This is a genomic window from Lentzea xerophila, from assembly GCF_051094245.1.
Classification (GTDB): domain Bacteria; phylum Actinomycetota; class Actinomycetes; order Mycobacteriales; family Pseudonocardiaceae; genus Lentzea; species Lentzea xerophila.
On the sequence record NZ_CP194934.1, the window covers coordinates 5,855,825 to 5,971,167 of the forward strand.

Sequence of the window (115,343 nt, forward strand, 5' to 3'; positions counted from 1 at the left end):
GTCGGCCGCGGCGGTCACCGCCGCGGTGAACTCCTTGCCCGCACCGACACCCGTCTCGACCGCGGCGGACGTCACCGCCTGCCGCCAGCCCTCGCCCAGCACCTCGACGTCGTGGGGCTGGAAGGAGACCTCGGCCGCCGCGAACCGCTTGACCCGGCGCCGCGCCCACTGCAGTCCGCGGACACCGGTGGTGCGGCTGAAGACGCGCTGGTCGGCCATGACCGCGTCGGGCGACAGCACGGTGTCGACCAGCACGCTGTTGTCCGACTCCGCGAAGGAGAAGGCCGGGTCTCCCGAGGCGCGGGTGAGGGCGTTCTTCACGGCGGCGCGCACGTGCGCCAGCCCCTCGAAGCTCAGCACCCTGATGCCGTCGAGGTCCCGGGAGAGACCGCGGCGCAACGGGTCGGCGGACACCGGGGCGTCCGGTTCCGGTCGCAACGTGATGTGCGGCTGGTCCCGGCGCCCGGCGGTGCGCTCCACGACGACCGGGTCGGGTCGCATGCGCGACACGTGCGCCTCGGGAACCCACACGTCGGCTTCGACCCGGAACGTCGTCTCCTCCGACGTGGCACCCGATTCCGGGTCGACCAGCGCGACCGGCTCCGTCCGCGGCACGTGCAGGCCGGGCCGGCCGATGCTCAGGCCGCGCACCATCGCGTTGTGGCGCTTGTAGGTCTGGCCGCTGAGCGTCCAGTCGACCGTGGCGGTGAAGCGGTGCTTCGGCTCGGCCACGACGGCACCGGTGTCGTCGAGCGCACCGCCCTCGCGCCGTTCCTCGCCCCGCTTCGCGGTGACGCCGGAGAGCCCGGACCTGGTCCAGGCGAAGGCGCTGTAGAGCGACGCCACCACGACGACGGCGCGTTCGGTGATGGTGGCGGTGACGCGGCCCGCCGCACCGACGCCGGTGGACCTGGTGCGGGACTTGGTGTGCTGGGTCGCCTGCGTGTCGGAGGTGGTGACGACGGCGGGTTCGGCGGCGGTGCGCACCTCCCCGGTGTCGCGCAGGTCCGCCAGCGACGCCTTGAGCGTGAACGACACGTGGTAGTCGTGGCCCCAGCCGTGCTTGGGCTGCACCGGGATGCGCAGACCGTCCGCGGACAGCGCCCGGTCCGCGAGCAGACCGAGCTCGCGGTCGGTGAGCAGACTGCGCAGGGCGTCCCTGCGGCCCAGCGCCTCCTGGAGCTTGCGGCCGATCTTCCCGCCCGCGGAGGGGTCGTCGAACTGGGACAGGAACCGGTCGCTGCTGAGGTACCACCGCTTGTGGCCGGGAACGGTGCGGACCGAGTTCTCGATCAGGTCGAGGACCTGGGACGCGACCTGCGACACCTCCAGCGACGCCCCCGCGAGCGCCCGGCCGGACTCCAGCGCCTCGGGCCCGTAGAGGCGGCGCGGCGGCACGACTTCCTCCTCCGGCGCGACCTCGGCCCTGACCTCACGCCACTCCACCGCGCGCACGTCGCCGGCGAAGGTCATAGCGGGCTTGCCCGGCACCCGCACCTGGAGGTCGAAGACGCGCTCGACCTGCTGCGCGCGCCCGCGGCGGGTGCTCGTCTGCTTGACCTCGCCAGAACGGCTGATGGACTGCTTGTGCGCGCTTTCCACCCCGCCCATGACCACCGGACCGGCGACCAGGCCTGCGACGCCGAGGTCGAACCCGGGGCCGGCCATCATCTTCGAGTTGGCGCCGTGGCTGGCGGTGCCCGAGTCGGAGACCTCCGCACCGATCGACTCGACGTCGGTGAACGTGACGTCGTCGAGCGTGCGGAGCACCACCGGTTCCTCGCGCTCGACCAGGCGCATCTCGACGGCACTGGGCGTGTGCAGCCACGCGACGAACGGGTGCTTGCCGGTGAACAGCATCTCGGACCGGACCCAGCCGTGCCCGCGTTCGGCCTGCTCGGCGGTCACGGCCATGTCCTGGTAGCGCTTCTTGAACGTGCTGTCGTCGAGGAACTCCCTCAGGTTGCTGCGTCCTGGCCGGCCCGGCTTCACCAGCGACCCCGGCAGCGCGGAGACGACCTTGTCGAACAGCCGGTGCTCGCCGTCCGCGTCCGGCGGCAGCGGCCTGCCCCGGTAGCTGCCCGGCGCATTCCGTCCGATGTGGACCGACTCGACGAAGACGGGCCCGTCAGCGAGAACGCCTCCCGGTTCCCCGCCCGGCAGGTCGGGCACCGAGAGGTCGGCGACGACGTCCCCGGCCTCCCCGACCTGGACGGGGTCGCCGACGACCCGGCCTCGGGCGTCGCGCAGGGTCAGCTCGATCCCCACCGGCACCGACACGTCCCGCGTCGGGAACGCCACGGCCACCTGCCGGCCACCGCTCGCTGTCGCACTGGCGCCCACCGCGACCGAGTTGCTGGCGTCGGTGGAGGCCCCGACGGTGCCGACCGCGGTGAAGCCCGGGGTCGCGGGGATGAGGACCAGCGCCAGCGCGGAGTTGGCCTGGGCCGCGCTCGACGCCGCCGAGAGCGTCGCGCTGCCGGTGGGACCGTCGAGTCCGACCGACCGCGATGCCGTTCCGCTCTCCGTCGCGCCGTCCCAGCGGTAGTGGGCCCTGGCGTGCAGCTCGTAGTGCTTGCCGCCGATCTCGACGTCCTCCGACCGCCCGTCGCCGAGGAACCCGCCGACACCGGTCTTCAACGCCGTCACGAAGTGCTCGACACCCGTGCGCTCGCCTTCGGGCAGCAGCGCGTCGATCGCGGCGTCCACCGCCGCGCCGCCCGTGAGCTCACCGCGCTGGGTGAAGAGCCCCGAGGACCGGTCGTCGGGGAGGTCGAGGCCTCCGGCGGTCGAGGACTCCTCGGTGGAGGGTGTGCCGTCCTCGACCGCAGCAACGTCCACTTCGGACCTCACCAGGGTGACGAGCGGGATCTCCTCGACCGCGGGGTCCGGCAGGAGGGAGGCCGCGTCCTCCCGCGTGCCGCTCAGGTCCGGCTCGGGCCCGCGACCGTGCACCGCGTCGGCCACCACGTCGCCGGTGAAGGGTTTCGGCGGCATCGGCACGAAGGACGTCGCCGGCGTGGCCTCGTCCGGGTCCACCAGCGGCGAGGTCCGGTCGGGCCGCACGGGGTTCCAGCCCTCGACGGGCCCGAGCTGGCTGACCATCGTCCGCTCGATCGTCCAGGCGTGCCGCGGCTTGAGCGCCGACAGTCCATCGTGGACAGCCGGTCCCATCGGGCCGTCGTCGGCCACGACACGGCTGCGCGAGTCGTCGGCGAGGAACACCCGGCGCGGGTCGACGTGCTCGTCCACCAGCCCGACGAAGTGCAGGACCTCGTGGGCGAGCGCCTCGCGGTCGTCGGAACGCCACCGCGTCTGGCGGCTGGCGTCGTCGTCCCCACGCGGCCGGATGTCGACGTCGGAGTGCGCGAGCTCGTGCGGCCCCGCGAACTCGACCCGCACGTGCAGCTGGTCGCCGCCGGGAAGCCGGTACCCCGCGTTCGCGATGGCGTCGAGGCCGCGCTGGACGTCGGCCTCCACCTCCAGCCGGAGGTCCGGGGCGATGTCGCCGACCGGCCGCAGCCGGACCGTGAGCTCGCGGACGTGCCGGTCGCCCACCTCGATCCGGCGCACGTCGTACCGCACGCGCTGGACGTACCCCGCCGGTCCGGAGTGAGACCGCTCGGGATCGAGCAGCTCGGTGTCGACGGTGCGGACTTCGGCATCCGCACGCAGGTGCTCCCAGTCCGCGGGGCGCAGTGGCACGTCCTGGGGATCGAACCACGGCGCGCGGGTGGCAGCGGAATGCCGCCAGCGCTCGTCCTCGACCACCGGACGCGAGCGGGCGGGTTCGACGTCGGACGGGTTCTCGTCCACCGCCGGACCGCGCCCGACGGGCTGCGACTGAGCACCGGAGTCGAGCTCGACCGGCTGGGGAGACTGCACGGTCGCCGAACCGCGGCGGGCGAGCGGCGCGAACGCCTCGTTCATGTCGTGGATCGCCCGCAGGAAGCCGGGTCTCGCCTCCACGGCTGCCAACTGCCGCGCGCCGAGAATTGCAGGTGGGAGGGTCACGACGACGCGGGCGGGCGGCGGCGGGCCGGGCGCTGCGACGTCGACGGTCACGCTGATCCTGATGAGGCCGGGATCCACGCCCAGGCCGAGCCTGTCGAGCCGCAGGCTCTCCGCCGCCACCTCCGCGCGGAACCTCCGCTCGATGCCCTGGGCACGCTCTTCCGCCACTGCGCGGTCCGCACCGGCGAGGGGCGTTTCGTGCACGATGATCTTCACCTCGGGGAGACCAGCCTGCTTGCGTTCCCTCCACGCGGCCGCGCGCGTCACCAGGCGTGCCGTCTCCCGCACGTCCCGGTCCTGCAGGTACGACAGGTACCTCTGGCCAGGGGCGAACTGCACGGTGGTGTCGTCGATCTCGTCCGCCACGAGATCGGACAGCGGTACCTCGGGGATCGGCGCCAGCGGGTCGGCCGCGGTGAAGCCCCCTTCATCTTCGACGCCCCTGACCGCGTTGGCCCTGTACGCACGGACGACGTCCGTGGCGGCGAAGACCTGGGCCGTGGTCCCGTGGTTGCGCTCCAGCTCCCACTGGAACTGCTCCGCGACAGTGGAGGTCGCGGTCGTGGCGGAGGAGTTGAGGGAGCACTGCACCAGCGCGATCGGTGTGCCCGAATCCGGAGCCGCCGTCGCGAAGAGCGTGGTTCCCGCCACCACATTGGCGCTGTCGACGCCGTTCAGCGTCTGCGAATCGCCGAAGACGAAAGGACGATCGGTCTTGAGACCGAACAGGAACCCATCCGGCTCGCCGTGCCCGTCGATGAGCCACGGGACACGACGGGAGCCTGCCCACGGTGCGACGTAGGCCTTTCTCGCGGTGGTGCCGTCCAGTCCCTCGCGGAAGTAGTACTGCAGCTCCACCTCATCGCTGTGCAGGGCCGGGGAGGACATGAGGTGGTCATCGACCAGGGTGAGCGGGAAGTACTGGCCGTGCTTGCCCAGCCGGTCGCTCACCAGGAGACGGGTGATCACGTCGGCGGAGGACGCTTTCACCGGCGGAGAGGAGAGGAACTCCCCGCTCTGCAGGGAGATCGTCCCGTCCTGGTGCAACGTGGTGACACCGCTGGGCGAGTACGTCCACCTGGAGTACCCGCCGGCCGCGAAGACGCTGGAGAACGCGTCGAAGTCACCGGCCACGCCGTTCAGCGCGATCAGCACGACGCCGCGGTGGTTCGGCTGTCCGGTCTCGGTGTTCAGGGCGGCGCGCAGCTCGTCGTCCGCGCGCATGACCTTGGCCAGAGCCGCGGGGGTCAGGTCCACAGCCACGTTGTCACGGCGCACCGCCTGGACCCCGCGCCTGCCGGAGCTCGCGATCAGGAAGACCGGGAGCCGGTCCCACGGTGACCGCTCGCCGCCCTGGACCCCGAGGAACGACCGCACGGTGTCCGCGGTGACGTTCTTCGCCCACTGGCTCGCCCGTTCGAACTCGGCCTCGTCTCCGGGAGCTCTGAGGAAGACGGCCACAGCGACCTTGTCGCGGTTGCGCAACACCACCGATTGGAGATCACCGGCGCGCAGGGGGGACACGGGGACGAAGTCGGTGGCGGAGTCGTGGGTGAGCGAGTCCCCCTCGATCTCGACCGCGCCGTCGGGGGCGTAGACGTCGTTGAAGAAGCCCTCCCTGTGCAACGCTCCGGCGAAGTCGAACCCCAGCCAGCCGAAGTTCGCCTCGGTGCCGGCGAATCTCGCGAGCACCACCACTGGACGGCTCGGATCGGCCTCCAGCGCGGCCCGGAAACCCAGGTCGGACAGCAGCATCCGTGCCAGATCATCGCCTCCGAGCTCCAGCACTGCCCCGGTCCGCGACTCGATCCGCGCGAACGTGCCATCGAGAGAGTCCGCCACGACGACCAGGGGTGAATCGGGTGCCCACGGACCCGTCGGCCCTTCCGTGCGGCCCGTCCGCACGGCGTCGGCGAAGTTCTGGATCGTCGCGGCGTCCAGGTCCGGCACGGGGAACCCGGTCACCGGGCCGCTTGCGACACTCACCACGTCGCCGGCGGTCGGCGTCCCGCTCTCCTCGACCCGTGCGTCACGGGGGATCACCAGCGCGCCCTTGTCGGAGAACCTGAGCCTGCCCCCGAAGTCGTAGCTCTGCGTGGGTCCGGTGAGGTCGCGGAGCGTGGCCAGCAGTTTTGCGTTCGCTCCGCTCACCGCGCCGACCGGCAGTGATTCGTCGTGGGTGAACAGCAGCAACTGCGGACGCACCGGACCCGCCGTCGCTTGGCGGTACAACCTCGAACCCGCCAACATGTGTGCCGCCAACTCAGCGTCCACCGGCAGAACGGAACCGTCCACCAAGGGCAGGGGGTATCCGTTCTGGCCGTGTTCACCTATCAGGGTCATCGGACGGGTTCGAGCACCCGTCGTCGCGGGAGCCCACTTCCCGGCGCGGTAGTGGTGCACCACGTGACCGTCCGCGTCCTCGAACTCCTCGGCCACCAGGCGCTGGGACTGGTCGGTGGACAAGGTCAGCGACTGCCGCATGCCCTCGTCGAGAACCTCGGGAGAAGCGAACCCGATGCCCACCAGGCTGCCGTCGTTCCTCTTGAACGAAACCCAGCCGACATCGCCCGGCCGGACCCGGGAGACGGGCTCGTAGTAGCCGTCGTTGAGCACCACGGTGCTGTTCGACGGGCCGAGACCGAGCGGATCGGTGGCCGCGCTCACGAGGTGGCGCGATCCGGCGTGCCACAACGCTTCCGCGAACTCCTGCGCCGCGCGCCGGGACGCCTCGGGACGGTCCGGGTCGGCGCCGACGAGCCGGATCGGCGTGGCGGGGGTGACCCAGCGCCGGTAGGCGGGCGAGTTCCGGACGCGGGACGCGAGGGTCGCCGGCGTGACCGGCACGCCCCGGACGAGGAACCGGTCCCCCACGAGCGTCGCGTAGACGTAGAACGACTTGCGCGCTCGCGGGTTCACCGGCTGCCGCGCGTGCAGGAACACCCAGGGCGGCTCGTCCGGCAAGCCGGAGTCAAAGCTCAGGCCTCCTGCCGCGGCACTGGTCGGTGCGTGCTCGTGGCCCAGGGGCCAGTCCGGCAGGTCCACGACGACGCTGACCGCGTTCGACGGCACCGCGAGTTGCAGCACGTCCGGCGCCGGCTGGGAGGGGTCCACCGCCTGGCCGTCCCGCAGCATGGCCGCGACGACCGCCGTCTGCTCGGACCGGCCGGAGATCAGGACGACCGGCATGGCCAGACCGGAGTCCTGCTGGAGCGTCACGGCGGTGGCCAGCCTGGACCTGAGCACCGCCAGGTCCACCTGTTCGGCGGGGTCGGAGAGCTGGTTCGACACCGGGTCGACGTGGAAGACGGTCGCCTGCGCCAGCTGCTCTTCGACGACGTCGCGCGGCGCGGGCGTGACCGGTGGCTGCACCAGTTCGAACCCGGCCGGGATGGAGCCCGCTTCGCTCACGGTGTCCGAACCGGAGTCGTCGCTCTCCGCGCCGGGGATCGGCGTGGCGGGCCGGGGCAGGAGGGCGACCGGCGGTGCGGTGTCACCTCCACGCGTCGTGCGGACACCGTCCGAACGGTCCACCGTCCTCGACGGACCGTCGAACGCCGCGCGCGAGACCGCGACGGTGGCCCGCCCGCTACCGGAGTTGCTCATCGCGGGGAAGGCCGCGCCGACCGCGGTACCCCGCCGGTCGCGGAACAGCTCCCGGATGCTCTTCTGGTTCCCGGTGCTGACGACGTCCGAGTCGGGTCGTGCCTCCAGCGCCACCTCGATCCTGACCTCGTGCGGCCCGACGCCGTGGTCGCCCTGCGGCCCCCTGGTCGTGATCCGGACGTGGTCGACGTCCACGGGCATACCGCGGTCGGCCATGTCCTGCGCCTCGTCGGCCAGTGCCGCGCGGAACCGGCGCTCGACCTCGACCACCCGCGCGGACGAGAGCAGCCCACCGGTCTGCGGGTGCACCGGACCGCGGTTCGTCCCGCCGCCCACGATGGTCACGGCCGGCATCGCCGTGACCCAGTGCTCCTGCGCAAGCCTCAGCTGCCGCCACGCGGCGGCCCGCACCACGGCACGAGCGGTCGTCTCGATCTCGGCGTCCGAACCGGCGAGGACGTCCGTTCCGGCCGGGTCGAACGCGGCGGTGACCGCCGGAACGTCGTTGGCCGCCAGTTCCCGCAGTTCGACGGGCGGGCGTGCGCGGCCGCCGGGAGGGACGACCTCGACGATGTCGCCGCCGTCCTCGACCTCGTAGTTGGTGCCACCGCCGAGCAGCAAGTCCTCGGTGGCCGCGAACATCCTCGGGACAGCTCGCTGCGGCGCGACCGACCGCCACGCCCGCTGGATCGCGTTGGCCGTGCTCTCGCCTTGACCAGGTTGAACCCCACCCACTGAGCACATATCGAGCATCAGGGCCGGAGTGGTGTTCGGATGCGCCTGTGCGAACAGGTGGTGGCCGCTGATGACGGCAGCCGCCTCTCGCGGGCCCAGCATGAGCCTGTCACCCAGCAGGTAGGGCCGGTTTCCGCGCAGCGCCACGAACACGCCCGACTTGTTCCCGTGTGCCCCGGCGTACCACATGTCAAGCCCGAAGAAGGGACTGAGCTTTGGCACCGAGGTCTTCGTCCCGGCGCCGGACGAATCCGGGAGCACGCGGCTGGAGAGGTAGAAGTCGCGGTAGCCGGTGCTCGCCCTGATCGCGTCGATCCCCTCCTTGACCAGGTCGAAGTCCGCTGACGGGAACAGCACACCGCGGAGGTCGCTCATCAGGGGGTGGGACACGAGGTCGGAGGCCGCCGGCGGTGGCGTGACCGCACTGCCGAACCCCGACACGTCCACGACGATCGAACCGTCGGGCGAGAACCGCATCCGTCCCTCGGGCCAGTGGATCCTGCGCGAGTAGCCGCCTCCGGCGAGACCCGCCGCCAGCTCGTCCTGCCCCACCACGGGGCCGTCGACCGAGGCGAAGACCACCGACGGTTCCACCAGACCCGTTTCGACGATGGCGTTCGTCCCCCTGCCCAGGACGAACCGCAGCCTCAGGTCTGCCCGCAGCACCCTCATCAGCACCTGCGGGGTGACGTTGACATCGCGCAGCCCATGTGAGGACGCGCGGTAACCGGCAGGACCGGTCCGCAGGAGGACGAACACCGGCGTGCTGTCGTCGTCCTCCCAGCTCGCCGTGACCGGGGTGCCGTCCGGAAGTTCCGGGAACCACAGCGAGTCGTCCTCCGCCGCGGCGGCCGACGCCTGGACCTCGGCGAAGTAGTCGTCGTCGCCCAGGGTGCGCACGACCAGGACCCTGGGGTTGCCCTCCTTGTCCAGCACCGGCGTCACGTCGAGGTCACCGGCCCGCGGCTCCGACACGTCCGCGTAGCCGGTTCCCGGATCATCGATCGTCGTGAGGTCGCCGCCGCCCTGCAACGCGTACACCGTCGGGAACAAGCCGGCCTCGTGCAGCCGTGTGACGACGTCGAACGCGAAGGTGCCGAAGTCCTGCTCACCGGACGGGTGCGGTTTGACGATCACCAAGGGACGAGGGGGATCGGCCGTCATCGCCGAGAAGAAGCCCGGATCGGACAACAACGCCGTTCCGCCCCAGGGACCGTCCACGTCGATCTGCCCGCCATCGGTGAGAGTCGCGCGGGCGCCACCCGCGGCATCACCGGGAGCGACCATGAAGAACGGCCGTGCGGCGCCCCACGGCCCCGGAACCACGAAACGACCGCTTTCCACGGCGTCGGAGAACGCCTGCAACGTGGCATGCGACCACGGGCCCGTCTCCTCCGCGCCGGGAAGCCCGAACACCGAACCGGAACGGAACACCGACGTCGCGTCGACCGGCACCGGGTGGTGGGCGAGGTGAGCGTCCGTCGCCACGATCAGGACGCCGTTCGCCCTCCTCTGGAGCTTCCCGGCGACGCTGTGGGTCTCGAACGTCTTCCCCGTGGCACTGGAGAGCTCCGCCGCCAGTTCAGCGTTGAGGCCGAGCGCCTGTTGCTCGTTCTTCCAGTAACTCCGGTTCAGCAGCACCAGGGCCGGTTGTTCGGGTCCCTTGACCGCCGCGAGGACGTCCGGCCTGCTCACCAGGAACCCGGCGGTCTCCCGCGGGGTGAGCCGGAGCTCCCTGCCGCCCGAGCCCGGGCTGAGCTCGAAGTGCCTCCCGTCCTCCGTCGACGACAGTGCCAGGACCAGGGGGCGCACCCGCCCCGGTTCGGTGAGCGCGGCCCACGGAAGCGGCAGCACACGTCCGTCCGCATCGGGCTGTTGCGGAGAACGCACGTCCGAGATCCGTTCCGCCTGCACCGTCCGGACGCTTCCCGGTGGAGGGGTGTACCAGCGTGTGCTGGAGAGGTCGAACCCGATCAGACCGCCGGAGGAGTTCGTGATGGCACCGGACACCACGCTCCCGGGGGTGATCGGGTACCACTTGTCGAACAGCAGTTCGCCCGGCGTCAGCACGGAGACGAGCTCTCCCGGCTCCTCCACCTCGACCCTGGTCAACACCTGCCGATTCGGCGCGTCCGCCCGCACCACCTCGGCGAACCGGTGGACGAAGCCCTCAGCGGCAGTCACCTCATCGGCCGGATCTTTGGTCGATGCGTCGGGCGAGCTGAACAGGAGGATGACGCGAAGGGGCAGATCCCGGTCGAGCGACCGGAAGGTGTCCGACTCACGCACCACGCGGGCGGCGGTGTCCGCGTCGAGCAGGTAGTCACCTGCGACAGCGTGACCGTCCTCGAACTCCAGCAGGACGAACGCCGACGAGGTCGCGGTCCAGTCGCCCTCCCCGAGCCACTTGTGCACCCGCTGCGGCCACCCGTCCGATTCCGACTCGTCGGACACCAGGGCGATCGCTTCGCGTGCGTTTTTCGTCGGTGGGTAGGTGACAACGGCGTACGGGGGTGTCGAGGGGCTCCCGGCGGTACCGGCCGGACCGGCGGGAGGGGCGCCGCCGGGCAGTCCCTCGCGCTCGCGCTCGACCACCTGGGTCCCGGTCTCGACGGCCAGGTGCGCCGCCAGGTCCGCCGGCCTGTCCCCGTCGCCGACCAGGCCGCGGAGCTCCTGGTACCTGCGGTAGGCCACCAGCGTGACGATGGCGTCGTGGTCGAGGTTGTCCTGCGTGGGGACCTCGATGAACAGCGGAGGCCTGCGCACGTGCCGGTCGACGATCCGGCGCGCCTCCTGCAGCAGCGCGTCCACCTCGCGTTGCGGCGCCTTGCCCCAGCGGCGGTCGACCTCGTCCACCTGGTCCAGGCGCGAGAGCAGGTCCGGAAGCGCGGTGCGGGGAGCCTCCTGCTCCTCGACCTCCGGTGCCGGGTCGGTGGTGACCTCCTCCTCGGCGATCTCCTCGTCAGAGACCTCCTCCTCGGCGATCTCCTCGTCGGCTTCCCGGCGTTGCTCGGCGGCGATCTCGCGGTCGTGCTCGGCCTTGGCGGCCCACCACTCCTGCTTCGCCTTCTCCTCCGCGCGCACGGCCGCGCGTTCCGCCTCGACGGTGGCGGCGTGGGCGGCGGTGACCGCGCCGGACTGCGCGATGACGCGGGTGAGTCGCGTTTCCCGGTCGACGAGCCTGCGCAGAGCCGCGTCGGCGGCCGCCCACTCGCCGCGCCGCCGCTTCACCTCCTCACGGCGGTGCTCCCTGGACTCGGCGGGTGCGTTCTTCCACTCCTCGCGCGCCCGCGTGAACTCGTCGCGGCGCTCGCGCACCAGTTCCCGCTGGGCGTGGACAAGGGGCCGGATCTCCTGCCGGTCCACGATCGCGGTGGAGCGCCGCTGGTCGGCGGCCTCCAGCGGCCGGGCGGCGATCTCCACCCGGTCGGACGCGGCGATCCGGGCCCGCTCGGCCTTCAGCCAGGCCTCGGCCTTCTCCGCGAGCACCGTCGTGGAGCCCACCAGCTGGTCGGGCAGCTCCCTGCCCGTCAGTTGCGCGGCGTTCGTGTCGTACATCCGCACGGCGAACGCGTCGTGCACGCGGCGGTCCTTGTAGGCGACCACTTCCGTCTCGCCGTGCTGCGTGCGGGGACGGGCGACGACACGGGTGTCCACGCTGGTGACCAGTGCCCGGGTGAGCTTCTCGTCCGTCCTGGTCTCGGAGCTCATCGGCTCGGCGCTCCTGGACTCGTCCGTCCGGGAGAGCTCGCTCTCCTCCAGCTCGGGACCGAGCGCGGTGTGCGTGGTCCTCGTCGTGGAGGCGCCCTTCGCGTCGAACGGGCTGCGGAACGGCTTCGTCCCGGACTCGGTGCCCTTGCCGGAGCCGGTCGAGGTCGCCTGGCCCAGCGCGCCGAACGGGGCCGTGTTGAGCAGCTCCGCCTCGTTGCCGCTGGTGAAGCCGACCTCGGTCTCCTCGGACCGCACGCGCTGGGCGTCGATCCGCACGCCCGCGCTCGTGCTGGCGAACCTCGGCGTGCGCGACGGCCGGAAGTGGATCTCCACGTCGTGGTCGAGGCCGTCGCGCAGGGAGAGCACGAACCGGCCGTCCAGCGCGGCCTGGAACGCGGCGCGCACGCTCGTGGGGGTGATAGCGGTCCGGAGCACGCGCAGGACCTTCGGGGTGATGTCTACGTCCGCGGCGCGCAGCACGTCCACCACGTCGCGGCGCAGGACCTTGATGTCGCCGAAGTAGTGCTCCGCCCAGTGGGCGCCGAGGTCCTTCATCGGCGGAACGGGCGTGCCGTCGGGCAGCGTCGTCCGCCACGCCGCCATGTCCTCGTCGCTCAGCGGGCCGGTGCGGACACCGCTGTCCGCCTCGGCCGAGCCGAACCGCCCTCCCCGCACCGGCGGGGGGAACGCCTCCTCCGCGAGCTTGGTGACCTCGGCCTCCTCGGTCACCTCGACCGAGCCGTAGTCACGTCCGTGGCGCTGGATCCGCAGCGTGACGTCCAGGCGTCCGGTGTGGACGGCGACAGGGCCCTCGACGGTGGCCGACTGGCTGTACTTGGTCCGCTCGTCCGTGGTCTTCTTCAGCTCCCTGCGGCCGAAGATCCCTTCGAGACCGGGCCCCGCGCCCGCCTGGCCCTCGGTCCGCCGGGGCTTGGCGTTCTCGTCCTGCCCACTGCTCGGGTCGGTCGTGCCGGGGTTGCGCACGACGACGGCCGCGCGGGACGACGCGATGGCCGTGAACAGGGTCCTCACCCGGCTCGTGACGCCCTTCGCGCCGAGCTCCGCGCTCACCCCGGCCTTGAGCTTCGCGACGTTCCGCACCGCGCCCTGGGAGGGTTCCTCGGTGAACGACGCGTCGATCACGAGCTCGTAGGTCTCGCCGTGGAAGCGGTCCTCCAGCCTGTTCGGGGCCACCTGTCCGCCGTTGATCAGGCTGTTGACCATGCGGTTGGCGTCCGACAGGAAATTCTTGACGCTCGCGATGTTGACGTTGTTCGGGTCGAGGGTGGAGTCCGGCAGCAGCCTGCTGGCCTTGTCCGCGCCGATGGCGGGGTGGCGTGCCAGCTCGTCGCGCAGGGTATCGACGTGCTGCCGGAGGTCGATCGGCCGGCTGATGCCGCCGAGGCCGACCGACTGGCCCTCGGTCCGTCCTGGGCTGAGCCCCGGCGGCACGGCGAGCGTCCCGTCGGGGCGGGACGCGGCAGGAGGGGTGCCGGTCGCGAGCTCCGCGAGCTGGTCCGCCGTCACCCAGGCGAGCACGGACTCCGGCAGGTGGACCACCTCACCGGCCCTGGTGAGCGGCTTCGGGTCGGTCAGGCCGAAGGTGAGGTTGTTCTTGTGGACGGCCTCCGCGACGACGGTCGCGTCGACGTCCAGGCGGACCAGGAACATCTTCTGCGGCAGCTCGCTGATCGAGAGCTTCTCCGTGGTCTCGACGTAGCCGGAGTCCGACCGGCTGTCGCGCCCGTTGTACGGCGATCCGAGGAGGACCAGGATGCCGCGGGGCATCGCGTGCGTGCCCTGCTCGCCGGCCGTCAGGGTCCTGTCGGTCAGCACCGGGACCCCGACCACGTAACCGCCGAAGGTGTCGGTGGGGCCGCCGACACCGGTGACCTTCGACGTGCCCTGGACCTCGCGCACGACCTGCTGGTACTCGTGCGCGGTCACGGGTGTCGCCGACAGGCGCGGTGCGAAGGTGACGCCCCAGCTGCCGAACAGGTCGTGCACCCGGCGGCCGTGCAGCTTCTTGGCGGAGTCGATCACCAAGGTGTCGCTGAACAGGCGCAGGTCCTGCGCCAGCTTCTCGGAGGCGAGCTCCGCGCTGACCGTCTGCGCGATGACGCCGGTGCGGCTGTGCACCACGGGGTCGTGACCGGAGGCGACGCTCATCACCTCCAGCGCGGCCTGCTGGAGCTTCTCCGCGCCGTGGAACGACACGATCTCGATGTCGTCGAAGCGGTGCGACATCGGCGGGCGCAACGCGTGCGGTGCGGGCGGGTCGGGCAGCGTTCGCGTGGGCGTGGGCACGACCGGCGCGTCGGGCTCGGCGTCGAACGGGTTTCCCGGTGCCAGCAGCGCTTCCGGGACCAGCGTGCGCATCTCGACCGAGATCTCGCCGGGCACGCGGGGCATCTCCGCGTGCGTGGGCAGCTGGCGACCGCTGCGGCCGGGGATGATCCTGCGCACGGCCTCGGCGTGGCGGCGCTCCGAGTCGACCCTGAAGTCGATCGTCAGCGTGGACCTGAACTGGCGGACCGCCCGGTCGCCGATCTTGCCCTCTTCGGTGAGCGAGTCGCCCTTGCGCCGTTCGACCCTGCGCTTGGCCTTCGAGCCGAAGGTCGTCTCCTCCGACCAGTTCCGCGCCCCGCGCACGCCGAACAGCAGGACGCCGAACGCGGTGGTCGAGGGCCCCGAGCCGGGGAGCAGGCCCATGAACCGCAGCTGGGGGCCGCCGCCGACCTCGGCCGACCTGGAACCACCGCTCTCGATGCCACCGGTGGCCTTGCCGACGTAGACCTCCGCGAGCTCGTCGGCGGTGAGCGGGTCCCCCTCCTCGATGTCGCCGACCCGTGCCGTCACGGTCACCGTCGTGCGGTAGTCGTGGAACCAGCCCTTGCGCCGCAATGGGATCAGCAGCCCGCCGTCGGTCAGGCGCCGGGTGAGGCGGGCGATCTCGTTCTCGTCCAGCGCTTCCGCGAGCGACCGGCCCCGCTGGATCGCCTCGACCGCCTTCGCGGTGAGCCGCCCGTCCTCGACGTCGCCGTCGGTGAACTGCCGGACGAACATCGAACTGCTGACGTACCAACGCCTTTGCAGCGGGACGTCGTGCAGCAGCGGTGCCAGCGCCTGTTCGAGCAGCCGGCCGCTGTCGACCTCCTCCACCACGCCGAGGATCGCCTTGCCGCGCTCGAACTCCGGCGGTCCCTGCACGGTCCGGTCGGCACCGCCGCGGAACCCGCCGTCCTCCTGGCTCGGCTCGACGAGCCCGGCTCGTTCCGCGTTGCGCCGGGAGGTCCAGTGCAGTGCGCTGACGTTGCCGTCCAGCTTCCAGGGCCGCTGCCCCTCCTTGCCGACCTGGCGGACCTCGATGTCGTAGACCATCTCGTAGCGGACGGCGTCGCCCGTGATCTTCAGCGCCTGCTTGGCCGCGGTCGAGCCGGAGACCTTCCCGGACGCGTTCCGCTCGACGCTCGCGCTGCCCGTGATGCCACCCGCCGCCATGACACCGGGGATCGGTTCGCCGCCACCCCCGATGAAGCCGGACAGCGCGAACTTCCGCTTCACGGCGTACTTGCCGGAGTGCTCGAAGTGCGCGTGCGTCCGCTCGGTGATCTTGACCTTGTCCCTGACCTGGTCGACGCGCACCCACCGGGCGACGGCGCGCATCTCCAGCTGCGTGCTGCGCGGGCGCCACTCGAACCCGCGCCCACGTCCCCTGAAGATCGGCGGTGAGGCGACCCACCCCGTCTCCGGGTCGGCTTCGCCGTCGTAGACGGCCATCTTCGGCAGGTTCTCCGCGATGGTGCTCTCGCTGAAGAACTCCTCGACGACCTCACGGCCGTCCGAACCGAGCGCGGTCGCCTTCGCGAAGCGCGGCTGCAGGCGGGACAGGACCTGGTCGGCGAAGGTGGCCACACCGGGGCTGTTGACCACGGCCGACTCGGTGGCGACGCCGCGCGGCAGGCCGGTCAGCTCCGGCAGGCGGGTGGTCTCGTCCCCCTGCTTCTCCTGCCACACCGGGTCGTCGGCGACGAGCCGGTCGCGGTCCGCCCTGGTGACCGGGGCGATGTCCGCTCCGACGATGTCGCCGATCCGCGACTCGGTTTCCTCGTGGAGCACCGCGCGGCCCGCGTCGTCCTTCGTCGGGAGGTCGGTCGGCACTGTCAGGGTCACCTGGCCGCCGACCTCGACCTCCTGCTCCCCCTCCGGTGACCGCACGCTGCGGCCGTCCTCGTCGAAGAGCCGGAACGACAGGGTGACCGGGACGTCGGCCTTCACCGCCGGGGTGTACTCGACCTTCGTCGACCTGCCCAGCTCCTTCTTCTGCTCGCTGCTCACCTGCTCGACGGGCGCGGCGGGGATCGTGGGCATGACCTGGACCACGACGCCGGGCAGACCGGTGAACTGCAGGGGCGGCGAGAGGTTGCTCTGCCGCGTGCCGTCCTCCTCGACAGAAGACGACGTCTTGGTCTTCGACGAGGCGACCTGCTTCTTCTCGGCCTCGCCGAGGACCACCACGCGGTCCCAGTGCGCCGTGGCCTTGATTTCCAAGCTGTAGAACCGGTCGTCACCCTTGACGGTGGGGCGGCTGCCGGTGTCCTGGAACGCGCCGGCGACCGCGTGCTCGATCGCCTCGGACAGCTCGGCGGCACCGTCCCACTGCTTCACGTCAGGTGCGAGGCGCCTCAGGGCCTGCTCGATCTCGATGCGCGCTCCGTCGTCCCCGCGGAGCACGTCGATCTGCTCGGCGGCACCGAGCGCGCGGCTGTCCCGGAGGTACTGCGGGAGGCTGTCGCGCAACCGTTGTTCCGCCGACTCGGCTGTCTGCTCCTCCGGTTCCGTGTCGGGTTCCTTGTCGGGTTCCTTGTCGGGTTCCTTGTCGGGCAGGGCGAACCGCACCCGGCGCCCGCCCGGCCCCTTCTCGTCCGTGCCCCGGTACAGCCGCGGCTCCACCGCACCCACGGGCAGATCGGCCGTGACCCGCCCGCGGGGGACGTCGGCGAGCAGCTCGACCGGCCCGATCACCCGCGACAGCACGGACAGGTACCGCGAGGGCACCTCGACCTTCGTAACCGCCCGCGGCACCCCGTCCGGCCCGGTCCGCTGGTGGCGCCCCATCAGCGTGCCCTCGACCGTCGGCCGGTTCGCGCCACCGGTCTCGTCCACGAGCCCGAACATGTGCCCGACCTCGTGCGCGGAGGCCAACGGCCCCTGCCCCGGCGTCCAGTGCGTCTGGTCCACGTCGTGCTCGGGGTCCAGGTGCACCACGTGGTGCACCACCGGGGAGCTCCCGTCGTGCGGAACGACCCGGAACCGCAGCAGGTCCCCGTTGTCCGTGCGCAGGTCCGGCCCGTTGAGGTACTGGTCCACCCCGGTCTGGGCGTCCCGCAACACCTCCCGCCGCACCTCCTCGCCGAAGCGGCCTTCGGGGTCGATGTCGACGACGACGGTCAGCTCCGTCGTCCACACACCGTCCTGCACCGCCCTGCGCACCTCGAACGCCGACCGTTGCACCTCCGGTTGGCCCGGCAGTACGCGGAGGGTTCCCCGCTGGTGGGCGGGCGCTTGTTCCAGTGCGTCACGGCGGTACTGCTGTGCGGGTGCGGCGGGGTTGGGCTGCGCTTCCAGGTCTGGCTCCGACTCCACGTCGGAGTCGTCCGTCAGCGTGTCGTCGAAGACGGATTCGGTGTCGGTCTCGCGGTCGGAGTCGTGATCGGAGTCGCGGTCGGAGACCGTGTCCACCTCGGCCGCGTGCGGCGTCGGGGTGTGGGAGACCTCCGGGTTCCGGATCTCCGTTGTCCCGCGGTCCACTCCGAGCTCGCTCGGCGCCTCGACCACCGGGACCACGTCCGGCCTCACCGGCACGTGCTGGGGTGCGGGTGTTTCGACCGACGAAGGCAGGGGCGGTGCCACGACATCGTCCCGGCCAGGTCGGCCCATGGGCTGCCCGGTCTGCGGCTGAGCTTGCTGGGGTTGCCCGGTCTGGGGTTGCCCGGTCTGGGGTTGCCCGGTCTGGGGCTGCCCGGTCTGGGGCTGCCCGGTCTGGGGTTGCCCGGTCTGCGGCTGCCCCGTCTGCGGCTGCCCCGTCTGCGGCTGCTCTTGCTGGCTCTGGGGCGTCTGGGACTGACCCGGCTGAGGCTGATCCGGCTGAGGCTGATCCGGCTGAGCCTGGTCCGGCGGAGGCTGTGACGTCTGGGACTGCGGTGTGTGGGGCTGCGACGCCTGGGGCTGCGGCGCGCTGGACTCACGCCGTTCTTCACCCACGACATCGACATCGGTGCGCGCTTCACCCGACACGGTCGGCGGCAGCTGCGACTGCACGGCCCCCGGCGGAGGAACCTCCGACCGAACCCCGCCCGAATCCTGCGGACTCAACGCCGGCGAGTCCAGACGCGGAGCGTCCACAACCGAAACGTCCCCACCCTGCGGCGAAGGCGAGAACCCACCCGGCTGCACCTCACTAGGCTGCGAGCCCGGCGACTGCGAGCCCGGCGACTGCGAGCCCGGCGACTGCGAGCCCGGCGACTGCGAGCCCGGCGACTGCGAGCCCGGCGACTGCGAGCCCGGCGACTGCGAGCCCGGCGACTGCGAGCCCGGCGACTGCGAGCCCGGCGACTGCGAGCCCGGCGACTGCGAGCCCGGCGACTGCGAGCCCGGCGACTGCGAGCCCGGCGACTGCGAGCCCGGCGACTGCGAGCCCGGCGACTGCGAGCCCGGCGACTGCGAGCCCGGCGACTGCGAGCCCGGCGACTGCGAGCCCGGCGACTGCGAGCCCGGCGACTGCGAGCCCGGCGACTGCGAGCCCGGCGACTGCGAGCCCGGCGACTGCGAGCCCGGCGACTGCGAGCCCGGCGACTGCGAGCCCGGCGACTGCGAGCCCGGCGACTGCGAGCCCGGCGACTGCGAGCCCGGCGACTGCGAGCCCGGCGACTGCGAGCCCGGCGACTGCGAGCCCGGCGACTGCGAGCCCGGCGACTGCGAGCCCGGCGACTGCGAGCCCGGCGACTGCGAGCCCGGCGACTGCGAGCCCGGCGACTGCGAGCCCGGCGACTGCGAGCCCGGCGACTGCGAGCCCGGCGACTGCGAGCCCGGCGACTGCGAGCCCGGCGACTGCGAGCCCGGCGACTGCGAGCCCGGCGACTGCGAGCCCGGCGACTGCGAGCCCGGCGACTGCGAGCCCGGCGACTGCGAGCCCGGCGACTGCGAGCCCGGCGACTGCGAGCCCGGCGACTGCGCACCCGGCGACTGCGCACCCGGCGACTGCGCACCCGGCGACTGCGCACCCGGCGACTGCGCACCCGAGTCAGGGTGCGTGGCCGCGCCCGTTGCGGGGGGTGCTTCCACTACAGGTGGCACGGAAGGCGTCGGCTGACCACCCGGAACCTGCTGACCACCCGGAACCTGCTGACCACCCGGAACCTGCTGGCCAGCCGACCCGCCGGCGTTCCCGGCCGGACCGCCACCCGGCACCGCGCCGGGAACGGCACCGCCGGGCACACCGGCGCCCGCTTCCGGCCGTCCGCCCGTGCCCTGACCGGAGTTCGCGCCCTGACCGGGATTCGAACCCTGACCGGGATTCGCGCCGCCGCCGACGACCCCCACACCCGACGGCGGACCAGCCGAGCCCTCGGCCTGCGGACCCACGCCGTCCTTCTGACCGCCGGAATCCGCACCCTCTCGACCGGCACCACCAGGCACCCCACCAGCGGGCACACCCCCAGGCACCCCACCGCCCCCAACGGCAGCGCCGGCCCCATCGCCCCCGGCCGAGCCCCCCTCGCCGCCCGCCGCCTCGGAACCGTTCCCCCCGGAACCATTCCCCGCAGAACCGCCCGCTCCACTACCAGGAACATCCGGTGCATCCGGCCGACCGATCTCCCCGATCGGAGGCGACTTGATGTAGCCGGTCTCCTTGAGGTGGTCCTCGATGGCATCGCCCGCGTCGTCGGCCTTCTTCTGCACGCTGCCGCTGAACATGCCGCCGACCGCGCCGGTCCACAGATCGTCCATGCTGCCGCCGAGGATTCCCGCGGTGGCGGCGCCGACCACGACGTCGGCAGTGGCCTCGCTGGTGCCGTGGAACAGCACATTGTCCTCGGCCTTGGGCTTCCACGCCCGCATGCCGGTGTGCATGCCGCCTGCGACGATGCCGGCACCGGCGCCGGCGAGGCCGCCGACGATGGTGCTCTGGACGTCCCACTCGAAGCGGTTGCCCTCCGCGAACTGGGCGATCTGGGCGATGGCGTCCTGGAAGATCTCGTCGACGCCCTCCTCGACGCCTTCCATGATCAGCCGGATCGCCCAGTGCAGCTGCGCGCTGATCTGCTGAATGGCGGTCCTGGCCGCGGTGATGAAGGCGGGCACCAGCGGTGCGGTGAACGGGCTCGCGAGCGCCCACAGAATCGAGGCCGCGAAGAACGCGATCTCGATGAGCATCGTGTAGACGGCCTGCTCGACGCTCAGCGCGAGCTTCAGCAGGCTGGACGACTGGTTGTTGGCGAGCTGGACGATGCTCGGGACCGAGTTGACGACGCGCGTCACGCGGTCGCGGAACGCGCGGCCCACGCGGCCGCCGATGGCGTTCTCGACGGTGCTGACGAGGTCGAGGACGCCGTTCGCCATCTCGCCCAGGGTGCGGCCGCTCTCGACCCAGTTCTGCGCGAGGGCGCGGGTGGCCGCCACGTCGACCCTCGGGGCCTTCTGGCCCGCCACCAGGATCCACAGCCAGTCGAACGTCGGATCGAACTTGATGTCCATTCAGTCCACTCCGAACTGCCGCTCAGCTCGCCCGCCGCGACGGCTCCTCCCTGGTCATCGAGTGCGCGAGACGAACTCGATCGGACCGCGATCGTTCCGCAATCCAGCCACTCCACCGGAGCAGGATCAACACGAACGGCCCAACCGGGAACCACAAAGGAAGTCTTTCCTGCCTCAACGCACCCCGAACCGGGTCAGCGCACCGGGGATGCGAGCCAGCTCGACCTCGACCTCGGCCCGCTGCTCCGGCAACGACAGCTCGTCGAAGGTGGCCAGCGCGCACCGAAATAGAGAATCCGCGACCTGGTGATCACCCGAGTCGAGGCGGCAGCGCCCCTCCCGGAACGCAGCCCGCGCCGCGTGCACGGAGGCACCCACCTTCTCGTAGAGTCCACGCGCCTCGGCGAACATCGACGCCGCCCGGCAGCACTGCCGCACCGCGTGCAGGCACCGGGCCACACCCTCGATGCACATCGCCAGCAACCTTGTGCGGGATAGCGCCAGCTCGCCGTTCTCGTTGTGGCGCAGCGCGTCCTGCAGCAGCTCTTCCAGCACCACGAGCGCTTCCTCTGGCCTGTTGTCGAGCAGCAGCAACACCCCGAACTGGTAGCGCACCGTCATCCGCACCGTCCAGAACCCGAACGGGGCGGACAGTTCGACGGCCTGCCGCGCGTGCTCCAGGCTGTTCTGGCGGTCGCCCAGCATGAACTCCTGCGCGGTGACGTGTGCCAGCGCCCACACCCGCTCCAACCGGTCACCGGCCTCGTCGGCGCAGCGCAGGGCGATCTTGTGCTGTTCCACCGCGCCCGCGCAGTCCTGTGCGGTCACCAGGGCCCACCCGAGCAGGTTGCGCTGCTGTGCCTCCGCAGTCACGTCGCGCAGCGTGCGCGCCGCGTTGACACCGGCGCCGAAGACCTCGACCCAGTCGACCCCGTGCCGGTCGTCGTCTGCGTACCAGTGCATCGCCCGCGCGAGCTCCACGACCTCGCGGTGCCGCTCGGTCCGCGCCGCCTCCCGGAACGCGGCCAGCCAGCTGGACCGCTCCTGCTCCAGCCACGACCGCGCCTCGTCCAGCGAACCGAACACCTCGTTCGCGGGCTCCTCCGGCGAGAACCTCTCCCCCGCCGCCGTCGCCATGCCCAGCAGGTGCTCCAGCACCGCCTCCGCCGCCGCCGACCGGTCGGCCTCGTCGTCCTCGGCTTCCCAGCGCTCACGCGCGAACAACCGCAACAGGTCGTGGAAGCGGAACCGGCCCTCCGCCGGACCCGCCTGCACCATGCTCGCGTCCACCAGCTCGTCGAGCTGACCGAACGCCTCCGACTCCGTCACACCCCCGGCCACCTGCGCCAGCTCCACACCGAAGTCCGCACCCGGCACCGCCGCCAGCCGCCGGAACAACATCCGGCCCTGCGGCGACAGACCCCGGTAGGACACCTCGAACGCCGACCGCACCTGCAGATCGCCCGCGGACAACGACGTCAGCCTTGTGCGCTCATCCCGCAGCTGGTTCACCAGGTACCGCAACGTCCAGTGCGGCCTGCTCGCCAGCCGGTTGCCCGCGATCCGCAACGCCAGCGGCAGGTTGCCGCACAGCTCGATCAGACCGGCCACCGCGTCCGGCTCGGCCCGCACCCGGCCCTCACCGACGACGGCCTGCAGCAACGCCTCCGCGTCCCCGTCGTCGAACGGGTCGAGGTGCAGCCAGCGCACCCCCTCCAGGCCGGCCAGCATGCGGCGGCACGTCACCAGCGTCCGGCAACCGGGAGAGGTCGTGAGGAACGGCCGAACCTGCGCCTCCGAGGCCGCGTTGTCCAGCAGCACCAGCACCTTCCGCTGCTGCAGCACCGCCCGGTACTGGCCCGACTGCTCGGTCACCGCCGTCGGCACGTCGCTCGGCGCCACGCCCAGCGCCCGCAACAACCGGTCGAACACGACCTGCACGGGAAGCGGCTGCTCGTCGACCCCCCGCAGGTCGACGGCCAAGCACCCGTCCGGGAAGTCGTCGCGCATCCGGTGTGCCGCCGACGCCGCCAGCACCGTCTTGCCCACGCCGGGCTGACCGACCATCGCCACCGACGGGCTCGTGCGGATGCACTCCTGCAACCGGGACAGCTCCCGCCCTCTCCCCACCCGGTCCACGGGCAGGGGCGGCAGCTCGGCGACACCCACGACCGACGTGGAAGACCGCCGCCTGCGCCCCTCTTCCGCGACCCGCAGGAACTCCTCCCGCTGCACGCCACCCAGCTCGAAAGCGTCCGCCAGCACCTCGGCCGACCGCCGCTGCGCCGCACGAGCCCGGCCCTGCTCCAACTCCCGCAACGCCCGCACGCTGATACCCGACCGCTCCGCCAGACCCAGCTGACTCAGCCCGGCGGCACGCCGGTACCCCAGCAGCAGCTCACCGAAAGTCGACCAGCACTCTGACTCGTCCACATAGACCAACGTAACTGCTAATACGTATTAGCAGGCGGGTCGTGAAAGAACAACGGAAAGCAGCCGTATCCGGTCCGGGATGCGCCAGTGCGAAAGAGCAGGATGCGCAGTGCGACAGGGCGGACTCCGTTGTCGCGCTTGCACCGCGACTCACCGGGCACTAGGCCGGAAAGCGCACGACCGCCCCGCCGAAGCCGAGAACGGGAAGAGCCAGTGACGAACACCGATGACCTCGTCGACGCACAGGACGCCGTGTGGGAGTGGCTGGCCGCCGACCTGAACTGCAGCCTGACCCGGTCCACGGTGCTCCGGCCCGATCCGGGCGCGTGCCGTGCGGCGCTGCGGCAGTTGCGGCTCAACGCGGAGTCGCGGCTGGGCGCGATCGTCCTCAACACCGCCGGCATCCTCCTGCACGAGAACTGGGTGCGGGTCTACGGCGGGTCGGGCGGAGGACCGGACGGCCTCCCCGGCATCGCCGAGGTGAACGGCTTTCACCGGCCGACCGGTGCGGACCGGCGGCCGTCGGGCGGACTGGTGGTCGCGCACGACGTGCTGGGGGGCGTGTTCGTGGTCAACGGTCCCGAGCCCCGGTCGCACGGCAGGCCGGGCCGTCCGGACGACGTGATCTACTTCTGCCCCTCCACCCTCGCGTGGCAGACCACGGGACTGGACCACGACCGCTGGCTGGACTGGCTCGTGAACGGCGGAGCGGCCGGGCACTACCGCGAGGTGCTGTGGCCGACGTGGCGCAGCGACACCGCCGGGCTGGGTCCGCGGCAGGGGATGTCCGTGCACCCGGCGCCCTGGTCGGCGGAGGCCGAGGACGGTTTCGCACTGCCGGTCCGCAGGCCGGCGCCCCTGCAGGAGGTCCTCGACGGGCACGTGGCGTCTTGCGTCCGGCTCGGCCGTCCCCACCCAGGCGCACTGGGGACCGTCGAAGCGGAAGCACCGCACCGGCGCCCCACTGTTCACTCCGGACGGTGCGGCGAGCGCACCCCCGGCGCCGCGGGCACGAAGTGCCGTGATCTCTCCCACTGAACACGTTATCGGTACAGACGGACACATCCCCCTGCCCCTTTGCACCTCGCGGACCGCGGGGTTGAATGATCCACATGACAGAGCTGCGCGATGAACCACCCGGTGCGTCCTGCGGCCACTGTCTGCTGAGGTACCGGACCTCGGCCGAACTGTCGCAGAGGGAGCTGGCCCTCGCCTCCGGGTTGAGCGTGCGCGCGCTGCGCGAGCTGGGGCACGGGCGGGCCGCGGCCGTTCAGGAGAAGTCCACCGAGCTGCTGGCGTCCGCGCTGGGGCTGACCGGCGACGAGTGCGAGTCGTTCCTCCTGCTGGCCAGGGAGGGCAGGCGCGGGTCCAGCACCTCCGGCACCAGGACGATGCTGTACGGCCTGCCGACCGTGCCCGCGCTGGTCGGCAGGGACGACGAGCTCGACCGGCTGTCCCGCGCCGCGCGAGCAGGGGGCACCACGGTCGTGGTCGGACCTCCTGGTGTCGGCAAGACCTCGCTCGCCGTGGCTGCCGCTGAGGGCCTGAAAGCGCACTTCCCGGACGGCTGCCTCGCGCTCGACCTGCGCGGTGTGGACGACCAGTCCGTCCAGCCCGGGGTCGCGCTGGAGCGGATGCTCACCGCCCTCGGCGTGCCCGCCGGCCGCATCCCGCCGGGCGAGGCCGCACGGAGCTCGCTCTTCCGCACGTTGATGCGGGACCGCCGCATCCTGGTCCTGCTTGACAACGCCGCGGACGAGGCGCAGGTGCTGCCGTTGTTGGCCGGCGCCGAGCACAGCTTCACGATCATCACGTGCCGGCGTTCGCTCCGGGACCTGGACCTCGCGGACCTGGAGCCGGTGCAGCGCCTGGTGCTCGACGTGCTGCCTGAGCAGGGCGCCGTCGACCTCCTGACCACGATCGTCGGCAAAGACGTCGTGCTGGCCGATCCCGGCGCCGCCAACGAGGTGGTGGACCTGTGCGGCAACCTTCCGCTGGCCGCGCGGATCGTCGGCGACCGCCTGGCGACCCGTCGGCACTGGTCGCTGTCCTACCTGGCGGGACAGCTCCGCGACGAACACCGGCGGCTCGACTCGCTCGCGGCGGGCGACCTGCGGCTCAGGCCCGCCTTCGAGCTGTCGCTGCGCAGGCTCAGCCCCACGGCGCAGGAGGTGTTCCGCAGGCTCGCCCTCGTCCCGGGGCCCACTTCAGCGAGGAGCTTGCGGCGATCGTCACCGGGATGCCCCCGGAGGAGGTCGAGGCACAGCTGGACGAGCTGGTCGAAGCATCCCGACGCCTCGAAGTTGTTCCTCGCCAAGGTTACCGGCGTGCCGCAGGACAGCCCGTTCAGCTCCCACGACGAGGCGAAGGAGTGGCTGGAGCAGGAGTCCACCAACTGGCTCCCGGTGGTGCGCCTGGCGACGGAGGCCGGCCGGTACCGCGAGGTGGTCGACTGCACCTGGGCGCTGTACAGCTACGCGCACGGGCGTGAGCCGATGTACTCCTGGACCGAGGTGTTCGGCTGCGGTGTGCACGCCGCGAGGGAGCTGGGAAACCGGGCGGCGGAGGCCAACCTGCTCTCCCAGTACGGAATGTCCTTCCACTGGAGCCTGGGCGACAGCGAACGGGCGCGGAGCGTCCTGCTGGGAGCGGTGACCCTCGCCGAGGAAATCGGCCACCACTGGGGCGCCATGATCGCGCACTCGTTCGGTGGGGTGGCCGCTGGTGTTCCTCGGCGAGCCCGAGGAGGCGCTGCGACACGCAGACCTCGCGTTCGAGATGTCGGAGCCGTACGACTTCTTCGAGACCAGGTTCTGGATGCACATCGGCAGCGGCGGCCTCCGGCTCGCGACGGGCCGCTTCGACGAGGCGCTCACCGTTCTCACCCCGCTGCTCGCGGAGGTCTCCGAACGGATCGGCGAGACGAACCCGGAGGTGGCCGGGAAGACGATGACGCTGGTGCGGACGAACATCGCCGACTGCCTCGCCGGCCTGGGCCACTGGCAGGAGGCCGCCGAGCAGTACCACGAGGTCATCAGACTGTTCGGGATGGATCGCCCGACCCACCGCAGCCGGGTGGAGCTGCTCGTGTGCGAAGGCACGGCGTGGCGTCAGGCTGGCGACTTCGAGCGCGCACGCGAGCGCCTCACGCTCGCGCTCGGCCTCTGCGACGACGCCGCCGACCCCGCCGACCCCGCGCCGGTGGAGGCGGAGCTGGCCCTGCTGCCGGCGGAGGAGATCACCACGACCGGATGACGTTCTCCCGAACGTCATCTCCGTTCCACATCGGTTCGCCTTCTAGGAAGAGAGATTGAGGGCATGAGCGCCACCTACACCTCGGCATCCGGATCGACGTTCGGCGAGGTCCTGCTGAGCCTTCGGACGGCGGCAGGGTTGTCGCAGGCAGGTCTGGCCCTCGCCTCCGGGATGAGCGTCCGGGCGTTGCGCGAGCTGGAACGCGGCCGGGCGAGTGCGCCGCAGGAGCGTTCGACGGAGCTGCTCGCCGACGCGCTGGGACTTGCGGGAGATGCCCGGGAGTCCTTCCTCTCCCTGGCGAGGCAGGGGCGTCGCCGCTCGACCGGGGCTGCGAAAGGCGCGGCGTTGCGCAGCTTGCCGGCTGTGTCCGGCCTCGTCGGACGGCAGCCGGAGCTCCTGCGGCTCTCCCGCGAGGCCGAAGCCGGTGGTGTCGTCGTGATCGCGGGACCACCGGGGGTCGGGAAGACTTCACTGGCGGTCGCGGCGGCGGAGGAGCTGCTCTCCTTCTTCCCGGACGGCTGCCTCGCGCTGGACCTGCGCGGCGTCGACGAACGGCCGCTCAGTTCCGCCGCCGCGCTGGAACAGGTGCTGACCTCGCTGGACGTGCCGCCGGGACGGATGCCCGCGACGGTCGACGAGCGCAGTTCGTTGTTCCGCAAGGGGTTGCGCGACCGCCGAGTGCTCGTGGTGCTCGACAACGCCTTCGACGAGGGTCAGATCAGGCCGTTGCTGGCGATGAGCGAGGGGTGCCTGACGATCGTGACCTGCCGGCGCGTGCTCGCGGGGCTGGAGTCGGCGCGCTGGGTGCTGCTGGACACGCTGCCGGAGAACAGCGCCGTGGAACTGGTCGCGGCCGTCGCCGGCGAGCACGTGGTGCGGGAAGAACCCCAGGCCGTGCGGGAACTGGTGGCGCTGTGCGGGAACCTGCCGCTGGCGGTGCGGATGGTGGGCAACCGCCTCGCTGCCGGGAGCAGCGGACGATCGGTCGCCGCGCTGGTGGGTGAGCTGAGGGACGAGCGGAGACGGCTGGACTCGCTCTCGATGGGCAATGAGGACCTGCGGACGGCGTTCTCGGCGTCATACCGGGTGTTGTCGCCACGGGCCCGGTCGGTGTTCCGCCGGTTGGCCCTCATTCCCGGGGTGCACTTCGACGACGACCTCGCCGCTGTGGCGACCGGTGTGCCGGTCGCCGAGGTCGGTCTGGTGCTGGACGAGCTCGTCGAGATGTCCCTGCTGACCATCACGACCGAGTTTGTCCGCTTCCAGTTCCACGACCTGGTCCGCATCTTCGCGCGCGAACGCTGGCTTGAGGAAGAGCCGCAGGACGTGCGCGACCAGCTGCGCGACGCCTTCGCCGCGCACGTGCTGGGGCTGGCGTCCGCCGCAGGCATGCTGTTCCTCCCGCACGTGCGGGAGGTGCCGCGGGGCTGTCCGTTCCGGTCACAGGAGGAGGCGGCCGAGTGGCTCGAGCAGGAAGCCTCGAACTGGTCGGCGGTGCATCGGGAGGCCGCGGCACTCGGCCGGCACCGCGCGGTGTTCGACTTCGCTGGCGCGATCCACCGCTACGCCTTCGGTCGTGAGCAGAAGCACCGCTGGGACGAGGTCTTCGAGCTCGCTCTGCAGGCCGCCAGGGCGTTCGGCGACCGGCGCGGTGAAGTCGAGATGCTGAGCCTGCTCGGCTGGACGCAGGACCGCTGCGCCGACGACCCCGAGCTCGCGCTCGCGACACTGCGAAAAGCGGTGTCGGTCGCGGAGGAGATCGGTCACCACCGGATAGTCATGTCCGCCAACGCGTCCATCGGACTGGCCCTCACGCGCCTCGGCAGGTTCGAGGAAGCGCTTGAGCACAACACGCTCGCCTGCGAGGGGTCCGGGGAGTTCGACTACTTCCAGCAACGGGTCTGGACGTTCCTCGCCCTGGGCACCTCCCTGCTGGGAGCCAGGAGGTTCTCCGACGCGTTGGAACTGTTCACGAGCACGCTCGACCAGGCGGAGCAGAACCGCGACCAGACCAATCCGGAGACGGCACGCAGGGTGACGGCGCTGCTGTTGACGCTCATGGGCGACTCCCTGTCGGCGTTGGGGCGCTGGGAGGAGGCGGCGGACAGCTACCACGGTGCGAGGACGACGATCGGCGCGCTCCAGATGAGCTACCGCACCGAAGCCGAGCTGGCGCTCAGCGAAGGCGTGGCGCGGCGGCGCACGGGTGAGGTCGAGCAAGCTCGGGCCTGCCTGATGTTCGCTCTCGGGAAGCTCGACGCCCTGGGCAACCGCGGGCAACGGGAAATGGCGGAAGCGGAGCTCGCGCTGCTACCCGGCTGATGTCAGGAGATTACCGGCGCACCAGCCAACCTCGACACCTGCACAAAAAAGTCTGCTTCACCTGGCAAACGAGCTGGCGACGCACACGCTCTGCGATCCGCTGATCCCGGTGCAGGCCGCACAACCGGATGACTACAGCCGTGCCTTTCTCGCACGCTTGCGGACATCGGCGGCAGCCTTGGAAGCACGTACGTCTGGTGCACTACTTGCGATCGTCGTGGACGCCGCAGACAACGCGGCTCTGGTCGCCGACGACATTGGTGACCGAACCTTCGTCTGAGACATCCTGCTCGAGGCGATGCCGGAGAACGTGCGGCTCGTCATGTTGTGCCGCACAGAGCGAATCGAGCTACTCAAACCGCCCGCCGGCACTCCCCGGCTTCAGCTGACCGGCTTCACCCTCGCTGAAACCCACCGCTACCTCGACACCGTGTTCGACTTCGTGTCCGAGCCTCAAGCCGACGAGTTCCACAGGCGCACAGGCGGCAACCCGCGGATTCAGGCCTTCGCGGTCGAGACCAGCCCCGCGAGCGAACCTCGAGACCCCAACAGCTGTTTGCTCGCACTTGGCGAGCCGCTTCCTGGTCTCACGGCGAACCTTGATGACTTGCTCCAGAACAGGCTCGACGATCGCAAGAACGCTCACCCTGGGTCAGGCGCCGAGATCGACAGGTTGTGCGAAGCGCTCTCCGCGCTGAGACCGCGCATCCCGGCTCGGGTACTGAGCGCTCTGTGCGGCATATCCGAAGACGCAGTTCACAGCTTCGTGCAGACCTCAGGCGACCTCTTCTCATCGATGGTGACGCCGTTCAGTTCCGCGATGAACCGATTGAGATTTGGTTTCGCACGAACTACCGGCCGACGGGGAACGCGCTTCAGGACTTCGTCGACCGCTTGATCCCATGGTCGTCAGCCGATGCTTACCTCGCGGTGTCGTTGCCAGAGCTTCTATGGAAGCAGAGCGTGTAGACACCCTTGTTGATCTAGCTCTGACGGATGGCGCCCTGCCTGGGGGAAACGACCTTGAGCGTAGAGAGATCGCGCAACAGCGACTGCAGTATGCGCTGAAGGCGGCAGCCGCTCATACAGCTGCTGCCAGCCGCCGGCCTTGTGCCGCTCGGTCAACCGCCGCCAGCAGGTCGAGACCGAGGCACCGAACAAGGCAGTGGGTAGCCGATTCCAGCCAATGCCCGGCCCACCGCGTAGAGAATGCCTTCCAGCGCGGCCCGGTCGTCCGCACGTCTACGACCTGGATAGCGGAAACGCCTCGGGGACCGGAATCAACGGTTCCAGCCGAGCCCACAGCTCGTCGGTCAGGACCTCCTCACGCACACCACGGTCTTGGAATGTCCTGTCCCGGAGGCAAAGCCGACACGCCAGCTCATTTTGAACTGATCACTTAAAGTTCCTAACAGAGGGATTTGACGTGGCGGCAGCAGATCACGCAGGTGGCCAGACCGAGGAACGTCTCGTGAATGTCGTCGCGGCGTTCCCACCGGATGCGAAGGCGCCGCATGCCGTGGTACACGCGATCGTGCGCTCCACGACCCACCTGATTGTGCCGCCCGGAACCGTGATCCTCTCCGCGCTGGACGATCTGCGGCTCGATCCCCATACCCTGCAACTCGTCGCGGTGTTTGGCGGAGTCGTAGGCGCGGTCGGCGTACAACGCGTCCGGTCGTCGGCGAGGACGTCCGCGCCGGCCGCGCACCGGCGGGATCGCCTCGACCAACGGAAGCAGCTGGGTGACGTCGTTGATGTTGCCAGCCGTCAGGCTGGCCGCGAGCGCGATGCCGCCACCTTCGGTGATCACGTGGTGCTTGGAGCCAGGCCGGGCGCGGTCGACCGGACTCGGACCGCTTTTGGGCCACGGCGTGCCGCACGTGCGCGTGAGCTGTCGATCACCGCCCGCGACCAGTCCAGCTTCCTCGCCGCGTTCAACTCGACCAAAAGCGCCTCGTGCAACCGTTGCCACACCCCGCCCTCGTTCCACTCGGCCAGACGCCGCCAGCACGTCATCCCGGATCCGAAACCTAAGCTCCTGGGGCAGGAACTCCCACTGGATACCGGTATACAGCACGAACAGGATGCCTTGCAGGACCTGCCGGTCCGGGATGCGCTTGCGTCCCAGCTCGGGTAGCGCGTACTCCCAGCGAGGCAGCAACGGCTCGATTCGTTCCCACAGATCGTCGGACACGATCCACAATGGCAGCTCACCCTTCCTCACCCCTTCATGATCAATGATCATAACGTTCAGTCACCACAGTTGATCAATCTGTTAGGAACTTTTAGCCGTGCCCGACACACATAAGCGACACGACGGACCTGCAGGTGCCGACAGCTTGTAGCGGGACTCGACTTGTTCAGGAAGGTGTTCCGAAAGTTGGGATGAGTTCTGGACATGTCTTAGGTTGCTTGGTTCACTGTCCGCGCCCAACAGGGCATCCCTGTTACCGCTGTGATTCCAGGAGGCGAATTACGCTCGTTGGACCGGTAAGCTCGCACGCAGGCCGACTCGGAAGTCGAACACATCGTGGCTGCCTACATCGGCCGAACAGTTCGCTGCAGTAGACGACACATCTTGGTCGACGAACTTGCTCTACCTGGCTTGCGCCCGCCTGCCACGGGAAGCGAACGTGCCTTCTACCGCTGGCTACCAGCCACCACATCGCGATCTGTTCATGGCGGTTGACTACGACTGCAACCCGCACTCTTTTCGTTCAGGAGGTTCCATGTCCAGACCGTCGCATGAGGCCGGAGAGCTCGATGCCGCCTCTTTGGAGCCTGACGAGATGGAACGCCTCTTCCGAGCGCCGATCATTGCAACGGTCAGCACCGTGAGTCCAGCCGGGTACCCGCAGTCCAGCCCGGTCTGGATCAAGTACGACGACGGTCGATTGCTGTTCTCCGCGGCCAGCAACCGAGTGAAGATCCGCTACCTGCGAGCGAACCCGAGGGTGAGTGTGATGGCGTTTGATCCCGAAAACCCACGTAGCTATGTTCACGTACAGGGCACGGTCACGATCACGCCCGACGGCGCGATGGAACTGATCGACGAACTGTCGCTCGCCTACTGCGGCAAGCCTTGGGTATCGCAGCGCGGCGAGGAACGGGTGGTGGTACGGGTGAAGCCCTCCAAGATATTTGTGCGGCGGTAAATCGCATGATCAAAGCCGTGTTGTTCGACGTAGACGACACCCTGATCGACTACGAGAAGGCCGAACGCGACGGAATTACCGCTTACCTGCAGTCTTTGGCCGTGGCCTGCGATCCCGCCGCCGCGGCGGCAAGGTTCGGTGAGTTGCAGGGCTACTACTTCGATCGCTATCTCGCTGGCCTGATCGACTACGTTGGGCAGGCGACCGCCCTTGCGGCCGCGATGATCGATTGGCTGGAACTGTCCCCGCTGGACGATCCGTACGACTGGTTTTTGGGCTATCGTCGGCACTACGAAGCGTCGCTGACCCTGTTTCCCGATGTGCTCGATGGATTAGCGTTACTTGGGGACATACCGTTGGGCATCGTAACCAATAGCGACTCCGTGTACACAAGAGTCAAACTTCGCCGCACCGGACTGCTTGCACGGTTTGATTGTATCGTCGGAGTGGACACTGCTGGCGTGTCAAAACCTCATCCTCTGATCTTTCACAGTGCATGCGCGGAGCTGGGATATCTACCTGCCGTCGTCGCCTATGTCGGCGACAAGAAGCTCAGCGATGCCCAGGCCGCGGACTCCGCAGGCCTGCACGGTGTGTGGCTGAACAGGTCCAATGACGGCGCCGGGGGCTTGACCGACCTCCGTCAACTCGCAACCGCTCTCGAGCTGTGCCCCGATCAGTCGTCACACCGCGCGACCGTGGCAGCAGTCCAATCCGGAGTGATCGGCGCCGAGGTGGCTACCTACGATGGATGACCCGTTCGACGCTCAGCAGGCTCAGACCGTGCTGAGGGCGGCTTGCTCGACAATCGGCCTCGACCCCAGCGACGCGGAGCTCATACGTCTCGGCGAGAACGCCGTGTTCTGGCTGCGATCACGTTCTGTCGTAGCACGGATCGGCCGCAGCGGTGCCCGCACAGCCCAGATGGACCGGGAAGTGCGATCGGCCCGGTGGCTCGCGCGGATGTCCGTTCCGGCTGTTCGCGCACTCGATGTTCACCAACCCCTTGTCTTGGACGGGCACGTCGTCACGTTCTGGGAATCGGTGAGTACGGGAATCGGCCATGGCAGCCCTGCTGATCTGGCCGGTTTGCTACGCGATCTCCACGCCCTGGAAACACCTTCCGAACTTGATCTTCCAATCGCCGACCCGTTTCGTCGTGCACGCACCTGCCTCGATCGCGCAAAAGCACTGAGCGAAGAGGACCTGTTGTTCGCCAATGGTCTCCTGAACGACCTGGCCGCCAGTTATGAGGACCTCTCGTTTGCCCTCGGTCAAGGCGTCGTGCACGGCGACGCGAACGTGTCGAACGTCTTCCTGGACCACCGTGGAGCAGCAGTCCTGGGAGATCTCGACACCTTGGCGGTAGGACCACGGGAGTTGGACCTCACGCCCGTGGCCTTGTACCACCACCGACTCGGTTGGCACACCGCAGCCGAATATCAAGGTTTCGTCGGCGGATACGGCTTCGACGTAAAGGACTGGGAGGGATACGACGTGCTGGCGGATGCGCTCGAGATCGAGCTGATCGCATGGCTTGCGCAGAATGCCCATCAGAGCCCCGCAACCTTGACCGAGGTCGTCAACCGCATCGAGACAATCCGCACCGGAGCTTCCAGGCTCGGGTGGACCCCATTCTCGTGAGCTCAAGAATCGCTTCGTGATCTTCCCCTGCCCGACCCAGTGGGTTGTCAAGGCGAGACGGAATCGGTAGCCGGGAGATGTGGGAGGCCCTTGGTGCTTCGTGGCTTGTCAAGGTGAACCGTGGAGGCGCCGGGCGTCTGGCGAACCAGCACGCCCGGCCGCAGGACGTCAGGCCGTGCAAAGGTTCGCCGCAAATTGGAGCTGTAGACGATGGGAGAACCAGCCATGGCCATCCGTCCCGAGCCGAGAAACGGCTCCAGGAGCTTTCGCGACTACCTGGAAGTGTTGGACGAACTCGGCGATCTGCGCGAGATCGACTGGAAGGTCGACACGGACCTGGAGATCGGCGCGATCATCCGGCACAGCAGTGAGACGTGTGCTCCGGCACCGTTGTTCACCAATATCCGGGGCCACGATAGGTACCGCGTGGCCGGCGCTCCTCTGGCCTACAGCTCTGATCCCGGTGCCAGGATGGCTAGAGTTGCGGTCGCGCTAGGGCTGGACCCGGCGACACCCGGTCCGCGTATCGTCGAAGAGCTCGCCGCCGCACTGCGCAACGATCCGATTGCCCCGGTTGTAGTGCAGGAGGCGCCCTGTCAAGAAAACGTTCTGCTCGGCGACGACGCGGACTTGACCGATCTGCCGGTTCCGCTGCTCCATGTCGGAGACGGTGGCCGATACATAAACACGCTGGGCATCTTCGTGCTGAACAGCCCTGACCGGAAGTGGACGAACTGGTCGGTCGCCCGTGCCATGCTGATCGACAGCCGGCGCATGACGGGTGTGGTCAGCGGGGACCAGCACAACAACGTCGTCCGCCGGATGTGGCAGGAGCGAGGCGAGCCGATGCCATTCGCACTTGTGCAGGGAGCACCGCCCGCGGCGTTGTTCATGGGCGGGATGCCACTGCCCGACGGCGTGAACGAGGCGGACTTCCTCGGTGGTTACTTCGGCGAGCCGATGAAGACCGTGCGGTGCAAGACGGTGGATATCGACGTTCCCGCTTCCTCGGAGCTTATCGTCGAGGGCTACCTGGACATGGACGAGAGCTGGCCGGAGGGACCGAGCGGTGAGTACCACGGCTATCTCGGCACAGGTACGAAGTCGCGCCCGGTCTACCACATCACCGCGATCACTCATCGAAACGATCCGATCCTGCCGGTCGTCTGCGGCGGCAAACCCGTGGACGAGGACCACACCATCTGCGGACCCGCCATCGCTGCCGTCCTCCTGAACGAGCTGCGGTCGGCCGAACTGCCGATCACGTCCGCCTGGGTCGTTCCAGAAAGCGCATGCACCATGCTCGCGGTATCGGTTGCACCGGACTGGCGGCAACGCACCAGGTCGACCTCGTCCGAGTTGGCGCGGCGCGTGCTGGAGGTGTGCAAAGCTCCCGGCGCCGTTCATGCGGGCTGGTGGATCAACAGGCTGATGGTGCTGGATCAGGACATCGAGCTGTCCGACCACCGCGATTTGATGTGGGCCTGGGCAACCCGGTGCCACCCTGCCACCGGACGTCAAGTCGTCACCGATCAGCGGATCCCGGCGGGGGTCGTGTCCTACGACGATGCGGAACGCAAGGCCGGTCGCGGCCCGGTCGAAGTGCTGGACTGTTTGCTCCCTGTTGGCCCACCTGCGCCGCAGAGCACCGCGTTCGCCGACAACTACCCGGTGGAGTTGCGTCAAAGGGTCCTCGTTGATCTGTACGGCGACCACCGAGCAGGCAACGGAGCTTCGCTCGCATGACCATTGGGGAGCCGAGTGCCAGCGGGCAACATCGTCGTCACCTGGACGAGCTTCATCGCGGCCGCAACCTGCCCGTGGTGGTCGGAATCAGCGGCGGCAGCGGGGTGATCTACGGAATCCGTCTACTCCAGGTTCTGCGAACATTGGAGATACAGCGTCGAACGCGTAACCCAGACGGTAGCGGCCAAACGAAAGTGTTCAACACCACCCGAACCAGCGTCCGATCCTGGAGCAAACTCGTGACCCTATTTCGCGGCGTGCGGGGCTTTGCTCCAGTTAGGCGCACAGTCGTCCACAATGGACGGAAAACGAAGATCGCCCGCTGACCTGTTTGCGCAGGTCAACGGGTGATTCGCATGCACTATCTGGTTGTGGAGCTGAGGGGACTCGATCCCCTGACCCTCACGCTGCCAGCCTGATTCACAAGGCTTCGACAGTGCACCACAGTGGACGTGGACACGTGTTATGGCCAAGAACCGAAGCCACAACCGCCAGCCCGACGCTGGATCGTCGGCGACCGAAGCTGCCTCAAAGCGGGCGCCACACGCGAACCAGGGAAGCCCAAGATCACCCCGAAGCCAACATCGGCATCGTGAACGTCAGGCAACTGACGTCAACTGCATGAAAGTCATACCAACAGGTCAGCGGGCTCGCCCGGTTAACGAACGATCACGCCAGTTCATCCCCCTTCAACACCGTTCAGTAAGTTCACCCGTTCGTGAGCGACCCCACTTGCCATTAGTCAAAACGAAAAAGTCAATGGCTCCTTGTTCACTCCTTCATCCGCCTGTTGATCATGGAAATGATGATCAGCCGAAGATCGTTTCAGAGACACGAAAAAGCCCGCTGACCTGGGCTTTCACCCAGAATCAGCGGGCTGATTCAGACCGTCGGGACGACAGGATTTGAACCTGCGACCCCTTGACCCCCAGGGCGGGTCGGATCACAGATTGACCTGCGAATACTTCGAACCGGCAGGTCACGACGGCGCAGTTGGACGCACTTGAGCGCAGCTCGATCCTGTTGTCACGCCTTGACTTCTCCCAATTTCCTCCCAACTCACTCCCACGGCAGATATGTGTCAGCTGCTGCATGCATCGAACGCCTGTGCATGAACCAAGTGACCAAAATCGTCTCCGCGCAACACGGCCGCAGCACTCGACACGCCGCGTCAGCAGATCGGGCCGACGCATGTCGGAGCGAACCACTCCGGAAGGTCTCCATCATCGACCGCGGTCGACGTTTGCCTGCGCGCAGCGGGTTATGCACTGAGACAGCGGGTACCTGCCGGTTTGGCGAGTGGCCCGCCGTTGCATCGGTCGGTGCCCACCGAAGTGATGGTCGAAGGAGACGCCGTGCGTGCGATGGTCTACCGAGGTCCCTACAAGGTCCGTGTGGAGGAGAAGGCCCCGCCGGTCGTCGAGCACCCGAACGACGCGATCGTGCGGGTCACGATGGCTGCGATCTGCGGCTCCGACCTGCACCTCTACCACGGCATGATGCCCGACACCCGCGTGGGCATGACGTTCGGGCACGAGTTCATCGGCGTGGTCGAGGAGGTCGGGCCTGCGGTGCGCAACCTCGTTCCCGGCGACCGCGTGATGGTGCCGTTCAACATCTTCTGCGGAACGTGCTGGTTCTGCGCACGTGGCCTGTACGCCAACTGCCACAACGTCAATCCCAACGCCACGGCCGTCGGCGGCATCTACGGCTACTCCCACACCTGCGGCGGCTACGACGGCGGCCAGGCCGAGTACGTCCGGGTGCCGTTCGCCGACGTGGGGCCAACCGTCATTCCGGAGTGGATGGACGACGAGGACGCCGTCCTGCTCACCGACGCGCTGGCCACCGGTTACTTCGGAGCGCAGCTCGGCGACATCGTCGAGGGTGATGTGGTGGTGGTCTTCGGCGCCGGGCCGGTCGGCCTGTTCGCGGCGAAGTCGGCCTGGCTGATGGGCGCCGGCCGCGTCGTCGTCGTCGACCACCTCGAGTACCGCCTGGCCAAGGCCCGCACGTTCGCCCACGCCGAGACCGTGAACTTCACCGAGTGCGACGACATCGTGGTGCACATGAAGAAGATCACCGACCATCTCGGCGCGGACGTCGCGATCGACGCCGTGGGCGCGGAGGCGGACGGCAACTTCACCCAGCACGTCACCGCGGCCAAGCTGAAGCTCCAGGGCGGCTCCCCGGTAGCGCTCAACTGGGCCATCGACTCGGTCCGCAAGGGCGGCACGATCTCGGTGATGGGCGCCTACGGCCCGATGTTCAGCGCGGTGAAGTTCGGCGACGCCATGAACAAGGGCTTGACGCTGCGGATGAACCAGTGCCACGTCAAGCGGCAGTGGCCGCGGCTGTTCGAGCACATCTGCAACGGCTACCTCAAGCCCAGCGACATCGTCACCCACCGCATCCCGCTGGAACACATCGCCGAGGGCTACCACATGTTCTCGGCCAAGTTGGACGGCTGTATCAAGCCGCTGATCGTGCCCAACGCCGTCTGAAGGAGACGACCGCCATGACCTACACGTCGGACAAGCCGGCGCTGCCCGAGTCCACCGACCAGCTGCGGGCCCGGATCCCGGGCTGGGGCGCGGACCTGGATCCGAAGGACCGCCCGTCGGTGCCGAAGCTGCGGTGGCAGGAGGACCGGACCGGCGCGCACTGGGACTTCCCGGACCGCCAGCCGGAGAAGTGGCCGCGGGAACGCTCGATCGAGCACAAGTTCCTCACCCCCGTCTTCGGCACCTCCTGCCCGCCCAAAGGGGTGTCCGGGATGATCCGCCGGCTCGCCTACCGGAAGTTCAGCGAGGGGCGGGCCGCGCACTGGCTGCTGCTGCTGGCAGCCGACCGGGTGGACGCGTGGGAGAGCCACCTGAGTTCGTTCCTGACGGCCCGGCCGGACAACCCGGTCACCGAGACGGGGGTGTTGAGCGAGTTCCCCCGGCACGGCATCTCCTCCCGCGTCGGCCAGAAGCGGTCCGACGTCAAGCACCAGGTCCTGGACCCGGTCATCGTGGCCGGCCCGTGGGTGCTGGCCGTCGCGGTCGCGGTCACCGTGGTGCGGAAACTGCTCCGCCGCTCGTAGATGAGCACGTCCTCAGTGCCGGCCCGAGCGAAGTGGTTCGGGGCCGCGATGGCTGTGCCTGCCGAAAACCTCATCCATACAGTCAGAAGGCCTACATAGCCCAAGTGCCTGAAGCTCTCACGGGCTACGGTTGCCATCCGCGTGATGTCGTCCAGCACGGCATGATGACCCGCTGTGCTGCTCCGACTGGCCTACCTCGGGTGACCAACGCGTTCGCCTTGCTGTGCCTGCTGCCCATGAGCGACTGGGGCAAGGACACGGAAATCCTGGCGTTACAGCACCGGATCACGGTCGTGGAACGCCAACTGGGTAACGCCCGTCCACGGTTCTCCCCCGGCGACCGAGCGTTCCTCGCGGCACTGCTGCACCGACTTCCGGTCGATGCGCTTCGTCGGCTCCGTCTACTGGTGCGCCCGGAGACAGTGCTTCGGTGGCACCAGGACTTCATCAAACGCCGCCACGCGATCAGATCCCGCCCCAAGCGGCTCGGCCGTCCACGGACCATCCGCTCGATCCGGCTCCTGGTGCTGCGCCTGGCACGGGAGAATCCCGCCTGGGGCTACCGCCGGGTCCACGGCGAACTCCTCGTGCTCGGCTTCAAGGTCGCAGCCTCCACCGTCTGGCAGATCCTCAAAGACGCCGGAATCGACCCGGCGCCCCAGCGCACCACGACGGCCTGGCGGCCTTCTTCCGCTCACAGGCCGATGCTCTACTGGCCTGCGACTTCGTTCGAGACCTCTACGTTGAGCGGCACCCGCCTGTACGTGCTCGCGGTCATCGAGCACGCCAGCCGCCGAATCAGGGTCCTGGGCACTACCGCGCACCCGACCGCGTCCTGGGTCACCCAAGCCGCCAGAAACCTCGTCATGGATCTCGAAGACGAGGGCTAACACGCGCGATTCCTGATCCGCGACCACGACGGCAAGTTTCCCGCCCTGTTCGACGCCGTCCTCGCCGACGCGTCGCCCGATGCTGGTCGTGGCGTTCGGGCCGGAAGAACCGGCAACCTATTTTTCTACGCACAGTGGCGGTCAAGCGCATAATGCTGGTCCATGCGGATGGGATTGCCGTGTCCGATTCACCCTTGTCGAATTCCGGTTCAGCGGGTCCAATGAACTGACTACGGGTAAAGGTGCCGTGTTCCGATTAGGAGAATCCGATGCTTCGCAGACTCTTGGTCATTGCGGTCGCGCTCGTCGCCACAGCGGCCTTTCCGGTGCCCGCGCAGGCCGCGGCCACCTTGGTGACCTGCGTGGGCCAATCCACGCAGACCTACGCCCCGCCGCTCACCATGAGCACGCAGACAACCGACATCGACGCGGACGTGACCTACAGCAGTTGTAACGGTGGGCCGGTAACGGCCGGAACCGCAGCCGTCGCCACCACGGCACAGGCCAGCTGCCTGCTCAGCGGCTCGTCCACCGTCACCCAGCAGATCACCTGGAACAGCGGCGCGACCAGCACCACCACCGGTGATACCACCGCCACCCGCACCCTGGGACAGACGATCGTCGCCACGCAGGGAACCGTGACGGCCGGCCTGTTCGCGGGCGCCCGGTTCGCGCAGACGGTCGTCTTCGTGAACCCCGATCCCCTGGCCTGCCTGACCACCGGAGTCGGCACTGTCAGCGGCCCCCTGACAATCACCTTCATCGGCTGACCGACCTTCGCCCAACCACACTGCCGAGCAGTTGCCGACACGCGACGCAAGCGACAGCGGCGTTCCGGCATCCGTGAGAACTGCTTGCAGCGAAAGACCGTGCCTGGGTGTTCCGTCGCCGAAGGACGAAGTCGTATCGGTGTGCTTTCGCGTGGAACGGGAATATCTTTTCACCACTTGGGTCCTGTCGCGTCGCCGGTGTCCTCGATACGAAGGACATGCCGTAGCCCGCACACGTGATAGGAGCCCGTTTGTGACCGCCTCCGCGCAGCACACCTGGACCACCGCCGTGACCACTGCCGACGAGTGGCTCGACCGCGCCCGGGAGGTGGCGGTCGTGCTTGCCGCCGACGCCGTCGCCCGCGACCGAGTCGGGGCCACGCCGTACGCCGAAGTGGGGTTGCTCAAGGACTCGGGGCTGGTCACCCTGCTCGGTCCGGTCGAGCACGGTGGTGGCGGGCAGGACTGGACCACCGCCTACCGGATCGTCCGAGAGGTCGCCGTGGGCGACGGCTCCATCGGCCAGCTCTTGGGCTACCACTACCTGTGGTTCTGGACCGCTCGCCTGATCGCCACCCCCGAACAGGTCGCCGCCGTGGAGCAACAGGCCACCCGTGAACGCTGGTTCTTCGGTGGCGCGGTCAATCCACGCGACAACGACCTGGCCGTCGTCGACGAGGGCGACGAGCTTGTCTTCACCGGCCGCAAGTCCTTCTCCACCGGCAGCAAGGTCTCCGACGTCACGGTTCTGGAGGGCGTGCTGGAAAGCACCGACAAGCACGTCTTCGCCATCGTCCCGTCCCGCCAGGACGCCATCGTGTTCAACGACGACTGGGACAACCTCGGCCAGCGGCTCACCGAGAGCGGCAGTGTCGAAATCCGTGGCGTGCGCGCACCCTGGTCGGATGCCTTGGGTTATGTCGACAAGCAGTTCCGGCCGCGGGTCTACAACAGCCTCAACGTGCCGCTGATTCAGTTGGTGTTCACCAACTTCTACCTCGGCATCGCCAAGGGCGCCCTCACCACGGCCGCCGCTTACACCCGCGACCGGACCCGCCCCTGGCCCTACGCCGTCGACATCAAGAAGACCGCAGTACAGGAGTTCCACGTCCTGGATACCTACGGCGACCTCCAGTCCAAGCTGTGGGCCGCCGAAGCCCTGGCCGACCGCGCCGCCGCGCTGATCGAGGCGATCAACGCCCACCCCGGCACCGTCACCGAACGCCAACGCGGCGAAGCTGCGGTCGTCATCGCCGCAGCCAAGCAACGCGCCATCGACACCGGCCTGGAGATCGGCACCCGCGTCTTCGACGTCACCGGCGCCCGCGCCACCGCCAACACCGTCGGCCTGGACATCTACTGGCGCAACATCCGCACCCACAGCCTGCACGACCCCATCGCCCACAAACGCGCCGAGGTCGGCCGCTACGCACTGCTGGACGAGTTGCCCGAACCCACCTGGTACACGTGACCCGCCCATCCTGCTCGTGCCCGGCGGGCGTTGAGGTTGCCCCGGCACCGGCACCAGGCCGAGGTGTGGCAACGGCTGCACGAACACCTGCTCGCCGAGCTCAACGCCGCGGGCGCGCTGGACTGGTCGTGGGCGGTGATCGACGGCTCGGACGTCCGAGCCCTGAAGGGCGGCCCAAACCGGGTGCGAGCCCGGTCGACCGCGCCAACGGGCTCGAACCCACCTGATCACCGAAGGACACGGCTTCCCACCGACCGTGTCGCTCACCGGCGGCGACCGCAACGACGTCACCTCAGCTGATGCCGCTGATCGACCAGATCCCGCCGGTGCGCGGCAAGCACGGCCGGCCACGGTTCCGTCCTGAGAAGCCGTACGCCAACCGCAGCTACAACCAACGACAAGTACCGCGACCTGGTGCGCGCCAGGGGCATCAAGCCGTTGATCGCCTTCGCGGCTGCGAACAAGGCTCCGGGCTGGCGGCCGGGACTCCGGACGCGGTTCTCCCTCCCCCTTGGGCGTAATCCGGTGGCCGTGAACGGCCTCGATGATCTTCCTCAGGGAATCGGCGGCCTCCAGCAACGCCGTGTTGGAGGCCTCGACGACCTCGCCCCTGGGCGTAGAGACTCAACGCTCTCCACAGGGCCGGCAGCTCGTCCTTGAGCTTCTCCACGACCTCGAAGTTGGCGGGCGTCTGCTCGGCCTCTTCCTCGAGTGGCTCAAGCTGGCTCCGACCGTGAACAGCGCCAGGCATCTCAGGGAGTTGACTGCCACGATGCAGCGCATGCCTACTGCAAGTCGCGCTCGGTTGCCCTCGCGTGGGCCGCGATCCCGAGATCCCCGAACGGCAGCTGTCCTCGAGCGCCGCAAGCGCCTCCCGAGCTCAGCAGCACCCAAGTCCGCCAGAGAAGCAACTCCGGCAGTAGTCACGGTGATGGGTGTCGCGCCCAGGGCGCACCAGCAACGGAGTGGCAGATGCGCTTGACGTAGCTATCGCCGCAGCACTGCTCAGTCCACGGAGCTCTGGTTGCCGTACCGGGCGGTGGTGGCGTGCCATTCCCGGTTGCCGCCGAGCCAGGCCCACATCCCCGCGAGGAATCGGCCTAGGGCGGGTGATCCGGTCAGGGTGAGGGCTGCCGCCTCCCGCTCGTAAGCGTGCACGAGGTCGTTGTGGATCCGGATGCTGCGCTGGACGGCGTCCTCGTGGGTGCATCCCTCTTCGGCCGTGATCACGGCGGGGAGGTCGAAGTCCAGGCCTGGGGAGGAGCGTTCCTTGGCCATGGAGTACAGGTCGTTGACGAGAACGCTCGCGGTGCCGGCCAGGTTCATCACACGCCGCACCCGCGGATCGGCGAACTCGGGGGCGGGCACCTCGTACCCCGCGACCGCGTCGATCATCCCCAGGTTGGGGCGGAAGCTGTTGACCGCCCGGTTCAGCAGGTACTCCCACACCGAGGGCAACCGGTTCTCGTGGCGCCAGGACGCCTCCTGCTCGTAGCCGAGGAACAGCGTGGCGGCTTCGTGCCGGATCCTCTCCGCCTGCACGGGTGTGGTGTACCGCGACAGCTCGCGCCAGGCGGAGCGGTGAGCCGCCAACACGGGCTCGCGATCGACGGCGTCGTCCAGGCCGGCGGTGTATCGCTCCGGCATGGCCACCGGATCGGTCGCCGTGTAGGCGACGGCCAGGCGCGAACCGAGCAGCGCCGGCACCGAGCCCAGCGACGCGTCGTCGCAGTAGTAGTCGTCCGCGGTCCACCAGGCCAGCGTCATCCGGGCGACCGCGAGCAGCCGGTCGTAGTCGTCGGTGTCGACGTACGTCAGCGTGATCAGCCGGCCGAAGTTCATCTCGCGCAGCAGGTCCAGCCGTCCCGGGAAGATCCCCACCTGCCCGGCCCACTCGACAAGGCCGTCGTTGACGGCGCGCTCGAGAGCCGGGTCATGGCGCAGCGCGGGAGGACAGTGCAGCTCGTCCCGCGTCGACGCCGTCCCGGCCGGGCCGAAGGTCCGGGCGAGGTGAGCCGCCGAGGTCCCGATACCGGAAGGGCCCTGCTGGAACCTTTCGGCGACATCCGCCACGTGCGGCAGGAACGGGAACTCCCCGCACCGGAACCCGGAACGCTCGGCAAGGGCAGGCGACGTCACCGAGCGCAGTTCTGTCACAGCGTTCCTCCGGTGATGTCGTTTGGATGGGTCATACGGTCGCATTGCTCGTACAACGGGTGAAACCGCGTTGCGCAGGCTCGGCGCGGGCCTGCTGTCCGTCACCCTCTGACCAGGTCGCGGATGTGACGGTGCTGCCCCACGGTCGGCAGGACGGGGGTCAAGGGCGCTGTCGATCAACGAAGAGCCGGCTACGACCGAACCGGTCGGCGGTATGGCCGGTGATTGTCACAGTCTGGTGAGGGGGATGGTGTCGGCGATGCGACGGTAGCCGGCGTTGTTGGGGTGCAGGCCGTCGCCGCTGTCGTATGCGGGGCGCAGTGCTCGGGGATTGGCCGGGTCGGCCAGTGCGGTGTCGGCGTCGGCCACGGCGTCGTAGCCGCCGGCCGTGCCCGCGGTGGTGCGCATCCAGCGGTTGAGTTCGGTGCGCATGGCTTCGTTGCCGCCGACGCAGCCGCACGGTGGGAGGGTGGCGCCGATCGCGGTGAGCCCGCGCTCTCGGGCCCATTTGATCAGGTATCGGTGGCCGTCGATCAACTGTTGCGCGGTGATCACCGGCGCCCCCTGTGCGCAGCCGGTTGTGCCGCCTTGGGAGCGGATATCGTTAATGCCTTCGAGCACGATGAGCGTGCGCACGCCGGGTTGGGTGGCCACGTTGCGCCGGAACCGGGCGATGGCGGACTCGCCGCCGCAGGGTGAGTCGCTGAGCACTCGGTTGGCGCTGATGCCGACGTTGAGGACCGGGCGTGGGGTGTTGTTGCGCGCCAGGCGTTCGGCGAGTTCGTCGGGGTAGCGGTTGTTGGCGTTGGGGGTGGAGCCGTAGCCGTCGGTGATGGAGTCGCCCAGGGCGACGATGCCGTCGGGCGGGCGTGCCCGGTCGCTTCGAACGTCCAGGCGGGTGAGGAAGTACCAGGAGCCCGATCTGCCGGTGAACGCGGTAGCGGCGGGGTCGACGCGGTGGTCGCCGTTGGCCAGGTAGCTGGTCGCGGTCGCCCGGCTGTGGTAGGTCGCGCGGCCGGTGTGGCGGGCGAAGTACAGCGTCACGGTCAGCTGTTCCAGCGGTGTGGTGCGCATCAGCAGCGGGTCGCTGTCCAGTTCCGTCCCGACCGGGATCTGTGCCGTCTGCCGGCCACCGAAGGTGAGGTGGCGCTGGGAGCCGCGTTGCAGCGCCGCACCGGCTTCGGTGCGGGCGATCGTGGCGCCGGTGACCGGCAGCGGGGTGTCGCCGTAGAGGTTGGACAGGCGGATGCGCACGTGGGTGCCGCCGGAGCTGATGCGGATGACCTGTCGCAGCGACTGGTCGGTGAAGCCGCGTTGCGACCAACCGGGGACGTTGGGGTTGCGCGGCTGCTGCGCGGCGGCCCAGGAGCCTCTCCAGTACACGTCCGCGGCCCGGTCGTGCACCGCGACGTCACCCGTGGCTGGAAGGGCCTGCGGTGTGGCGGCGGCCGGTGCGACCGCGCCGGCCGCCACCAGACTCGCCATCACGAGGCTGGTGTGCAGGACGTTCTTCGCTCTCATGTCGACCACATCTCCTCCACGCGGGTCCGGCAGGTCGGTCAGTACGCCGCGTTCTCCTGCGGCCACATGTGCCACTCGTCCCAGACCCGGTGGGTGCCGGAGCGGTTGGGGGCCCCGTTCTTCCTGCGGGTGTTGCTGCCGTCGCCGGCGACGGTGATCAGGTACCGCCAGAGGTCTTGTCCGGTGGCGCCCTCGCGGGTGAAGGGGAAGTTGAAGAAGTAGCCGTGCCAGCGGTTTGCCTTGACCAGCAGCCGGTGCAGGGCGCGCATCGTGTTGTAGTTCCACTGTGGCTGGCCGTCGCGGGCGGACAGGCCAGCGACGCCGTCGCCCTGGTCGCCCCAGAACACCACGTGGGTGTGGTTGGGGTACTCGGCCCGGTGGGTGCGGAAGTACCACTCCAGGTCGGACAGGCCCATCGTGGTGCGCAGGAACGCGATCTGCTGGTCGGGAGTCCTGGCGGAGTCCCAGCCGACTGCCTGGTCCCACTGCCCGTTGAGGCTCTCCAACCGGCACAGACCGTTCTCCTGGCTGCGCATGTGCTTGTAGATCAGGGCGAAGTGACCGGTCTGGGCCCGCAGCTGGGTCAGCCAGGCCTCGCCGCCGTTGTGGATGCCCTTGAAGTACGACCCCATGCCCGCGCCGGGCATCAGCAGCGTGCGGGACCTCAGCCAGTTGTCGGTGCGGGCGTTGATGCCGCGGGCGACGTAGAGGGCGCGTTCCCGTAGTTCGGCGCAGTTGTTCAGGTTCGTCTCGATCGCGGCCACGCCGTGCAGCGCACCGGCGATGCCCTCCTGTCGGGCACGGTTGACCAGCCTGCTCATGTCGTCGATGAACTCGTCCGCGCCGGCCTCGGTGAACGGACGCTGGTAGCTGATGATGACGCCGCTGCGCTGGAACCACTGGCGCTTGAACAGGTAGGCCCTGACCCCTTGGCGGTGCAGTTCCCGCAGCAGCTTGATGACCTCGTCGTCGCGTTGCCGCCTGGTGGTGCCGTCGGGCAGGTCGCCCATGTTCGCGACCCTCAGCGCCACGGTGTCGAGGTTGTTGTTGGCCAGCGAGAACGCCGCCGTCGCGTACGGCAGGCCTCGCGTGTCGAATCTCGCCGTCAGCGTCGGGTTGGGTGGCGGCGTGAGCTGCGCCCCGCGCCACTTCAGGCCCCGGATGTCGTCCGGGCTCTGTGCCAGGAAGGCCCTGTCCTGTCCCTCGGCTGCCGGGGAGCTCGGGTCCGCGACCGCCTCGGACGGCGCCAAGCCGCCGGAGGCAGCCCCGGTGACACCGACCACGGCGGCCGCGGCGGTGAATCGGAGAAGGTCACGACGTGTCGTCTCGCTCATGACGGCCTTTCGAGTGGAAGCGGGTGTGCCGGCTGGTCGGCCGGTGCTGCGAGGGATGATCAGGAAGCCGCATCGCTGTGCGCGACCATGTCCGGTAATCCGGCAAGGGAGTCACCGCGAAACGGCATGAGAAGATCGAGCGCGTGAATCGAATCCATGACCTGCAGAGAATGAACGGAGATTGTTGGCGGTGAGCTGATGAACGACGAGCAGAATCTCGCATCCATGCAGTCAATACTGGACATCACACTCCCTCGGAAGTGGTCACCCGTCGGAGATAGACTGACCACGAGTTGGCGAGATGTGGTCGCTCGTGACCTTTTCCGAGGAGCTTTACCCATTATTGAACACCTCACCCGACACCGTCGGGTATTAGCGGGGACACGTTAGGTATCTTTCTGAATACTCTCAGTACGAGCAGTGGTCCGGTCAGTGCACCGGTATGCGCCATTCGTATGGCCGGACAATCGGCGACCAGCCGGCGATGGACCTACTACCGTCCGACAGAGGTCGAAGGCCACGGCCCCGAGGAGGGGACATGCGCAGGATCGACATCACGGTTGGCGCCCTGTTCATCGCCAACCTGCTCACCGCAGGAACGGTCACACCGGCCAGTGCCGCCGCCGACCTTCTGTACATCACGCAGAATGGCCAGACCATCACGCACACCAACCCACCCACCCGCGCCGAATAGGTGACGCGTCCACGGACCGGGTGGCCCGGCCGCGGCGCGCTACGCGGACGGGCCACCTGCCTGTCAGTAGATCTGCCGGTCAGCGGGAGACCCGTTCGAAGCGGAGCGACGTGTGCCCGGCGCCATCGGAGTAGATCTGGGCGACGGTAGCCGACCCGACGGCATCGACCCGCCGGGCCTGCAGCCGGATGGTCGTCGGCCCGTTCACCCGGATCAACTCGCTGATGGGGGCGGTCTGGTTGCTGCCGGTCAGGGCGTCACCTGTGTTGTGGTCGATGATCTGGTTGACCAACCGTTCGCTGTCCGGCACGACGGTGTCGGACGTGTCGTTCCACAGCCTGGCGCTGATGTAGGTGTTGACGGACGGGATGCCGGACAGGCGTCCCCGGACGTCGGCGTCCAGCGCGTACACCCCCGCCCGGGGAAGCTTGACCTCCAAAGGCGTGTCCGTCCAGGCACCGGCCGGCAGGTCCACCTGGGTACCCAGGTGCTCGACTCCCCGGTCGACCTGCACCGGCGGCTGGGCCACGCTGGCGCCGCTTTGAGCGAGCACCGCTGACGCGGCGAGCGCCACGACGGCGCCGACGACGGTCAAGGACGTGCGAGAGCGCATCACTGTTCCCCTCTTTCCCGAAATCGATCCTCACAATGCGTGCGGAGCACGCAAAACCCTTCTTGTTATTGCGGCAAGGCGAGATCCTGTCGCCGTATCGCATGCCGGAGCGCTTCGATTGTCGGCGGGTAGCCGCTCATGAAGCAGAGCGGAGACCGCATCCGAATTCGACGGGTGTCGTCATTTGCCGTTTACCCCGGACATACCTCAGCGTAGGGCCGAATGGCCCTCAAGACGATAGACTGAAAGAATGAAGCAGTGAAGCCGTCCATACGGTTCCGGTTCGCGGCCCACACCCTCGGACCGGCCGACGCCGCTGATCTCGTCAAGATCGTGATGCCATGCAGGGCCAGGTCCGAATCGGTGCCGCCACGTTCGACATCGCAGCCGTTTACGCTGCCCCCGTCGCAGTCCCAGGACTCCACCGCCGACATCGTCGGACTGCCGGGCCTACGCAGACCACGCTGCCGCCAGGGCACACCGCTCGGCCATGGTCAACCGACAGAGCCAATGCGCGGCCGGAGTTCAGAGGCCGCCTGTCTGTCGTTCGCAGGGACGTCGGACATTTCACCGCCGCCCAATGGAGTGATGCCCTTCGTGGGGGAGGCACCGCTCTGCTGCACTTTTAAGCGCACAGCCTGCAGGTGAACCACTGCTGACGGTGTTCCCGGCGCAGGCCGACCGGCGGATGTCGGCGCATACGGCGGCCACGTCTTCCACGATCTGACAGCGGTGTGCACGCGGAGAGGCGCACCACGCGCCTCACGTTGAATTGCCGTCCTGCGTCCGGGGCAACCGCGGCGGCGAGCGCTGCTCGTCGCCGCGGTGGTGGCCGCGAGTCGCAGTTCGCAGTGACGCCGAGCGGCAACTCCCGGACCTGCTCGACATCGCGCGACGATCGTGTCGATCGTCTGAACGGGTGCTGGTTCCCACGACGAGGTCGTCCGCAACGGTGCCCGGCGAGGATGACCCCAAGACACCGTTGTCGGCGTGCGCGGTGTCGACGACAGCGCGTTCAGACGGGGCGTTGATATGCGACCGTGCTGACCTGCATGGGTCATCCGCTGTGCAGACGACTCGCCGTCCGAGATCACGCCGTCACCGTGCCGGCCTGGTTACAAGGCGTTGATGCCTCGGCCGCATCGAGAGGCCGTGGTACGGCCGACGGGCAACTCAGCACCCCGCCGATGGTGTTCAGCGCAACTCCGCCACTGCCCAAGCCCGCCGGCCGGATCTCACGCTACGCGGGGACGCCGTCGAACGAGAAGCGCTGGTTGGTCTGACCGTGGCACGGGTACTGGCGGACCTCGGCGCCGTCATCGTGGGACGCGTACTCCACCTCCAAGCACTGTCCGGTGTGGTCGGACACAAGCTGATATCCGTACGCCCCTTCGCCTTCGACCCTCCACCGCTGGACGGTGCCGCCGTCGCAGGTGCGCTGGAGGACGTCACCGCCCTCCTGGGTCACGGGCGCTGCCTGAAGGCATCTGCCAGTCGCTTGAGACCAGAACGACCAGGTGCCGTCATCGGAGGGCGCGGCGGAGAAGCGCTGACTCACCCGCCCGTCACAAGTCCACTGGACGATGTCGGCGTCGTCACCGGGATCCACGTCCAGAACGTCGAGGCACTTTTGACTGTGAACCGGGACGATCAGGTACTCGTGAGGTTCGGCCGTCGCGGCGCCGGTGGTCACCGAAGCAAACAGCGCGACGGCGGCCAAGGCGGTCAACGCGGCATGGCGGGCGTTCAAACGGGACATCGTTTCGTCCTCCTGAAGAATCGGCAGGTGCTCGGTCACCACCTTGCCCACACCCGTCAGCCAGACGCGCGGAGTTCACACCGTGATGCCACACCGACCACCCGTCGAGGTGATGCGCGCGTTCCAACACCACCGCGCGTCCGTGAAACACCACATCGACCGCAACTCGGCTTACGTGGATTACCGGCACTGTTCAGCCGCACCCTCGCCAGCACCGGCATCCGGACCGCCCTCACCGAGCGTTCGCCTCGCACGGACGAACCCGAGACCTTCACCGACCGGTTCTACGTCACGGTGAAAGGGTCACGCTGCCCGCCGGGTACTCGGTCGTCTTCAGCTGACCGCAGCCGCGTCGATCGTGGGGTGTGTCAAACGAGCGGTGTAACTCGGGTTGAAGGAAACTACTTGCGTCCGGCGGCCAGGCGGCCGTCGAAGGCGATCTCGAACGCGTTCAGGGCGGGTTTCCACCGCATCGTCCAGCGTTTGCGGCCGGTGCCGGTCGGATCCAGGCTCATGATCGCCATGTAGACGCACTTGAGCGCTGCCTGCTCGTTCGGGAAGTGGCCACGGGCCTTCACCGCGCGGCGGATGCGGGCGTTGACGCTCTCGATCGCGTTGGTCGAGCAGATCACCCGCCGGATCTCCGGATCGAACGCCAGAAACGGCACGAACTCCGCCCAGGCGTTGTCCCACAACCGCACGATCGCCGGATAGCGGGCGCCCCACGCGTCGGTGAACTCGGCGAACCGCTCGCGGGCCGCGGCCTCGGTCGGCGCGGTATAAACCGGCTTGAGAGCCTTCGCGATCGCGTCCCAGTGCTGACGGCCCGCGTAACGGAAACTGTTGCGCAGCAAGTGAACCACGCAAGTCTGGGTGATCGTCTGCGGCCAGACCGTGGTGATCGCGTCCGGCAGCCCGGTCAGCCCGTCACAGACCACCATCAGCACGTCGGCCACGCCCCGGTTCTAGAGCTCAGTCAGAACGTGCAACCAGTATTTGGCGCCCTCGCCGCCATCGCCGGCCCACAACCCGAGAATGTCACGGCGGCCCTCGCAGGTGACCGCAAGCGCGACGTAGATCGGCCGGTTGGCCACCTGACCGTCACGGATCTTGACGTGGATCGCGTCGATGAAGATCACCGGATACACCGCGTCCAGCGGCCGGTTCTGCCACTCGACCATGCCCTCGATCACCTTGTCAGTGATCGTGGAGATGGTCTGCCGCGACACCTCCGCGCCATAGACCTCCGCCAGATGCGCGGAGATCTCTCCAGTGGTCAAACCCTTGGCGGCCAACGAGATCACCATCTCGTCCACGCCGCCCAGACGCCTCTGCCGCTTGGCGACGATCTTGGGCTCGAAGCTGGCGTCGCGGTCGCGGGGCACATCGATCTCGACTGGGCCGGCATCGGTGAGCACGGTCTTGGACCGGGTGCCGTTACGTGAGTTGCCCGTCCCGCGGCCGGCCGGGTCGTGCTTGTCATAGCCGAGATGGTCGGTGATCTCACCCTCGAGCGCGGACTCCAGCACCAGCTTGGTCAGCTGCTGCAGCATCCCGCCCTCACCGGTCAGCTTCAGCCCACTGGCCTTCGCGCTGCTCAGCAGCTGCGCGACGAGCTGCTCATCCAGGCCATCCAGGCCGGTCGCGGGCTTCGAGTCCTCGGCGTTCTCCACGCCAGACATCATGTCGGTCATCAAGTGCACTTCCATGATCGGGAGTTACACCGCTCGTTTTACAGTCCCGGCCGTCTCCACACCGGAGAGCAAATCACTGTCCGACGCCAACGACGTCGTCGTGGCTGAGGTCATAGACATGTAATGCAGGACACTTCACTGGCCGGTGAGTTTCAACACGTATAACAAAAATGAGACCTAGGCCTAAGGAAGACGCAAGGTTGGTGGGTGAATCTGGATCGCCCAAGCCGAGTGGAGGCTCTGATACCTGGAGAGTGAGAAGCTGTCGCACCCCGAGGAAGTACTCGTCTGATCTGCGGAGCGCGCGGTTCGGATGGTTTTGAGCTTTCTCGCCTTTGACTGTGACTCCTCAACGATCTGCAGCGCCATGGCACGAAGCAGGCCTCAACGTCGAAGCGCACCCCAACAGCACCATGACCAACCGAACGTCACGTCACCGGACTGCTTGCCGCAGAACCGATCCACTGCCCCTCACACCGTTGGTCAACGGGGCACCACGAACACCGAGATCCAGACCGGACGCGATCAAGCCGAAGAATCCTGCTCCGGAACTGCTCCACAGGGTCACCGCAAGACGATCGACAGGCGATCACCCATGATCTGCCCATAACAGCAAGAAACCCGTCTGACCAGCGGAAATCACTCGATCAGACGGGTTCTGCCTACAAGTGGACCTGACTACACAGCATGAGAACTCTGTTGTTGCAGCTCAGGGGCCTGAACTGGCCATCAGGCCCGTTGGGTCCCGCGCCACCAGCCGCTGAGTCTCCCCCGGCCGGAGGACGACGTCCTCCGGCCTCCAGGGGACCAGGCCGACTAACCCCAGGCTTCAAACCCAGGCCACCGCTTCAACAGGGCTGGGGGCGTGTCCTGGTCACGGGGCCAAAGCTGTAGCCGGTATGAGTCGAGCCCTTCGGCGCCCGCCTTGGCCTCCTCATAGCCTCGTCCGGACAACCTGGCCCGGTACTGACCTGGCGGAACCTCGCACGGGATCGGCGGGCGTCCGCCGGAGCCCTCGAACATCAACCAGCCGTTCGGGACGTCGAGATCGACGTCAACCACGTGGTCCCAGTTCTCATCGTCGGAGGGTGGATCAGCCGCCCACGTCTCCACCCGCATCGGCGCGTTGAAGTTCCACTCGGCGGCGGTCAGGAAGTCGATCAGCCCATCCGAGACGCCTACGAATCGGCCGGACTGATGCGCGTCATCCAAAGCACGGAGCACCGCGTTGTACCCGTCGGGGTCGGACTCCCACGGAGCCACTGAGTAGATGTAGACCTGGCTGTGACCGAACTCCACTTCCAGGTCGAGCGTCGTAGTGGGCTGTGTCATCCGCAGGCCACGTCCTTCGCGATGTCCAGGGGCTTGATGGTCTCCATCAAACCCGGCACGGAACAGACACGTGAATTCGCAGCGAGATGCGCAAACGCAGATGTACGGACGGGCCAAGCCAAATCTGCTGCGCAAGCGCATCCTGCTCGCCGACCGACACCGCAACCTGGCAGTTCACGGAAACCATGGCAGACCCATTTTTCACGCGTCGCGAACATGTGCCGACATGGTGTGAAACATCAGGTACGACTGGTCAGAAGTGGCACGAGCAGGCTCATATCGCTCGGCAGATGAGCCTGTCCGCACAGTATCTCGCAGCGCGCCTTCGGGTACAGGGCCCTGAGCAGATCGATGCCGCGACGGTAGTCGCCGACGGTGAGCTCTCCGCGCAGCAACGTCAGCGGGCGCGAGAAGCCTTCCCAGTAACTGATCGGCATTCGCATTGCGACGACGCACTCGAGGTCGAGGATCAGGCCAGGCAGGAGTAGCGCAAGCCGTTCGACAACCTCGACGCTCACATCCGCCGGACTGGTCGATGGCGATCCGCTGACGGACAATGCCGCTCTGATCGCAGCATCCGGCCGACCGTCGTCGATGGCCCGCCGGCATCGGTTCAGCAGTGGAGTCAGCGCATCACCAAGCAGAGCCACGGGCGGCTCGTACAGGTGCAGCTCGCTGACCGCGTGCTGGTCGGCCAGGGCGGCCGCGAGACTGATGAGACCGCCGAACGAGTGCCCGAAGAGTGCAGCCGGGGTCGGCAACGAGTTCAGAACGGCCAAGAGGTCGTCGACCTGCTGGCTGAAATGGAAGGGACTGGGACCCGATTCGGTCACGCCGTAACCGCGGCGCTCCAACACCACGACAGCATGCCGCTCGGCGAGTTGCCGGACGAGGCCTCGATAGGCGTTCGAAGGGGTCAGGGTTCCTGGTACCACGACGAATGGCGCACCGCGGCCCCACATCTGATACCTGACCATCGTGCCGTCGCTCGACAGCGCACTGCCGTAGTTCACAGGAGAGCCAGCCCTTCCGCGCCTGCGGGCGCCCTGAATGCGTACCACACGGAAAGCCCGGACGCGTCGATCCAGTGCGATTTCCCCCAGGCGCCGCCGCATCACACAGGTACAGGGATATCAACCCCCTGGTGAATTGCTCGTTTTACTTCGACTTTCGACCCTTTCAGCCACTTTACTGTGCCGACAAGTTTGACCTGCCTAAGGTTTGCCTAAAGAACTCCTTCGAGGTGAGTGCACAGGGGGAACGATGATGCGTTCACCGAATCCGTTCGCGGCACCCTCGCTGATCGAGGCGCTGCGTCGTTGCGCGGAGCTGGCCCCGGACACCGCGGTGGTGTTTCCCGGCAGTCCCGAACACGTGACCCTCGCCGAGGTCCACACCCAGGCGGTCGCCTTCGCGACTCAATTGAGACAGAACGGTGTGCGACCAGGTGACGTGGTCGGGATGTTGTGCTCGACAGGTTCTCAGGTTCTGACTGGCATCTTCGGCGTCACCGCCGCCGGTGCAGCGGTGAGCGTGCTGCCGACGCCGCCAGTGATGCGAGACGCCGAGCGGGCGGGCGGAAGGCTGACGAGCCTGGTCCGCGCTGGCGGCATGCGGTTTCTGCTCGCCGACTCCGACCAGCGATGGCTTGCGAATCTGGTGCGATCACAGCTGCCAGAGGTGATCGTGCTGGACCTGCCCACCGGACCGATCCCGGCGGAAAACGCGAGCGACTTGCCTACGCCGGGTCCCGATGATGTGGCGATCATCCAGTACACGTCGGGCAGCACCTCCCAGCCGAAGGGCGTCGTCCTGCGGCACCGGAACATCCTGGCCGGGCTGCGGTCGATCTCGGTCTCTGCGCGGATCACCCCGGACGACGTGTTGGTGCATTGGGTGCCGCACTTCCACGACATGGGCTTGTTCGGCTGGCTGGCGTGTCTTCTGTCCGGTGCCGCCACCCACACGTGGAACCCGGCGGCGTTCATCCGCCGGCCGGCTCGGTTCCTCGAGTATTTCGCGAAGCAGGGCGGCACGATCATGAGCGGCCCGAACTTCGCATACGACCTGATCCTCGCTGCGGTCGACGAGGAGACTGTCTCCTCGCTCGACCTGAGCCGGTGGCGGCTGGCCTTCAACGGTGCCGAGCCGGTCTCGGCGACGACCGTCGCCGCCTTCACCGACCGGTTCGCGACAGCCGTGGCGGGACGGCATGTGATGTACCCGGTCTACGGGATGGCCGAGGCAACGCTGGCCATCAGCTTTCCAGAACCCGGCGATGCCCCCAGAACGCTGTTGGTGAACCGGGAGAAGCTCGGCGCCGGTGTGGTGTGCCCGGTCCATCCGGACGACCAGGCCGCGATGCCCGTTGTCTCCGTCGGGCGCCCGGTCCACGGGATCTCGGTCGAGGTGGTCACCCCGGACGGCGAGGTGCTGGGGGCCGGCGCCGTGGGCGAAATCCAGATATCCGGTCCTGGCGTCTCCGACGGCTACGACGAGCCTGACGAAAACCTGTTCCAGGGAGGCAGGTTGCGCACCGGCGATCTCGGCTTCCGGTATGACGGCGAGTTGTACGTGGTCGGCCGGATCAAGGACATGATCATCGTCAAGGGCGAGAACTTCTTCGCAACCGATGTCGAGGCAGTCGCGCGTGAAGTGCCAGGTATCTACCGGCGAAGGTGCGTGGCCGTCGCGGGCCACGGTGAGGAGCTGGTCGTGATCGCAGAGGTGGCGAACCGGTCGGCCGCCGAACGCGACGGTGTCTCCGACCGGATCAGCGCAACGATCCGGACCGAGCTCAGTCTGGACAACGTGCGGATCGAACTGGTCGACAGGGGCAGAATTCCGCGCACTACCAGCGGCAAGTGGCAACGCGGCCAGGCCAGGACCTTGATCGGGAGTACGTCCTGAGTCGGGAGATGCCGTTGCGGGACGAGGACTGGTTCCGCTGTTTCGGCTGTGCTCCGAACAGTCCGGGTGGCCTGCGGTTGAGTCCACGACGCACTGGGGTCGACCAAGCGGAGTGCGAGGTCGTTTTCGCGGATGGCCACTGCTCGTACCCCGGCATCGCGCACGGCGGCCTGGTTGGCACAGCGACCGACGACCTGATGGCCAACCTCGTGCTGATGGAACGTGGTGTGCTGACGGTTTCCACGTTGCTGCGAACGAGGTTTCTGCTGCCTGTGCGGACCGGTACCAGGCATCTCGTCACTGCCAGGATCACTGATACCTGGACAGAGGCGTTCGCCGCCGAGGCCGAAATGAGCACCCTCGACGGCGAGTTGTGCGCTGTCAGCACGGGCACCTTCACCCCGATCCGTGCCGAGCATCTGAACGGACTGGTCGTGCCGGGAGTTGCCGAGCATGCGGAGTGGGCGGCGTACCTGACTGGAATCGAGAAGAGGAGAAGCCACGGATGACACCCGACGACGCACTGAGCGACGTCCTCAAGCAATTGTGTGCCGAGCTGCCGCTGGACGGGCACACGATTCAGGCGACCGACGTCCTTCGCGACCTGCCCGGCGCCGACTCGATCCGTCTCTTCCGGATGAGCGCCAAGCTTGAGCGCCAGTTCGGGATCGAGTTCGAGGACGAACGGCTCTTCTCCATCCGCACAGTCGGCGATCTTGCCGATCTGCTCGTGGAGGCGACCGAATGACGGTCGAGCCCGATGTCGCCGTCGAGGCGACGAACGCCCACTACGAGCTGCCGGTCGAGGTGTTCGCGGCGTTCCTGGACAGCTCCATGAAGTACAGCAGCGGGCTCTACGTCGAGCCGAACGCAACCCTGGAGCAGGCCCAGCGCGCCAAGCTCGACTGGGTGCTGGACGATTGCCTTCGCGTCTCCTCCGGGGCGCGGTTGCTTGACATCGGATGCGGCTGGGGCAGTCTGACGCTGGCCGCGGCGGCCAAGGGCATCGACGTCGTCGCGGTCAGCCCCTCAGCTCCGCAGTGCGAGTACGTCCTGCGGCGCGCTGGTGAGCTGGGAGTCGCCGACCGGGTCGAGGTTCGGCAGGGTAGGTTCACGGCGCTTGACCTCACAGGTGAGAAGTTCGACGCCGTCACCATGCTCGGTTCGATCGTGCACATGCCCGACCGTGAGGACGTGCTGGTGGCGGTGTCCGGACTGCTTCGGCCGCGCGGCAGGCTCTACCTGTCTGAGAGCTGCTTTCGTAACCAGCGGATCTTCGCCGAGTACCGGACCAGTCCGGGATTTCGCTATGTCGGCGAAGACATCTTCGGGTATGGCGAGATGGTGCCGCTCGCGGAGCTCGTCGCGGCCGCCGAGAGCGCCTCACTGAGCATCGTCAACGTCTCCGACCTCACCGGTCATTACGTTCAGACCCTGGCTGACTGGACGAGTGCGGTCGAGCGGAACCGCGACGGCATCGACACCGCTGTCGCAGGAACGGCAGACCGGTTTCTGCGGTACTTCGAGATCGGTGCGACCGCGTTCGGCTACACGGCCAAGCACTACGCGCTGGTCGCTGAGAAGTCACGACTGGGCACCTGGGAGGTGTGATGTCCGACGTGCTGCGCGAGGCCCGTCAGAAGGTGACCAGGGTGCGCCCGTGGGAGGTCGAGGACCTGGATTGGTCCCGGCTGGAGCCGGAGCGGCTGACCGACGACGACAGGACGATCGTGCGGTTCCTCACCTTCGTTGAGGATCACATTCCCGACTACCTGACTTTCTCGCTGTCGGCGTTTCCCACGACCGGTGATCTCGATCTGGCCACCTACCAGCGGAACCGGGAGTACTTCCGGTTCCTGCTCGCCTGGGGCAACGACGAGGAGCGGCACGCGAGCGCGCTCACGACCTATCAGATCCGTGCGGGCCTGTCTGGTGAGAAGGAGCTGACCGAGGAACTGGCGCGGGTGGGGATGACACCGTGGTCACTTCCCTACCAGGAACCGTTGGAGTTGTTCGTCTACACATTTCTGCAGGAGAAAGCTACACAGCTGTTCTACCAGCGCTACCAGCGAGTGGTCACCGAGCCGCTCCTGCGGGAACTGCTCGGCAGACTGGCCAAGGACGAGGCACGGCACTTCGCGTTCTATTCCAGGCTGGTCGAGGACGCACTGAGCCGCAGCGGTGACCGCGCGATCACGAGTGTGCGGAACGTGCTGTCGACCTTCCAGATGCCGCTGGACGGCTCGCTCGACGGTTATTGGCGAATGGGGCTGGCCGCAGTGGATCGAGTCGGCCATGACCATACAGAGGCATACGACGCGATCGGCAAGCTGGTCCAGAGGTTCGTCGACACACTCGGCGCGCCCACCGTCGACGAGTTGGGCAAATTGATCCAGACGGCCCAGCGGATGCCCTGAAGATTCGCTGCATCCCTTGCACCGCAGCCGACATCAGTACGGTGGCGGTCATCCGCGACGTGTTGCTGTGACACCACCGGTACGACATCCACCTGCTATCGGACCTGAGCACCGTCCAACCGCTACAAGGCGAACCTGGCCTGTACGACCAAGCACCCGCTCTGAATCCGCTGGTCGACCCTGTTCCCATTCTTTGGTGCTCCCGCCGAGGATTCGAACCTGCGCGGATACTGCCGAGCCTCCAAACCCCAGCCGACACGACGGTGCCCCGCAGCGCTACCCCTGCGGGGCACGGGCTCGCTACCGAAGCATGCCCGTCCAACCCTCGCGAGCCCTGTCCAGACACGCGCCGGAATACCACCCCAGAGGACCGCAGCCCGAGGATCAGCGATCGGCACCACCCACCGCGCACGATCTACGAGATCGCCAGGCAGTGCCGCTTGAGCAATTCCGCCGCACGCCAACCACAGCCAGGAAGAACACCCGAACGGAGGACACGATTCGTTTTAGGCAACGCGACCACATTTCGCCCTGCGCAAACCGATCCTCCCAAAATCCTCCCACAGACCGGGTTACCGATCAGTACAGACCATTGTGGACAGTCGCTTCAAGATCGAAAAGAACGCACGAAAAAACCCGCTGACCTGGGCTTTCACCCAGAATCAGCGGGCTGTTTCAGACCGTCGGGACGACAGGATTTGAACCTGCGACCCCTTGACCCCCAGGGCCGCCCGATCAAGTGCGCCACCAGCGGAAACACTGAAACTGCAGGTCATTCCAGTGCCGTTGATCGCCGTTCGACGCCGTCCGGAACCGTTGCCGCACGTTGGATCCTCCCATTTGGCTCCCACTCCCACTGCTGACAGCCAATGCTCCATTAAGGATGGTCATGCGTACAACACAACACAGGATCCTGTTGCCCGGCGGGACACGACGACGCTGTCCTCCGAGCCTTGCACACGGCCTCTGTTCGCCACACTGCAGTGAGCCTTTTTCATCCTGATCTGGATGCGTTGGCGCGCAAGGGATGTCGATCACAACCGGCGATAGTCGGCCTGTCGGTGCCTGGACACGGCGAAGCCCCTGGTAGGAGAACGCTCGACCAAGATCGTTCCACGCCCAGGGGCTTCACGTGTTGTTCTATCGTGCCGCGCTGCCGTTGTCACATCAGACCCTGACCTTCCTGTCCGGCCTGGTCCGCGCTCACCGCAAGCAGTTGGGGTCGGTGTGGCGCAAGCTCGACCCAGGACAGCAGGCTCTGCTGGTACTGGTGTACTTGCGCAAAGGCGAGCCGTTCGCCGATATCGGCGCCGGGTTCGCGGTGTCCACCACGACGTGCTGGCGCTATGTCAACGAGACCGTCGAGCTGCTGGCCCAACGATCCCCGAAGCTACGACAGGCGCTGCGGAAGGCGAAACGGCAGGGCCTGGCTTACCTGGTGATCGACGGCACGCTCATCCCGATCGACCGGATCGCCGCCGACCGCCCGTTCTACTCCGGCAAACACAGGATGCATGGGGTGAACCTGCAGGTGATCGCCTCCCCGGACGGCACGATCCTGTGGGTGTCCGGTGACCTGCCGGGCAGTACCCACGACACCGCCGCCGCCCGGATCTGGAACATCCTCGCCGCCCTGCGCCAGGCCGGGCTGATCGCCTTGGGAGACAAGGGCTATCACGGCTACGACCAGACCGGCCACCACGTGATCACCCCCTACAAGGGCCGCAACAAACCCGAGTCGCAGAAGGACGCCAACCGCGCCCACGCCCGCCTGCGCGGACCCGGCGAACGCGCCAACGCCCAGCTCAAGACCTGGCGCATCCTGCGCAAACTCCGCTGCTGCCCCCGTCGCGCCGGCCGACTCGCCAAAGCCATCCACGTCCTACAGAACTACGAGGCCACCGCAGGATGAAAAGGCTCAGTCATGATTCGCGTCGACCGGCCTTTCGCCACAACTCCGCTGCGGAGAGGAGCATCCCGGTATCCTCGTAGATTCGTGCTGCCTGCAGGTGGTGCTGGACCGAGTCCGGGCTGTTCTCCACGGCGAGCACGTCACCAAGAGCGTCGAGAACCTGGGCTCGATCCGCATCCCGGCCGAGCTCGACCATCATCGCGAGAGCGCGTTCGAGATGCTCTCGGGCATCGGCGTGGTCACCTAGCTCGTTGAGCTTACGTCCCTGCCAGTACAGCACCTTCGCGAGACTGTGACGGTCTGTTTGACCGAGCTGGTGAAAGCCGGACCAGGCCTCGGCCAGCAGCGGTATGGCCCGCTCCGGTTCGGAGGGCTTGGCGGCGTGCAAGCGAGCCAACGACATCCTGCGGACATCACCGATTTTCTGAGACAGCTGAAGGTTCAGGCTCAGCAGTTGTTTCGCCTCGGAGAGGGCGCCCTGGTCGAACCAGGCAAGACCTCCGCCCTCGATCGCTGTCGCCTCAAGTTCGAGGTTGGCTTGCGCATGCGCCAGCTGCGCCGCCTCCGCGAACAGAGCAGTCGCCTCAGCGAACCGGGCGCACCTTCGTTTCGCATGAGCCTTCTGAGTGAGGAGAAGCGCTTTGGCCGTGAGATGGTCAAGGTGCTCGGCACCTACGATGCCGAGATCATGCGTGGCGATCAGATCGTCGACGTACGCCTGAGACTCGAAAAACCACCACTGGGCGACGCACAGGCGCAGCACCGCACCACGTTCACCTAGATCTGCGGCGAGTTCCGCAACCGAACGCAGCGAGACGCGTTCGCCGATCATCCACTCGCGTGCGTACTGATGTGCCGGATGCGAGGTGTCGATGACCTCGTCCGGAAACAGCCTGCGGATCCAGGGGCGACAGGGTTGCAGCACGCTGTCGGCGGCGAGCGCGCCCTTGGTGTACCAGTGGATGAATGCTCGCCTGCTCGCGTCGCACTCTTCGTCACCGTCCAGTTCGGCAGCGAGGCTCCGGGCGTGCTCACGCGTCAAGGTGTTCAGGCAGAGGCGGCCGTCGATCAATTCGACCAAGCGTTTGCCGTGGACTAGTTCACGCGCGACCGGGCGCAACGCGAGCTCGGACACGTTCAGCACGGCCGCCAACGCGCCCAACGACACACCGCCCGTGCCGGGGTGCAGTCCGAGCAGCCGGTAGCACCGCCGGGCGAGGTCGGTGAGGCGCCGGTAGCCGGCATCGAGCGCCACAGAGATCGCGGGTTCGCCGTCGACAGTCAGTCGCGTGACGCCGATCGACTGCAATTCCTCCCACAACTCACGGATCGACATGTCCGGGGTGTCGAGCAGTATTCGCCCGACGACGCACAGCGCCATTACTCGACCGCCGCACAACTTGACAACATCGTCGAGAGCATCTGGCTCAGCGTTGACCCGCTCACCTACATAGCCGCGAAGGAGCTCGACGGCAATGTCGTCATCAATCGGCTCGACGGCGACGAACGTCGCCCCGTAGTCGGCCAACCCCGCGAAGCCGCCCTCGCCGGTCACGACCACCGTCGACGGTCCTGGCCCTGGCAACAGGCACTTGATCTGTGCCGCAGTCACCGCATCGTCCAGCAGGATCTGAAACGAGCGGCCACTGGTGAGCGAGCGGAACAAGTTCGCCCGCGACTCGAGAGTCACAGGGATCTCCGCACGATCGATACCCAGTGAGACAAGGAAATCGGCCAACACCTCCGTCGGCGCCGCTGCCCGATCTGCCCACGCGCCAAGGACCGCCCGCAACTGTCCATCCGGGAACCGATGACGGTGCTGCTGCAACCAGTAGATCGCGGCCGTGGACTTTCCGCTGCCACGCGCACCGACGAGCACGGCAATCTTGGGTCCCTCGGCCACCGGGTCCAACGTCCTGTCGAGCGAAGTCAGCACATGTCGCCGACCGACCAATGCGCGGATCGGCCTGGGCAGTTGAGCAGGGACCGGCAGTTGGAACCGGTCGAAGCTCAGCACGCCGAGCTGACCGGCTTGAACCACGTGCACCGCGGCTTGTCCGGTCAGACCATTGTCGGCCACCTCCTCTGTCGCCACACGGGTCACCGCGGTCAGCGTCTCCGTGCCCTCCGTGGCGGCAGCCATGATTTGGTGCAGCACTTCGGGCGAAGTCCTCCGCAGTCCTCCTCCAGGCCCACCGCCGAGCGAACTGTTGTCGAGCAGCACGAGGAAGTCGAGCAGTTCCGCGGTCTCATCGTCGACGTCGCCATGGTGGTGCTCGACGGTGCCGGTCTCGCGCGCGTCCGCGAACACCGCGGCCAGTTTGGCCACCAGATCGATGTGCACAGGAGTGTCCACGCCGGCAAACGCCGCGATCGCCTCACCCAACGCCGCAGTGTCGATTCGTGACCAGTCGGACTCCGTCATCGGCTCTCCCGCTCGGCACGCCGCCAGGCTTCCCTCAGACACTTCAAGCGCTTCTGCAGCGCGTTGACGGTCAATCCGCACCGCTCGGCGGCGTCCCGCTGGGATAGACCTTCAAACGCGATCAGCTTGAGCGCGTGCACGGTCTCCCAGGGCAAGTCAGCGACCAGATCACGGAACGGCGCCACCGAGACCATCTCCTCGACGGGGTCCCAGGCCACGCCGCGCAGGATCGCGTCCTCAGGCACGAGTCCGTAGCGAACCTCCCGTCGGTATCGCCAGAACTCCTTGCACCACTTCCGGTACACGTTCGGAAAGACCAGCACGCACGAGCCGATGAAGTAGCGCTTCACCGAAGACCCTCCGGTGGGTAGCCAGCCGCCTTCCACCAGAGCCGACTTCCAGAAGAACGGCAGCGCCACAGTCACCGTCGTCGAGGCGAGTTCTCGCGACACCTCCCACGAACTCGTGGCACGCACAAGCAGCTCCGACCGAGACACCGGCCTGCCCACCTCGACACAGTCCCGAAAGATCCTGCCGCTGCGGATACGAATCGCCATCTCGTCGAAGCCGCGGTCCGCGAGCCTCAACGCGACCAACAGGTACTTAGGCCCCGCGAAGCCGTCATCGGCGAGCGCCGCGATCAACGCCTCATCGCCACCAGGTATCTCACGGTGCCGTGATCGACCAGCCTGCGACTCGACCATCGTTGCGCACTCCTCCACCTCCGCGATCAAGCCTGCCGATCACCTTTAGGTCAACGCGCAGCTCGAATCCGCCCAGCCCTGACCGAGATCACTCATTCGTGTGACATCAGGCGCTATGCAGCGGTATCTCGGACCTAGTGATCCTGTGACAGCCCCAAGTACACCCGGAGCGGAACCGTGACCAACCAGAAGCCACTGCTCAGCCTCCGCAGCACCATGATCATCCTCCTCGGACTGCTCTGCGGTCTCGGCGCGGGACTTCTCAGCGTGTGGAGTGGAGTCCACACCGGGCAGGCCATCCTCACAGGCGTGGCCTCGACCGCCGCAGCTATCGCCTTCTTCCATTTGCTGATCGGCTAGCCGGTATTCCGCACATAGGGGTTGATCAACTCGGGATGACGGTCGGGCGAGCTGATTATTTGATCATCGTGGGTCTGGTGGGTCGACATCGAGGAGGTCCAGCAGCCTGGTCTGGAGCGGCGGCTGAGTACTCCCTGGTGGCTGACCGTTGGCGGCCAGGATCAAGCGGAGCCGTGCCAGGGCCTGGAAGATCAGCTGGCCGGCGGGTTTGGCGGAGGGATTCATCTACGCCATGGAGTGCACGCTCTCAGGACTCTGACGACAGGACCATCCAATTTCGATTCCAATGGGAATGGATTGTCCACTTTTTGACCACAAATTCCGACACCCTCTGCTGATACTGTTCCGATCCTGATCAGTGATCAGGATCGGACGAACAAGAGGCAGCGGGTTCAGGCCGTCATCACCACCACAGCCGCCGCGATGACAACGTTCAGGAACCCGGATGCACCAAAACCATCGGACCTTGCTCGACGGCATGACATCCCGACCCCGGTCGTACCGAACTCCCAGCCCACCGCAGGCAACCACCGTCCCGACTCGCCACGTACGCGCGCCAGGCGAATCAGCGACCAGCCATCCGAGGAATCGGCGTGAGGCGATCCAGAAGAACCCAGGCTGTGCTGTTCCTGAGCCGCCGCACCACACGGCGCTGATTCCGTGACAGAGCCGAATCTGTTCTCAGAAGATGGAGACTACGAGGAGTCCGAGGAGGCCTACCTCGAACGGCTTCGCGCTTTCATGGCCCCGGTGGCGAACAACGCCGGCGCCGTCATCGACGACCCCGCGATGCTGAGATGGGCACATGCCGTCTACGAGGCCTACGGCGACCTCGATGTGACCGGTGAAGGACTCACCGTGGAGCAGCTGAGAGCAGCCTGTCAGGACGTCGGTCCCGGTACGTTCGACAGCCGCATTTCGGTCTTCAAGCAGCTACACCTGCTCCAGCCACCACAAGGACGCGACTACCACCGCCGGCTGCACTTCAACACCACTGGTGTCGCGGCCTTGCTCGTGTTCGACAAGCTGCGGCTTGGCACGGGAATCCAGGAAATCCTGTTCCTCCTTGACCAGACCAGGCGGGACATCCTCGACGGGGTGCTGGTGCACGACGACGTGCTGACCCGGCTGACCACCTTGCGGCGTGCGCTGTCCATCAGCACGGGTGAACTCATCCAGCTCCGCGACCGGCCGGTTGAGGAACTACTGCACGAACGGCGCAATCGGCGCGGCGCGGATCGGATGCTGCCCGAGGCCAAGGCACTCGTGCAGGTCGTCGAGACCAGGTTTCCCGAGCTCAGCCCCACGGGCTCGAAGCTGATCGCCCAGGCGCTGCGCTATTCGGCCGCAGTGAGCGACCTGGTCGACCGTCTGCTGCGAGCCGTCACCGCCGTGCGGGACTTCTCCATGCTGCTGCCGGAGCAGTACCGCACCGCCGCCCTGCGCACGTCGGCCGACGACCTGAGCGGCGTGTTCGCGCGCATGGTCTTCGACCCGGCGTCCGTGTTGATCACGCCGGACGAGATTCTCTCGACCATCGCCAAGTACCGTCCGCCTGAACCACGTCAGCGCGCGCCTCGGTCACCCGAGCTGCCGCCAGACCACGATCCTGTCCGTGACGCCCGACAACGACGTTCGGATCTTCGTGAACGCCGTCAGGCCGTGTTGCGGTTGCGGTTGCGTGGCAACGCCGAAGTCGATCTCACCGCCGAGATCGAGAACTCGGCCTGGCCCGACGCGATCCGTATGATCACCGATCTGCTGGCCGCCTCAGGTGACCGAGAGCTCGGGTTCACCGTCCGGCTGTCCGACGAGCTGCGGGTGCACGTCACCGGGTCGGTCAGCTATGTCACCCCGATTCACTTGACCATCGTGGATGGGCGTCACCATGACTGACGCTTTCAGGCTGGCCCAGCTGAGGGTCTGGCGAACCATACGCGCCCCGCACGACGACACAGAGGTCACTGCCCTCCGAGCCGCCGCAGCGCGTGCCGGACGCACATTGATCGAGCTGCACGGCCCGCATTCGGAAACCGAACTGATATCGGGATGGGCACACGAGAGCCCGCTGACTCCCGGCGACGCCGGGAGCCCCTGCCGGGCGGGCGAGGCTACTGTCGTGGTGCTCGCGGCCTGTCTGAGCTGCTGCTGGCCAGATCCGGACTCACCGGTCTTCCCCGGCCTCCCCACTTCACTCGCGGTGCTGCGGCAAACCGCTGCGCCACTTGGCATCCAGAACGTCACACACGCGGTCAACCGGCTTCGCAAGTGGGGATACCTGGCACCCGACCTCTATGACGGAGCCATCAGGCTTGGCCCGATGGTGGCAGTGTGGCCGGAAGCCGACCTTGATCGCCTGCGCCGTGAGCACTCGCAACTGCCGGCCAGAGGAAGTCAGATCGATGACTGAACGCCTGCTCGACACGCTACCGGCCGCCCGTCAGCACGACGTGCTGGCTGCGGTCACCGCCGTGGAGACAGCCGAACTACCAGTCCCCGGCCGCGAGTTTCGCGCGCTGATGGAACCAGCACTGCTGCACGTCGTGGAGCAGGTGCTCGCCGAGGCCGGTCGCGTGCTGGTGAAGACCGACGCCGGCTACCTCACCGGTTACGACGACACCATCCGCGACCAGCTGGCGGACAATTGCACCGGCATCCTGCCTCCTGACCTCCGTGCGGTACTGGCCATGGTGCTGCTGCTGTCGGTCGCCATTCCGCGAGCAGAGGGACGTCTGTCGGCGGAAGCGCCGTGGACACAGGGAGATCCGGTGCCACCCGCGCTGTTGAAGACCGGTCAGATCAAGCGCCAGAGCACCGTCGAGGACGCGCTGCGAGAGCTTCGCTCCCTCGGTCTGATCAAGTCAGCCACCGGAGGCGTTGTCCTCGGACCTCAGGTGCTCCGGCTGACCCCACAGGCGACCACCATCCTGTTCGAGGAAATGATCCTCCTCGCCGAACCGCACGGCGATCTGGCGCTGACGATCCGCAGGCAGCGCACCGTTGGTCCACGATCCGGAGAGAACACGCGAGCATGACCAACCTGTACGTGCCCAGGACCAGCAACCGCGGCATCATCGGCTCTCGCCACCTGATAGCGGTGCAGACCTTCGACGTGGCCCGGCTGACCACACATCCCGTCCCCGTGGTGCCGGGCACGTTCGTTGCTGTGTCCGGTGAGGGACCTCGGGGCGACTCCAATGGTTCCGGAAAGACCAGTTTCCTCGCCGCCGTCTCCATCCTGCTCGGCGATCCTCAGTGGAGATTTGACACCAAGGGCGGAAAAGCCGCGACAGGTGTGCTCTTCCGCCCGGACTCGGCGGGCGTCAGTGGCCATCAGGCAAGCCCCGCACGAAGTGGATACATCGTCGGAGTCTTCGCGGATGACGCGCACGCCGTCGACACGGCTGTGACCGTGTGGGTTCACCTCACCACCTCCGAGCCGTGGATGGAGGCCAGGTGGGCCGAGGGCGTGCATCTCGCCGACCACGAAGATCTTGATGAACGAGACCTGCAGGCCGACGTGATCTGGCAGGCCGTGCGGCACAACGGCACGCTCTCGGCCCGCCGCATGGCGGACAAGCTCTACGGTGACGCGCCCCGATGCCTTACCTACCTAGACACTCCGCTGCGACCACCGGTTCCCTCGCTGCTGAGCCAGCAGATGACCGAGATGGAGCCGAAAGACATCGGCGAGTCGCTGATCGCGCTTTCGGGGTCGAAGGGGCACCTCGACGCCGAACGCGTTCTGCGCGGCGACGTACTGGTGCAGCGTCGCACCCGTGACGACTCACTCGCGCGGGCAGCGGAGCGTGAACGTGAGTATGAGGTAACGCTGAAGGCAATTGACGACAGAGATGCCGCGCGGGCCGCGCTCGCCGAGGCGGACGATCACTGGGACGTGTACGTCGTCGCGAAATACCGCAAGGCGCTGGCGGATGATGTGCTGGCGGCTGAAGACATCGAGGACCTCGCCAGGAAGCACACGGCAGCGGCTCTGCTCGTCGCTGAGGCCGAAGCGGTGCTAGAGGGACTGCAAGCCGCCACAGACTTCGCAGGGGCCGAGCGTCGAGCCAAAGAGGATTGGCAGAAGGCGCAAAGCAAGACTCGCGGTCTCCAGATTCAGCGTGCTGAGATCAACTCCAATCACCGCACTCTCGTTGAAGAGAGGAACAAGCTCCTCAAGGAGTCAGCAGGGTGGGCCGGCCAGCCTTCGACCGAAACTGCTGCTGTTCAAGCACAGTCGCTCGGGGAGAGGAACAAGGCAGAGCTCCTCCGGGATAACACGCGCGCAGCGATCACGGAGGAGGAGAACGCGCTTGTCCTTGCGAGAGAAGGTCGTGGCGGAACGGCCGGAGTCCTCCTGGACTCGTTGGCGGAAAATGAGATCAAAGGCGCTTCCGCGCTCTTCGACGTGGTGGAGCTCGACGAATCCGCGCGTCCTTCATGGGAACCACGGCTACTGCCCTATCAGGACGCAGTCATCGTCGACCTCGATCAGGCACCTGCCGCACTCGCAGCCCTCGCCGAACACCCTGGGGCGGGGGTCATCACCACCGATGGTGAGGACGAGAGCGGCGCGTTCCCGGACGGCGTCCGATGTCGCCTGCCGATCACGCGTTTCCTTCGTGCGCTTGAGGTCCGTCTCGAACATCACAGTGCTCCGGACCGCGTTCACGACGAATCGCTGGGTCACACGATCACCGGCGGCTTCCCGGACCCGATAGCCGGACGGGAAGCACTGCTGGCACGCCTCGGCAAGAATGTTGAGGACGCAGTTGAAAACGAACGTCAAGCCACCATCGGACTTCAGCTGGCCGAGGCAGCGCTCCTGATCGCGTCCGCCAGTCACAGAAGTGCTCTCGCGGCCGAGCGGTTGCTCGTCGTGAATGAGGAAGAGTCGCGACTGTCCCAGCAGATCGGCAAACTCGACGGCGCGATCAACAAGGCGTCCGAAGAGGAGACCGCCCAGCAGGCAGCGTGGGAAACGGCAAACGGGGCACTGGTCGGTCACAGTCACCAGGTCTCCCTCCTCGAAGCCGACCTCAGAACCCTGCGAAGTGATGAGCGGGACAAGCGCGACAAGGTCCGAGCACGCGAACAGGAACGCGTCAAGCTCGACGTCGAGGCGTGGCGCCAACTCGCTGCGGACGCCCTGCACCGATACGAGAACGACATCGACGAACTGCCCAGCCGTGACCTCGGCGCGGTTCGGGTCAAAGCCACCGATCGCCTCGCGGACGCCATGCGGTTGTTCGGTATCAACGAGAGCGACGAGAACTTGCCCACCGAGATCAGTGAATGCGTCCGGCTGCGCAGGCAACTCGCCGCCGGATCAGGCGAGCGCGCGCCCACCACAGAGCTTCCGGCCGCCGCGGAGCCACTGCGCCGGAGACTCGAATCACTGGCAGGCCAAGACCGGGTCACGAGAACGCGTATCGAAGAACAACGCAGTGAGCACGCACGCGTCCATGAAGGACTCGAGCAAGAACTCGAGGACGGAGAGTCTCGCCTCGACGTCATGCAGGGCATGATCGCGCAACACATCGAGGGCATCCTCGGCCGGGTGGGCAAGCGGTTCGACGAGTTGGACCAGCAACGCGGTGGCAGCGGCGCCGACCTCCACATCTCGGCTACGCCTCCCCAGGGCGCCGCTGAATGGGTCTGGGAGGTCACGCCGCGATGGAAGCGCTCACGCAGCGGCAGCCTGGTCTCCTATCGGGAGGTCGCCAATGGAGCACAGGTCAAGGTCCACGCGGTGCAACTCGTCCTCGCCGCGGTGCTTGCGGACGCCGAGACCCACGGCCGGGTGCTCGTTCTCGACGAGCTCGGCAATAGCCTCGGTGAGATCAACCGCAAGGATGTCCTCGGAGCGCTCAAACGCGTCGCCGAGGACACCCAAGTCACGATTCTCGGCACGTGCCAGGACAGCGTGCTGGTCGATGCCGCGGACGTCTGCGGCGAACTGTTGTGGTTCGCCCACACGAGCGAGGCGGAGGCCTACAACCGCCCCACTCGGGTCTGGGGCTTCAACCAGGACTCCGAGCAGGTCGAGTTGACCGCCGACCACCTCACCGCTGGCCGGTATCGCCGAGGAGCCTGACAAGTGAACAACCGCCCACCGGAGTTCCTCTTCGGCGAAAGCGCTGGACGGATCGAAGTCCCGTTGTCCGATCTGCCTCCCGGCGTCAAGGCTTTCACCGTGCCGAAACGTCGTGCCGATGACGAACTCGAGCTCGGCGCTCCGGTGGACCGGGTACCGCGCGACAACAAGGGGCGGCCCAAGGTGCGCAGGGTCGATCTGCTCCCGGACGCTCAGTCGTCCTCCTTCGCGCTTCCGGCTACCCTCACCAAACGCGACCTCATCTGGGTGCTCGACACCAACGTCGAGCGCAGATGGTCAGGCGTCGTCAGCCAGTTCGGCGACCAGGCCTGGGAAGCCACGATGGAACTGGTGCGAAGCGGAGTCGCTGTCGTGCGCTGTGCCGTCGACGGGTTCGACTACAGGCCTCAGCACCTCCGGCTCACCGAGGGGTGGCAGGCGGCTCGCCTGGACCACCTCAACGAGCTCAGGGGGAGGCCCGATCCCGACACGGCACGGGCCGAACTGCACGACCTCACGGCGAACGTTGCGGACCTGGCAGACGAACGCCTCCGGCTCGAGGCTGTTGAGCGCGGAACACCTCTGCGCGTGCCTGCTGGCTCTCGCTCGGGCACGACGGTGTGGTCCGTGTACGAAGACGCCATCCGTGCTGCCTGTTACTGGTATCTGCACGACGGCGCCAACGCCGAGCTCACCGCCAAGCACGTCGCCAGCCACGCGTTCAGGGGCTCGAAACGATGGACCCCTGAACGGGAGGCGGCGTTCGCCAACATCGTCAACATGTCCTTCACGGATGCGGTGAAGGTCAACGACGTCGAAATCCTGATGCGCGGCCCGTTGCTCTGGCACGTCGGCAGCGTGGTCGCGGACGCTCACACGAGCCAGCCGTGGATCGGCTTGCCTGCGGGCGGCCTCGCACTCCTCGGCACTGTCGACACGGCTGCCGTACGAGGAGTTCTCGTGATCGAGAACAAGGACACCTTCGAGGAGGTTTGCCTGCAGACCAATGTGTACAACCGGTGGTTGTGCGTGTGGGGCAAGGGCTACGCCAGCCGCCCGCTCGTCGCCTTCCTCTCCGGCTTCGCCAAGGTGCCGATCGCAGCGTGGTGCGACCTCGACGCGGACGGCATCGGCATCATCAACAACCTCACTGTCCGTCTCGACCGCCACGTAGAACCCGTCTGCATGGACGTCGAATCCTGGCAGGCTGGGCCATACCGCAGGCAGACGACTTCTGAGTTGCAGCGGGGGCGTGCCAGGGCCACCGCGCTGGCAGCCGAAGGCCCCACCGCGCTCCGCCCCCTCGCAGCCGCCATCGCGCCGAACGGCGAAGGGCGCGAACAGGAGTCCATGCACAACGAAGTGCTGCCTACATTGCCAAGTATCTTGAGCAACCTTGAAGGTCACGCTTGATCTTGAAGACCGCTTATCCGTACAACTTGACGAGTTCCTGTGGAGCGGCATCGCCCTTCGCCAGGTAGCGGTAGCTCCGCGGCGGCCGGACGACGGTGTGGTCTCGAAACCACGACGGGAGTACTTGATCTTGTCACTCGAGGGTGCCGGTGCTCTGGTGATGGCTGTCCGCTGTCACAGTCACAAGTGACGTCAACCGAACAAGCCGTTCGGCAGCCGCGTGCGCGGCCGGAGGTGGCCGCGCGTGTGATCGCCGCGCCGATACCGGCGGAGGCGCCGGTGATGAGGATCTTGCGTCCGTCCAGTGCCGTCATCGGGCAGCACCGAGCCTGCAGGGGCCAATCAGTGCAACTGCCCGTAGATCAGCAGTGGTTCATCGACGAACAAGGACGACAGCTGCCGCGAACTCCGTTCGCACGAGCCACGCCGCGTCGCCCACAGCGCCATTTGACAGCGTGATCAGCAGAGTCAGCATCCGCCGGGTCTTGCGCCCTGAGCACCAAGTTTCGAGCCGCCAGGGCGGTGACCCGGCGATGAAGCTCCATCGTGGCCCTCATGCATCCCAGTCATCGAGGTACTGCTTCAGCTCATCAGGCTTGAAATCCGGCAGGTCGGGCATGACCGGCAGGAGGTTGAGCGGGTCCAGGTTCTCGGCGTAGTCGCGTGCCCACTGAAGCCACTTCCGCGCACTCTGGGTGTATGTGTCGTCGTATGCGCCGTGATCCAGTTCTTCCTCAAGGGCATCGCAGTATGCGCGAAGTCGGCGAGCGGTATACCAGTCGTTCGCCTGGGCCAGAAGAGTCTTGGCGTAGTGGGCTCGGACGGCCCGCACTCTGGCTTGCTCCATCGCCAGGTTCCAGAGTGCCTGCCGGTCGACCGCCTCACGTTCCATCTCCAGGCGACGGCGCTCGGCTCCAGCCGCTCTGTTCTCAATCTCGCGCAGCACCGCAGCAAGCTTGCCTTCGACGCTGGCTCGCTTGCCGTCAGTCCACCGATGCTGACATGCATACTGATGCTCCCCGATGACCTCGATGTAGAGCCGGTTGCTCCTGGCAAGGTCCTCGGCCATCGGACTCGCCTCGTCGATCGTGATGGTGAACTCGAAGCCTTTGACGACGACCGTCAGTTTTCCTTCGCGTCGTGAATATCCGTCGTAGTGTCTCCCGGTTTTCCAGTCGTAGAACTCGCGATACTGGCTTCTGTGCACGGAATGAGCGTGGATGACATAGCCCCGGGACACCGCCTCGCTCGTCAGTCCGTGAAGAACCAGCAGGCACCGTCGACGTTGGGACTCCGACATCACCAATCGTCGATCGTCATCCCGCAAGGCGGCCACGACCGGATGCAGCGAACGAAGCTCGGCCGGAACCACCACCGGCCGCAACCCTCCCGGCGTATCCCTGCGGGAGTTCGCGTGCACACCGTCGAGCAACCGGAGCACGAGATCACCGTTGTACATGCGCTGCTTCTCGATGCGGGTGCCGGCAGGGAGCAGCTTGTGCCGCTTCGCGAAGTCGACGACGCGGCGCCACTCACCCACAGCGTCCTCATCAGGCTGGGCGATCCGCATGAGGCGACTGGACACCAGTTCGGCTACGAGATCGGAGGCCGCGGCTCGCCGCGCGGTTGTGACCTTCGTGTCGGCTCTCGGCTGTCGCCCGGAGCGAACATTGATCGGAACCACAGGGACACCTCGGTGATCGTCCACAGTGGCGCGCCGTCTCGGAGCATCTCGCGCGCCTCCCGCCGAGGCCGTCGTCGGCGCGGACGGATGATCGGGGTGACATCCGTGGGCAAGGTAGAACCGACCCGCTTCAGTGAGAGACGCCTTCCACTGCCCTCCGCGCCTCGAGATGGCGATCAAGCCTCGGTCCCGTAGAGCACCGGCAGACACCTTGAACGCACCGCCCATGAAAGAGGCACCAATGCCTTCCCCTGATCCGATGCGCCGTAGGACCGCGAGTTGACGGTCGTTCAGCTGCTCCCAGCGGCGCATGACTGCAGTGTCGCGAGGTCGGGCGGCAGTCGCAGCGCGACTCTTCGTGCAGCCGTTCGCCCATACCGGCATTTCCAAAACCCATCGCCAACGTCCGACATCACGCCGTCCTCACTTCAAATGCCACACCAAGATACCGGCAGCTATGAGTGCTCGATGAGTGCTAATATGGAGAGCACTCATCGAGCACTCATCGGAGGGGCCATGGCCGACGGGACGGCAAACAACGCGGTCAAGCGGCGTCGCCGCGAGCTGAATCTCACCCAGCAGGAGGCAGCGCGGCGTGCTGACGTGTCGCTGGCCACCTGGCGACGCTTCGAGAACACAGCCGGCGATACCGGCGCGCTAGACGGGTTCCGGACAGACAACCTGCAAGGGTTCGCACGTGCGCTGAAACTCAGCGTCTCGGCACTGCGGCGGTTGGCCGGCGCCGAATCCGCAGCTGACGCGGAGCCGGGCCAGAACGAGGAGACAACCGTCGTCGACAAGCAAACCGTCGACGTCGTACGCCTGCTCAACAGCTCGTTCACCGGTGACCCGCTCACCCCTGCCGACGCAATGGCGCTCTCGACCACCGTCAATTTCTCCGACTTCGCGCCCACTCAGGACGGCAAGCTGCACCTGGACAACTCGTTCGGCTACGAGTTCGCCGCCTATCTCAAAGGCGAAGCCACCATCCGTGACGTCGACCTGCTGTGCGACCTGCCCGAGCTGGCACTCACACAGGTCAACAACCACTGGCTGGTACGCATGGGTGAACGCATCATGCGGATCGGCAGCGAGCTCGGGGAAGGGCGTGTCCCCCGCCCGCAATGCCTCGCCGACGAGTACGCCCTATGGATCGTCATCCAGAACACCGAACCGCCTCAGCTCAGCGACATCCACGACACGTTCCCCGGACTGCGAAACGCCGAAGACGTGTTCGGCTACGACCCCGACGTGGACGATCCTGACGACGAGAGGGCGATCAGGGAGGAGTGGATGAACCGCATGGCGGGCGAACTCCTGCCACCCGACGACAGCCACGACCACCGGCGATACGACCTCGTCATCATGGAGGCATACGGGCAAGGCATCTACGACACTACCGATCCCCGCCACCCCGTCCGCTGGTTCGACCGAGACGACCTGCGCGACCGATGCACGTCGGAGCTGGCCTTCGTCAGGCTGCCGAAAGAAGAGCAGGACGCACACACCGCCGAAGCTCTCAAGCGAGTGTCCGAGTTGATGTTTCCACGCACTCCCAGTGCCTGATCATCGGCGGGCAGGCAATGCTGATCATCCGGCTACGGCGTGGTCGCTCGATCAACTGCGAAGTGCCTTAGATCGTCAGGTCGGCTTTGCATCAAACCGCCCGAGCTGCACGACGGACAACAACAGCCGCTCCACCACATCTCCGGACAAGTTGCACCAGGCGATCCGACATTGCCATGTCGGTGTGACATCAACCGCCGACGGCGGGCAATCCCTCCACCTGACGCACCAGCTCGTCGAAGTCCTTCAACCTCCGCTGCGCCATGAGGCGATCGAAGGTCCTCCTCGGCGACCAGCTCTCCGGGTTCCTCGTCCGCTCGGACTCTGCGTTGATCGCAGCTTCGAGGGCAGGCAGATCGAGGTGGTAGACCCAGTCCACGGCACCCGATCCGTCGGCGAGGATCCTCAACATCGACGGCCGCGGTTCGATGGTCACGACAGCGAAGTGCGGCATCTTGCCGCGTCGTTGAGCCACGAGCTTGCCGCCCTGTGAGACGCAGTCCTGGGCGCGGTCAGTGCGCAGGGACCACTTCGCCGAGAGGGCGATCGCAAGTTCCTCCGTCCCGTCGTCCTGCGGTACAGCTACCGAGATGTCGATCTTGAGCAACGACTCTTCCGGCATCTCCCGCTTCAGCTTCTCGATGGTGACCGCGTCATCGGCCATGCTCCTGGCTAGCTTGTCGAAGGTATGGACAAGACGCTGCCGCTCCCGACCGCTGGGCACCTGTCCGATTGCCTGAGCAAGGCTGCTCAAGGCCTTCTGTGAGCCTGCATACGACTTGAGGAAGCTCTGGAACACGTCAAGATGTGCGTACTGCGCGAAGTTCACGGCCGACCTCGACCGCTCGATCTTCAGGTCCGGGCGCACACTCTTGAGGTGCCGCACGACGGCGTTCTCCAGCTCGGCACCTTGGTCATTCGGCCCGACTTGATCCTGTGGCACGCCCAACTGACCGAACAGCTCGCGCCCCAACCGGATCGACAACGGGTCACCGTTGTCGGACGTATTGGGGTTTCCGCTGTCACCACGGTATCCGCAGAGGTCACGAGTAAAAGGGGCAGGCACACAGGCACTCTGCCAGGGCGCCATCTCGAGATCAACTCGGTCGTTGGCCAACAGCGACCGTTGTTCCCCGACGACAGGTTCATGTCTCGCTGGGACGTACTGGTCAACCTTGGCAAACGCCTGATGCAGTCGGTAGATGAGGTCTAGCTTGCAGTTCATGGCTCGCGCGCCTCAGATCGACGACCCTGCCGCCGCTCCGACCAAGACTAGCCACTCCAACATATCCGAACTGTTCCTTGAGACTCCGGCCGCACGAGCTCACAACGAAGGATGGATCGGCCTCGGCACGCACCTCTCGCCGTGAATCATCAGTCGCGCTGCGATGTCGTGCGATGTCCACTGGCGACGTTCAGCTTCCCCAGGCTTCAGTTGTTGACAAGCACAAGGTTCTCGCAGATGCCGCAGCCCTGACCCCGATGTTGCCTAACGTCTGCGCACGTCGAGCGCGCTCAGTGCCCGGCGTCGAGCATCACCCGACAGCGCAGCCAGCTGCTGCACGAAAGGCTCCTCCACGACACTCGCGACTATCGAGACCTCGCTTGGTGTCGAGACAATGATCCCTGTCTGGTCCGACGTCACGGCGGCGCCCTCCGGCACCTCAATGCGGTGCTCGACCGGCCAACCCATCGCACGACATACCTTGATGCGCGCAGCTTCACGCTTGGCCTCGGCGATCTTGCGGTACTTCGCCACCGCGTCCTGCATGAGTGGCTCACGAGCCTCAAGCTCAACACCATCCACCTTGAGGGCCGTTCCGCGGGTGTTCGCCGTGAACTGCACGCCGCTCAAAGCCACAGCCTTCCCGTGAGCGACCCGGACCGCCCAGGCCGCGGTCAGGTCGTCCAAGGCGACGGTACGCAAGTGGATCGCCTCACGCGACAGCCCTCGGAGCCTGCCGGCAAGAACCGCGGCGGTGACACGGGTGATGTCATCAGCGCCAGTCTCTTGTTGTGGCCACGCGAGGAGCTCTCCGAGGTCCGGCCGCATGAGAACCAAGAGCAGTGACTTGGCGCTGACCAAGGCTCGTGCATTCGAACGGAACGGCTCGAAGTCGACTTCGACGTTGACGATCGACCGCACTCGCTTAAGGTTCCGATCCACGGTTTCAAGAAGGTCGGCAGGTAAACCATAGGTCTGGATGCCGGCGTCAACCTCATCGAGGATGGCGTTCGGACTCCACGCCTCGGCAGCATCGCGCTTGCCCAGTGCGTCATACATCGCGCGGAATCCAACATGATCCGGCCCGATCCGATCATCGGGTGCGCTGTGATCGTCGAGCTCGAGCCAGCTGATCCAGCCCGGCAGGGTCACGGTCGCCGGGAACTTCACCGCTCCGAGAAACGCTGCCGCCACCGCCAACTGCTCGCCGCTGCCGGCAGCTGCCACAGCCGCGTTGACGGCTCCGCGAATCCGATCGATGCGTTGCCAGTCGATCGATGCTGCCTCGGACGGTGCCACGATGGTGGTTCCGGCGCTCGATGCACCGGCGAACAGCGCAGGGGTGACCTTGAGGAGGTCATCGTGCGGATGCACGTTGCTGTAACCGCGTGCAGCGTGCTCGCGGAGATCTCGCTCCTCACGGAAGTGGATCGCGATCGCCTCCGCTAGAGCAACGGCTGGCACGTACACAGCAGGGACGTCGAGCGGTTGCTTACCGGCCACGCTCAGCGGGAACTCGATGATCACCGGTGCACCCGCGCCGCGCTCAGCGAGCACGGCATCAATCAGGTCCTGGTCCGGCGGCTGCGTCAGCAACGGCACCCAGCCGGGGCAACGGTCCAGCAGATCGGCGTAGTACTTGCCAAACGATTCGCGCGGTGCGACCAGCCGCGAGCTCAGGACACCGTTCAGATTCATGCGGTTCGTCAGAAAGTAGAGAGCCGTCGGCGCATCCACAGCAGCGGACGTCACGGCCTGAGCCGTCTCGGTTTCCACAGGCTCCTCGGCCGTGCGGGCGCTCGCTCCGGCCGCCACATCGTCGGCGGCTTCAACTGCTGCCGGCTTGATCGGAATCTCGGTCGCCGCACCAACGGCGTCATCGTCGACAAGCTCCAGCTCGGCATCGGCCACAACCTCGCCGCTAGCCTCCGCCTCCGGCTCGGCGGCGGAAGCATTGTCAGCCAGATCCGGCTCTGCAGCCCCCTCGGGAACGACGGGCTTGCCCTCTTCGATTCCCAGGCCCTCCAAGTGCAGCTGGCCGTCCTCGCTCACAGTTCTCGCACCAGGCCTTTCACATCGTTGAGAATCGCGGGCGGGCCACCGACACCGCTGTACGAGATGTGAAGCTCGTTCCGGGCTCTCGACATCACCACGTAGAACATCATCCTCGTTGCCGCCGACGTCGGGTCAGCCGACACCTGCTGGAGCTCAGGCACGAACAGTGTGTCGAACTCCAACCCCTTCAGAGACTTGTAGTTGACGATCATGACGGTCGGTGCGTCGAAGTCGAGGCGTCCGTAGCGCTTCTTGTCGGAGGAGAAGTAGGCCTGCACGGGCACCGGGAGACGCCGCTCCTCAAGCAACTTGAGCAATCGCTTCTGCAGCCACCCGCTGGCACAGGCGATGCCGATGGTCAGGTTGGTGCGCGCCCTCACGTACCGAGCAATGTAGTCGGCCAACTGCACATCGCTGTCGTAGTGACGCAGCGTGGGCTGCTCGCCATGTCGAGTCGGAGGCTCAGGGATGCCTGTGGGGGCCCCGGCGTAGTACTTGGCCGCGACCGCCGCGATCTCGGCCGTGTTCCGGTAGTTGCGCCGAAGCTCGACCTGCTCGGTCGCCTTGATGGCGGCGGCGATCTCCTTAAGCGTCGTGTTGTGATCCATGAGCTGTTGGTTCTCATCCGCGAACACGGTGATGTTCTTGGCGAAGAACCGTGCGAGACGGTAGAAGCCGAGCGGCAGGTCTTGGCCTTCGTCGACCAGGAGGTCACTCAGCGTGCCGAGATCAGGCGGGTTGGCGAAGAACTGGAGTGTCATCTCCGCCCAGTCGTGCTCGTATGGGTTGCCCTCCATGGTCGGCGGCTTGGCCTTGAAATGCTCATCCCAGAAGCGCCAGATCCAGCTATGGAAGGTCCGAACGAGTCCGGCGACCTCAAGCGTGTCCGCAGCCTGCTCGGTGTACTGCTGAAGCACTTTGTTGTACATGAGCAGCGCCGGCTCGCGGTCGTCGAAGGTCAGCCACTGCGCACGGTAGAGCGCCATCACGGATTTGCCGGTGCCGGGCGGGCCCGAGACCAGGTAATTGCCGTCGAGGTCGAGGTTGTAGATGAGGTCCTGTTCCTTGGAGAGGTCCTCGAATGCCGGCAGCCTCAACTCAGTCCCCTGACTCCATCCCCGGCGGCCTCCACGGCAGCTTGCAGGACAGGCTGGAAGTACCCAGGCATCGTCTCGCTGCCAACGACCAGCAGCCGGTCAAGCAGGTAGTTGCCGCTTTCACAACTGGTCTCCGCGACAAGCGTGCAGGCGTGACAGGCGGCGAAGTTGAGGCTGGCGAAGGTGGAGGCCAGGTTCTCGCTGCAAAGCGGGTCCGACGAGCACCACATCGCGTCTTGCAGAGTCTCGATGATCGTCCCTTGCAGATGGGGGTATTCCCCCTGACGAACCAGGCCGCCCAGCGTGCCTTCGGAGTCGCCTGCGGCGGTGTAGATCAGGACGCCTGCCTGCTTGGATGCACCGCTCGGTTCCACGCTGCTTCGGGCGTAGACGCGCTCGCGGAGGCTGGTGGCCGCGTAGCCTGATTCGAACGCCAGCCGCCGCACCAAGAGATGCGCCAGAGTGTGGAGCAGCACATAGCGCGGACTCAAGATCGGTCCGGTGCGCTCACGTAGCCTCGGCGCCATAAAGGACTCGTCAAGTCGCCGTTCCAACTCAGCGACCCGACCGCGGACCGCATCCTGCTCCTCCCACACGGCAAGTCGGCCCTCGTCGAGGGAGAGGAAGATGCCCTCGCCCCGGACATCGATCGCCGGCAACCAGTTCACCGAAGACTTGTGGTTGAGGGCGACGGGCACCAGCTTGTCACGTCCGGCGGGTGTTACCCGGTGGAAACCTTCGAGCGCCCTGACCTCACGTAATCGGTCGGCCACCACGACCTTGTCCACACGATCGGCCAACAACGACGTGACGGCGTTCGGGGGCGTCGAGACGAGATCGACATGTCGGGTGCGGAAGTAAGGGTCGTCCGAGTTGTCCGTGTCGGTGAGGAAGGCCGCCCACTCCTCGCTGAGGAGGTCACCCGGATTGGCCTCGACAGCAGTGGCGCGGCCGGCCTCGCGCTGCTTCTCATCCCGCACCAGTGCCTTGATGAAGTCGGGCGAGACGTCATGTCCGCGGGCGAGCGTGTCAACGATCATGTCGAACATCGGGTTGTCCTCGTTGGTGCTGAGGAGCGGTCGAAAGAAGTCGTCGGCTTTGACAGCCATCGCCGTTTCATTGTTCACATCAGCGCGAGACGGGTTGGGGATCTCGATCGAGGAGTGCACCAGCGGAAAGTAGACGTTGCTCGCACCACGCTGGACCGCCCGCGGGATCTCCTCGCAATGCACCCGCTCACTCCAGCGCTGCCAGGGCTGACGTCCGCTACAGCCGACCTTGATCGCTTTGAGCGAACCCTTGGAGGTGATCCCCATCAGGCTCTGGCGGCTGTGGCAGCTGTGACAGTGGATCTGCAATGTGTCGAGGCCACCAGCTCCCTTCTTGCCGACAGTCTCGAAAAACAGGTTCTCCTTCTGACACTGGAGGGCCTCGAGACTGGGATTGCCGGAGTGTGCCCACCTTTTCCAGTCGATGTCGTCCATATGCCCCTCAGGGCAGATCTGGATCCAACGCATCGGGACCAACTGCTTCTTACCAGGACAGTTTGCGCAGGTCGAAACCTTGCCCTCCTGCTCCAGACTCCGGCTCCAACGCGTCATCCGGCGGCACTTCTGACAGAAGAGCCAGCTGGGGAATCTGGCGTAGGGAATGCCCCGCGACGGCGGGGCCCAGGCATTGCTGTCGACTGCGGGCGCTGAACGGAACTCGGCGACACCCAAGGTGGCCGCCAAGCGCTCGCTTTGGATCTTCTCACCCCGTGCGCCCCAGCGGAAGGTGTCGCATGCAACCAGCGACTCACCCTGGAAATCGAAGATGGCGCCAACGCCGAAGGGCACAATAGTCTGCGACTGACGAATCTTGCGCTGCATCACGAATCCCGTCCGGTCGAGCCACCGCCGCGCGCCACCTCGACCAATGACTCCAGATCGACGTTCCGCATCGACCCGAGCGTCGGCCAACCGTTCCCGCGGGCGTTGAAGCGCTTGATGAGGTTGACTTGTCCCTTGCCGTTGAACCCGTAGTACAGGAGCTTGCTGTCCTCGTGGGCTCGCTTGGCGCGCTCCATCCAGTCGTCGATGAACGAGTCGAGATACTTACGCGCGCCCTTGCTTTCACGCGGCTCTACCCGATCCACGACAGCAATCAGCTTGTCCGCCAGGGCCTTCACCTCGCCGAACCGATCAAGGATCTTTCCAGCGCTGCCGTCGGCCTGCAGCCCCATCCGGTGGCGCACAAGAATGACCAACGCGGCGTGCAGCGCGCGATCGCGGGACGGCGGGGAGTACGGCGTGACGCTCGTCGGCTCGACGTGCCGGTAGAGCGCCGAGTGGTATGCCCGGAAGTTCTCGTAGTGCGAGCGGTCCCGTGGCTTTGTGGACCGGAACAGGCCGAACACCAGGCCCGGCGCTGTCGAACGGCCGACGCGGCTGGTGGCCTGGATGTATTCCGCCGTTGCCTTCGGTTGTCCGTTGACCAGCATCAGGCCCAGACGCGGCACATCGACGCCGACCGACAGCATGTTGGTGGTAGCGATGAAGTCGATCACGGATCCGCTTGATACCGGTAGGTTTAGTCGTTCAAGGAGGCGTGGCTGCAAAGCTCGTGGAACCGACGACGACAGCTCCTCCACGTCGTACTCACGTTTCGGACGCCCGACAACCAAGCTGCCGAGGCGGGCGTGGATGTCGTCACGGGCGATGGTCACTGTGCGACCGAGCTCGCGCAGCGAACTGTGGTAGGCCACGACCGTCCAGTAGGCGTCCTGAGCATCCCCCGTCAAGCGGAGATCGACTGGTGCTTGCAGAAGCGCGGTGCCCGTGTGGACGACAGCCGTGTCTGATGTGTGCCCCTGCGCCATCATGCCGACGTAGAGGCGACCCGGTGCTTCCTCGTCGATCCGGGCGAAGTAGGAGTTGTCCGCATCGATTCCGGTCGGAGGAAAGAGATCGACCGAACGACCGAAGAGGCCCTTGATCTGCGCTGATGCTCGACGAATGGTCGCGGTACTCGAGACGACCTTGGGTGGACGACCGCCCGACTCGCACAACAGGTTGATGGCCGCCTCATAAAGACCGACCGTCGTGCCGAGTGGCCCAGTCAGCAGGTGCAACTCGTCTTGGATGATCAGGGACGGCGGTCGGCGCCCCCTGCCCTGCCCGAAGAACCGACCGGACTCCGGCACCCATGCCAGTTGGGCGAACTTGTCGACGGTACCGAGGAGGAAAGTCGGCGGGGTGCCGTAGAGCGCGTCGTCGACCACATGCACAGGGATGCCGGTGTGGAACTCGCACTTGCCAGACGGGCAGTTGAATGCGAACGACCAGTCCGTTGCAGTGATCCCGTAGAGGCTGTCGTCTTCGTGGTACTCACGCGGAACGATCTCTGTGCCGCACCACGGGCACCGGTCGAGCAAGAATCGCTCGTCCGTCTCTCCGGCATCACGCAATTCCTCGAAGCGCTCACGAGCATCGCGATAGCGATTCGGCGAGGTCGCCTCACCAACCCAGAGCCCGACTGAGATCGTCTCATCTCCAAGTTCGCTGGCATTCCGGCGGCGTAGGTACTCACACGCCGCGGTGGTCGAAGCGGTGCGCTTGAACTGGTCGGCGGTCAACAGTGACAACGTGTACCGGCTGAGCACAGCCGTGCCCTGACCGGTCTCGCCGAGCATCAAGCGCCGCCGGAAGATCTCGAAGGCAGCAACCAGCAGGTATGCCTCGGTCTTGCCACCACCGGTCGGGAACCAGATCAGGTCGACGACATCTCGGTCCTCGTGATGCTCGTCGACCAGTCCGCGAAGGGTCGTCAGGAAGAAGCCGAGTTGGAAGGGCCGCCACTCCGGTCCGGCCTCGTAGGTCGCCGGCATGTCGGGAGCGATTGCACGGGAACGGCGAATTCCGGCCAGATCCTTCTGCCCGTGACGCATCTGGATCAACATGGCCTTGTTGGCAAGCCGAAACGCTCTCAAGATCTTGTCGCGCTCGGGGTGTTTCACGAACACCGTGGTACCGGTTTGCATCCGCTTGTGCGCTCGCTTCAACCGCTCGATGACGTCTATGGACGCCCGCTTGTAACGATCCGGGAGCATCGCGGCCTGCTGTTCAACCCCATCGATCCATTTCTCGTAGGGACCGATGAACGAGTTCAGCTCGGCGACCAACGTCTCGGCAGGAACCGAGTCGTCGGCAAGCCATGCGATGTCGAGCGCCCGGGACGGATCGCCCTTTGCGCTGACGCGGGGCACGAGGTACGAGGGCATGACCTCCGAACGCACCGTCGAAACTGTGCCATCGACTTCTTTCCAGTCTGGCGAGCAGCCATGTCCGATGGCGAAGACCTTTGCCGCCCGGTGGATGAGGCGCAGCTCTTCCTGCTCCGGATCGTGCGAGGCCAACCCGACGTTCGGGTATTCCAATATCTCGCTACCGGCCGGAACCTCGATGTCGAGTTCGACCTGTAGCAGCATCTCGTCCCAATGCCGCTCCGGGTGCTCGTCGTCAGCGGTCCGTGCGTTGACGACAGTGACAGTGACCAGCGACCCGTGCGGGTAGGTTCGCCAACGGACGTGTACCTCGGCCTTGGCGTTCCAGATCGGCTGGGGGTCTGAACGGGCCTCGACAACCACCTCGGCTTCCTCGAGCGGGTGACGTCGCCAGATCCGGTTGACTCCCTGCGCTCGCTTGCGTGGATCCCCGTCCAGCGCCTCCGTCGGACCAGCGATGACCCCCACGTCCTTGAGCGCCACTTCCGCTGCAGCACCGCTGAGTGTTTCGTACTCGGCGGCTCGCGCCCGCACCGTCACGGTCGATGAGGTCGTGAAGAAGGAGAGACCTTGGGAGGCCGGTAGAAAGTCATTGGCGGCGGATACAGGGTCGTCGCTGAACCGGCTTTCCTCACCGGAGGCGGTTGCGACGGTCTCGTCACGCTCTTCCCCTTCATTCTCGAGATAGCCCTCGAACGCTGCCTGACGCGGGAAGAGGATACCCATCAGGTAGCGGCGGTTTGGCGGATCGAAGATGATCTCATGCGGTCCATCGAAGGGACCGACGAGTTGCCGTCGCACATAGGCGACGAAGTCGTCTCGGGTGTCCGCCAGCGAATTCATATCGCCGCCTTCTTGTAAGCGTCCATGGCTCCGGCGTGATTTTTCTTGAAGAGGGCGCGCAGCTGATCGTTGACTGCGGGCATCGTGGCTACCCACAGTGCGGCGCGCGGTCGGCTCAGGGCTACGTAGAGCAGGTCGATCTCCACTTCCGACTCGACTGAGTCGACATCGGTCACGCACACAAACCGGTTCTCCAACCCCTTGATGTCAAGGACAGAGGCCCAGGTCATCTGTGCCACCGGCCAGGTCGCGGCCAGTTCGGGGGTGAGCCGTGAGATACGGCCGCGCCGGGCATCCCGCAGATCCGCAGCCGCCGAGGTCCCCCAATCGCCTCGTACCGAGACGATGGTGATGTGTTGAGGGAGCACTTCGTGCTCCTTCAACGACCGGATGTGCGCCTCAAGCGCGGCGGTTTCAGCCTGTCGATCCCTGACCGACGCAAAGGTGACTTCCGGCCCCGTGCCGGCTGCCGACACACCGATATCCGCGCCCGTATATGCACGTGTCTGGAAAACGATCTCGCGGGTGTTGCGACAGTTGAATCGCAGTATGGGCTTCACCGGGCCGAACGACTGGACGTACTGCAGCGCTTCGAGGTCGAAATCCCCGTACAGACGAGCCTGGCGGTTCTGGTCGAGAAACATCACCCACCGGCCATCGGCCCAGCCGCCGACGAGGCCCTTCTCCAGCGCTTCCAACGCCTCGAAGGTCATGAGATCTTGGGCCTCGTCGATGACCAACACTTCGTACGGCTCGTTGATCGAGAGGTTGCCCACCGGCATCACGTCCACCTGTGTGCCTGCCAGCATGTTGCCGACGTACGACGCCAGTACTTCGCTCCGACAAGTGAAGAGCACCCGACGCCCGAGCAGAGCCTGACGACGAGCGACTTCAGCGGCGAGGAATGTCTTACCGGTGCCGGCACCACCGTTGCAGATCACCCGCGGTTCCTCGCTGATCAGATCCAAGCGAGAAAATTGCTCGTCGGTGAGGCGCAGCATGACCGCGTCGAGCATGCTGGCGCGGGCATCGAGCAACGGCGAACGATCAAAGGAGGGGCGCAGGTCCTGGAGCAGCTTGCTGTGGAGGTCTTTGCCGATCGGGAGCCTGCCGGTCTGCTTGCCGAGCCAATAGGCCCGAGCGCGATCCACAGCCTTGGCGACACCCCGGTTGAACGCCCCACGTCCGCAGTACGTCTCCTCGTCCCATTCGAAGCTGCTTGCGAGGTTCACGTCCGGGGTGATCACGACGAAGCCAAAGGCAACGTCATCGATCACCTGCCCATGCCGCTGCCTCAGGCGGTCGCGGAGGGCGTACATGGCAGTCTGCGCCTGCTTGAACGGCCCCTCACGCGAGGTCCGGTGATGACCGGAACGGTCGCTGTAGGTCCAGAGACCATCGCGACAGGAGACCTGACCACCCTTGACCTCGACCGCGAGGACAATGTCATCGAGCAAGAGCACGAAGTCGAGCTCGGCCGTGAGCTTGTAGCCATGGTCCGGCAGGTTCAGCGAATGGAGGGCGACACCAGCGAGCCCACTCGCCGCGAAGGCTTCGAACACCCGCCGCTCGGACGAAGTGATGTCCTCCGTTCCGAGTTCTGTCGGCACCATTCGCAACGCTCTCTCCCCCATACCGCTGGTGATGTCACATACTGCCCGACACATTGGTGGACTTGACCCCGTTTCACGAACATCCGAGATCAGGGTTTCCGCCCCTGAGAGGATGCCCTTACCGGGGAACGCCGGCGCCATCGGCGACGTCAAGCGCACGTCCGAGATGCTCAATACGTTCCAGCGCGCGAGGATCGAATAGCGGCTCGATCGAGCCGGTGACCGAAACATGATCCTGCCAGAGTCGACACGGTGCACTCCCCTCGCCGGACTGCAAATGACGGTCGACTCTGACCGGCGGCACGGAACTCAAGAGACTCGCGTCCCTGCTACGACGACCGTCGACTACGACGAGTATCGCGACGGGACGCGAAACATTACGGCAGTCGACGAAGGTTGCCCCCAATACACCGAGACGCCTCTCTTCCACACAGAGCGGACGCCTCCGTTCCAAGCGTGTCACACCGGAGAGAATTCCACTCCGGCCGGAAACTCGCAGTTCAGGACAATGGCCGAACGGGACCGTAAGGTCAGCTCTCCATGTTGCGACCGACGACGCCGATCACCACCCCGTTCAACGTTCACATCCCCGTCCAAGAAGCTCCAGAACTCCGACGCCCCGCCCGGCGCAGGGGCACATCACTCGTCCTCGGCCACGAGCCCCACCTTCTCTAACGCCTTTCGTTCCTTCGCCGACCAAGATCAACTGGCACGCTGTGCAACATGTCGACGAGGTCAAGACCGGAGTCTGAACTCCCCTCCAGCCACACGCTGCACAACCAACCGAAGCAGTTAGAGGAAATCCGAGGCGAGAGGAGTTCTCACACTTCCTTCGGGATACTCCGACCGGTCGAGAGAAGCTGGGCGATGAGGCATCCATCCCCGAAGAAAGTGATCGTGTGGCACGTCGCGTCGCAGAAGCGCATGGGAAGGCGCACTACGGCACCCCGCGGGATATCTTCCGCGACCTACAAGCGAGAAGAAGGTGTCAACGTACTGTTCGCCCATCCACTGGTCGACAGCGTGTTCCGTACCGACGGATGGGCCGGATGGTCGGTGATCGATCTTCGCATCGGCAATGAAAGATAGCGGAGGAAGGACGGGAAGGGAAGGTGGAAGTCGAGGACATTGCAGCGGAGCGGTTCGACCTCCTTCCGGATTGAGACCATCGAGCCGACCGCCCCGCGACGGCCGAGCGGTGAAGCTTCTGGTCGCGGGCAGACCTCGACCAGATAACCCGTACAACTCGAGACAGCCGAGGCTTTCGCAGTGGTGCAGGAGGCCATACCTCCGGCTATCGACGACGATCGCTCTGATGGCAGGAGACTGTGCCAAGTGAAGTTGGATCGACGGCGCGTCGGATGAGTCATCGCGGATGAGTCATCGCGGACCAGCTTGCGGTCACGCCGGCCGTGCACCTGACACCGAGTCGGATCGGTACCGACCGCCGAGCCGCAGTACGGCCACCGCGGGGCGAGGAGCACAATCCAGGTGTGGACAGGTTGCCGAGCACCGACGACACACGGGCGCGGATGAGCAGGCAGCGATCACGTGACACCTCGGCCGAGATGTTGCTGCGACGCGAGTTGCACCGGGTTGGACTTCGCTATCGAGTCCACCGCCGCCCCTTGCCCAACGTCCGGCGCGAGGCGGATGTCGTGTTCGGACCGGCAAAAGTCGCCGTGTTCGTGGACGGATGCTTCTGGCACGGCTGTCCCGAGCACGCCACCTGGCCCAAGCGCAACAGCGACTTCTGGCGAACCAAGATCGAGAAGAACAGAAGTCGCGACGCTGAGACCGACCGACTACTGGCCGAGGCGGGCTGGATGTCGCTGAGGGTGTGGGAACACGAGGATGCTGTCACCGCCGCCACACGGATCCACGCAGCGATCGCAACGCGCAGGCTGGTAGGCCGCCCAATGCCAAATCTTGTCAGGGGTGTCGACTAACCTGGCGCTGTGGGATCACGACGACTGACGATGATCGATCTATTCGCGGGTTGCGGCGGCATGACCTCTGGTTTCATGGCCGCCAAGGGCTACAAGCCCGTCATGTCGGTCGAGTTCGACCTTCATGCGGCAGCCACGTATGCGGCCAACTTCGGCGAGGGTCACACCCGCTTCACCGACATCGCGCTCGTACCCGATGCCGACATCCCCGAAGTGGATCTGATCATCGGCGGCCCGCCCTGCCAGGGCTTCTCCAATCTCGGCTCGCGTGACGTCAAGGACCCGCGCAACAAGCTGTGGAAGGAGTACATCCGGTTCGTCAAGCACGCGGCACCCAAGGTGTTCGTGATCGAGAACGTCGACCGGTTCTTCTCCTCGAGCGAGTTCGCGCTGCTGCAGGCCGAAGCTGCGCCCGGTGGGCTGCTGGAGGACTACACACTGTCCTCGGGCTTCCTTCTCGCGGCGGACTTCGGAGTACCTCAACGGCGCAAGCGCACCATCGTCATCGGCTCGCGCATCGGCAAGATTCCGCTGCCCACGCCTACTCATGCACGACCCGGCACGCTGGGCGACCTGCCTGAATGGCACACCACCCGCGATGTCCTCACAGGGCTGCCGGAAGTGGCGCCTACCACCAGTCTTCCCGACTCCACAGTGGAGTTCTTCGGTCGAGGGATCCCAGGGGTCTTCAAGAGCTCGGACCTTCACATCGGACGCACACCGACCCAGCTGTCGCTTGACCGGTACGCCTGTATCCCCCCAGGTGGCGGCCGCTTCGACCTACCCGACCATCTACTGTCCCGATGCTGGCGAGAGAAGAAGACGGGTACTACCGACGTCATGGGTCGTATGCGATGGGATCAGCCATCTCTGACGATCCGCACAGAGTTCTTCAAGCCTGAGAAAGGCCAGTACCTGCACCCGCAGTGGGAGCCAGGGCCTAATGGTCATCGCGTGGATCGACCGATCACGCATCTGGAGGCCGCACGGCTGCAGAGCTTCCCATCGGACTTCTTGTGGTGTGGCACCAAAATCCAGGTGGCCAAGCAGATCGGCAACGCGGTACCGCCGATGCTGGCCGAGGCCATCGCACACCATCTCAAGCCCTATCTCAACGGCTCGACCGCGACCAAGTCAAAGCCGGCTCCGTGCAGGTTGTGCGCCGCTCGTCAGTAACGGATCGCAGGTGCGGGTTCCCCCGGTTCACCGGGCAGCGCGACGGCGTAGTACCCGTCGCCGATTCTCGCTGCAGGTCGCTCGGCGCTAGGCCCAGGAACGCTGACCAGGCGGACTGACACAAACGTGCCCTTTTTCGGCACCTCGAGTTGGAGTGCACGAGCGACTTCCGGACTCTCGTTCTGGTGCCCGAGCACCACAATGCCCTCCTTGGCAAGCACCGGCCTAGCGTCACGGCATCGTTTCAAGCCGTCCTGCTGCCTGGCGACGGTCACTGCGGTAGTCCGATCGATGATCGTTCCTTGGACGCGCCTGAGCAGCTCGTTGATCCTCTGCTGACCGCTTCGTGAGGCCATGATCGCCGCCGTGTCCGCGGGCGGAAGCTTGAGGAGGAGATTGGGCGGCAACGTCGCGCCACGGAACAGCCACACGATGGCGGCCTTGCCTTCCTTGCTGATCGTCTTCTTGCCGTCCTGGTTCTCGCCGCGGTTGAGGATGTCGGCACTGATGCGGACCACACCGACGTCGAAAGTGGACTTCCGATCGTCGGCTGCCATCAGGAGGCAAAGGTGCCCCATTGCCTCCCGCGGGATCGACCAGGCTCCGCTGAGGGAGAACTTGGCATCGACGTCGTGCTCGTCGATCTTGTAGTCCATGCGCTCACCGCGTGGCAGTTCGAACTCGGCGCGCGTGACGATCTCGACCTTTGTGCCGAGGTACGTCTTCTCGGTCTTCTCCAGAAACCTGATGTCGAATCGACCGGTTCGCTGACCGTCGAGCACCTCGTCCAGTGACTGCCGGAAGATCGATGCGAACCGCTCTTCCAGCCTCGACTGCCGCCGGAACCCTGTCACGACGGCTTGTAGGCCTGCATCGTCGGCCAGGACGGCCGACACAGCCGGTTCGACATGGTAAGTAGATCCGAGCTGGACGTCGAACAGGGCAGGATCGTGGGTCACTCCACAAAGATATCTTCGGGAGCCGAACACCGGAGTCCGTTTCGGCCGGATACACGCGAGGACGTGCCCTTCTCAGTCGCCACAGGCCGGCCAAACAGATCGCGGAGACACTCGAGCGCGGGCATGCCTTACGCGTTATCGCCAGTAGTTTGCACCTCGGTCGACGCCCTCTGGCGATCCCGCGTCACACGCAGGTCGTGCCCCTCTCCTGCCACGTGCCAGGTAAGCGTTACGTCGTCAAACCGGCCTCCACGCGGCGGTAGCGGACAAGTTCGACATGTAACGCCGGCGTGCCGGTCGATGATCTCTGATGATGGGAACCTGCGAGGTAGATTGTGGGTGGATCCGCTCGCCGACGACACGAAGTGCGCAGAGCCGCGGGCGTAGACGCCAATCCGCTCACGGCGTCGGCACTCCGGGACGCTCACGCCTCACGATGAACGCGCTGGAGGAAGAGCATGTGCCATGAGCACGTCGACTTCTACCTGGACACCGGGCAACTCGCCCGCTGGATCGGTTCGCTGGCCGAGATCTGCCACGTAGATATCCCCTCCCCCACAGACAAGTGCGCGGTGGACGTCAAGCTCGCGGCAGTGTTCGCTGCGGAACAGCGCGACCGGTACACGGCCGCCGTGGCCACGTTGCTCGACGACCGTGCCGCACAAGGCGACTTCGCCATCGCATCCGATCACCTCTCTGAGCCGAAGTGGCCATGGCGTGCAGCCACCAGCGCAGGGTGGTACGCGTGCACCTTCGCACGGGGTCGAGTCCTCATTTCCCGCGACGGCGGCCCATGGTCTGAACCCATCCTCCCTGTGGCCAAAGAGAATGCGACCTCCGAACCGCCTGCAGACCTGCCCGTTCTCGGCGACACAGAGCCGAAGACGGCGGACTTCGACTACAACTTCAAAGGGTTCTCGATTCCCATAACGCAGAAGATGCAGCCGATTCCTCCGACCTACCTCGAGCACCGAGCGAACGTCGCCGCAACCGTCGCCGACGCCACAGAACTGGTCATACGTCGGCGCTTGCCGCTGGCGGACCTCACAGCGGCGGCCATACGCAGCGTCGTGCGCGAGCTCATGCTGCCCGGCGGCGGTCCCCACCGGTACGTATTCCCAGAGAACGCGTCGTTCGCCTACGAGCGCGTGGTCACCTCGCTCAACTTCCTCATCGATGCCGATCGCTACGCCGAAAACAACAACCCTGAGGACGGCGAGAAGTTGCTCGTATCCGCCGCCGACGTTGCCGCGCAGGCTGTGACGGCCCACGGGACCAACCGACCTCGCCCACGGTGATGCCAGGACGAGCTGCAGGCGAAGGCCGAGCAGGCGGTCCAACCGATCGGCCGTGCGGCCATCACCCTCAACCAGACGTGTCGACCGGACGACGCATTGCTGTCAGGGTGGACCTGACAGCCGACGAGCGGGCCGAGTTGCGGGTGTGGTGAAACCGCGTCAGCGGCGGTAGATCGAGTTGTCGCTGAAGTCGTCGTCCTCGACTGGCTTCGGCTTCCTCGGTTCGGGCGTACCGAACGCAGGTACCGACACGTCGGTGTCCAGTTGCCCTGCCTGTCCGCCGACCGCGTTCCGGAACTCGCCGAGCACGTTGGCCGCAGCACCTTCCCTCGCCTGCCGCACCAGCTCCATGAGTTTCGCGGCGAGCTCCGGGTTCTGCGCGATCTTGAGATCGAGCAGGGCACCATTCGGCGCCACCGTCACGGTCAACGCCTTGTCCTCGGAGGTGACGGTCTGCCCCGCCTCCTCCAGGTTGCGGCGGAACGCGACTGCGTTGCGCTGCAGTTCCGCGGTTTTGGCCTCGAAGTCGGCCAGCCATTCGTCCGGGGTCATCGTCCACTCACCTCGTCGGCCTCGGTCCGTACTTCTCCAGCCCGACTTTCTCAGGCACGCCGACATCCTCGACTCGTATCGCCCTGTCCGTGGACAGGTCATCGTCCCTTGGTGGGTTGTCCGACGAGTACGCCGCGAAGTGCATCGACACCTTCCGGGTAGTACCAAGCCAATAGTCGCGCTCTGCGACTTCCCTCAGCTTGTCGATGACCTCGTCCGAGACCGACTCCGCGCGGATGACGACCTCGAGGGCCATGCGCTGCCCAGAGTCGACGCCGTGCGTGTAGTCGTACTTGGCGTCGACTACCTCGGGCATCTCCTTCCAGTCCGCCACGATCGTCTTGCCGACGTTGTCGACGTCCTCGTAGTACTCCACAAAGAGATTGCACCCGGACAGGAACCCGATCAGCACGACGAGCAGGCTGCCCAGGACTGCCGAACGCACTGCGGTGCTCACTTCACTCCCTCCCTTGCCACTCGATAAGTGCGCGTCTCAGAGCCCACCTGGCCTTGGGTGAACGCATCCGTGCTGTCGAGGAACCTTCGAACAGATGGATCCGAGCTCTGATCCAGTTGTGCCGCGACCGCGATGTAGTTCTGATCGACCCGCGGCTTGTCCGGGTTCTCCTTGTCGTACCGATAGCCGCCGATCTCGTGGTTGCCGCCGACGGAGCCGGTTTGGTTCTCGAAGGTGACCGTCGTGCGGTTCGCGGTGTTCGGGTTGTCGCTCGCATCGAGGTGCGGAACGACGTCACCCTTGTTCTCCAGCGACAACATCTGCACGTTGCCGGGAACATCGATCCGACCGACCGGCGAGCCGGCGGTGACGACGTGCGTCACGTTGTACCCGCTCGCGACGAGGTCGGTGGTGGACTGGGCGGCGACGATGCCGCCCTGACTGTGGCCGACCAACATCACCGGGACACCACTACCCTGTGCACCGACTTTGCGCAGTGCCTCCTCGATGCCCTGCTGCAGGACGGTGTTGTTCCCTGCCATCGCATCGATGTTGACGCCCGAGTCGTTCGCGCTCTTGGGATCCCACGGCGCGTTCCAGTCCTTGGTGCCGGGGATGTCGACCACGTAACCGGTCACGTTCCCGTTGGCGTCCTTGATGATCCGCACATCGATGTTGCTCTTCTCCTTGTCGGTGGGGCTGTTGCGCTCGTCGAGCCCTACCAGGATGTCGCGCAGGCTGTGCGGTCCCATGTCCGGGTGGATCTTGCCGTCGGTGAGGACCGCCTTGCCGTCGGCATAGGTGGAGGCGAGCAGGTCCAACGTGGTGGCCAGATCGACGGGCACACCGAGAGACGACAGCATGCCGGGCGACATGCCGATCAGCGTGTCGACCATGCCGGGGTGGTCGACCAGCCACTTCTGCCAGTCGCCGTCGTAGTTGGCGTACACGTCCGCGGCGATCGCAGTACCTGTTGCGAGTCCAGCCGCGACAACACCGCCTGGTGCCGAAGCGACCGCCAAGCCCGCCATCCAACGGGACGCGTCGAGCCCCCTGGCCGCGAGTTCGTCCGCGGCCTCGTACGCCAGTTTCGTGGCACGAAGCGCGTCGCCGCGCAGGCCGATGGCCGCAGACGTGGCGGTGAGACCGTTGGGCCCGTCGAGTGCCATCGCCATGGCCGCCTCGAACTTCGCCACCCCGGACGGGTTCAGCAGAGCTGAGGCCAGCACATCAGGCTCGACGAGGAACTTGTGCCCGGCCATGGCGGTCTTGAGCGTGTCATCGGCGACCTCGCCGGTGAGGACGCTCATCGCCACGAGGTCCTCGCCCTTGGCCCGGAACCCGCCCGCGCCACCGCTGATCTGGATGTCGGCGACCGGGGCAATGTCCACTTCCCGTCCCGCCGGACCGCCAGGTGCCGCAGGTTTGTCGCGCATCACAGAGCTCCCGCCACTGCCGGGGCGACCCACGTGCCCAGATCCTCACGAGCAGCCGGTTCCAGCCGCACCATCCGACGTCCCGAACCATCCGGTTCGGGATCGAGACCACTCCAACCACCGTCGGTGTGCACCCAGCTGACCTGAGACGTCATCCCGTTGCGACCGACGACAAGACACCGCAATGCCCCGTCCGTCTCGGTAGCTACCTTCTGCGCGAGCGCGGCCTCGCCGCCAGACAGACTCAATGCGGCGACGACAGCGGCTGGACCACCGGGGTCGGCATCGCGGAACAACCGGGCGGCGCCCATCTCCTGCAACGCCGCGAGCGGCAGCCGACCGCGCAACGGCGTCGGTTCAGGTCCTCCCCCGCCCAGACGTGACTCGACACTGGATTCGACGTCCTCGCCCTCCGGGGGAACGGCCCGGATCAGCTCCTTGCCCAGATCCGCTGAGGCGAACATCGACATCTCCACCGCGCCGTCGCCCAGCTCGAACAGCGACGCGCCCAACGGGCCGGAGATCGCGTGCATGCTGTGCAAGCCCTTGTCGCCGATCGCAGCGACCGTGTCCAGCATGACCATCGGCAACGCCAGGATCTCCAGGTTCTTCACCACCGACCGGTGGACCTCGCCACCCACACCATCGACCACCCGCTTCTTGATCAGCCCCGACTCAGCAGACCCGATGTCGGCGGACGGCATCCACGCCGGCGGCAGCTCGACACTCGTGCGCTCGACCAGATACGCCAACTCACCCGCGGTGAGCACCAGCCGGTGCGGTGCCGGAGTCACGCGGGCACCCCCTGCCCACGCAAATACTCGCCAGCCTCCAGCCACGCCTTGTCACCAGCCGGCGGCAGGTTGTCCGGCCCCCATTTCCACCCGGTCCACGGCGGCTGCGGAGGCGACGGCGGCTGACTACCGCCGAAACCCAACACGTCCGCAACGCCGTTCGCGAAATCCCTGGCCGCCTGGTTGAACGCGTCCACAGCACGGTTGAACCTGTCGATCGCGCTGGTGAACCAGCCCACGACGGCCTCGGAGATCCTCTTGATCATCGCGATCAGCTCGCGGACCTCCTGCGCGTGCCGGCGCAGCAGCGCGGCCGCCTCGGTCAGCCCGTCCGCTGCCTTCTCCAGCTGCCGCCGGTCACCACCGACGGTCTCCCGGCAGCGCTCGGCTGCCACTGAATGCCATTCCATTTTCCGCGCGTCGTCGTCGAGCTTCTTGGCGCGATCCCGCACACCATCAGCGCGCTTCTCGATCTCGCCCGCGATCCGATCCAGCTCGTCCGGGTTCCCGTACATGCCCCTCCACCCCTCACTCACAGCGAGCGAATCATGACAGGTGGTGGACGTGCACGCCCTTCACCCGGAATTGCGTGCTTCTACCTATCCCCGATGCCGATGTTGAACGCGATCTACTCACGGACCGTAGTGATCAACCCCTCAAACAGGGTCAACCCGTCCCGTAACGCTCCGTAGACGACAGGTCGACTGGCAGTATGACTGCCGGTCACGCACCGTGGGAGCGGTGTTCGGGGAGGGAAGATCCACGTGTCAGGGGAGATCGTCTGCTCGTTCGTCGAACTCGACGTGCTGGGCGTGGCGCTGAGGCTCGACGTCCGGCAGTTCCCGTTCTCGATTCCGCACTTCGCAATGGAAGCGGAAGAGCGGCTCAGGTTGGGACAGGTTGCGCAGGATGATCTGGTCGCGCGCGGGTTGATCCACAGTGACAACTTCGCTCCTGAACTTGTGCAGGCGCTGAACGTGTACGCGCGTGGGCGGGTCGCCATCGCCATGCGTGGCGTCGCCGACCAGGAACAGCACCTTGCCCTCGCGGTGATCGACGACCATGTCGGCGTGCTGGCAGTGCAGCAGGGCGAGGCATTGCGGTTCGAACTGACACAGCCCGGCTCGGTCATCCGCAGGCTCATCGGACTGTTGCCACCGCTGTCCGCGGGGCCGGGCACCTCTGTCACCGTTACCGCCAAAGCCGCGCCGATCAGGCGGCGACGAGCCGAGGAGGACTTCTCCGACTTCACCTTCACCTCGACCGTACGAGCAGCCGGACACTCGCCGGCAGCACAGCGAGCGGTGGCGGAGGACATCCTGCGACACCCCCGGCTAGGTGGTGGCGACTTCCTTGTCACCGTCCGCAGCCGCAACAGCCGTCAAAGCGCTCCGGTGACGATGAACTGGCTGGACACGCAGGTCGGCCGCTTCGCCGTGCTCAACAGCACCGATCCAGACGGACGGCTCCAGGCGACGTACACGCCCGCTGATCTCGCGGCACTCGACCGTCACCTAACCCAGATTGTGAGGTCGGTGTCTTGAAGGAACCGACGCCGCTGGTTACACGTCGGAATCACCGGACACGGTGAGCGACGAATTGCTAACGTTGGGACACCTGTCAGGGAGGGGCAGCTGTGGCTGACATCTGGTCGAGCGTGAGCGGCTTCGGCGACGCACTGAACAGCTTGAAGGCTGTCGGCGCAGCTGGCGGCTGGGCCATCAACGAATCCGGTGGCCAAGCCTTGATCTCTGCAGCTCAGGACCTGCATGACGAGCTCACGGAACTCCTCAACCAGACGGACCAGCTCGCTGAGGAGCTACCACTGGGCACGACGCCTGCCGCCCAGGTCTACAAGCCGTATCAAGCGACGATCGCGAGTGATCCCCATCAGGGTCTGATCATCGTTCTGAAGAAGCTTCAAGAGCAGGCGCTCGAGTTCAGGACAGAGGTCGAGAAGGCGATGTCGGCCTATCAGTCTGCGGACGAAGGCGGACAGCAGGGCATCAAGAAGGCCGGCGGGCCTGCCGCATGAACACCGAAGGAATGCTTGTGATATCACGCATTGGCGTGCTCGTCGCCGCAGGCGCGCTGACTCTCGCCGCGTGCACCAACACCAACGGCACCGCGCGCCCGGCCCCCGAGACGACAAGTACGCCGACGAGCGCCGGCAGTCCGACCACCTCGAGTGCAAGCAATGGTGCGCTCGCCGACACGGATCCCTGCGCTCTCGTAACGACTGGCGAGGCAACTGAGATCGGGACTGAAGGATCTCCAAAGCGCCAACAGGTTGGAACAGCGGACAGCTGTACGTGGAAGAAGTCGGGTGCGGTGGTCTCCGTGGGCATTCGAACCAACCTCGGGCTGGCGCAGACGCAGGCGAGCGGTGGTCAAATCGCGGACATCAGTGTTGGTGGTCGTGAAGCCAAGCAGGTCAGCGGACGGTCCTCGGGTAGTTGCCTGGTCGTTCTCGGAGTGTCGGCCTCATCGCGTGTTGATGTGACCGTCACACCTCCTGCCACTGGGGGCGACGCTTGTCCGTTGGCATTGGCGTTCGCCGAGAAGATCGAGCCGAAGTTGCCGTGAGGCACTTGTCCTGACTGTGGGTTGAAGGAGCGCAGGGATGAACGAGGGGCCGCGCGGTCAGTCTGGTGACGTCTATTCGCGGTACGGGCTGCAGCGTCATGGCGAAGTACAGACCGGACAGCAGATCCATGAGCAGGTCACCGCGCTGAACCTTGCGACGCACGGGCCGATCATGGGCGCCTTGATGGCCGTGGTGCAGGGCAGCGGCCAAGTCGACGACCTGTTGGACGGGCAGGCCGTGAGCCTGCGCAACCGGGGCCTGTCGACCCGCCAGGCCCCGGCCGCTCCTGGCGTGCACTACCTCGGCATCCCGCACCGGCAGCTGCACGAGATGGTTACCAATGGCGTCGACCCCGGCACGGTGGGCGCGGCCGGCGACACCTACACCCAGATCGGCAACAAGCTCACCGCCTTCCAGGACCGGATCGCCCGCGCGATCGGCAGCAGCGAGTCGGACTGGAGCGGCAAGGCCGCCGACCAAGCCCGCAACGCGGTCGCCGGCCTGGGCAACAAGGCTTCCGAGGCCGGGACAGCGGCGCAGCTCGCGGGCACGCTGATCACGCAGCAGTCGCGGGCATTGAGCACTGCGAAGTCCACCGTGCCACCGCCACCCGCCACTCCATACGACCCCGCAGAGGCGAACGCCAGGCGGATGGCGATCACCGACCCAATCCTGTACGTGCAGCAAGCGGCAGCTGACATGGCCGCCTACCAGGAGCAGAAGAAGCAGCACGAGGACGCGGCGCGTGCGGTGGAGACCTATGACCGTACGGTGACGCAGACCGCGGCAGCCCAGCCCGCGTTCGCGCCCGCTCCTCCGGCGCCGCAGCCCCAGCCTCAACCCGAGCCCCAGCCGCGGCCCCCGATCGGCATCGGCGACTCCAACGGCCGCGGGCTCACGCCACCGCCGCAGGTCGGCGACACGACCAACACGGCGTGGTCAGCGCCGCCGGTCACCAACACCGGCGGGAACACCACCAACACCAGCGGACTGGGCGGTGGCCAGAACAACCTCGGTCTGGGCGGCAACCAGCTCGGCGACGGCAACAACAACCGCGGTGGTGGACTCAACCCCGGATTCCTGCCCGGCACCGGACCCGGCGACAAGGGGGTCGGCCGGACCGGTGGACCCGGCGGTACGGGGGCCGGCCGCGGCGGCACCAACACCGGCACCGGCGGCGGACGCGTGCCCGGCGGCACAGGACCCGGCAATCCCAACGCTGCAAAGGGATTTGGCCCCGGCGGGTCTGCTGGTGTGCTGCCCGGCGAGGGTGCTGCAGGTCGTGGTGGCGCCGGTGCCGGTGGTGCGGCGGGTGGCCGCGGCGGCGCGGGTGCCGGCGCGATGGGTGCCATGGGAGCCGGTGGCCCGAAGGGCAAGGGCGAGGAAGATCTCGAGCGGACCACGCCGTCGTATCTGCTGGAACCGGACCCGGACGAGACCTTCGGCAGCAACGAGATGGTCGCACCGCCGGTGATCGGTGACTGGAGCGACCAGTAGATCGCCCAGTGTTCGGGTGGCGGCAGCCTGAGGACGGCGTGGTGGTCGGGGTGTTCCCGCACCACCGCGTCGCCTATCTACGGCGCGAACTGAGCGCCCTCCAACGTCTGGTCCGCAAGCGCCTGGACACCATGCCGCTCCGCCAGCCGTTCGACGACGTGGGGTTGGAGATCTCAGCGCAGCTGCCTGACGATCCTCAGTTGCGGGTGCTTCTGGAGCACTGCAACAACAGTGATCCTGATCGGCTCGTGCAGTGGTGGGAAGCCGACCTGTGGCGCGAACTCGAAGCGCACGTACAAGTTGCCCTGTCGGCGCGCTCGCAGTCGTCGCCGAGTACCGGTTCGGCGGTCCGGGTGACGAAGAGCTGCGGCCACCTGGCTGGGTCAGCGGGTGGCTGCGGCATGTGTCGTGTCGTTGGCCTGGTCGGCCAGTTCTGCCTAGCTCCCGAACGTTCCCATTAGCCCTGCGCTGCTCGGAGCACAGCGTCGGCCACAGCGGCGAAACTCGGTATCGGCGCTGCGAACGGCCCGGTGATCCAGCGCAACTCGTGACGTCCGAACCTGCTGGGCGGTAGGTCGACCGATCGGCCGGACCGGATGTGGTCGACACCTCGCACGGCCAACTCCGGAAGCGTCGGCCCGGTGTGCGGCGTCGTGACGAACGTCCAACGAACACCGTGGTCATCGGACGCCTCGAAAACAGGGACCGACCGATCCAGCAGATTCCACGCGCGAATGCCGAGTTCTTTCGGCATGTCGAGGGCTTCGACTTCACGTCCGACAACGAGCCAGACACCTGAGCCATACACACCAACGGTCCAGCGGTGATCGTCCTGATAGGACTGTGCGGCAGCTTCGAACTCGGTCTGCGGCCCTTCAGCTCCGCCGATTCCCAAGCGGGTCATGAGGATTCACCTTGCGCGTGAGCCGAATCAACTTGTGACGCCAACCAGTCACGTCCCTCGTTCACGCAGCCGCTGGCCGACAGTGCTTCTCCAAGGCGAGCTATCACAGCCCTCGACCGCTCTGCGTCCAGGCTGCTGTGGTCGAGGGAACGGATTACCGCCTCGTAGCCCTTGATCGCAGCCTTCTCCTCAACGAAGAGGGTGGAGTTCTCGTTTCTCAGGCACACCAGTGGCTCGTACTTGGCGAAGGTCAGCTGGGTGAACGGCCCCTGCATGCCCGCGTGCGCTCCGATCGCCGCGGGCACGATTCGAAGGGTGATGTTCGAGCGCACCGCCATCCGCAGCAGGTGGTGCACCTGCTCAGCCTGGACGTCACGGCCACCGACCGGCAGGCGCAACGCGAGTTCGTGGAGGAAGAAGGTGCTCTGCAGACCCGGCCGGAGGAGGGCCTGCTGCATTTCCAGCCCGGCCTTCACTCGCTCCTCCAACTCGCCGACAGTCACGTTGGCGGAGGCCGTGATCACCGCACGCCTATAGGAGTCGGTCTGTAGGAGATCCGGCACCATGTGCGTCTGCCAGCTGATCAGTGTCTTGGCCACCGCCAGGTTTTCGACGAACGTACGAAGACGGACGGGCTCACACGTGCCGTGCTGCTGCCACCAGCCTTTGATGCGTGTCTCCGGAAAGAGCTCCATGAGGTGATCGCGTTCGGCAGGCTTGGTGCGGCAGATGCCGAGCAGGAGAGCCAACTCGACTTCGCTGGAGCCTCCCTTGCCGTTCACCAGTTCCGAGAGCTTGGCCTCGTCCCAGTCTGCGAGTTCGGCCGCTGCACGCGAAGAGAGACCTGCACCTGCGATGGCCGCTCGCAGTCCATCACCGAACTCACGACCTCGCGCCGTGGAGTTTCTTTTCGGCATTGCGGAATTCCTTGCATCAGCTGGAGATCTGTCGTGCCTGGACGAACCACAGCAGACCGTCCAGCCACCGTCCACACCAGCTCACGCTTGCCGCAGCGATGTTGCAGGGATGTCGTATCCATCCGGATTGATCAGCAGAAATGCCAACGACAAGCTGAGGTCACACGATTGGGTGTTTCCTGCCGTTCAACGCCCAGCCAAGTCCAGTCTGGCCAGCTCGTCGTAACGATATGCCCGCCCGTCCCGTCGCAGCTCGACCAGCGAGACAGCTTCAACGGAAGTCGCCGCGGGACGGAGCGCCCGCAGACGGCTCACCAGCGGCAACAGATCAGGAACCGGCACGGTTTGGTTGCAGTACGCGATGCTCAGGTGCGGCCGAAAGTCCTTGGTATGCATGCGATCTGCGTCGCCGAGCACGTCCTGAGTCGCCTCTGCCAACGTGCGGTGCAGCTCCAGCAAAGGCAACCACGGTGCGACCGTGAACCGGAGTGCGCCGCGCGAACCGGCCAAGGGGCCGACGTCGAGAGCGAACGGTGCCAACGGCTTGCACTTCAGCTTGGCGATCTCGACGAGTCGGTCCACAGTGGCTCGTGTCGTCTCGTCCGTGAACGCCACGCGTCCAACGGTCAGGTGCAGCGCGTCGTGCGGTACGGGATCGAAGTCCGGCCGGATCAGTTCGGTCTGGCATCGGTCGGCGAGGTCCTGCACGGCCTGATCGTCGTGGAACGACAGCATCCAGTGATACGTGCGGCGTCCCTGTGACCAGCCCGGTCGATCCCAATGGTTCTGCATGAAGTCGACCTGGCGGAACGCCTGCCAGTCGTGCGCTCGCAGGATCTCGGCGTTCTCGACGTCAGTCGGCGGATCCGGCGGGAACGTCACCGCCCGATCTCCTTCGTCGACTTCTGCCATTCACGCACAGTGTCAACGAAGTTCGAGGCGGCCTGCCCACAGCCTCGTTGTTGAAGACTTACTGCCAGTTCTTTGGCCCTCGCCGCAACGGAGGCAATCGGCTTCGAGGCCGAGATCTCGAGCGCCTCCACACCGACGGCTGCTGCATGCTCGAGATCAGCACGGGCATGCATCGTGAGGGCGGTTGCCTCGTCCAGCTTGATGAGCGAGCGGCTCCAGTCGGAGTCCGAGGCCTCCACGACAGGCCCCAGATCCTTGGTCAACTTCAGCACTTGCACGTAGTCCCCGACGGCAAGGCACGCCGTCGCAGCGTTGGCCGCAGTGCGCGCCCAGCCGTACGGCTCCAGATCGATGCACGAGGTCATACCGACCGGGCCGTCCGCTCGCTCCGCGATATCAAGCGCTTCGCCCAGTGCCCGTTGCACTGTTCGCCGGTCGCCGAGCTTTCCAGCGGCCCGAGCGACACCGTTCGACAGCAACCGGATGCGCTGCCGACTCTGACCCGCGAGTTCCACGCCGGCTTCGGCCAGATCGAGAGCCTCTTTGTACCGTTTGCGGTAGTAGGCCGCGAAGCTTTGCGTGCCTCTCACCCACGCCAGCATGGCGTTGTCGTTCAGTGCTGTTGCGAGCAGCGCAGCCTCAAGCGCGAAGTTTTCGGCCTCCGTGAAGTTGCTCAGATTGACGGACATGTACGCCAGCAGCGCGGCCTGCTGAGCGCTCAACCGGGTCAGCGCCATTCGGTCGTCATCGGTGGACACACGCGACCCGAGCTGCTGACTGAGCCGCCGAAGACTCAACAGCTCCGGAGCAAGGCGCTGCGGCCCTTCCTGTTCATACCGTGCGACAACGCCCTTCGTGTAGATGGCGACGGTATTCAGGGTTTGGCTCGGGCCGAGCACGTCGATCAGTCCGGCGGCAGGGTGGGCCGGAGAGGCGGGCATCCAATCAGCGGGATTCGCGTCGGCTCCATCCGCCGCAGCCGCTGGTTCTGGGAGTGCAAGGATCGCGGCGAGCTCCCGCTGGGTGACACCAAGAGCACGCGCCAGACGCGGTTGAGTGAGCGGTTCCGGCGCTGAGCGGCCGCTCTCCCACCGCCATACCGCGCTGCGATCGGCTCCTACCTCCGCAGCCAACGACTCCTGCGTGAAGCCCGCGGCCTTACGCAGGTTCACGAGGTCGTGTCGTTGTGCCACCTCGCCTCCCCGGCTCCGATCGACGTCAATTGCCTTGTGGATCCTATCTGTGTCCACCCGAAGAACCGCGGTTCCCTCCAAGAGGCTTCATTTTCACCCGATTGGGGCATCAAACCGTTTCCGCAGGTCAACGAGGCCAGATACGACATACATGTCACATCGGCACGGAATCGATGACGTGGTTCTTTCATCAAGCTCGGTTTTGGCTGGGTCACCACCAACAACGGCTGCGCTGTTCGCGCAACGACATCACAGAAGGTGATCAGGCATGGGTCGTTGCTACAAATGGCAGCCCCATGAAGGGGCTCGGCACGCGATACCTCGGGAGCTCACTATCAACGACGTGGGCCAGACCCTGTGCGACATAGAGGTTACGGCGCGGTCCGACGAGTGGCCAGACGAAGCACGGTGCTGGCCCACGTGCCCTGAATGCGATCTGGCTTGGCGAGAACATGAACAGATCCTTCCGTGGCCACGCGGCGCCAAGGCTCCGAGGACCAACCAGCAGGCCGACCCACCGGCTCCCGCGGTCAACGCCGGAATGGCCCAGCGGGCATGACGACCCCGCACGTTCCTGCGTGAACCATGAGGATCGCTGACAGGGTTGCCAAGGACGAGCGTCTGTCGTGGGATCGCAAGGGTGGCGTGGTCCTCGCAGCGTTCCTCGAACGCATCTGCACCGAGCACACGGTGGCGCGGCTCGTAGAGCTGACACGGCTCACCGACTCCGACGTGCTCAACCAGCTACGCCGCTTCACCAAGGTGAGACTGCTGAGCCGGCGTACAGACCTGGAAGTGTTCCCCGCCGAAGATCACTTCTGGCTGCCGGTGGAAAGTGTTCCGCGGGCACGCGCGCTGCTGCAGCAGGCCGATGACGGTGACTTCAGGGAGCTGGCTGGAGAACGCGGTCTCGACATCGACCGCGCCCTGGGCGACTTCTCCACGCAACAGTCCTATCCCGTCGCACTCGGCAAGGCTCTGCGCGACGCCCGCGTTGCCATCGGGTGGAGTCAAGCAGGCGTCGCGGCAGAGGTACCAACCGTGTCAGGCCCGAGGTTGTCCCAGATCGAGAACGGGCATGCACTCCCCACGCTGATCGCGCTGGCTGAACTCGCCCTGCTGTACAAGCTCGATCCGGTCGACCTGATCGTGCACGCGGCGTGCCACTCCAAGGCCGACAAGCAGGTTCAAGCATTGAAGATCGCCGAGCCGACGTTTCGAGCGGTGCTCACGCACAAGTTCGCGGAACGGCGTTTCCGTGAGCTGGCGCGAACGAAGCCGCACCGACGCCAGTGATCAGACGCGTGGCTGACTGAGCGAGCACCTCTGGTCGTCGGGCGGACCAGTGAGGTTTGGTGGTGTGGTGACGTAGTAGGCGTTGATGATCTCGTGTTGCCCGTCCTTGTAGAAGGGGCGTTGCCCCCAGGGCTCGATACACGAGGCGCCGGTGTTGCCACTAGTCCAGTGGAACTTGATGAGGATGAAGCTGTTACCGCAGTGGTAGTAGTGCCCGGTGAGTTCGCCTTGTGGCGGGTTGAGATCGTAGAAGCCGCAGTATCGAGGCATGACCGCGGCTGACGAATCGCCGCTGGCGTCGATCATTCCGACCGCGGTCGCGGCGAGAAGCATGCCTGCCGCACTGAGTGCGCGTGCGATGTCCGCGTTCATTAGTGAGCTCTCCTTCGCTGAAGTGGTTGGTGCACTTCAGTTTTGAAGAGTCCACAGCGGACGGACAAGGTGTCTTCTGTATCGCGGTGAACAAGAGACAGAAGACGGTCTACGGCAGCGGTTCGAGGTAGAGCTGTCCGCCTGCTCGGAGAGCGTTGGTGACGAGGACATCGTTTGCCGTCTGCATCGCGGCTACGACTTGAGGTGCGCCTGCTGGTGCGTAGCGGAGCGCGGCGACGAGGAACACGATGTCGTCGTTGGGTCGCGCGATCCGTGGCGTGGTGATGCGATCAGTGCGCAACGGGTAGGCGAGCACGAGACCGAAGTCGCTGTACAGATCGGCGCCGAGTTCGGTGTGGCGCAGCAGTTCGGCGGCGGCACTGCTGGGCAGCAGCAGGTTGCACCACGGGTGCGGAGAGTCCCACAAGCCAGCATCCCGGAGGAGGGGTTCGCCCTCGGCGAGCCGGTTGACGAAGTCCCAGTAGCTCGCGGTTCGGGTGTCGGCGTCGCGGAACGCGAGGCCGTCGAGGCGGCCGTGTCCGGCGGAGACGCCGGTGAACGTGACCGCTTCCAGTTCGGCAACACGCTGACCGTCGCGAATCTTGAGCTGTCCTTCGACATAGTCGAAGGGGCCAGCAGTAACAAGGTGCTGCTGGTCGGCGACGAGCTGGTCGACGGTGTCGTAGTGAAGTTTGTGCCACGTCACGGTGTCCGGAGCCGGGACAAGGCGCAGGCTCGCGCGGGTGATGATGCCGCTGCGGCCTCGACCGGCGCGCACCGCGTCGAACACCTCACGGTTGTAATCCGGACCGCAGGACACGACGGCACCGCTCGGGGCAACGACTTCGAGGCCGAGGACGTTGTCGGTCTGCGCACCATGGTGGTGGCTCGCACCGCCGAGACCACCGACCGAGATCGTGCCGCCGACCGTCAGTTCCAGATAGTCAGTGAGCACAGGTGGAGTCAGGCCTCGAGGCAGGGTCGCTCGGAGCACGTCGCTCCACCGCGCACCCGCATCGACGACCACGCGGTCGGAACGTACTTCGTGAATGTCGTTGAGCTGGTTCATGTCGACAACCACACCGCCCGGCGCCTGAGCCTGTCCGCCGGTCGAGTGGCCCTGTCCGCGAGGCACGACCTGGAGACCATGCTCTCGGCCGTACCGAACCAGCGTGCTGATGTCGGCGACGGTGGCGGGTCGCAGCACCGCTACGGGTAGGCGGTGAACAACGCCGCCGTAGTCGCGCGCGGCCCAGCTGAGCGCGTCCTGGTCGGTGTCGAGGGTGCCGGCCAGCTCAGGCAGGGCCGCAAACGCTTGGGACACTTATCGATTCTCCTTCAAGCTGTCGATCATCTGCTGACGTAGCCGCGTCGCGGTGGGCTCGATGTTGCCGTTGAGCAGCTCCGCGGCGGCTGACCACGCCTCGTGAGCGGCGTGTTGATTGCCGCGGTCGGCCTGCAGGTCGCCGATGCGGCTCTGGACATGGGCCTGACTCCACACATCGCCGACGTGGTGAAAGGTGGCCAGCGCATCGTCGAGGTGTTGCAGGGCGAGGTCGTACTCGTTCGTCGACTCGGCCAGGCCTGCAAGCAGGGTCGACGCGCATCCCGACGACATGAAGTCCTCCGCCTCGTCGAGGGTCTTCCTGACGCAGGTGAGCAGCTCACGTGCTTCGGCGGTCGCGCCGAGAGCGGCCCGCGCCATCGCGAGGTGCGCGGTCGCTACGGCGTGCTCCCAGCTGTCGCCTGCTTCGTCGCTGATCCGGCGAGCGGTTTCACAATGCGCGACCGCGGTGTCGTAGTCGCCGAACTGGCAGTGGGCACGTCCGAGGCCGACATGGCCGGCCGCGATGCCGCTGCGGTCGTCCAGTTCGGCGCGGATGGTCATCGCCTCCCGGTAGAGCTCGATCGACGAGGCGGCGTCGCCTGCATCGATGCCCGCGTCGGCCAGCGTTTCCAGCATCCACGCCTCGGCGTCACGGTGCCCGCCCTGGCGTGCCATCGCGAGCGCGTCCCGCAAGGCGGGCACCCACCATGACCATGCGCGCCGGTGGAACAGCATCTCGTTGATCACCACCGGCAGGTAGGCCACGGCGGTGATGTTCCACTGCGCTCCGCACCGGACCAGCCGGACGAGCAGTCGCAGCTCGTTCTCGAACCAGCGGATGGCGTCCGCCAGCCGCCGGAATGTCAACGTTGTCACATTGTGGCTGGGCAGGTCGATTGGACGCCGGGGCCGGGAAGGCCAGAGCAGTCGTGTTGCTGCTGCTCCGGTGCGCAGGTAGGAGTCGATCAGTCGCTCCAGGGCGGCGATGTTGGTCTCGTGCGGATTGTGCTCGAGAGCGAGTTCGTGGGCGTAGGAGTGGACGAGGTCGTGCATCACGAACTGGTCCTGTGCGGTCAACTCGATCAGGTGCACGCTGGCCAGGGCGGACAGGTGGCCCAACGCGGATGAGGGCGGGAGATCGGTGAGTGCCGCGGCGGCCTCGACGCGGATCGGCCCGCCGGGATGCAGCCCCAACAGCCGGAATGTGGCCGCCATATCGGCAGGCAACGCGTCGTGGGAGTAAGACAGCACCGTCCGCACGGCGAGGGTGTCGTCGACAGCGAACACGTCCAGTGGCTGGCGCCGGGTGAGTTCGTCCGCCAGCGCGCGCAACGGTGTGTTCGGCAGGAGGCTCGCGCGTTCCGCCGCGATCCGCAAGGCGAGCGGCAGGCGTCCGGCACGGTCGGCGATGGCATGCGCCGCGGCGGGGTCGGCATCGAGCCGTGGCCCGACCACCGACCGGAGAAGCTCGTAGGCCTGGTCAGCCGACATGGGCTGCACGGTGATGCGGACCGCGCCTTGGTGCACGACCGCGCCTGACAGGCGGCTGCGGCTGGTGATCAACGCGAGCGAGGTCGGCGAGCCCGGCAGCAGAGGAAGGATCTGCTCGGCGTCGAAGGCGTTGTCCAGCACCACCAAGGTTCGGGTGCCCTCCAGGAGAGTGCGGTACATGGCCGCCCGGCCACCAAGATCACTCGGGATTTCCGCAGGGGTGGCGCCGAGTGAGAGCAGGAAGGCGCCGAGCACGACCGCGGGATCCTCGGGTGGGCCCGCGGAGTAGCCGCGCAGGTCGGTGAACAGCACGCCGTCCGGGAAGTCCGCGGCGATCTCGTGCGCCCAGGTGACCGCGAACGCGGTCTTGCCCACGCCGGCTGGGCCGTCGATGGCGATCACGCCTTCGTGCACGAGCAGGGCGACCTCGGCCTCCTCGATCACCTCCCGACGAGGTACGAAGCCGCGGACCGCCGCCGGCAGTTGCGCGGGACGCACGCGCTCGCGCGTTGTCCGGGAGCGCGGCTTCGGCACGGCAAGCTCGGCGAGCCTGCCGCTCGCGCCAAGCGCGCCGTCGATCGCTGCGGCGACCTCGGGGCTGGGCACGCTGCGGCCGTGTTCGAGGTTGCTGAGATAGCCCCGGCTCACGCTGGACTCGGCACTGAGTTTGGTCAGCGATTTGTCCTGTGCATCCCGCAGCTCGCGCATTCGCTGCCCGAAAGTCTGGTCATTCGTTTGGATATGTTCTGTCTTCTGTCTTCTGTTCAACGCGATACAGCTCCCCCCTAGCGATCCCCTCCTGAACCTGCCAACACTGAAGGTTGTCAACAGACCACGAGCAGTAGGAACAGCAGGTCCGAGGAGGTGAGGGTATGCAGAAGACTCGTTGCTTCGTCACGTATTCCAAGCAACCAGGCGTAGGAAGTCACCCGGTCGAACGACAACTTTCGTTGGTCAGCGAAATCGAATTCGCATTCAGCGCTCGTGACGGGAGGCGCGATGTCCCCCTGGCTGACCTACGGTCTTCTCGGCGCTGTCGCGGGACCGTTTGTCGCCGTCCTCGGCGACTCGATAACGCGAGGCGTACCGCTGTCGTGGATTGTCGTCTCCAGGAGCGCATGGATGCCGATGTTGGCGTCGAGCGCGCTGCTGAGCTTCGCGCTGGTGCTGGTGGTGGAACGGCGGCCGACGTCGGCGGGCGCGGTCTCGTGGCTCGTGATCGTCGGTCTGCTGCTCAGTGTGATCGACTGGGGCTGTCACCGGCTGCCTCAACCGATTGTCGCCGCGTTGCTTGGCGGTGGCGTGGTCCAGTTCGGCCTCACCGGGCTCGTCGAACGCGACACCGGACCGCTGCTGCGAGCGGGTGCTGCTGCGGTTGTCGTGTTGGCGATCGCGTTGACGTTCTCCTGGGTGACGCCGTCGGGGCTGGGTTTCGGCGATGTCACATTGTCGGCGACGATCGCGTTCTTCCTCGGCTGGTTCAGCTGGTGGCACGTCTTCGCCGGACTCACGCTGGGGCTCATGCTCGGCACCGTCACGTTCGGCGTGCTGCGCGTCGGAAGGCGTTATCACCGCGGTTTGATGATTCCGCTGGGGCCTGCGCTGGTATTCGCACCGGTCTGCACGATCTTGCTGATGTAGCCGGGTCCACCCCGACAACCTCGTTCACGTTCCCGGTTTGGAGGCCGCGGTGAGCTTCACAAAGAAGGTGCTGATCGCAGCTGGCGCGGTGATCCTGCTGAGTGCTTGTGACAGCAAGCCCTCCAGTGGGCCGACCAGCAATCCGGTTACTCGGCCTCCGTCCTCCACCGCCCCTCTGGCTGACACTGCTCAGGACAGGGCAAAGCGGGACGCACTCGCGGCGTATCAAGGGCTGTGGGACGAGTTCGTCACGGCGGCGACCAAGTCGGACTGGCAGTCGCCCCAGCTGGGGCAGTACGCGACAGGTCTTGCGTTGTCGACGCTGACGCGCGGCCTGCGGTTGGACCACGACAACGGGCTGGTGAGCAAGGGCTCGCCGACCCACGACACAGAAGTGTCCTCAGTGGATCCCGCCACCGATCCGGTCAAGGTGATCATCAGTGATTGCAGTGACTCCACCAATGCGCTGAAGTACCGCGCCGACAACGGGCAGCGAGCCGATGACAAAGCCGGTGGTCGCCGGTTCATCAAGGCAACGGTGGAGAAGCAGGCTGACGGATCGTGGAAGGTGTCGGACTTCGGCGTGCAGGCGGTGGGGTCATGTTGACGCCCAAACGCGCCTGCGTCGTCACCACCCTCAGCCTCGCGATGGTGTGTGCGAGTTCGCTGCCGGCCTTGGCCGACATCTACGGCAACGTGGACTGCCAGCAGAGTCCGACCCCGAACTGTCAACTCGGTGCCGGCACATCCGGTCAGGGCAGCAGCCAGGCGCACGATGCCCGCAAGCCGGGTCACACCGGTTCGGACGATGACTCGGCCAACAGCGAGTTCGGGTGTCGCTATGTGCCGGTCGATCATCGACCACCAAGTAGTGAGCCACAGGAACCGGGAGGCTGGTTCATGGTGCTGTGCTCACCGGATGGCAAGGATCCTGACTCGCACGGCCCGGTGTGGATTCCCGCAGGCGCCAACGCAACGCCGAGCCTGACTCCTGAACAAGTCGCTCAGATCGCACACAAGCAGTTGCGGCTGCCCACCCCCTCCATCACGGCAAGCCCGTCCGGCACTCAACTGGTGCACCTCCCGACCTGGCTGTGGCTGTCCAGCGGGTGGTTGCCGTCAACGGCAACAGCATCGGTTCCTGGTGTGTCGGTGACAGCGACGGCGAAGCCGACCTCGGCGACGTGGTCGATGGGAGACGGCACCATCGTCACGTGCACAGGAGCAGGTACCCCGTTCCAGCCCGGCAGTGACCCGAAGGCGCCGTCACCGGACTGCGGCCACACCTACCGCACTTCCTCTGCGGGACAAGCCGGTCAGGCATTCCCGGTTGCCGTGACCGTGCACTGGACAGTGACCTGGGCAGGCGCGGGTCAGAGCGGAACGTTCCCGGACTTGACCACGACGGCGACCGCAGCGTTCCGCGTGACGGAATCCCAGGCCCTCAACGACAGCGGCGGCTGATCCGCACGGACCGCTCCGCCTTCTAACGACACAGAGGAACTCACCCATCCGCTCGCCGACACCTCGGCGACGCGGCGCACTAACCCCATGCCTGAAGGAGGTTCCAGCGTGACTACCAACATCACGCCCCAAGACCGAGCCGGCACGCCCGTCGGCGGTCCCTGGGTCACAAACGGAAAGCCCGCGTCACGGCTGCGCGGAATGAAACGACGGCGCAGCATCCCGCACCTACTGCTGGGTGCGGTGCTGGTGATCGCGTGCGCAGCAGCGTCTCTGGTGATGTCGCTGAACTCCGGACACAGGGATTCCGTGCTGGCGTTGGCGCGGCCCGTGCCGGTCGGACAGACGCTGACCATGCAAGACCTCAAGCACGTCAGCATCGCCGTCGATCCCGGAGTGTCTGTTGTGGACACAAGCCAGGCGGCCAGTGTGGTGGGCAAGACCATGTCGGCGAGCCTGCCAGCCGGCGCTCTGCTCACACCGGAGGCGGTGAGCGGCGCAGGGATTCCCGAGGCGGGGCAGGCGATCGCGGCGTTGTCGTTGAAGGCAGGGCAGTTCCCGCCGGAGGTATCGCCAGGTAGCCACGTGTCGGTGGTGTTCGTACCGGGTCAGCTGGGCGCCACACAGACCGGTCCTCCGGCGCCGGAAGCCACGCCGGGGTGGCGGGCGGTGGTCACCAGTGTGACCGCGCCCGCGAACCAGCAGACCACGGTGGTATCCGTACAGCTGAACCCTGCCAGCGCTCGCCAGATCGCAGCCGTGCCCGCGGGCCAGTTGGCGATCGTGATGCTCGCAGGGAGTGGTCGATGATGTTGGTGGCGATTCTGTCGATCAAAGGGTCGCCTGGAGTGACCACGTTCTCCGTCGCATTGGCCGCGCGCTGGCCCTCACCTGCACGCGCGCTGCTGGTGGAAGCCGATGGCTCCGGCGGAGACGTCGGAACGCGGTTCTCCTTGGCAGCGGCACCGGGCCTGGTGAGCCTGGCGGCCGCGGTGCGGTTCAGCGGTGACCCCATGCTGCCCTGGCAGCACGTACAAGCACTGCCTGGTGGCTTGCCCGTCGTGGCCGCGCCACCGGACGCCGACCGGGCGCGAGCGGCGCTGTCCGTGCTGGCCGACCCCACCACCGGGGGCGATGTCCTGCGGACCGCGGCCAGCGCGCCGGAAGCGGTCGTGATCGCGGACTGCGGCCGGATCGACGCTGGGTCTCCCGCGCTGCCGATCGTGCGCGCCGCCGATGCGATGGTCTTGCTGACTCGTGCTCACGCAGACGACCTCGCGCATCTGGCTCGTCAGCTGCCGACAATCGGGCGCTGGACCGCCCATCCGGCGATGTTGCTGGTCGGCGACGGGTACTCGCCTGCCGAGGTCGCACGTGAGCTCGGGGTGCTGCCGCTGGGCCGCGTTCCGGATGACCCACGCGGAGCGGCCGTGCTCTGTGGACGTCCCAGCAGGGTGCGATGGGCTCGCAACGGACCTGACCACTCGGCGCTGGGCCGGATCGCGCACAAAGTCGCCACTGTGCTCGGCGCCCAACAGGCACCGGCAGCTGCTGGCAATCAGGCGAGGCTGGTCCCCCAAGTGCCAACCGGGGTGCCGCCCTCTCCGGTCCCGGCCAACAGTCTGCAACTCGCAACCACGGCCGCGCCGCCACAACACGAGAACACGCGGTGGGGAGGGCGTGCGTCATGAACTATCCTCCGCCGATACCCCTGCATCCTCACCAGCAGCCACCGGCGATGTCGAGTGGTACGGAGTCGGGGCAAGCAGTCGAGGCCGTCGAACGTCTTCGCCGGTACCTGCGCAACACACTCAGCGCAGAGCTGCCGCCGCGAGTGGATGCTCAGCAGCACCGCACCGGAGCCCCGGTGACCAAGCACGCACGACGCGAGCTGGCCAGAGCGATCTTGAATGACGCGATCCTGGCGCACAGCGAGAACCAATTGATGGACAACCGGCCGCTGGTCGGCAGGGATGTTGAACAGCACGTGATCAACGAGGTGGTCAACGAGCTGTTCGGCATGGCTGGCCTGCAGCCGCTGCTGGACGACCCGACGGTGGAGACGATCAACGCCAACCGCTTCGACAGTGTAATCGTGCGGTACAACGACGGCCGCCGGGCGCAGGTGGCCCCGATCGCGGGCTCGAACGAGGAACTGACCAACCTCGTGCGGCTGCTGGCCGCCCGCGCCAGCAGCCAGGAGCGCCGCTTCGACCACGGCTCCCCTGCGGTCAATCTCCAACTCCCCGGCGGGGAACGGTTGTTCGCGGTGATGGGTCTGACCGCAGGCGGGGTGACCGCGCTGTCGATCCGCCGTCACGGCTTCCTCACGGCCACGCTGCCCCAGTTGCGTGCTCGCGGCACGATCGACCCCGGCCTGGAGCAGTTCCTGCGCGCGCTGGTACGAGCACGCAAGAACATCCTCATCACCGGCGGCACCGGTGCGGGCAAGACCACCCTGTTGCGGGCACTCGCCTCGGAGATGGATCCGATGGAGCGCATCGTCACCATCGAGGACGCCTTCGAGCTCGGCCTGGAACTCGATCCGGACATCCACACCGATGTGACGGCGCTGCAGGCGCGCGAGCCCAACGTCGAGGGCGAAGGCGCGATCTCCCAGGCCGAACTCGTCCGCTGGGGCCTGCGCATGAGCCCGGACCGGGTGATCGTCGGCGAAATCCGGGGACCGGAAGTCATCCCGATGTGCAACGCCATGTCCCAAGGCAACGACGGCAGCATGGCGACCCTGCACGCCTCCAGCTCGAGGATCGCCTTCAGCAGGCTCGCCGCCTACGCAGCCCAAGCCATCGAACGACTTCCACTGGAAGCAACCAACCTGCTGGTCTCCTCGGCCGTGCACTTCGTGGTGCACCTGGCACTCGGCACCGACCGCACAACCCGCGTGGTGTCCTCCATCCGCGAGGTCGTCGGCGCCGACGGGCCACAGGTGATCTCCAACGAGGTCTTCCGCCCCGACGCGGACCGCCGTGCCCGCCTCGTGGCCGGGGCGCTGCGCACCGAGACCCTCGATGACCTCATCGACGCCGGGTTCGATCCCGGCCTGCTCACGCAGCCTGAAGGCTGGTGGACCCGATGACCTCGCTGGCACTTGCGGTTCTGCTCGGTGTGGGGATGGGTGTCGGCTTGTTGCTCTTCATCGTCGGCTGGCGTGGCGTGGATCCGACCCGGCGGCTCGGATGGTTCAGCCGTGCGCACCGCGGCAACCAGGAAGCGCCACGAGACCGGCGCCAGGTGATGCGGATCGGCCTCGGCCTGGCGGTGGGAGTGCTCGCGGGTATCGCTACCGGTTGGGTGGCCGGTGCCGTGCTGGCCGCGCTCGCGGTCTTGGCGCTGCCGCGTGTCCTGGGCCCCGACCGCGAGCACGCACGCAGAGTGGCGCGGATCGAGGCCATCGCGGCTTGGACAGAGATGCTGCGCGACACGCTCTCGGCCGCAGCCGGTCTGGAACAGGCCATCCTCGCGACCGCGCCGCTTGCACCGCCGGCCATCCGCAGCGAGATCACCGGCCTCGCCGTTCGCATCGAAAACGGCCACAAGCTGGTTCCCTCCCTGCGTCACCTGGCCGACCGCCTCGCCGATCCCACCGGCGACCTCGTCATCGCCGCGCTGGTCCTCGCTGCCGAGCACCACGCTCGCCGGCTCGGCGACCTGCTCGGTTCGCTGGCTCACACCGCCCGCGAACAAGCCTCGATGCGGATGCGAGTCGAAGCCGGACGCGCCCGGACCCGGACCACCGTGCGGGTGATCGTCGGCACGACCCTGTGCTTTGCCGTCGCTGTGGTTCTGCTCAACCGCCCGTACCTGTCCGCCTACGACTCCGCGACCGGGCAGATCGTGCTGCTCGGCATCGGCGTCCTGTTTGGACTGGGCTTCGCGTGGCTCACGCGCATCACCAAGGTCACCGCATCCCATCGTTTCCTCGCCAGGGAAACCGACAGCCCGGGCATGCTCATAGCCGAGAGGCAGGTGTGACCATCGTGATCACCGCACTCATCCTGGGAACCGGGCTCGGCATCGGCCTGTGGGCGCTCGCGGTGTGGGCTTTCCCGCCCCTGCCCTCCCTCGGCGCGGTCCTGGCACACAGCACGACGCCACCCACGCCGACACCGATCCTCGTAGCCAACGACACCGGTTGGACGGCCAAGGTCGGCCGACCGTTCATCGCGCCGCTCCGCGCGCTCGGCCTGCCCGGTGAACGGCTGGCCCGCGACCTCGCCGTCGTCGGCCGCACCATCCCGAATCACCTGGCCAAGAAAGCCGCCTGGGCGATCAGCGGGCTGCTCGCACTGGTCCTGCTGCAACTGCTGCTCACCGTGGCTGGACTCTCGCTGGGAGTCGAGTTTCCGATCATCACCGGAGCCATCCTCACCGCGGCCGGATTCTTCTTGCCCGACCTGCAAATGCGCTCCGAGGCGGCGAAGCTCCGCGCAGAGTTCCGCCATGCCTTGTCCGCCTACCTCGACCTGGTATGGATCACCCTCGCCGGTGGCGCCGGAGTCGATAGTGCGTTGAACAACTCGGCCGCCATCGGACACGGCTGGGCGTTCCAACAGATCCGCCGAGCCCTGGACACCGCCCAGCTGACTCGGACAACCCCATGGGCGACGCTGCGCCGACTCGGCGAAGAACTCGACGTGACCGAACTGGCCGCCCTCGCTGCCTCAGTCAGCCTGGCCGGCACCGAGGGCGCGAAGGTCCGCACCTCACTGGCAGCCAAAGCCGCCGCCCTGCGCACCCACCAGCTAACCGATGCCGAAGGCGCCGCCCAGGCCGCCACTGAGCGCATGGCCCTGCCCGTCATGGCCCTGTTCCTCGGCTTCCTCGGATTCATCGCCTATCCGGCGCTGATTCAAGTCCTCAATGGACTGTGACCAACGCGAGTTACCGGAAGGGTAAGGAGAAATCACGATGCGCAAGCACAGTCATTCGATGTCGAGGCTACTTCGTACGCGCGTACGACTGCTATGCCGTGCACCAGACGCTGGCTACGTGAGCGAGTTCGTGCTGGCAACTGCCTTGCTCATCAGTCTCGTTCTTGTTGTCGTCGGTGTCATCGCAGCGAAACTCATCGCCAAGGCCAACGGATTCGAGTTGTGAACAGCCATGGCAACTACGACACGCTCATCTCACCGTCGCCTTGACGACCGTGGCGCCGCCAGCGCCGAACTGGTGATCGTGATGCCGCTGGTGTTGTTAGTACTGCTGGCCATCGTTCAGTTCGCGTTGTGGTCGCACGCCACACACATCGCACAAGCGGCTGCCGCGCAAGGACTCGCCGCCACGAAAACACGAAACGGCACCGAGACAGCGGGCGCCGCCAGCGCGCAAGGACTTCTCGACGAACTGGCGAAAGGTCCGTTAAGGGAGTCGAGCGTGGTCTGCGAGCGCACCGCGACATCGGCGTCCGTGCGGATCACAGGCACCGCCACTCAGATCGTGCCCTTCCTGCGGCTGCCGGTTCACGCCGAGGCCACCGGGCCTGTCGAACGGTTCGTGACAGAGGTTTACGGGTTCAGGAATTGGGCTGTAGGTGACATCCGATGAACCCGGCTCGACGTGGTAGCGAGGGGCAGCCGAGGCGTGTTTCTCCCATGGAACATGGAATCTTTCCGTCCGGCAAGGAACCGGTCCTGTGGCGGCCTGGCCTGGACCGCAGCAGGCTTCGTCGTCGCGCCCTGTTGCGCTGCCTGATGCCCGATGCCGTGCTGTACGCGCTCGGCGGTGCGATGACGCTGCTCATAGGCGTCACTGAATCGCCGATGCTGCTGGCTGTGGTTGCTGGTGCGGGGTTGCTCGTGGTTGCGGTGC

80 protein-coding genes and 2 pseudogenes (2 of these 82 running past the window's edge) are annotated in these 115,343 nt (G+C 66.7%); 48 read left to right on the forward strand and 34 right to left on the reverse strand.

Annotation, left to right across the window (positions count from 1 at the left end; genetic code table 11):
- Both ACRSBM_RS27695 and ACRSBM_RS27700 read right to left on the reverse strand, forming a co-directional pair.
- Positions 1 to 20,823, reverse strand: partial view of a hypothetical protein gene (locus ACRSBM_RS27695; RefSeq protein WP_434447528.1) — the 5' portion only. The gene continues 13,662 nt to the left of window position 1, outside the view; the window shows 20,823 of its 34,485 coding nt (coding positions 1-20,823); the start codon lies at positions 20,821 to 20,823; the stop codon falls past the left edge of the window.
- Between the two features lie 174 nt (positions 20,824 to 20,997).
- Complete coding sequence (locus tag ACRSBM_RS27700; RefSeq protein ID WP_434447530.1) at positions 20,998 to 23,256, reverse strand: ATP-binding protein; 2,259 nt, start codon at positions 23,254 to 23,256, stop codon at positions 20,998 to 21,000.
- Between the two features lie 213 nt (positions 23,257 to 23,469).
- Here ACRSBM_RS27700 and ACRSBM_RS27705 point away from each other — a divergent pair, with 213 nt between their 5' ends.
- Together ACRSBM_RS27705 and ACRSBM_RS27710 are read left to right on the forward strand one after the other, a co-directional pair.
- Positions 23,470 to 24,294: a DUF2625 family protein gene (locus ACRSBM_RS27705; protein ID WP_434447532.1), complete on the forward strand. Its 825-nt coding sequence runs from the start codon at positions 23,470 to 23,472 to the stop codon at positions 24,292 to 24,294.
- A 353-nt stretch (positions 24,295 to 24,647) separates the two neighbouring features.
- Positions 24,648 to 25,232 (forward strand): annotated as a pseudogene (locus ACRSBM_RS27710) (transcriptional regulator, XRE family protein); the annotation flags it as partial.
- 74 nt (positions 25,233 to 25,306) lie between these two features.
- Here ACRSBM_RS27710 and ACRSBM_RS27715 read toward each other — a convergent pair.
- Positions 25,307 to 25,714, reverse strand: a complete 408-nt coding sequence (locus ACRSBM_RS27715) for a hypothetical protein (RefSeq protein ID WP_434453534.1) — start codon at positions 25,712 to 25,714, stop codon at positions 25,307 to 25,309.
- A 251-nt stretch (positions 25,715 to 25,965) separates the two neighbouring features.
- Between ACRSBM_RS27715 and ACRSBM_RS27720 the strand changes: the two genes are divergently transcribed.
- From ACRSBM_RS27720 to ACRSBM_RS27730, 3 genes are all read left to right on the forward strand, one after another.
- Positions 25,966 to 26,511, forward strand: a complete 546-nt coding sequence (locus tag ACRSBM_RS27720) for a hypothetical protein (RefSeq protein WP_434453536.1) — start codon at positions 25,966 to 25,968, stop codon at positions 26,509 to 26,511.
- Positions 26,512 to 26,574: 63 nt separating this feature from the next.
- A complete protein-coding gene (locus ACRSBM_RS27725; RefSeq protein ID WP_434447534.1) occupies positions 26,575 to 28,833 on the forward strand; it encodes an ATP-binding protein in 2,259 nt (752 codons plus the stop codon).
- A 298-nt stretch (positions 28,834 to 29,131) separates the two neighbouring features.
- Entirely contained in the window at positions 29,132 to 29,731 is a 600-nt protein-coding gene (locus tag ACRSBM_RS27730) for a hypothetical protein (RefSeq protein ID WP_434447536.1), read from the forward strand.
- 510 nt (positions 29,732 to 30,241) lie between these two features.
- Here the strand turns inward: ACRSBM_RS27730 and ACRSBM_RS27735 are convergent.
- Positions 30,242 to 31,060, reverse strand: coding sequence for a transposase (locus ACRSBM_RS27735; RefSeq protein ID WP_434447538.1), 819 nt, complete (start codon positions 31,058 to 31,060; stop codon positions 30,242 to 30,244).
- Positions 31,061 to 31,565: 505 nt separating this feature from the next.
- On the opposite strand from ACRSBM_RS27735, the gene ACRSBM_RS27740 reads away from it, so the two are divergent.
- From ACRSBM_RS27740 to ACRSBM_RS27780, 9 genes are all read left to right on the forward strand, one after another.
- On the forward strand, positions 31,566 to 31,991 hold the full coding sequence (locus ACRSBM_RS27740; protein WP_434447540.1) for a PPOX class F420-dependent oxidoreductase: 426 nt from the start codon (positions 31,566 to 31,568) through the stop codon (positions 31,989 to 31,991).
- A gap of 5 nt (positions 31,992 to 31,996) precedes the next feature.
- Complete coding sequence (locus ACRSBM_RS27745; protein ID WP_434447542.1) at positions 31,997 to 32,746, forward strand: HAD family hydrolase; 750 nt, start codon at positions 31,997 to 31,999, stop codon at positions 32,744 to 32,746.
- Complete coding sequence (locus ACRSBM_RS27750; RefSeq protein WP_434447544.1) at positions 32,739 to 33,635, forward strand: phosphotransferase; 897 nt, start codon at positions 32,739 to 32,741, stop codon at positions 33,633 to 33,635. Before ACRSBM_RS27745 ends, ACRSBM_RS27750 begins: the two co-directional genes overlap by 8 nt.
- 225 nt (positions 33,636 to 33,860) lie before the next feature.
- Positions 33,861 to 35,381: a UbiD family decarboxylase gene (locus tag ACRSBM_RS27755; protein WP_434447546.1), complete on the forward strand. Its 1,521-nt coding sequence runs from the start codon at positions 33,861 to 33,863 to the stop codon at positions 35,379 to 35,381.
- Positions 35,382 to 36,703: 1,322 nt separating this feature from the next.
- Positions 36,704 to 37,885 (forward strand): zinc-dependent alcohol dehydrogenase, encoded by a 1,182-nt coding sequence (locus ACRSBM_RS27760; protein ID WP_434447548.1) that lies wholly within the window; start codon positions 36,704 to 36,706, stop codon positions 37,883 to 37,885.
- 14 nt (positions 37,886 to 37,899) lie between these two features.
- Positions 37,900 to 38,469 carry a hypothetical protein gene (locus ACRSBM_RS27765; protein ID WP_434447550.1) on the forward strand — a complete coding sequence of 190 codons (570 nt, stop codon included), beginning with the start codon at positions 37,900 to 37,902 and terminating at the stop codon, positions 38,467 to 38,469.
- Between the two features lie 218 nt (positions 38,470 to 38,687).
- Positions 38,688 to 39,359, forward strand: a complete 672-nt coding sequence (locus ACRSBM_RS27770) for a hypothetical protein (protein ID WP_434447552.1) — start codon at positions 38,688 to 38,690, stop codon at positions 39,357 to 39,359.
- Positions 39,360 to 39,628: 269 nt separating this feature from the next.
- Positions 39,629 to 40,129 carry a hypothetical protein gene (locus ACRSBM_RS27775; RefSeq protein ID WP_434447554.1) on the forward strand — a complete coding sequence of 167 codons (501 nt, stop codon included), beginning with the start codon at positions 39,629 to 39,631 and terminating at the stop codon, positions 40,127 to 40,129.
- Between the two features lie 253 nt (positions 40,130 to 40,382).
- Positions 40,383 to 41,600 carry an acyl-CoA dehydrogenase family protein gene (locus ACRSBM_RS27780; protein WP_434447556.1) on the forward strand — a complete coding sequence of 406 codons (1,218 nt, stop codon included), beginning with the start codon at positions 40,383 to 40,385 and terminating at the stop codon, positions 41,598 to 41,600.
- A 1,005-nt stretch (positions 41,601 to 42,605) separates the two neighbouring features.
- Here ACRSBM_RS27780 and ACRSBM_RS27785 read toward each other — a convergent pair.
- The 3 genes from ACRSBM_RS27785 to ACRSBM_RS27795 form a co-directional block, all read right to left on the reverse strand.
- Positions 42,606 to 43,757, reverse strand: a complete 1,152-nt coding sequence (locus tag ACRSBM_RS27785; protein ID WP_434447558.1) for a family 2 encapsulin nanocompartment cargo protein terpene cyclase — start codon at positions 43,755 to 43,757, stop codon at positions 42,606 to 42,608.
- A gap of 228 nt (positions 43,758 to 43,985) precedes the next feature.
- On the reverse strand, positions 43,986 to 45,278 hold the full coding sequence (locus ACRSBM_RS27790) for an SGNH/GDSL hydrolase family protein (protein ID WP_434447560.1): 1,293 nt from the start codon (positions 45,276 to 45,278) through the stop codon (positions 43,986 to 43,988).
- A gap of 38 nt (positions 45,279 to 45,316) precedes the next feature.
- Positions 45,317 to 46,612 carry a twin-arginine translocation signal domain-containing protein gene (locus ACRSBM_RS27795; RefSeq protein ID WP_434447562.1) on the reverse strand — a complete coding sequence of 432 codons (1,296 nt, stop codon included), beginning with the start codon at positions 46,610 to 46,612 and terminating at the stop codon, positions 45,317 to 45,319.
- Between the two features lie 538 nt (positions 46,613 to 47,150).
- On the opposite strand from ACRSBM_RS27795, the gene ACRSBM_RS27800 reads away from it, so the two are divergent.
- A complete protein-coding gene (locus tag ACRSBM_RS27800; protein WP_434447563.1) occupies positions 47,151 to 47,306 on the forward strand; it encodes a hypothetical protein in 156 nt (51 codons plus the stop codon).
- Positions 47,307 to 47,385: 79 nt separating this feature from the next.
- On the opposite strand, the gene ACRSBM_RS27805 is transcribed toward ACRSBM_RS27800, so the two are convergent.
- The 5 genes and pseudogenes from ACRSBM_RS27805 to ACRSBM_RS27825 all read right to left on the reverse strand — a co-directional run bounded on the left by ACRSBM_RS27805 (position 47,386) and on the right by ACRSBM_RS27825 (position 53,717).
- Positions 47,386 to 47,919, reverse strand: a complete 534-nt coding sequence (locus ACRSBM_RS27805) for a hypothetical protein (RefSeq protein ID WP_434447565.1) — start codon at positions 47,917 to 47,919, stop codon at positions 47,386 to 47,388.
- 1,240 nt (positions 47,920 to 49,159) lie between these two features.
- Positions 49,160 to 49,729: an RICIN domain-containing protein gene (locus ACRSBM_RS27810; protein ID WP_434447567.1), complete on the reverse strand. Its 570-nt coding sequence runs from the start codon at positions 49,727 to 49,729 to the stop codon at positions 49,160 to 49,162.
- Between the two features lie 350 nt (positions 49,730 to 50,079).
- Positions 50,080 to 51,363 (reverse strand): annotated as a pseudogene (locus tag ACRSBM_RS27815) (IS256 family transposase).
- A gap of 825 nt (positions 51,364 to 52,188) precedes the next feature.
- Positions 52,189 to 52,704 carry a hypothetical protein gene (locus tag ACRSBM_RS27820; RefSeq protein ID WP_434447568.1) on the reverse strand — a complete coding sequence of 172 codons (516 nt, stop codon included), beginning with the start codon at positions 52,702 to 52,704 and terminating at the stop codon, positions 52,189 to 52,191.
- 239 nt (positions 52,705 to 52,943) lie between these two features.
- Positions 52,944 to 53,717 (reverse strand): alpha/beta fold hydrolase, encoded by a 774-nt coding sequence (locus ACRSBM_RS27825; protein WP_434447570.1) that lies wholly within the window; start codon positions 53,715 to 53,717, stop codon positions 52,944 to 52,946.
- Positions 53,718 to 53,970: 253 nt separating this feature from the next.
- Between ACRSBM_RS27825 and ACRSBM_RS27830 the strand changes: the two genes are divergently transcribed.
- From ACRSBM_RS27830 to ACRSBM_RS27855, 6 genes are all read left to right on the forward strand, one after another.
- The gene (locus ACRSBM_RS27830) at positions 53,971 to 55,614 is read left to right on the forward strand and encodes an AMP-binding protein (RefSeq protein WP_434447572.1); all 1,644 of its coding nucleotides are present in this window, start codon (positions 53,971 to 53,973) and stop codon (positions 55,612 to 55,614) included.
- A 14-nt stretch (positions 55,615 to 55,628) separates the two neighbouring features.
- Positions 55,629 to 56,123 (forward strand): PaaI family thioesterase, encoded by a 495-nt coding sequence (locus tag ACRSBM_RS27835; RefSeq protein WP_434447574.1) that lies wholly within the window; start codon positions 55,629 to 55,631, stop codon positions 56,121 to 56,123.
- Positions 56,120 to 56,362, forward strand: coding sequence for an acyl carrier protein (locus ACRSBM_RS27840; protein ID WP_434447576.1), 243 nt, complete (start codon positions 56,120 to 56,122; stop codon positions 56,360 to 56,362). Before ACRSBM_RS27835 ends, ACRSBM_RS27840 begins: the two co-directional genes overlap by 4 nt.
- The gene (locus ACRSBM_RS27845) at positions 56,359 to 57,225 is read left to right on the forward strand and encodes an SAM-dependent methyltransferase (RefSeq protein ID WP_434447578.1); all 867 of its coding nucleotides are present in this window, start codon (positions 56,359 to 56,361) and stop codon (positions 57,223 to 57,225) included. The genes ACRSBM_RS27840 and ACRSBM_RS27845 overlap by 4 nt, the downstream gene beginning before the upstream one ends.
- Entirely contained in the window at positions 57,225 to 58,031 is an 807-nt protein-coding gene (locus tag ACRSBM_RS27850) for an acyl-ACP desaturase (RefSeq protein ID WP_434447579.1), read from the forward strand. The genes ACRSBM_RS27845 and ACRSBM_RS27850 overlap by 1 nt, the downstream gene beginning before the upstream one ends.
- Positions 58,032 to 59,163: 1,132 nt before the next feature.
- On the forward strand, positions 59,164 to 59,943 hold the full coding sequence (locus ACRSBM_RS27855) for a transposase family protein (protein WP_434447580.1): 780 nt from the start codon (positions 59,164 to 59,166) through the stop codon (positions 59,941 to 59,943).
- Positions 59,944 to 59,953: 10 nt separating this feature from the next.
- Here the strand turns inward: ACRSBM_RS27855 and ACRSBM_RS27860 are convergent, their stop codons facing one another.
- Both ACRSBM_RS27860 and ACRSBM_RS27865 read right to left on the reverse strand, forming a co-directional pair.
- A complete protein-coding gene (locus ACRSBM_RS27860) occupies positions 59,954 to 62,368 on the reverse strand; it encodes a tetratricopeptide repeat protein (RefSeq protein WP_434447581.1) in 2,415 nt (804 codons plus the stop codon).
- Positions 62,365 to 63,102, reverse strand: coding sequence for a hypothetical protein (locus ACRSBM_RS27865; protein ID WP_434447583.1), 738 nt, complete (start codon positions 63,100 to 63,102; stop codon positions 62,365 to 62,367). Before ACRSBM_RS27865 ends, ACRSBM_RS27860 begins: the two co-directional genes overlap by 4 nt.
- Before the next feature lie 147 nt (positions 63,103 to 63,249).
- Between ACRSBM_RS27865 and ACRSBM_RS27870 the strand changes: the two genes are divergently transcribed.
- The 6 genes from ACRSBM_RS27870 (at position 63,250) to ACRSBM_RS27895 (ending at position 70,945) form a co-directional block, all read left to right on the forward strand.
- The gene (locus tag ACRSBM_RS27870; RefSeq protein WP_434447585.1) at positions 63,250 to 63,432 is read left to right on the forward strand and encodes a hypothetical protein; all 183 of its coding nucleotides are present in this window, start codon (positions 63,250 to 63,252) and stop codon (positions 63,430 to 63,432) included.
- A gap of 750 nt (positions 63,433 to 64,182) precedes the next feature.
- Entirely contained in the window at positions 64,183 to 65,328 is a 1,146-nt protein-coding gene (locus ACRSBM_RS27875; RefSeq protein ID WP_434447587.1) for a hypothetical protein, read from the forward strand.
- A 106-nt stretch (positions 65,329 to 65,434) separates the two neighbouring features.
- Positions 65,435 to 65,842 (forward strand): hypothetical protein, encoded by a 408-nt coding sequence (locus tag ACRSBM_RS27880; protein WP_434447589.1) that lies wholly within the window; start codon positions 65,435 to 65,437, stop codon positions 65,840 to 65,842.
- Complete coding sequence (locus tag ACRSBM_RS27885) at positions 65,835 to 66,467, forward strand: hypothetical protein (protein ID WP_434447591.1); 633 nt, start codon at positions 65,835 to 65,837, stop codon at positions 66,465 to 66,467. The genes ACRSBM_RS27880 and ACRSBM_RS27885 overlap by 8 nt, the downstream gene beginning before the upstream one ends.
- A complete protein-coding gene (locus ACRSBM_RS27890) occupies positions 66,464 to 69,532 on the forward strand; it encodes a hypothetical protein (protein ID WP_434447593.1) in 3,069 nt (1,022 codons plus the stop codon). The genes ACRSBM_RS27885 and ACRSBM_RS27890 overlap by 4 nt, the downstream gene beginning before the upstream one ends.
- Positions 69,533 to 69,535: 3 nt before the next feature.
- Positions 69,536 to 70,945, forward strand: a complete 1,410-nt coding sequence (locus tag ACRSBM_RS27895; protein ID WP_434447595.1) for a Wadjet anti-phage system protein JetD domain-containing protein — start codon at positions 69,536 to 69,538, stop codon at positions 70,943 to 70,945.
- A gap of 553 nt (positions 70,946 to 71,498) precedes the next feature.
- On the opposite strand, the gene ACRSBM_RS27900 is transcribed toward ACRSBM_RS27895, so the two are convergent.
- Complete coding sequence (locus ACRSBM_RS27900) at positions 71,499 to 72,515, reverse strand: hypothetical protein (protein ID WP_434447597.1); 1,017 nt, start codon at positions 72,513 to 72,515, stop codon at positions 71,499 to 71,501.
- Between the two features lie 630 nt (positions 72,516 to 73,145).
- Here ACRSBM_RS27900 and ACRSBM_RS27905 point away from each other — a divergent pair.
- Positions 73,146 to 74,195: a helix-turn-helix domain-containing protein gene (locus ACRSBM_RS27905; RefSeq protein WP_434447599.1), complete on the forward strand. Its 1,050-nt coding sequence runs from the start codon at positions 73,146 to 73,148 to the stop codon at positions 74,193 to 74,195.
- Between the two features lie 190 nt (positions 74,196 to 74,385).
- On the opposite strand, the gene ACRSBM_RS27910 is transcribed toward ACRSBM_RS27905, so the two are convergent.
- The 6 genes from ACRSBM_RS27910 to ACRSBM_RS27935 form a co-directional block, all read right to left on the reverse strand.
- Positions 74,386 to 75,180 (reverse strand): NgoMIV family type II restriction endonuclease, encoded by a 795-nt coding sequence (locus tag ACRSBM_RS27910; RefSeq protein ID WP_434447601.1) that lies wholly within the window; start codon positions 75,178 to 75,180, stop codon positions 74,386 to 74,388.
- A gap of 504 nt (positions 75,181 to 75,684) precedes the next feature.
- Positions 75,685 to 77,472 (reverse strand): hypothetical protein, encoded by a 1,788-nt coding sequence (locus ACRSBM_RS27915; protein ID WP_434447603.1) that lies wholly within the window; start codon positions 77,470 to 77,472, stop codon positions 75,685 to 75,687.
- Positions 77,469 to 78,572: a hypothetical protein gene (locus ACRSBM_RS27920; RefSeq protein ID WP_434447605.1), complete on the reverse strand. Its 1,104-nt coding sequence runs from the start codon at positions 78,570 to 78,572 to the stop codon at positions 77,469 to 77,471. The genes ACRSBM_RS27915 and ACRSBM_RS27920 overlap by 4 nt, the downstream gene beginning before the upstream one ends.
- Positions 78,569 to 80,443, reverse strand: a complete 1,875-nt coding sequence (gene drmB / locus ACRSBM_RS27925; protein ID WP_434447606.1) for a DrmB family protein — start codon at positions 80,441 to 80,443, stop codon at positions 78,569 to 78,571. The genes ACRSBM_RS27920 and drmB overlap by 4 nt, the downstream gene beginning before the upstream one ends.
- A complete protein-coding gene (locus ACRSBM_RS27930; RefSeq protein WP_434447608.1) occupies positions 80,443 to 83,679 on the reverse strand; it encodes a helicase-related protein in 3,237 nt (1,078 codons plus the stop codon). Before ACRSBM_RS27930 ends, drmB begins: the two co-directional genes overlap by 1 nt.
- A complete protein-coding gene (locus ACRSBM_RS27935; protein WP_434453237.1) occupies positions 83,676 to 85,292 on the reverse strand; it encodes an NERD domain-containing protein in 1,617 nt (538 codons plus the stop codon). Before ACRSBM_RS27935 ends, ACRSBM_RS27930 begins: the two co-directional genes overlap by 4 nt.
- A 1,493-nt stretch (positions 85,293 to 86,785) precedes the next feature.
- On the opposite strand from ACRSBM_RS27935, the gene ACRSBM_RS27940 reads away from it, so the two are divergent.
- Together ACRSBM_RS27940 and ACRSBM_RS27945 are read left to right on the forward strand one after the other, a co-directional pair.
- On the forward strand, positions 86,786 to 87,241 hold the full coding sequence (locus ACRSBM_RS27940) for a very short patch repair endonuclease (protein ID WP_434447609.1): 456 nt from the start codon (positions 86,786 to 86,788) through the stop codon (positions 87,239 to 87,241).
- Positions 87,242 to 87,271: 30 nt separating this feature from the next.
- Positions 87,272 to 88,417 (forward strand): DNA cytosine methyltransferase, encoded by a 1,146-nt coding sequence (locus tag ACRSBM_RS27945; RefSeq protein ID WP_434447611.1) that lies wholly within the window; start codon positions 87,272 to 87,274, stop codon positions 88,415 to 88,417.
- Here the strand turns inward: ACRSBM_RS27945 and ACRSBM_RS27950 are convergent.
- Positions 88,411 to 89,376, reverse strand: a complete 966-nt coding sequence (locus ACRSBM_RS27950) for a NaeI family type II restriction endonuclease (protein WP_434447613.1) — start codon at positions 89,374 to 89,376, stop codon at positions 88,411 to 88,413. The two genes, ACRSBM_RS27945 and ACRSBM_RS27950, sit on opposite strands and share 7 nt — an antisense overlap.
- Before the next feature lie 458 nt (positions 89,377 to 89,834).
- On the opposite strand from ACRSBM_RS27950, the gene ACRSBM_RS27955 reads away from it, so the two are divergent.
- Positions 89,835 to 90,674: a hypothetical protein gene (locus tag ACRSBM_RS27955; protein ID WP_434447615.1), complete on the forward strand. Its 840-nt coding sequence runs from the start codon at positions 89,835 to 89,837 to the stop codon at positions 90,672 to 90,674.
- A gap of 159 nt (positions 90,675 to 90,833) precedes the next feature.
- Here the strand turns inward: ACRSBM_RS27955 and ACRSBM_RS27960 are convergent, their stop codons facing one another.
- Genes ACRSBM_RS27960 through ACRSBM_RS27980 form a run of 5 tightly spaced genes read right to left on the reverse strand, consistent with a single transcriptional unit; the run spans position 90,834 to position 94,428 of the window.
- On the reverse strand, positions 90,834 to 91,226 hold the full coding sequence (locus ACRSBM_RS27960) for a YbaB/EbfC family nucleoid-associated protein (protein WP_434447616.1): 393 nt from the start codon (positions 91,224 to 91,226) through the stop codon (positions 90,834 to 90,836).
- A 7-nt stretch (positions 91,227 to 91,233) separates the two neighbouring features.
- The gene (locus ACRSBM_RS27965; protein ID WP_434447618.1) at positions 91,234 to 91,683 is read right to left on the reverse strand and encodes a hypothetical protein; all 450 of its coding nucleotides are present in this window, start codon (positions 91,681 to 91,683) and stop codon (positions 91,234 to 91,236) included.
- On the reverse strand, positions 91,680 to 93,119 hold the full coding sequence (locus ACRSBM_RS27970) for a lipase family protein (RefSeq protein ID WP_434447620.1): 1,440 nt from the start codon (positions 93,117 to 93,119) through the stop codon (positions 91,680 to 91,682). The genes ACRSBM_RS27965 and ACRSBM_RS27970 overlap by 4 nt, the downstream gene beginning before the upstream one ends.
- The gene (locus tag ACRSBM_RS27975) at positions 93,119 to 93,913 is read right to left on the reverse strand and encodes a hypothetical protein (protein ID WP_434447622.1); all 795 of its coding nucleotides are present in this window, start codon (positions 93,911 to 93,913) and stop codon (positions 93,119 to 93,121) included. The genes ACRSBM_RS27970 and ACRSBM_RS27975 overlap by 1 nt, the downstream gene beginning before the upstream one ends.
- Positions 93,910 to 94,428 carry a WXG100 family type VII secretion target gene (locus ACRSBM_RS27980; protein WP_434447624.1) on the reverse strand — a complete coding sequence of 173 codons (519 nt, stop codon included), beginning with the start codon at positions 94,426 to 94,428 and terminating at the stop codon, positions 93,910 to 93,912. Before ACRSBM_RS27980 ends, ACRSBM_RS27975 begins: the two co-directional genes overlap by 4 nt.
- Positions 94,429 to 94,677: 249 nt before the next feature.
- Here ACRSBM_RS27980 and ACRSBM_RS27985 point away from each other — a divergent pair, with 249 nt between their 5' ends.
- From ACRSBM_RS27985 to ACRSBM_RS28005, 5 genes are all read left to right on the forward strand, one after another.
- Complete coding sequence (locus ACRSBM_RS27985; protein ID WP_434447626.1) at positions 94,678 to 95,457, forward strand: ESX secretion-associated protein EspG; 780 nt, start codon at positions 94,678 to 94,680, stop codon at positions 95,455 to 95,457.
- Positions 95,458 to 95,549: 92 nt separating this feature from the next.
- Positions 95,550 to 95,948 (forward strand): hypothetical protein, encoded by a 399-nt coding sequence (locus tag ACRSBM_RS27990; protein ID WP_434447627.1) that lies wholly within the window; start codon positions 95,550 to 95,552, stop codon positions 95,946 to 95,948.
- Entirely contained in the window at positions 95,945 to 96,499 is a 555-nt protein-coding gene (locus ACRSBM_RS27995) for a DUF3558 domain-containing protein (RefSeq protein ID WP_434447629.1), read from the forward strand. The genes ACRSBM_RS27990 and ACRSBM_RS27995 overlap by 4 nt, the downstream gene beginning before the upstream one ends.
- A gap of 37 nt (positions 96,500 to 96,536) precedes the next feature.
- On the forward strand, positions 96,537 to 97,997 hold the full coding sequence (locus ACRSBM_RS28000; RefSeq protein ID WP_434447631.1) for a hypothetical protein: 1,461 nt from the start codon (positions 96,537 to 96,539) through the stop codon (positions 97,995 to 97,997).
- A 41-nt stretch (positions 97,998 to 98,038) separates the two neighbouring features.
- Positions 98,039 to 98,458, forward strand: a complete 420-nt coding sequence (locus tag ACRSBM_RS28005) for a hypothetical protein (protein ID WP_434447632.1) — start codon at positions 98,039 to 98,041, stop codon at positions 98,456 to 98,458.
- Here the strand turns inward: ACRSBM_RS28005 and ACRSBM_RS28010 are convergent.
- The 4 genes from ACRSBM_RS28010 to ACRSBM_RS28025 form a co-directional block, all read right to left on the reverse strand.
- Positions 98,455 to 98,901, reverse strand: coding sequence for a hypothetical protein (locus ACRSBM_RS28010; protein ID WP_434447634.1), 447 nt, complete (start codon positions 98,899 to 98,901; stop codon positions 98,455 to 98,457). The two genes, ACRSBM_RS28005 and ACRSBM_RS28010, sit on opposite strands and share 4 nt — an antisense overlap.
- The gene (locus ACRSBM_RS28015) at positions 98,898 to 99,818 is read right to left on the reverse strand and encodes a helix-turn-helix domain-containing protein (protein ID WP_434447636.1); all 921 of its coding nucleotides are present in this window, start codon (positions 99,816 to 99,818) and stop codon (positions 98,898 to 98,900) included. The genes ACRSBM_RS28010 and ACRSBM_RS28015 overlap by 4 nt, the downstream gene beginning before the upstream one ends.
- Before the next feature lie 186 nt (positions 99,819 to 100,004).
- A complete protein-coding gene (locus tag ACRSBM_RS28020) occupies positions 100,005 to 100,610 on the reverse strand; it encodes a 2'-5' RNA ligase family protein (protein ID WP_434447638.1) in 606 nt (201 codons plus the stop codon).
- Between the two features lie 86 nt (positions 100,611 to 100,696).
- A complete protein-coding gene (locus ACRSBM_RS28025) occupies positions 100,697 to 101,923 on the reverse strand; it encodes a helix-turn-helix domain-containing protein (RefSeq protein ID WP_434447640.1) in 1,227 nt (408 codons plus the stop codon).
- A gap of 268 nt (positions 101,924 to 102,191) precedes the next feature.
- Here ACRSBM_RS28025 and ACRSBM_RS28030 point away from each other — a divergent pair, with 268 nt between their 5' ends.
- Together ACRSBM_RS28030 and ACRSBM_RS28035 are read left to right on the forward strand one after the other, a co-directional pair.
- Positions 102,192 to 102,482: a zinc finger protein gene (locus tag ACRSBM_RS28030; RefSeq protein ID WP_434447642.1), complete on the forward strand. Its 291-nt coding sequence runs from the start codon at positions 102,192 to 102,194 to the stop codon at positions 102,480 to 102,482.
- A 26-nt stretch (positions 102,483 to 102,508) separates the two neighbouring features.
- Positions 102,509 to 103,219 (forward strand): helix-turn-helix domain-containing protein, encoded by a 711-nt coding sequence (locus tag ACRSBM_RS28035; protein ID WP_434447644.1) that lies wholly within the window; start codon positions 102,509 to 102,511, stop codon positions 103,217 to 103,219.
- Here the strand turns inward: ACRSBM_RS28035 and ACRSBM_RS28040 are convergent, their stop codons facing one another.
- The 3 genes from ACRSBM_RS28040 to ACRSBM_RS28050 form a co-directional block, all read right to left on the reverse strand.
- On the reverse strand, positions 103,220 to 103,591 hold the full coding sequence (locus ACRSBM_RS28040; RefSeq protein ID WP_434447646.1) for a DUF6355 family natural product biosynthesis protein: 372 nt from the start codon (positions 103,589 to 103,591) through the stop codon (positions 103,220 to 103,222).
- A 109-nt stretch (positions 103,592 to 103,700) separates the two neighbouring features.
- Positions 103,701 to 104,915, reverse strand: a complete 1,215-nt coding sequence (locus tag ACRSBM_RS28045; RefSeq protein ID WP_434447648.1) for an FAD-binding protein — start codon at positions 104,913 to 104,915, stop codon at positions 103,701 to 103,703.
- Complete coding sequence (locus ACRSBM_RS28050; protein WP_434447650.1) at positions 104,916 to 107,177, reverse strand: helix-turn-helix domain-containing protein; 2,262 nt, start codon at positions 107,175 to 107,177, stop codon at positions 104,916 to 104,918. It abuts the gene before it with no gap.
- A gap of 231 nt (positions 107,178 to 107,408) precedes the next feature.
- Between ACRSBM_RS28050 and ACRSBM_RS28055 the strand changes: the two genes are divergently transcribed.
- From ACRSBM_RS28055 to ACRSBM_RS28100, 10 genes are all read left to right on the forward strand, one after another.
- Positions 107,409 to 108,050, forward strand: coding sequence for a prepilin peptidase (locus tag ACRSBM_RS28055; RefSeq protein ID WP_434447652.1), 642 nt, complete (start codon positions 107,409 to 107,411; stop codon positions 108,048 to 108,050).
- Between the two features lie 49 nt (positions 108,051 to 108,099).
- Entirely contained in the window at positions 108,100 to 108,657 is a 558-nt protein-coding gene (locus ACRSBM_RS28060; protein WP_434447654.1) for a hypothetical protein, read from the forward strand.
- Complete coding sequence (locus tag ACRSBM_RS28065) at positions 108,651 to 109,514, forward strand: hypothetical protein (protein ID WP_434447656.1); 864 nt, start codon at positions 108,651 to 108,653, stop codon at positions 109,512 to 109,514. Before ACRSBM_RS28060 ends, ACRSBM_RS28065 begins: the two co-directional genes overlap by 7 nt.
- 108 nt (positions 109,515 to 109,622) lie before the next feature.
- On the forward strand, positions 109,623 to 110,324 hold the full coding sequence (locus tag ACRSBM_RS28070) for an SAF domain-containing protein (RefSeq protein ID WP_434447657.1): 702 nt from the start codon (positions 109,623 to 109,625) through the stop codon (positions 110,322 to 110,324).
- Between the two features lie 38 nt (positions 110,325 to 110,362).
- Positions 110,363 to 111,205, forward strand: a complete 843-nt coding sequence (locus tag ACRSBM_RS28075) for a chromosome partitioning protein (protein ID WP_434447659.1) — start codon at positions 110,363 to 110,365, stop codon at positions 111,203 to 111,205.
- A complete protein-coding gene (locus ACRSBM_RS28080; RefSeq protein WP_434447661.1) occupies positions 111,202 to 112,611 on the forward strand; it encodes a CpaF family protein in 1,410 nt (469 codons plus the stop codon). Before ACRSBM_RS28075 ends, ACRSBM_RS28080 begins: the two co-directional genes overlap by 4 nt.
- Positions 112,608 to 113,507, forward strand: a complete 900-nt coding sequence (locus ACRSBM_RS28085) for a type II secretion system F family protein (protein WP_434447663.1) — start codon at positions 112,608 to 112,610, stop codon at positions 113,505 to 113,507. Before ACRSBM_RS28080 ends, ACRSBM_RS28085 begins: the two co-directional genes overlap by 4 nt.
- 5 nt (positions 113,508 to 113,512) lie before the next feature.
- Positions 113,513 to 114,406 carry a type II secretion system F family protein gene (locus ACRSBM_RS28090; RefSeq protein ID WP_434453240.1) on the forward strand — a complete coding sequence of 298 codons (894 nt, stop codon included), beginning with the start codon at positions 113,513 to 113,515 and terminating at the stop codon, positions 114,404 to 114,406.
- A gap of 232 nt (positions 114,407 to 114,638) precedes the next feature.
- Positions 114,639 to 115,079 (forward strand): TadE/TadG family type IV pilus assembly protein, encoded by a 441-nt coding sequence (locus ACRSBM_RS28095; RefSeq protein WP_434447665.1) that lies wholly within the window; start codon positions 114,639 to 114,641, stop codon positions 115,077 to 115,079.
- A 47-nt stretch (positions 115,080 to 115,126) separates the two neighbouring features.
- Positions 115,127 to 115,343, forward strand: partial view of a hypothetical protein gene (locus tag ACRSBM_RS28100; RefSeq protein ID WP_434447667.1) — the 5' end (the start) only. Its footprint extends 437 nt past the window's final position; only the first 217 of its 654 coding nucleotides appear in the window; the start codon lies at positions 115,127 to 115,129; the stop codon falls past the right edge of the window.

Bases quoted from the DNA above. Each gene is read 5' to 3' on its own strand.
- ACRSBM_RS27790 (WP_434447560.1), bottom strand. From the start codon at position 45,278: ATGAGAGCGAAGAACGTCCTGCACACCAGCCTCGTGATGGCGAGTCTG.
- ACRSBM_RS27960 (WP_434447616.1), bottom strand. From the start codon at position 91,226: ATGACCCCGGACGAATGGCTGGCCGACTTCGAGGCCAAAACCGCGGAA.
- ACRSBM_RS27850 (WP_434447579.1), top strand. From the start codon at position 57,225: ATGTCCGACGTGCTGCGCGAGGCCCGTCAGAAGGTGACCAGGGTGCGC.
- ACRSBM_RS27970 (WP_434447620.1), bottom strand. From the start codon at position 93,119: ATGCGCGACAAACCTGCGGCACCTGGCGGTCCGGCGGGACGGGAAGTG.
- ACRSBM_RS27900 (WP_434447597.1), bottom strand. From the start codon at position 72,515: ATGCGGATCGCCCAGCCTGATGAGGACGCTGTGGGTGAGTGGCGCCGC.
- ACRSBM_RS27890 (WP_434447593.1), top strand. From the start codon at position 66,464: ATGACCAACCTGTACGTGCCCAGGACCAGCAACCGCGGCATCATCGGC.
- ACRSBM_RS28040 (WP_434447646.1), bottom strand. From the start codon at position 103,591: ATGAACGCGGACATCGCACGCGCACTCAGTGCGGCAGGCATGCTTCTC.
- ACRSBM_RS28015 (WP_434447636.1), bottom strand. From the start codon at position 99,818: ATGCCGAAAAGAAACTCCACGGCGCGAGGTCGTGAGTTCGGTGATGGA.
- ACRSBM_RS28080 (WP_434447661.1), top strand. From the start codon at position 111,202: ATGAACTATCCTCCGCCGATACCCCTGCATCCTCACCAGCAGCCACCG.
- ACRSBM_RS27885 (WP_434447591.1), top strand. From the start codon at position 65,835: ATGACTGAACGCCTGCTCGACACGCTACCGGCCGCCCGTCAGCACGAC.
- ACRSBM_RS27830 (WP_434447572.1), top strand. From the start codon at position 53,971: ATGCGTTCACCGAATCCGTTCGCGGCACCCTCGCTGATCGAGGCGCTG.
- ACRSBM_RS27750 (WP_434447544.1), top strand. From the start codon at position 32,739: ATGGATGACCCGTTCGACGCTCAGCAGGCTCAGACCGTGCTGAGGGCG.
- ACRSBM_RS28020 (WP_434447638.1), bottom strand. From the start codon at position 100,610: ATGCAGAACCATTGGGATCGACCGGGCTGGTCACAGGGACGCCGCACG.
- ACRSBM_RS28000 (WP_434447631.1), top strand. From the start codon at position 96,537: ATGAACGAGGGGCCGCGCGGTCAGTCTGGTGACGTCTATTCGCGGTAC.
- ACRSBM_RS27805 (WP_434447565.1), bottom strand. From the start codon at position 47,919: ATGCGCTCTCGCACGTCCTTGACCGTCGTCGGCGCCGTCGTGGCGCTC.
- ACRSBM_RS28030 (WP_434447642.1), top strand. From the start codon at position 102,192: ATGGGTCGTTGCTACAAATGGCAGCCCCATGAAGGGGCTCGGCACGCG.
- ACRSBM_RS27820 (WP_434447568.1), bottom strand. From the start codon at position 52,704: ATGACACAGCCCACTACGACGCTCGACCTGGAAGTGGAGTTCGGTCAC.
- ACRSBM_RS27930 (WP_434447608.1), bottom strand. From the start codon at position 83,679: ATGAATTCGCTGGCGGACACCCGAGACGACTTCGTCGCCTATGTGCGA.
- ACRSBM_RS27755 (WP_434447546.1), top strand. From the start codon at position 33,861: ATGGCCATCCGTCCCGAGCCGAGAAACGGCTCCAGGAGCTTTCGCGAC.
- ACRSBM_RS27740 (WP_434447540.1), top strand. From the start codon at position 31,566: ATGTCCAGACCGTCGCATGAGGCCGGAGAGCTCGATGCCGCCTCTTTG.
- ACRSBM_RS27775 (WP_434447554.1), top strand. From the start codon at position 39,629: ATGCTTCGCAGACTCTTGGTCATTGCGGTCGCGCTCGTCGCCACAGCG.
- ACRSBM_RS27845 (WP_434447578.1), top strand. From the start codon at position 56,359: ATGACGGTCGAGCCCGATGTCGCCGTCGAGGCGACGAACGCCCACTAC.
- ACRSBM_RS27730 (WP_434447536.1), top strand. From the start codon at position 29,132: ATGCCGGAGAACGTGCGGCTCGTCATGTTGTGCCGCACAGAGCGAATC.
- ACRSBM_RS28035 (WP_434447644.1), top strand. From the start codon at position 102,509: ATGAGGATCGCTGACAGGGTTGCCAAGGACGAGCGTCTGTCGTGGGAT.
- ACRSBM_RS27745 (WP_434447542.1), top strand. From the start codon at position 31,997: ATGATCAAAGCCGTGTTGTTCGACGTAGACGACACCCTGATCGACTAC.
- ACRSBM_RS28055 (WP_434447652.1), top strand. From the start codon at position 107,409: ATGTCCCCCTGGCTGACCTACGGTCTTCTCGGCGCTGTCGCGGGACCG.
- ACRSBM_RS27955 (WP_434447615.1), top strand. From the start codon at position 89,835: ATGTGCCATGAGCACGTCGACTTCTACCTGGACACCGGGCAACTCGCC.
- ACRSBM_RS27905 (WP_434447599.1), top strand. From the start codon at position 73,146: ATGGCCGACGGGACGGCAAACAACGCGGTCAAGCGGCGTCGCCGCGAG.
- ACRSBM_RS28095 (WP_434447665.1), top strand. From the start codon at position 114,639: ATGGCAACTACGACACGCTCATCTCACCGTCGCCTTGACGACCGTGGC.
- ACRSBM_RS27995 (WP_434447629.1), top strand. From the start codon at position 95,945: ATGAACACCGAAGGAATGCTTGTGATATCACGCATTGGCGTGCTCGTC.
- ACRSBM_RS27765 (WP_434447550.1), top strand. From the start codon at position 37,900: ATGACCTACACGTCGGACAAGCCGGCGCTGCCCGAGTCCACCGACCAG.
- ACRSBM_RS27795 (WP_434447562.1), bottom strand. From the start codon at position 46,612: ATGAGCGAGACGACACGTCGTGACCTTCTCCGATTCACCGCCGCGGCC.
- ACRSBM_RS27945 (WP_434447611.1), top strand. From the start codon at position 87,272: ATGATCGATCTATTCGCGGGTTGCGGCGGCATGACCTCTGGTTTCATG.
- ACRSBM_RS28065 (WP_434447656.1), top strand. From the start codon at position 108,651: ATGTTGACGCCCAAACGCGCCTGCGTCGTCACCACCCTCAGCCTCGCG.
- ACRSBM_RS27860 (WP_434447581.1), bottom strand. From the start codon at position 62,368: ATGACGGAGTCCGACTGGTCACGAATCGACACTGCGGCGTTGGGTGAG.
- drmB (WP_434447606.1), bottom strand. From the start codon at position 80,443: ATGCAGCGCAAGATTCGTCAGTCGCAGACTATTGTGCCCTTCGGCGTT.
- ACRSBM_RS28010 (WP_434447634.1), bottom strand. From the start codon at position 98,901: ATGACCCGCTTGGGAATCGGCGGAGCTGAAGGGCCGCAGACCGAGTTC.
- ACRSBM_RS27800 (WP_434447563.1), top strand. From the start codon at position 47,151: ATGCGCAGGATCGACATCACGGTTGGCGCCCTGTTCATCGCCAACCTG.
- ACRSBM_RS27725 (WP_434447534.1), top strand. From the start codon at position 26,575: ATGAGCGCCACCTACACCTCGGCATCCGGATCGACGTTCGGCGAGGTC.
- ACRSBM_RS27980 (WP_434447624.1), bottom strand. From the start codon at position 94,428: ATGTACGGGAACCCGGACGAGCTGGATCGGATCGCGGGCGAGATCGAG.
- ACRSBM_RS27935 (WP_434453237.1), bottom strand. From the start codon at position 85,292: ATGGTGCCGACAGAACTCGGAACGGAGGACATCACTTCGTCCGAGCGG.
- ACRSBM_RS27840 (WP_434447576.1), top strand. From the start codon at position 56,120: ATGACACCCGACGACGCACTGAGCGACGTCCTCAAGCAATTGTGTGCC.
- ACRSBM_RS28085 (WP_434447663.1), top strand. From the start codon at position 112,608: ATGACCTCGCTGGCACTTGCGGTTCTGCTCGGTGTGGGGATGGGTGTC.